General features: G+C 72.7%; 126 protein-coding genes and 2 pseudogenes (2 of these 128 only partly in view). 64 read left to right on the forward strand and 64 right to left on the reverse strand.

Annotation, left to right across the window (positions count from 1 at the left end; all coding sequences use genetic code 11):
• Positions 1-498: the 3' portion of an SDR family NAD(P)-dependent oxidoreductase gene (locus CRYAR_RS14575; RefSeq protein ID WP_035851293.1), read on the forward strand. 327 nt of this gene lie to the left of the window's left edge; the window shows 498 of its 825 coding nt (coding positions 328-825); its start codon lies off the left edge, out of view; the stop codon is at positions 496-498.
• On the opposite strand, the gene CRYAR_RS14580 is transcribed toward CRYAR_RS14575, so the two are convergent.
• Entirely contained in the window at positions 491-1,474 is a 984-nt protein-coding gene (locus CRYAR_RS14580) for an LLM class flavin-dependent oxidoreductase (RefSeq protein ID WP_245620456.1), read from the reverse strand. The genes CRYAR_RS14575 and CRYAR_RS14580 overlap by 8 nt on opposite strands.
• A 50-nt stretch (positions 1,475-1,524) precedes the next feature.
• Between CRYAR_RS14580 and CRYAR_RS14585 the strand changes: the two genes are divergently transcribed.
• Complete coding sequence (locus CRYAR_RS14585; RefSeq protein WP_035862458.1) at positions 1,525-1,875, forward strand: DUF6204 family protein; 351 nt, start codon at positions 1,525-1,527, stop codon at positions 1,873-1,875.
• Here the strand turns inward: CRYAR_RS14585 and CRYAR_RS14590 are convergent.
• Together CRYAR_RS14590 and CRYAR_RS47010 are read right to left on the reverse strand one after the other, a co-directional pair.
• On the reverse strand, positions 1,872-2,507 hold the full coding sequence (locus CRYAR_RS14590) for a hypothetical protein (RefSeq protein ID WP_035851297.1): 636 nt from the start codon (positions 2,505-2,507) through the stop codon (positions 1,872-1,874). The two genes, CRYAR_RS14585 and CRYAR_RS14590, sit on opposite strands and share 4 nt — an antisense overlap.
• Positions 2,508-2,531: 24 nt before the next feature.
• The gene (locus CRYAR_RS47010; RefSeq protein WP_157017671.1) at positions 2,532-2,708 is read right to left on the reverse strand and encodes a hypothetical protein; all 177 of its coding nucleotides are present in this window, start codon (positions 2,706-2,708) and stop codon (positions 2,532-2,534) included.
• 216 nt (positions 2,709-2,924) lie between these two features.
• Between CRYAR_RS47010 and CRYAR_RS14595 the strand changes: the two genes are divergently transcribed.
• Entirely contained in the window at positions 2,925-4,352 is a 1,428-nt protein-coding gene (locus CRYAR_RS14595) for an RNB domain-containing ribonuclease (RefSeq protein WP_211247450.1), read from the forward strand.
• A 4-nt stretch (positions 4,353-4,356) separates the two neighbouring features.
• Here the strand turns inward: CRYAR_RS14595 and CRYAR_RS14600 are convergent, their stop codons facing one another.
• From CRYAR_RS14600 to CRYAR_RS14615, 4 genes are all read right to left on the reverse strand, one after another.
• A complete protein-coding gene (locus CRYAR_RS14600) occupies positions 4,357-5,169 on the reverse strand; it encodes an aminoglycoside phosphotransferase family protein (RefSeq protein ID WP_211247451.1) in 813 nt (270 codons plus the stop codon).
• The gene (locus CRYAR_RS14605) at positions 5,166-6,401 is read right to left on the reverse strand and encodes an endonuclease/exonuclease/phosphatase family protein (RefSeq protein ID WP_035851299.1); all 1,236 of its coding nucleotides are present in this window, start codon (positions 6,399-6,401) and stop codon (positions 5,166-5,168) included. The genes CRYAR_RS14600 and CRYAR_RS14605 overlap by 4 nt, the downstream gene beginning before the upstream one ends.
• Before the next feature lie 104 nt (positions 6,402-6,505).
• Positions 6,506-7,318: a mycofactocin-coupled SDR family oxidoreductase gene (locus tag CRYAR_RS14610; protein WP_035851301.1), complete on the reverse strand. Its 813-nt coding sequence runs from the start codon at positions 7,316-7,318 to the stop codon at positions 6,506-6,508.
• Complete coding sequence (locus CRYAR_RS14615) at positions 7,315-8,166, reverse strand: SDR family NAD(P)-dependent oxidoreductase (RefSeq protein WP_035851303.1); 852 nt, start codon at positions 8,164-8,166, stop codon at positions 7,315-7,317. The genes CRYAR_RS14610 and CRYAR_RS14615 overlap by 4 nt, the downstream gene beginning before the upstream one ends.
• A 73-nt stretch (positions 8,167-8,239) precedes the next feature.
• Here CRYAR_RS14615 and CRYAR_RS14620 point away from each other — a divergent pair, with 73 nt between their 5' ends.
• Entirely contained in the window at positions 8,240-8,815 is a 576-nt protein-coding gene (locus CRYAR_RS14620; protein ID WP_169745029.1) for a TetR family transcriptional regulator, read from the forward strand.
• Between the two features lie 10 nt (positions 8,816-8,825).
• Here the strand turns inward: CRYAR_RS14620 and CRYAR_RS14625 are convergent, their stop codons facing one another.
• On the reverse strand, positions 8,826-9,131 hold the full coding sequence (locus tag CRYAR_RS14625; protein ID WP_035851305.1) for a hypothetical protein: 306 nt from the start codon (positions 9,129-9,131) through the stop codon (positions 8,826-8,828).
• A 123-nt stretch (positions 9,132-9,254) separates the two neighbouring features.
• On the opposite strand from CRYAR_RS14625, the gene CRYAR_RS14630 reads away from it, so the two are divergent.
• On the forward strand, positions 9,255-9,869 hold the full coding sequence (locus CRYAR_RS14630) for a DUF1345 domain-containing protein (RefSeq protein WP_035851307.1): 615 nt from the start codon (positions 9,255-9,257) through the stop codon (positions 9,867-9,869).
• Here the strand turns inward: CRYAR_RS14630 and CRYAR_RS14635 are convergent.
• Positions 9,866-10,273, reverse strand: coding sequence for an STAS domain-containing protein (locus CRYAR_RS14635; RefSeq protein WP_157017673.1), 408 nt, complete (start codon positions 10,271-10,273; stop codon positions 9,866-9,868). The two genes, CRYAR_RS14630 and CRYAR_RS14635, sit on opposite strands and share 4 nt — an antisense overlap.
• 161 nt (positions 10,274-10,434) lie before the next feature.
• Here CRYAR_RS14635 and CRYAR_RS14640 point away from each other — a divergent pair, with 161 nt between their 5' ends.
• Together CRYAR_RS14640 and CRYAR_RS14645 are read left to right on the forward strand one after the other, a co-directional pair.
• The gene (locus CRYAR_RS14640; RefSeq protein ID WP_035851310.1) at positions 10,435-11,187 is read left to right on the forward strand and encodes a class I SAM-dependent methyltransferase; all 753 of its coding nucleotides are present in this window, start codon (positions 10,435-10,437) and stop codon (positions 11,185-11,187) included.
• A gap of 6 nt (positions 11,188-11,193) precedes the next feature.
• Complete coding sequence (locus tag CRYAR_RS14645; protein ID WP_063725713.1) at positions 11,194-11,826, forward strand: DUF998 domain-containing protein; 633 nt, start codon at positions 11,194-11,196, stop codon at positions 11,824-11,826.
• Positions 11,827-11,925: 99 nt separating this feature from the next.
• On the opposite strand, the gene CRYAR_RS43055 is transcribed toward CRYAR_RS14645, so the two are convergent.
• Positions 11,926-13,635, reverse strand: coding sequence for a sensor histidine kinase (locus tag CRYAR_RS43055; protein WP_051570214.1), 1,710 nt, complete (start codon positions 13,633-13,635; stop codon positions 11,926-11,928).
• 99 nt (positions 13,636-13,734) lie between these two features.
• On the opposite strand from CRYAR_RS43055, the gene CRYAR_RS14655 reads away from it, so the two are divergent.
• Genes CRYAR_RS14655 through CRYAR_RS14665 form a run of 3 tightly spaced genes read left to right on the forward strand, consistent with a single transcriptional unit; the run spans position 13,735 to position 15,805 of the window.
• Positions 13,735-13,941: a DUF4287 domain-containing protein gene (locus tag CRYAR_RS14655; protein WP_035851312.1), complete on the forward strand. Its 207-nt coding sequence runs from the start codon at positions 13,735-13,737 to the stop codon at positions 13,939-13,941.
• Positions 13,941-14,663: a maleylpyruvate isomerase family mycothiol-dependent enzyme gene (locus CRYAR_RS14660; protein WP_035862515.1), complete on the forward strand. Its 723-nt coding sequence runs from the start codon at positions 13,941-13,943 to the stop codon at positions 14,661-14,663. Before CRYAR_RS14655 ends, CRYAR_RS14660 begins: the two co-directional genes overlap by 1 nt.
• A 23-nt stretch (positions 14,664-14,686) precedes the next feature.
• Positions 14,687-15,805, forward strand: a complete 1,119-nt coding sequence (locus CRYAR_RS14665) for a M50 family metallopeptidase (RefSeq protein ID WP_035851314.1) — start codon at positions 14,687-14,689, stop codon at positions 15,803-15,805.
• Positions 15,806-15,815: 10 nt separating this feature from the next.
• Here CRYAR_RS14665 and CRYAR_RS14670 read toward each other — a convergent pair whose 3' ends face one another.
• Complete coding sequence (locus CRYAR_RS14670; protein WP_035851316.1) at positions 15,816-16,241, reverse strand: hypothetical protein; 426 nt, start codon at positions 16,239-16,241, stop codon at positions 15,816-15,818.
• Positions 16,242-16,523: 282 nt separating this feature from the next.
• Here CRYAR_RS14670 and CRYAR_RS14675 point away from each other — a divergent pair, with 282 nt between their 5' ends.
• Together CRYAR_RS14675 and CRYAR_RS14680 are read left to right on the forward strand one after the other, a co-directional pair.
• On the forward strand, positions 16,524-16,985 hold the full coding sequence (locus CRYAR_RS14675; RefSeq protein ID WP_051570216.1) for an RICIN domain-containing protein: 462 nt from the start codon (positions 16,524-16,526) through the stop codon (positions 16,983-16,985).
• Between the two features lie 211 nt (positions 16,986-17,196).
• Positions 17,197-17,637 (forward strand): iron chaperone, encoded by a 441-nt coding sequence (locus CRYAR_RS14680; protein ID WP_035851317.1) that lies wholly within the window; start codon positions 17,197-17,199, stop codon positions 17,635-17,637.
• Here the strand turns inward: CRYAR_RS14680 and CRYAR_RS14685 are convergent.
• Both CRYAR_RS14685 and map read right to left on the reverse strand, forming a co-directional pair.
• Positions 17,616-18,899, reverse strand: coding sequence for a PQQ-dependent sugar dehydrogenase (locus CRYAR_RS14685; RefSeq protein WP_035851319.1), 1,284 nt, complete (start codon positions 18,897-18,899; stop codon positions 17,616-17,618). The genes CRYAR_RS14680 and CRYAR_RS14685 overlap by 22 nt on opposite strands.
• Before the next feature lie 28 nt (positions 18,900-18,927).
• Complete coding sequence (gene map / locus CRYAR_RS14690; protein ID WP_035851321.1) at positions 18,928-19,710, reverse strand: type I methionyl aminopeptidase; 783 nt, start codon at positions 19,708-19,710, stop codon at positions 18,928-18,930.
• 66 nt (positions 19,711-19,776) lie between these two features.
• On the opposite strand from map, the gene CRYAR_RS14695 reads away from it, so the two are divergent.
• Positions 19,777-20,043, forward strand: coding sequence for a helix-turn-helix domain-containing protein (locus tag CRYAR_RS14695; RefSeq protein WP_035851323.1), 267 nt, complete (start codon positions 19,777-19,779; stop codon positions 20,041-20,043).
• Here CRYAR_RS14695 and CRYAR_RS14700 read toward each other — a convergent pair.
• Positions 20,032-20,580, reverse strand: a complete 549-nt coding sequence (locus CRYAR_RS14700; RefSeq protein WP_035851325.1) for a maltokinase N-terminal cap-like domain-containing protein — start codon at positions 20,578-20,580, stop codon at positions 20,032-20,034. The two genes, CRYAR_RS14695 and CRYAR_RS14700, sit on opposite strands and share 12 nt — an antisense overlap.
• A 17-nt stretch (positions 20,581-20,597) precedes the next feature.
• Between CRYAR_RS14700 and CRYAR_RS14705 the strand changes: the two genes are divergently transcribed.
• A complete protein-coding gene (locus CRYAR_RS14705) occupies positions 20,598-21,380 on the forward strand; it encodes an SDR family oxidoreductase (protein WP_035851327.1) in 783 nt (260 codons plus the stop codon).
• On the opposite strand, the gene CRYAR_RS14710 is transcribed toward CRYAR_RS14705, so the two are convergent.
• The 3 genes from CRYAR_RS14710 to CRYAR_RS14725 all read right to left on the reverse strand — a co-directional run bounded on the left by CRYAR_RS14710 (position 21,336) and on the right by CRYAR_RS14725 (position 26,484).
• Positions 21,336-24,455, reverse strand: coding sequence for an AfsR/SARP family transcriptional regulator (locus tag CRYAR_RS14710; protein WP_035862535.1), 3,120 nt, complete (start codon positions 24,453-24,455; stop codon positions 21,336-21,338). The genes CRYAR_RS14705 and CRYAR_RS14710 overlap by 45 nt on opposite strands.
• Positions 24,456-24,519: 64 nt before the next feature.
• The gene (locus CRYAR_RS14715) at positions 24,520-25,119 is read right to left on the reverse strand and encodes a CHAP domain-containing protein (protein ID WP_035851329.1); all 600 of its coding nucleotides are present in this window, start codon (positions 25,117-25,119) and stop codon (positions 24,520-24,522) included.
• A gap of 411 nt (positions 25,120-25,530) precedes the next feature.
• Entirely contained in the window at positions 25,531-26,484 is a 954-nt protein-coding gene (locus tag CRYAR_RS14725; protein WP_035851333.1) for a ketopantoate reductase family protein, read from the reverse strand.
• Between the two features lie 116 nt (positions 26,485-26,600).
• On the opposite strand from CRYAR_RS14725, the gene CRYAR_RS14730 reads away from it, so the two are divergent.
• Both CRYAR_RS14730 and CRYAR_RS14735 read left to right on the forward strand, forming a co-directional pair.
• Positions 26,601-27,167 carry a TetR/AcrR family transcriptional regulator gene (locus tag CRYAR_RS14730; protein ID WP_035851335.1) on the forward strand — a complete coding sequence of 189 codons (567 nt, stop codon included), beginning with the start codon at positions 26,601-26,603 and terminating at the stop codon, positions 27,165-27,167.
• Between the two features lie 190 nt (positions 27,168-27,357).
• Entirely contained in the window at positions 27,358-27,774 is a 417-nt protein-coding gene (locus tag CRYAR_RS14735) for a nitroreductase/quinone reductase family protein (protein ID WP_035851337.1), read from the forward strand.
• Positions 27,775-27,874: 100 nt separating this feature from the next.
• On the opposite strand, the gene CRYAR_RS14740 is transcribed toward CRYAR_RS14735, so the two are convergent.
• The 3 genes from CRYAR_RS14740 to CRYAR_RS14750 form a co-directional block, all read right to left on the reverse strand.
• Complete coding sequence (locus CRYAR_RS14740; protein WP_157017675.1) at positions 27,875-30,097, reverse strand: DEAD/DEAH box helicase; 2,223 nt, start codon at positions 30,095-30,097, stop codon at positions 27,875-27,877.
• The gene (locus tag CRYAR_RS14745; RefSeq protein WP_157017677.1) at positions 30,094-30,924 is read right to left on the reverse strand and encodes a hypothetical protein; all 831 of its coding nucleotides are present in this window, start codon (positions 30,922-30,924) and stop codon (positions 30,094-30,096) included. Before CRYAR_RS14745 ends, CRYAR_RS14740 begins: the two co-directional genes overlap by 4 nt.
• A 713-nt stretch (positions 30,925-31,637) precedes the next feature.
• Positions 31,638-32,102: a VOC family protein gene (locus CRYAR_RS14750; protein WP_035851343.1), complete on the reverse strand. Its 465-nt coding sequence runs from the start codon at positions 32,100-32,102 to the stop codon at positions 31,638-31,640.
• Between the two features lie 107 nt (positions 32,103-32,209).
• Between CRYAR_RS14750 and CRYAR_RS14755 the strand changes: the two genes are divergently transcribed.
• A complete protein-coding gene (locus CRYAR_RS14755) occupies positions 32,210-33,322 on the forward strand; it encodes a PucR family transcriptional regulator (RefSeq protein ID WP_035851345.1) in 1,113 nt (370 codons plus the stop codon).
• A gap of 23 nt (positions 33,323-33,345) precedes the next feature.
• Here the strand turns inward: CRYAR_RS14755 and CRYAR_RS51260 are convergent, their stop codons facing one another.
• From CRYAR_RS51260 to CRYAR_RS14770, 3 genes are read right to left on the reverse strand one after another with little or no spacing between them, the layout of a single operon-like run.
• Positions 33,346-34,758, reverse strand: coding sequence for an FAD-dependent monooxygenase (locus CRYAR_RS51260; protein ID WP_051570218.1), 1,413 nt, complete (start codon positions 34,756-34,758; stop codon positions 33,346-33,348).
• Positions 34,759-34,818: 60 nt separating this feature from the next.
• Positions 34,819-35,445, reverse strand: a complete 627-nt coding sequence (locus CRYAR_RS14765) for a DUF4360 domain-containing protein (protein ID WP_157017679.1) — start codon at positions 35,443-35,445, stop codon at positions 34,819-34,821.
• On the reverse strand, positions 35,435-36,094 hold the full coding sequence (locus tag CRYAR_RS14770; RefSeq protein ID WP_051570220.1) for a DUF4360 domain-containing protein: 660 nt from the start codon (positions 36,092-36,094) through the stop codon (positions 35,435-35,437). The genes CRYAR_RS14765 and CRYAR_RS14770 overlap by 11 nt, the downstream gene beginning before the upstream one ends.
• A gap of 122 nt (positions 36,095-36,216) precedes the next feature.
• On the opposite strand from CRYAR_RS14770, the gene CRYAR_RS14775 reads away from it, so the two are divergent.
• Positions 36,217-36,810, forward strand: a complete 594-nt coding sequence (locus tag CRYAR_RS14775) for a DEAD/DEAH box helicase family protein (protein ID WP_035851349.1) — start codon at positions 36,217-36,219, stop codon at positions 36,808-36,810.
• Here the strand turns inward: CRYAR_RS14775 and CRYAR_RS14780 are convergent.
• Complete coding sequence (locus CRYAR_RS14780; RefSeq protein ID WP_035851350.1) at positions 36,736-37,989, reverse strand: MFS transporter; 1,254 nt, start codon at positions 37,987-37,989, stop codon at positions 36,736-36,738. The genes CRYAR_RS14775 and CRYAR_RS14780 overlap by 75 nt on opposite strands.
• On the reverse strand, positions 37,986-38,810 hold the full coding sequence (locus CRYAR_RS48015; RefSeq protein ID WP_169745030.1) for an NAD(P)H-binding protein: 825 nt from the start codon (positions 38,808-38,810) through the stop codon (positions 37,986-37,988). Before CRYAR_RS48015 ends, CRYAR_RS14780 begins: the two co-directional genes overlap by 4 nt.
• Positions 38,811-39,424: 614 nt before the next feature.
• Between CRYAR_RS48015 and CRYAR_RS14790 the strand changes: the two genes are divergently transcribed.
• Positions 39,425-40,381 (forward strand): GlxA family transcriptional regulator, encoded by a 957-nt coding sequence (locus CRYAR_RS14790; protein WP_245620458.1) that lies wholly within the window; start codon positions 39,425-39,427, stop codon positions 40,379-40,381.
• Between the two features lies 1 nt (position 40,382).
• On the opposite strand, the gene CRYAR_RS14795 is transcribed toward CRYAR_RS14790, so the two are convergent.
• Positions 40,383-41,150: a serine hydrolase gene (locus CRYAR_RS14795; RefSeq protein ID WP_157017681.1), complete on the reverse strand. Its 768-nt coding sequence runs from the start codon at positions 41,148-41,150 to the stop codon at positions 40,383-40,385.
• Positions 41,151-41,564: 414 nt separating this feature from the next.
• Between CRYAR_RS14795 and gap the strand changes: the two genes are divergently transcribed.
• Positions 41,565-42,563, forward strand: a complete 999-nt coding sequence (gap, locus tag CRYAR_RS14800; RefSeq protein ID WP_035862560.1) for a type I glyceraldehyde-3-phosphate dehydrogenase — start codon at positions 41,565-41,567, stop codon at positions 42,561-42,563.
• A gap of 19 nt (positions 42,564-42,582) precedes the next feature.
• A complete protein-coding gene (locus tag CRYAR_RS14805; protein ID WP_051570224.1) occupies positions 42,583-43,710 on the forward strand; it encodes an ankyrin repeat domain-containing protein in 1,128 nt (375 codons plus the stop codon).
• Here CRYAR_RS14805 and CRYAR_RS14810 read toward each other — a convergent pair.
• The 4 genes from CRYAR_RS14810 to CRYAR_RS14825 all read right to left on the reverse strand — a co-directional run bounded on the left by CRYAR_RS14810 (position 43,671) and on the right by CRYAR_RS14825 (position 47,785).
• Positions 43,671-44,273, reverse strand: coding sequence for a DUF998 domain-containing protein (locus tag CRYAR_RS14810; protein ID WP_035851352.1), 603 nt, complete (start codon positions 44,271-44,273; stop codon positions 43,671-43,673). The two genes, CRYAR_RS14805 and CRYAR_RS14810, sit on opposite strands and share 40 nt — an antisense overlap.
• A gap of 101 nt (positions 44,274-44,374) precedes the next feature.
• Positions 44,375-45,580, reverse strand: a complete 1,206-nt coding sequence (locus tag CRYAR_RS49565; protein WP_035851353.1) for an RNA polymerase sigma factor — start codon at positions 45,578-45,580, stop codon at positions 44,375-44,377.
• On the reverse strand, positions 45,577-45,972 hold the full coding sequence (locus CRYAR_RS14820) for a YciI family protein (protein ID WP_035851354.1): 396 nt from the start codon (positions 45,970-45,972) through the stop codon (positions 45,577-45,579). Before CRYAR_RS14820 ends, CRYAR_RS49565 begins: the two co-directional genes overlap by 4 nt.
• Positions 45,973-46,069: 97 nt before the next feature.
• On the reverse strand, positions 46,070-47,785 hold the full coding sequence (locus CRYAR_RS14825) for a serine/threonine-protein kinase (protein ID WP_035851355.1): 1,716 nt from the start codon (positions 47,783-47,785) through the stop codon (positions 46,070-46,072).
• Between the two features lie 41 nt (positions 47,786-47,826).
• On the opposite strand from CRYAR_RS14825, the gene CRYAR_RS14830 reads away from it, so the two are divergent.
• The gene (locus CRYAR_RS14830) at positions 47,827-48,603 is read left to right on the forward strand and encodes an EI24 domain-containing protein (RefSeq protein ID WP_084700498.1); all 777 of its coding nucleotides are present in this window, start codon (positions 47,827-47,829) and stop codon (positions 48,601-48,603) included.
• Here CRYAR_RS14830 and CRYAR_RS14835 read toward each other — a convergent pair.
• Together CRYAR_RS14835 and CRYAR_RS14840 are read right to left on the reverse strand one after the other, a co-directional pair.
• Positions 48,600-48,800 carry a hypothetical protein gene (locus CRYAR_RS14835; protein WP_035851357.1) on the reverse strand — a complete coding sequence of 67 codons (201 nt, stop codon included), beginning with the start codon at positions 48,798-48,800 and terminating at the stop codon, positions 48,600-48,602. The genes CRYAR_RS14830 and CRYAR_RS14835 overlap by 4 nt on opposite strands.
• 16 nt (positions 48,801-48,816) lie before the next feature.
• The gene (locus CRYAR_RS14840) at positions 48,817-49,311 is read right to left on the reverse strand and encodes a hypothetical protein (protein WP_035851359.1); all 495 of its coding nucleotides are present in this window, start codon (positions 49,309-49,311) and stop codon (positions 48,817-48,819) included.
• 36 nt (positions 49,312-49,347) lie between these two features.
• Here CRYAR_RS14840 and CRYAR_RS14845 point away from each other — a divergent pair, with 36 nt between their 5' ends.
• Positions 49,348-50,100, forward strand: coding sequence for an SDR family NAD(P)-dependent oxidoreductase (locus CRYAR_RS14845; RefSeq protein ID WP_035851361.1), 753 nt, complete (start codon positions 49,348-49,350; stop codon positions 50,098-50,100).
• Positions 50,097-50,900 (forward strand): endonuclease/exonuclease/phosphatase family protein, encoded by an 804-nt coding sequence (locus CRYAR_RS14850; RefSeq protein ID WP_035851363.1) that lies wholly within the window; start codon positions 50,097-50,099, stop codon positions 50,898-50,900. The genes CRYAR_RS14845 and CRYAR_RS14850 overlap by 4 nt, the downstream gene beginning before the upstream one ends.
• Here the strand turns inward: CRYAR_RS14850 and CRYAR_RS14855 are convergent.
• The gene (locus CRYAR_RS14855; protein WP_035851366.1) at positions 50,897-51,556 is read right to left on the reverse strand and encodes a histidine phosphatase family protein; all 660 of its coding nucleotides are present in this window, start codon (positions 51,554-51,556) and stop codon (positions 50,897-50,899) included. The two genes, CRYAR_RS14850 and CRYAR_RS14855, sit on opposite strands and share 4 nt — an antisense overlap.
• A gap of 139 nt (positions 51,557-51,695) precedes the next feature.
• On the opposite strand from CRYAR_RS14855, the gene CRYAR_RS14860 reads away from it, so the two are divergent.
• The 3 genes from CRYAR_RS14860 to CRYAR_RS14870 are packed head-to-tail and all read left to right on the forward strand — an operon-like array spanning position 51,696 to position 54,714.
• Positions 51,696-53,312, forward strand: coding sequence for a methyl-accepting chemotaxis protein (locus tag CRYAR_RS14860; RefSeq protein WP_035851368.1), 1,617 nt, complete (start codon positions 51,696-51,698; stop codon positions 53,310-53,312).
• Between the two features lie 4 nt (positions 53,313-53,316).
• Complete coding sequence (locus CRYAR_RS14865) at positions 53,317-53,694, forward strand: hypothetical protein (protein WP_035851370.1); 378 nt, start codon at positions 53,317-53,319, stop codon at positions 53,692-53,694.
• 9 nt (positions 53,695-53,703) lie between these two features.
• Positions 53,704-54,714, forward strand: a complete 1,011-nt coding sequence (locus CRYAR_RS14870; RefSeq protein ID WP_035851372.1) for an aldo/keto reductase — start codon at positions 53,704-53,706, stop codon at positions 54,712-54,714.
• Positions 54,715-54,809: 95 nt separating this feature from the next.
• Here CRYAR_RS14870 and CRYAR_RS50695 read toward each other — a convergent pair.
• Together CRYAR_RS50695 and CRYAR_RS50700 are read right to left on the reverse strand one after the other, a co-directional pair.
• Positions 54,810-54,962: pseudogene (locus CRYAR_RS50695) on the reverse strand (response regulator); the annotation flags it as partial.
• Complete coding sequence (locus tag CRYAR_RS50700) at positions 54,944-55,234, reverse strand: histidine kinase (protein WP_084700500.1); 291 nt, start codon at positions 55,232-55,234, stop codon at positions 54,944-54,946. The gene CRYAR_RS50700 and the pseudogene CRYAR_RS50695, both read right to left, overlap by 19 nt.
• A gap of 251 nt (positions 55,235-55,485) precedes the next feature.
• Here CRYAR_RS50700 and CRYAR_RS48020 point away from each other — a divergent pair, with 251 nt between their 5' ends.
• Entirely contained in the window at positions 55,486-55,851 is a 366-nt protein-coding gene (locus tag CRYAR_RS48020) for a hypothetical protein (protein WP_035851376.1), read from the forward strand.
• A gap of 100 nt (positions 55,852-55,951) precedes the next feature.
• On the opposite strand, the gene CRYAR_RS14885 is transcribed toward CRYAR_RS48020, so the two are convergent.
• On the reverse strand, positions 55,952-56,728 hold the full coding sequence (locus tag CRYAR_RS14885; RefSeq protein ID WP_035851378.1) for a class I SAM-dependent methyltransferase: 777 nt from the start codon (positions 56,726-56,728) through the stop codon (positions 55,952-55,954).
• A gap of 104 nt (positions 56,729-56,832) precedes the next feature.
• Here CRYAR_RS14885 and CRYAR_RS14890 point away from each other — a divergent pair, with 104 nt between their 5' ends.
• The 5 genes from CRYAR_RS14890 to CRYAR_RS14910 are packed head-to-tail and all read left to right on the forward strand — an operon-like array spanning position 56,833 to position 60,250.
• Positions 56,833-57,426, forward strand: coding sequence for a sugar O-acetyltransferase (locus tag CRYAR_RS14890; protein WP_035851380.1), 594 nt, complete (start codon positions 56,833-56,835; stop codon positions 57,424-57,426).
• Positions 57,423-57,977 carry a TetR/AcrR family transcriptional regulator gene (locus tag CRYAR_RS14895; protein WP_035851381.1) on the forward strand — a complete coding sequence of 185 codons (555 nt, stop codon included), beginning with the start codon at positions 57,423-57,425 and terminating at the stop codon, positions 57,975-57,977. Before CRYAR_RS14890 ends, CRYAR_RS14895 begins: the two co-directional genes overlap by 4 nt.
• Entirely contained in the window at positions 57,974-59,170 is a 1,197-nt protein-coding gene (locus CRYAR_RS14900) for an MFS transporter (RefSeq protein ID WP_051570230.1), read from the forward strand. The genes CRYAR_RS14895 and CRYAR_RS14900 overlap by 4 nt, the downstream gene beginning before the upstream one ends.
• Before the next feature lie 7 nt (positions 59,171-59,177).
• Positions 59,178-59,999 carry an Fpg/Nei family DNA glycosylase gene (locus CRYAR_RS14905; protein ID WP_035851383.1) on the forward strand — a complete coding sequence of 274 codons (822 nt, stop codon included), beginning with the start codon at positions 59,178-59,180 and terminating at the stop codon, positions 59,997-59,999.
• Positions 59,996-60,250: a DUF3253 domain-containing protein gene (locus CRYAR_RS14910; RefSeq protein WP_035862597.1), complete on the forward strand. Its 255-nt coding sequence runs from the start codon at positions 59,996-59,998 to the stop codon at positions 60,248-60,250. The genes CRYAR_RS14905 and CRYAR_RS14910 overlap by 4 nt, the downstream gene beginning before the upstream one ends.
• On the opposite strand, the gene CRYAR_RS14915 is transcribed toward CRYAR_RS14910, so the two are convergent.
• The 5 genes and pseudogenes from CRYAR_RS14915 to CRYAR_RS47015 form a co-directional block, all read right to left on the reverse strand.
• A complete protein-coding gene (locus tag CRYAR_RS14915; RefSeq protein ID WP_035851385.1) occupies positions 60,247-60,840 on the reverse strand; it encodes a dihydrofolate reductase family protein in 594 nt (197 codons plus the stop codon). The two genes, CRYAR_RS14910 and CRYAR_RS14915, sit on opposite strands and share 4 nt — an antisense overlap.
• 66 nt (positions 60,841-60,906) lie before the next feature.
• Positions 60,907-61,764: an AraC family transcriptional regulator gene (locus CRYAR_RS14920; RefSeq protein WP_211247452.1), complete on the reverse strand. Its 858-nt coding sequence runs from the start codon at positions 61,762-61,764 to the stop codon at positions 60,907-60,909.
• Between the two features lie 115 nt (positions 61,765-61,879).
• Positions 61,880-62,008: a hypothetical protein gene (locus CRYAR_RS50160; RefSeq protein WP_281174582.1), complete on the reverse strand. Its 129-nt coding sequence runs from the start codon at positions 62,006-62,008 to the stop codon at positions 61,880-61,882.
• Positions 62,005-62,337: pseudogene (locus CRYAR_RS51265) on the reverse strand (GNAT family N-acetyltransferase); the annotation flags it as partial. The gene CRYAR_RS50160 and the pseudogene CRYAR_RS51265, both read right to left, overlap by 4 nt.
• Positions 62,301-62,441 (reverse strand): hypothetical protein, encoded by a 141-nt coding sequence (locus CRYAR_RS47015; RefSeq protein WP_157017685.1) that lies wholly within the window; start codon positions 62,439-62,441, stop codon positions 62,301-62,303. The pseudogene CRYAR_RS51265 and the gene CRYAR_RS47015, both read right to left, overlap by 37 nt.
• Before the next feature lie 3 nt (positions 62,442-62,444).
• Here CRYAR_RS47015 and CRYAR_RS14925 point away from each other — a divergent pair, with 3 nt between their 5' ends.
• Together CRYAR_RS14925 and CRYAR_RS45270 are read left to right on the forward strand one after the other, a co-directional pair.
• Entirely contained in the window at positions 62,445-62,855 is a 411-nt protein-coding gene (locus tag CRYAR_RS14925) for a hypothetical protein (protein ID WP_084700501.1), read from the forward strand.
• 3 nt (positions 62,856-62,858) lie between these two features.
• A protein-coding gene (locus tag CRYAR_RS45270; RefSeq protein ID WP_169744990.1) for an IS5 family transposase occupies positions 62,859-63,730 on the forward strand; the annotation gives its coding sequence in 2 pieces (ribosomal slippage) (positions 62,859-63,245 and positions 63,248-63,730; 870 coding nt in all).
• Between the two features lie 19 nt (positions 63,731-63,749).
• On the opposite strand, the gene CRYAR_RS14940 is transcribed toward CRYAR_RS45270, so the two are convergent.
• Genes CRYAR_RS14940 through CRYAR_RS14950 form a run of 3 tightly spaced genes read right to left on the reverse strand, consistent with a single transcriptional unit; the run spans position 63,750 to position 66,061 of the window.
• Complete coding sequence (locus CRYAR_RS14940; protein ID WP_035851389.1) at positions 63,750-64,664, reverse strand: LysR family transcriptional regulator; 915 nt, start codon at positions 64,662-64,664, stop codon at positions 63,750-63,752.
• Between the two features lie 9 nt (positions 64,665-64,673).
• Positions 64,674-65,291, reverse strand: a complete 618-nt coding sequence (locus tag CRYAR_RS14945; RefSeq protein WP_035851393.1) for an NAD(P)-dependent oxidoreductase — start codon at positions 65,289-65,291, stop codon at positions 64,674-64,676.
• Positions 65,288-66,061: an inositol monophosphatase family protein gene (locus CRYAR_RS14950; protein ID WP_035851395.1), complete on the reverse strand. Its 774-nt coding sequence runs from the start codon at positions 66,059-66,061 to the stop codon at positions 65,288-65,290. Before CRYAR_RS14950 ends, CRYAR_RS14945 begins: the two co-directional genes overlap by 4 nt.
• Positions 66,062-66,423: 362 nt before the next feature.
• Between CRYAR_RS14950 and CRYAR_RS14955 the strand changes: the two genes are divergently transcribed.
• Positions 66,424-67,209, forward strand: coding sequence for an SGNH/GDSL hydrolase family protein (locus CRYAR_RS14955; RefSeq protein ID WP_169745031.1), 786 nt, complete (start codon positions 66,424-66,426; stop codon positions 67,207-67,209).
• 33 nt (positions 67,210-67,242) lie between these two features.
• Here CRYAR_RS14955 and CRYAR_RS14960 read toward each other — a convergent pair whose 3' ends face one another.
• Together CRYAR_RS14960 and CRYAR_RS14965 are read right to left on the reverse strand one after the other, a co-directional pair.
• A complete protein-coding gene (locus CRYAR_RS14960) occupies positions 67,243-67,839 on the reverse strand; it encodes a hypothetical protein (protein ID WP_035851396.1) in 597 nt (198 codons plus the stop codon).
• Positions 67,840-68,008: 169 nt separating this feature from the next.
• Positions 68,009-68,953: a hypothetical protein gene (locus CRYAR_RS14965; protein WP_035851398.1), complete on the reverse strand. Its 945-nt coding sequence runs from the start codon at positions 68,951-68,953 to the stop codon at positions 68,009-68,011.
• 153 nt (positions 68,954-69,106) lie between these two features.
• Here CRYAR_RS14965 and CRYAR_RS14970 point away from each other — a divergent pair, with 153 nt between their 5' ends.
• The 3 genes from CRYAR_RS14970 to CRYAR_RS14980 all read left to right on the forward strand — a co-directional run bounded on the left by CRYAR_RS14970 (position 69,107) and on the right by CRYAR_RS14980 (position 70,719).
• Positions 69,107-69,595, forward strand: a complete 489-nt coding sequence (locus tag CRYAR_RS14970; RefSeq protein ID WP_035851401.1) for a group II truncated hemoglobin — start codon at positions 69,107-69,109, stop codon at positions 69,593-69,595.
• A gap of 101 nt (positions 69,596-69,696) precedes the next feature.
• Positions 69,697-70,107 carry a pyridoxamine 5'-phosphate oxidase family protein gene (locus CRYAR_RS14975; protein WP_035851403.1) on the forward strand — a complete coding sequence of 137 codons (411 nt, stop codon included), beginning with the start codon at positions 69,697-69,699 and terminating at the stop codon, positions 70,105-70,107.
• A gap of 18 nt (positions 70,108-70,125) precedes the next feature.
• The gene (locus tag CRYAR_RS14980; RefSeq protein ID WP_035851405.1) at positions 70,126-70,719 is read left to right on the forward strand and encodes a hypothetical protein; all 594 of its coding nucleotides are present in this window, start codon (positions 70,126-70,128) and stop codon (positions 70,717-70,719) included.
• On the opposite strand, the gene CRYAR_RS14985 is transcribed toward CRYAR_RS14980, so the two are convergent.
• A complete protein-coding gene (locus tag CRYAR_RS14985; protein ID WP_035851407.1) occupies positions 70,716-71,798 on the reverse strand; it encodes a magnesium transporter CorA family protein in 1,083 nt (360 codons plus the stop codon). The genes CRYAR_RS14980 and CRYAR_RS14985 overlap by 4 nt on opposite strands.
• Positions 71,799-71,893: 95 nt before the next feature.
• Here CRYAR_RS14985 and CRYAR_RS14990 point away from each other — a divergent pair, with 95 nt between their 5' ends.
• The 4 genes from CRYAR_RS14990 to CRYAR_RS15005 all read left to right on the forward strand — a co-directional run bounded on the left by CRYAR_RS14990 (position 71,894) and on the right by CRYAR_RS15005 (position 74,861).
• Positions 71,894-72,874: an SDR family oxidoreductase gene (locus CRYAR_RS14990; RefSeq protein ID WP_035851409.1), complete on the forward strand. Its 981-nt coding sequence runs from the start codon at positions 71,894-71,896 to the stop codon at positions 72,872-72,874.
• A 67-nt stretch (positions 72,875-72,941) separates the two neighbouring features.
• The gene (locus CRYAR_RS14995; protein WP_035851412.1) at positions 72,942-73,310 is read left to right on the forward strand and encodes a GntR family transcriptional regulator; all 369 of its coding nucleotides are present in this window, start codon (positions 72,942-72,944) and stop codon (positions 73,308-73,310) included.
• Positions 73,291-74,160 carry an ATP-binding cassette domain-containing protein gene (locus CRYAR_RS15000; RefSeq protein WP_035851413.1) on the forward strand — a complete coding sequence of 290 codons (870 nt, stop codon included), beginning with the start codon at positions 73,291-73,293 and terminating at the stop codon, positions 74,158-74,160. Before CRYAR_RS14995 ends, CRYAR_RS15000 begins: the two co-directional genes overlap by 20 nt.
• On the forward strand, positions 74,157-74,861 hold the full coding sequence (locus tag CRYAR_RS15005) for a hypothetical protein (RefSeq protein ID WP_035851415.1): 705 nt from the start codon (positions 74,157-74,159) through the stop codon (positions 74,859-74,861). Before CRYAR_RS15000 ends, CRYAR_RS15005 begins: the two co-directional genes overlap by 4 nt.
• Here the strand turns inward: CRYAR_RS15005 and CRYAR_RS15010 are convergent.
• Positions 74,858-75,958 (reverse strand): FAD-dependent monooxygenase, encoded by a 1,101-nt coding sequence (locus CRYAR_RS15010; protein ID WP_035851417.1) that lies wholly within the window; start codon positions 75,956-75,958, stop codon positions 74,858-74,860. The two genes, CRYAR_RS15005 and CRYAR_RS15010, sit on opposite strands and share 4 nt — an antisense overlap.
• 59 nt (positions 75,959-76,017) lie before the next feature.
• Between CRYAR_RS15010 and CRYAR_RS15015 the strand changes: the two genes are divergently transcribed.
• On the forward strand, positions 76,018-76,554 hold the full coding sequence (locus tag CRYAR_RS15015; protein ID WP_035851418.1) for a TetR/AcrR family transcriptional regulator: 537 nt from the start codon (positions 76,018-76,020) through the stop codon (positions 76,552-76,554).
• Here CRYAR_RS15015 and CRYAR_RS15020 read toward each other — a convergent pair.
• Positions 76,551-77,489, reverse strand: coding sequence for a phosphoglycerate dehydrogenase (locus CRYAR_RS15020; RefSeq protein WP_035851419.1), 939 nt, complete (start codon positions 77,487-77,489; stop codon positions 76,551-76,553). The genes CRYAR_RS15015 and CRYAR_RS15020 overlap by 4 nt on opposite strands.
• 75 nt (positions 77,490-77,564) lie before the next feature.
• Positions 77,565-78,668, reverse strand: a complete 1,104-nt coding sequence (locus tag CRYAR_RS15025; protein ID WP_051570234.1) for an ROK family transcriptional regulator — start codon at positions 78,666-78,668, stop codon at positions 77,565-77,567.
• A 48-nt stretch (positions 78,669-78,716) separates the two neighbouring features.
• Here CRYAR_RS15025 and CRYAR_RS15030 point away from each other — a divergent pair, with 48 nt between their 5' ends.
• From CRYAR_RS15030 to CRYAR_RS15045, 4 genes are all read left to right on the forward strand, one after another.
• A complete protein-coding gene (locus CRYAR_RS15030) occupies positions 78,717-79,910 on the forward strand; it encodes an MFS transporter (RefSeq protein ID WP_051570236.1) in 1,194 nt (397 codons plus the stop codon).
• Positions 79,911-80,003: 93 nt separating this feature from the next.
• Positions 80,004-80,483, forward strand: a complete 480-nt coding sequence (locus tag CRYAR_RS15035; protein WP_035851425.1) for a GNAT family N-acetyltransferase — start codon at positions 80,004-80,006, stop codon at positions 80,481-80,483.
• The gene (locus CRYAR_RS15040) at positions 80,480-81,376 is read left to right on the forward strand and encodes an RNA polymerase subunit sigma-70 (RefSeq protein ID WP_035851428.1); all 897 of its coding nucleotides are present in this window, start codon (positions 80,480-80,482) and stop codon (positions 81,374-81,376) included. The genes CRYAR_RS15035 and CRYAR_RS15040 overlap by 4 nt, the downstream gene beginning before the upstream one ends.
• Before the next feature lie 4 nt (positions 81,377-81,380).
• Positions 81,381-82,175: a YybH family protein gene (locus tag CRYAR_RS15045; RefSeq protein ID WP_035851432.1), complete on the forward strand. Its 795-nt coding sequence runs from the start codon at positions 81,381-81,383 to the stop codon at positions 82,173-82,175.
• A gap of 6 nt (positions 82,176-82,181) precedes the next feature.
• On the opposite strand, the gene CRYAR_RS15050 is transcribed toward CRYAR_RS15045, so the two are convergent.
• The gene (locus CRYAR_RS15050) at positions 82,182-85,073 is read right to left on the reverse strand and encodes an ATP-binding protein (RefSeq protein WP_035851437.1); all 2,892 of its coding nucleotides are present in this window, start codon (positions 85,071-85,073) and stop codon (positions 82,182-82,184) included.
• Positions 85,074-85,175: 102 nt separating this feature from the next.
• Between CRYAR_RS15050 and CRYAR_RS15055 the strand changes: the two genes are divergently transcribed.
• Together CRYAR_RS15055 and CRYAR_RS43060 are read left to right on the forward strand one after the other, a co-directional pair.
• Entirely contained in the window at positions 85,176-85,424 is a 249-nt protein-coding gene (locus CRYAR_RS15055; protein WP_035851442.1) for an SCO4226 family nickel-binding protein, read from the forward strand.
• A 157-nt stretch (positions 85,425-85,581) separates the two neighbouring features.
• Positions 85,582-86,562, forward strand: coding sequence for a matrixin family metalloprotease (locus tag CRYAR_RS43060; protein WP_169745032.1), 981 nt, complete (start codon positions 85,582-85,584; stop codon positions 86,560-86,562).
• An 80-nt stretch (positions 86,563-86,642) separates the two neighbouring features.
• Here CRYAR_RS43060 and CRYAR_RS15065 read toward each other — a convergent pair whose 3' ends face one another.
• Positions 86,643-87,386, reverse strand: coding sequence for an SDR family NAD(P)-dependent oxidoreductase (locus tag CRYAR_RS15065; protein ID WP_035851446.1), 744 nt, complete (start codon positions 87,384-87,386; stop codon positions 86,643-86,645).
• Between the two features lie 91 nt (positions 87,387-87,477).
• Here CRYAR_RS15065 and CRYAR_RS15070 point away from each other — a divergent pair, with 91 nt between their 5' ends.
• Positions 87,478-88,389 carry an AraC family transcriptional regulator gene (locus tag CRYAR_RS15070; protein ID WP_035851450.1) on the forward strand — a complete coding sequence of 304 codons (912 nt, stop codon included), beginning with the start codon at positions 87,478-87,480 and terminating at the stop codon, positions 88,387-88,389.
• A gap of 1 nt (position 88,390) precedes the next feature.
• Here CRYAR_RS15070 and CRYAR_RS15075 read toward each other — a convergent pair whose 3' ends face one another.
• Genes CRYAR_RS15075 through CRYAR_RS15085 form a run of 3 tightly spaced genes read right to left on the reverse strand, consistent with a single transcriptional unit; the run spans position 88,391 to position 90,855 of the window.
• Positions 88,391-88,966 (reverse strand): dihydrofolate reductase family protein, encoded by a 576-nt coding sequence (locus CRYAR_RS15075; protein ID WP_035851453.1) that lies wholly within the window; start codon positions 88,964-88,966, stop codon positions 88,391-88,393.
• Positions 88,967-88,994: 28 nt separating this feature from the next.
• Complete coding sequence (locus CRYAR_RS15080) at positions 88,995-89,567, reverse strand: TetR/AcrR family transcriptional regulator (protein WP_035851456.1); 573 nt, start codon at positions 89,565-89,567, stop codon at positions 88,995-88,997.
• A 13-nt stretch (positions 89,568-89,580) separates the two neighbouring features.
• Entirely contained in the window at positions 89,581-90,855 is a 1,275-nt protein-coding gene (locus CRYAR_RS15085) for a replication-associated recombination protein A (protein ID WP_035851457.1), read from the reverse strand.
• Positions 90,856-90,884: 29 nt separating this feature from the next.
• Between CRYAR_RS15085 and CRYAR_RS15090 the strand changes: the two genes are divergently transcribed.
• Entirely contained in the window at positions 90,885-91,589 is a 705-nt protein-coding gene (locus CRYAR_RS15090) for a hypothetical protein (protein ID WP_035851458.1), read from the forward strand.
• A 10-nt stretch (positions 91,590-91,599) separates the two neighbouring features.
• Positions 91,600-92,061: a YdeI/OmpD-associated family protein gene (locus CRYAR_RS15095; RefSeq protein WP_035851460.1), complete on the forward strand. Its 462-nt coding sequence runs from the start codon at positions 91,600-91,602 to the stop codon at positions 92,059-92,061.
• Here the strand turns inward: CRYAR_RS15095 and CRYAR_RS15100 are convergent.
• The 3 genes from CRYAR_RS15100 to CRYAR_RS15110 form a co-directional block, all read right to left on the reverse strand.
• Entirely contained in the window at positions 92,021-92,953 is a 933-nt protein-coding gene (locus CRYAR_RS15100; RefSeq protein ID WP_051570242.1) for an NADP-dependent oxidoreductase, read from the reverse strand. The two genes, CRYAR_RS15095 and CRYAR_RS15100, sit on opposite strands and share 41 nt — an antisense overlap.
• Positions 92,954-93,019: 66 nt before the next feature.
• Positions 93,020-93,532, reverse strand: a complete 513-nt coding sequence (locus CRYAR_RS15105) for a MarR family winged helix-turn-helix transcriptional regulator (protein ID WP_035851463.1) — start codon at positions 93,530-93,532, stop codon at positions 93,020-93,022.
• Positions 93,529-94,095 (reverse strand): DJ-1/PfpI family protein, encoded by a 567-nt coding sequence (locus CRYAR_RS15110; protein ID WP_035851464.1) that lies wholly within the window; start codon positions 94,093-94,095, stop codon positions 93,529-93,531. Before CRYAR_RS15110 ends, CRYAR_RS15105 begins: the two co-directional genes overlap by 4 nt.
• A gap of 190 nt (positions 94,096-94,285) precedes the next feature.
• On the opposite strand from CRYAR_RS15110, the gene CRYAR_RS15115 reads away from it, so the two are divergent.
• Complete coding sequence (locus tag CRYAR_RS15115; RefSeq protein WP_035851465.1) at positions 94,286-96,364, forward strand: transglycosylase domain-containing protein; 2,079 nt, start codon at positions 94,286-94,288, stop codon at positions 96,362-96,364.
• Here CRYAR_RS15115 and pdxR read toward each other — a convergent pair.
• Positions 96,330-97,703: a MocR-like pyridoxine biosynthesis transcription factor PdxR gene (gene pdxR / locus CRYAR_RS15120; protein WP_245620460.1), complete on the reverse strand. Its 1,374-nt coding sequence runs from the start codon at positions 97,701-97,703 to the stop codon at positions 96,330-96,332. The genes CRYAR_RS15115 and pdxR overlap by 35 nt on opposite strands.
• Positions 97,704-97,782: 79 nt before the next feature.
• On the opposite strand from pdxR, the gene CRYAR_RS15125 reads away from it, so the two are divergent.
• The 4 genes from CRYAR_RS15125 (at position 97,783) to CRYAR_RS15140 (ending at position 100,108) form a co-directional block, all read left to right on the forward strand.
• A complete protein-coding gene (locus tag CRYAR_RS15125) occupies positions 97,783-98,160 on the forward strand; it encodes a cupin domain-containing protein (RefSeq protein WP_035851466.1) in 378 nt (125 codons plus the stop codon).
• Positions 98,160-99,029: an NAD-dependent epimerase/dehydratase family protein gene (locus CRYAR_RS15130; RefSeq protein ID WP_035851468.1), complete on the forward strand. Its 870-nt coding sequence runs from the start codon at positions 98,160-98,162 to the stop codon at positions 99,027-99,029. The genes CRYAR_RS15125 and CRYAR_RS15130 overlap by 1 nt, the downstream gene beginning before the upstream one ends.
• 263 nt (positions 99,030-99,292) lie before the next feature.
• On the forward strand, positions 99,293-99,691 hold the full coding sequence (locus CRYAR_RS15135; protein ID WP_035851470.1) for a hypothetical protein: 399 nt from the start codon (positions 99,293-99,295) through the stop codon (positions 99,689-99,691).
• Between the two features lie 9 nt (positions 99,692-99,700).
• The gene (locus tag CRYAR_RS15140) at positions 99,701-100,108 is read left to right on the forward strand and encodes an acyl-CoA thioesterase (RefSeq protein ID WP_035851472.1); all 408 of its coding nucleotides are present in this window, start codon (positions 99,701-99,703) and stop codon (positions 100,106-100,108) included.
• Position 100,109: 1 nt separating this feature from the next.
• Here the strand turns inward: CRYAR_RS15140 and CRYAR_RS15145 are convergent, their stop codons facing one another.
• Complete coding sequence (locus CRYAR_RS15145) at positions 100,110-100,340, reverse strand: hypothetical protein (RefSeq protein ID WP_035851474.1); 231 nt, start codon at positions 100,338-100,340, stop codon at positions 100,110-100,112.
• Positions 100,341-100,443: 103 nt separating this feature from the next.
• Between CRYAR_RS15145 and CRYAR_RS15150 the strand changes: the two genes are divergently transcribed.
• Complete coding sequence (locus tag CRYAR_RS15150) at positions 100,444-101,136, forward strand: acetoacetate decarboxylase family protein (RefSeq protein ID WP_035851475.1); 693 nt, start codon at positions 100,444-100,446, stop codon at positions 101,134-101,136.
• 106 nt (positions 101,137-101,242) lie between these two features.
• Here the strand turns inward: CRYAR_RS15150 and CRYAR_RS15155 are convergent, their stop codons facing one another.
• Positions 101,243-101,827 carry a TetR/AcrR family transcriptional regulator gene (locus CRYAR_RS15155; protein WP_084700511.1) on the reverse strand — a complete coding sequence of 195 codons (585 nt, stop codon included), beginning with the start codon at positions 101,825-101,827 and terminating at the stop codon, positions 101,243-101,245.
• Between the two features lie 42 nt (positions 101,828-101,869).
• Here CRYAR_RS15155 and CRYAR_RS15160 point away from each other — a divergent pair, with 42 nt between their 5' ends.
• Positions 101,870-102,688 (forward strand): Vgb family protein, encoded by an 819-nt coding sequence (locus tag CRYAR_RS15160; protein ID WP_035862642.1) that lies wholly within the window; start codon positions 101,870-101,872, stop codon positions 102,686-102,688.
• 38 nt (positions 102,689-102,726) lie between these two features.
• Here CRYAR_RS15160 and CRYAR_RS15165 read toward each other — a convergent pair whose 3' ends face one another.
• Positions 102,727-103,329 carry a bifunctional DNA primase/polymerase gene (locus tag CRYAR_RS15165; RefSeq protein ID WP_035851477.1) on the reverse strand — a complete coding sequence of 201 codons (603 nt, stop codon included), beginning with the start codon at positions 103,327-103,329 and terminating at the stop codon, positions 102,727-102,729.
• A gap of 172 nt (positions 103,330-103,501) precedes the next feature.
• Positions 103,502-104,119, reverse strand: coding sequence for a class I SAM-dependent methyltransferase (locus CRYAR_RS15170; RefSeq protein ID WP_035851478.1), 618 nt, complete (start codon positions 104,117-104,119; stop codon positions 103,502-103,504).
• 130 nt (positions 104,120-104,249) lie between these two features.
• Here CRYAR_RS15170 and CRYAR_RS15175 point away from each other — a divergent pair, with 130 nt between their 5' ends.
• Positions 104,250-104,867, forward strand: a complete 618-nt coding sequence (locus CRYAR_RS15175) for a DedA family protein (protein WP_051570244.1) — start codon at positions 104,250-104,252, stop codon at positions 104,865-104,867.
• Between the two features lie 89 nt (positions 104,868-104,956).
• Positions 104,957-105,673, forward strand: coding sequence for a hypothetical protein (locus tag CRYAR_RS15180; RefSeq protein ID WP_211247454.1), 717 nt, complete (start codon positions 104,957-104,959; stop codon positions 105,671-105,673).
• Here the strand turns inward: CRYAR_RS15180 and CRYAR_RS15185 are convergent.
• A complete protein-coding gene (locus CRYAR_RS15185; RefSeq protein WP_035851479.1) occupies positions 105,651-105,947 on the reverse strand; it encodes a DUF1905 domain-containing protein in 297 nt (98 codons plus the stop codon). The genes CRYAR_RS15180 and CRYAR_RS15185 overlap by 23 nt on opposite strands.
• Positions 105,948-106,192: 245 nt before the next feature.
• Here CRYAR_RS15185 and CRYAR_RS15190 point away from each other — a divergent pair, with 245 nt between their 5' ends.
• Positions 106,193-106,360 carry a hypothetical protein gene (locus tag CRYAR_RS15190; protein WP_157017693.1) on the forward strand — a complete coding sequence of 56 codons (168 nt, stop codon included), beginning with the start codon at positions 106,193-106,195 and terminating at the stop codon, positions 106,358-106,360.
• A gap of 93 nt (positions 106,361-106,453) precedes the next feature.
• On the forward strand, positions 106,454-106,745 hold the 5' portion of the coding sequence (locus CRYAR_RS43065) for a Dabb family protein (RefSeq protein ID WP_051570246.1). It continues 38 nt past the right edge of the window; only the first 292 of its 330 coding nucleotides appear in the window; its start codon is at positions 106,454-106,456; its stop codon lies off the right edge, out of view.

A 106,745-nucleotide genomic window follows, 5' to 3' on the forward strand; every position in this document is an offset into this window, starting at 1 on the left:
GCGCTCGGTCTGCACCCGCACCTGGCCGCGGCCGGCGACGCGCGCCTCGTCGTCGTCAGCTCCGGCGCGTACCGGAACGGACCGTTCGACTTCGACGACCCGCAGTTCGCCCGGCGTCGCTACGAGCCGTTCCTGGCGTACGCGCAGTCGAAGACCGCGACGCTGCTGTTCACGGTGGGGGCCGCCGGCCGCTGGGCCGCCGACGGGATCGTCGCGAACGCCGTCAACCCCGGCTACGTCCACACCGAACTGCAACGGCATCTGGACGACGACACGATGCGCGCCTTCGGCGCGATGGACGAGGCCGGCAATCTCGTCACCCCGGACTACTACCGCACTCCCGAGCAGGCCGCGGCCACCTCGCTGCTGCTGGCGACCGCGACGACGACCGGCGGCTACTACGAGGACGGCCACGAGGTCGCGCCGGAGCCGTTCGCGAGCGACCCGGAGGCCGCCGACCGGCTCTGGCGCCTCGGCGAGGACACCGTCCTCAGGTAGGGGTCCAGCCCAGCGCCGGGCCCAGTGTCCCGGCGATGTCGGTGAGGATCTGCACGTAGTCCTCGTGGTCGAAGCTGAACGGCAGCGCGAACGCCACCTCGCTCACCTCGGGGAAGGCCGCGTGGGCGGCGAGCTGCTCGGCGATCTGGCTCGACGGGCCGACCAGGTCGCGGGCGAACAGCATCCGGGCCGGGCCCTGCGGGGTCGTCGTCCGCGGGGTCCGCGCCTCGACGTACGCCTCGTACTTGGCGCGCTGCTCGGCCGACGCGCTGTCGGTGGGGATCACGACCAGGCCCTGGGAGACGCGGCCGCCCGGGTTCGCCGCCCGGAACGTCCGGATGTGCGAGAGCTGGATCTGTGCGAAGTCCTCCGACTCCTCAGCCTTCACCACGCTGCTGGTCAGGAAGTTCATCCCGTTCTCGCCGGCCCACCGGGCCGAGCGGAGGCTCGCGCCGCCGTACCACATCCGGCCGCCGAGCCCGGGGGAGTGCGGCTCGATCCGGTTCGAGAACACCTCGAAGCCCTCGACGCCGGCGTCGGTGACCGTCTCGCCCCGGACGAAGCGCAGCAGCCGCGCCACCCGCTCGTAGCTGAAGTCCTCCTCGGTGTCGGGGTAGAGCGCGGGCTTCACCCGGTCGTAGTGCATCGGCGGGCCGACGCTGACGCCCGGCTCGAGCCGCCCACCGGAAAGGAGGTCGACGGTGGCCAGGTCCTCGGCCAGCCGCAGCGGGTTCTCCCAGCCCAGCGGGATCACCGCGGTGCCGAGGTGGATGCGGCTGGTGCGCTGCGAGGCCGCCGCCAGCACCGCCACCGGCGAGGAGATGCCGTACTGCAGGTGCCGGTGCCGCACCCAGGCGCTGTCGAAGCCGAGCTGCTCGCCCAGCTGGATGATCTCGAGCGTCGATTCGTGGCCGGGGCGCGGATCCGCCCCGTCGAACAGCCCGATCGTCAGAAAGCCCAGTTTGTTGATAGGCACACCGCTATTCAACCCCGGAATTCGGTGGACGGCGGTGGTGGGGTGAGGTGGTGAGTACTCGTACCTTTCGCATCACCGTCCGGGGTGTCTTCGACGGCCTCGACGCCGAGCAGCGCGCCGCGCTCCAGGCCCGAGCGGCCGAGCACGACGTGTTCACCGCCGCCTTCACCCCCGAGGGCACGCTGACGTACGACGTCGCGGCGCGGCCCGCGTTCACGTTCCGGTTCTCCGACACCGGTGACGACGAGGAGGACATCCTGGTCGCCACCGAGCTGGCCGAGGAGAAAGCCGCGGCGTGGCTCACCGAGCGGGGATACGGCTACAAGAACCTGCGCTCGACCGCGGAGGACCTGTCGATGGCCCCGCTCGGCAAGCGCGGCCGCCGCGAAGCGGGTCGCTAGCCGCCGGCCAGTCTCGAGCGGCGGGACCGGGCGGCCAGCCAGCTGTAGAGCAGGCGTCCACCGTTGGTCTCGAACGCGGCCGAGCCGGGCTGGAGCGAGGCGTCGGCCGCTCCGCTCCACCCGCGCGGGCGCCCGTCGACGTCCTCGTCGAGGAACGACGCGAACACCGCCGAGAGGGTCTGCGCGACCTCGACGTACACGTCCGGCCGGGTGACCCACGGGCACAGGACGCCCACGATCGTGCCGACCGTCGGCGAATCGATCGACCCGCCCGGAGCCGTGCGCCCCAGCAGCATCGTCAGGTGGGCGGCCTCCCACGACTCCTCGGAGCCCGCGATCAGCGTCCGTCGTGCGCTGTCGTACTCGGTCCCGCCGTCGGCGGCGGCGCGGAAGACCTGCTGCAACGCGACGAGCAGCGACAGCGCCGCTCTCGGCCCGGCGGCTCGGAACGCGCGCAGCAAAGCGTCGCGATCGGCGTCGGGAGCCGGGACGACCGGCCGGATCGGGCCGCGGGTCGCGGCGAGCTCGGAGTAGCTGACCGCGGCGCGCAGACCGCGGGGAACTCCGAAGTCGGCCGCGTAGCGGCCGGTGGTGGTGGCCAGACGCCAGCCCTGATTCTGGGCGTCGACCACCCGTGACGGTGGTTGGATGACGGTTCACTCCTCCCGCGTGGCGACGCTGATCATCGTGTACATGTATCCGCAGAAAGCGGTCGCCAGGAATACGAACAGCGACATCCGGGGATCGCCCGAGAACTGATAGAGCACGACCCCGAGAATGATGCTGACAACGATCGTGGTAATTGCGCGTGTCGTGACGAAAGAGCTCCGCATGCCTTCGACGCTGCCACGCGGCACGGCCGATCGGCCCCCGTCTGGATCAGCTCGTAGATGCCTCCTGGGCAGGGCTTATGTCCATTAGGAAACCGGCAGGTTCGCGGTGTCGTTCCTGGACTGATTATCAGGTGGTGGTCACGGACAACCGATGTTTATGAGAGAACGTTCAGCCTTGACGCGGGGGTGTCGGGGTGGGCTGATAGCGTCCGGGCGATGGAGGCTGGCGAGCAGGCCTGGACCGTGACCGGATCGCCCATGCGGCGGCTGCGGGCACCCGCGATCGACTTCGGCGCGATCCGCTCCGAGCTGGGCACGCCACCGGAATTCTCGCCGGAGGCGCTCGCCGAGGCGGCGGCCGCTCCGGCCGAGTCCACCCGCACCGACCTCACCGACGTCCCGTTCGTCACCGTCGACCCGCCCGGCTCACGCGACCTCGACCAGGCGCTGCACCTCGTCCCCGACGGCGACGGTTTCCTGCTGCGCTACGCGATCGCCGACGTCGCCGCGTTCGTCCGGCCCGGCGGTGCGCTCGACCGGGAGACCACCGGCCGCGGGGTGACGCTCTACCTGCCCGACGGCCGGATCCCGCTGCACCCGCCGGTGCTCAGCGAGGGCGCGGCCAGCCTGCTGCCCGATCAGGTGCGCCCGGCGGTGGTGTGGACGGTGCGGCTGGCCGCCGACGCCACGCCGCTCGACGTCCGCATCGAGCGGGCCACCGTCCGCAGCCGGCAGCAGCTGTCCTATCCGGAGGTCGAGGCGGGTGCGCGACCGGAGGCGCTGACCGCGCTGGAGGCGTTCGGCACGGTCCGCGCGGAGCGGGTCCTGGAACGCGGCGGCATCGACCTCGACGTGCCCGAGCAGGAGGTCGAGCGCACCGGCGACGGCGGATGGCGGCTCGTGCTGCGTGCGCAGACCCCGGCCGAGCGGCACAACGCGCAGGTCTCGCTGCTGACCGGGGAGTGCGCGGCGGCGATGATGCTCGACGCGGGCGTCGGCCTGCTACGCACGTTGCCGCCCGCCGGGCCCGCCGACGTCGAGCGGGTCCGGGCGGTGGCGCCCGGACTCGGTATCGAGTGGCCGTCCGGTGCGTCGCCGGGGCGCGTGGTCGCGAGCGTCGACGCGGCCGACCCACGTGGTGCCGCGTTCCTCGACGTGGCGGCGACGCTGCTGCGCGGCTCGGGCTACACGCCGTTCATCGGCGGGGTGCCGGAGCAGCCGTTCCACGCCGGGGTCGGCGCGCCGTACGCGCACGTCACCGCGCCGCTGCGTCGCCTGGCCGACCGGTACGCCACCGAGGTGTGCCTGGCGGTCGCCGCGGGCGCCCCGGTGCCGACCTGGGTGCTGGAGGCGCTGCCCGGCCTGCCGACCACGATGGCCGGAGCGACCCGCCGCGCCGGGGAGTTCGAGCGCGCGGTCGTCGACCTCACCGAGGCCGTGCTCCTCGCCGAACGGATCGGCGAGGAGTTCGACGCGGCCGTCGTCGACGTCTCCGGCGAAGGCAAGAGCGGCACGGTGGCGCTCGACGATCCGCCGGTGTGGGCGAAGTGCGCGGGGCCGGGGCTGCGGGCGGGGTCGCGGCTCCGGGTCCGTCTCCTGGAGGCCGACCCGACGACCCGCCGCGTCCGCTTCGGCCGCGCCTGAGCACCTAGCCGAACAGGTGGCGGTTCGCGCGGCTCCAGGCCAGGCGTTCGCCGGCCAGGTCCAGCACGCCGCTCTCCTGCCAGGCCAGCTGCGGCTGCCGTCCCTCGGCGGCGAGCTGGCGGGCCCGGCGCCACACGTTGCGCTGCTGCTCGATGACCTCGTCGACCAGGCCGTCGACGGTCGTCAGCCCGTAGCCACCGGCGAACGTCTCGAGGCGTCGGCGCCGGTCGGGTGGCACCGGGTGGTGCAGCGACTCGCAGCTGTAGCGGTCGTCGCGGAACGGCGCCACGTACTCCAGCGCGTACGCGACGTCGTGCACGGGCGGCCCCGGGTAGACGTAGTCCCAGTCGAGGATCCCGATCGGCCGGTCCCCGCGCCAGACGAGGTTCCAGGGGCCGAAGTCGCCGTGGCAGACCAGTTCCCCGACCTCGAACGTGCCGTCGTCGGCGGCCCAGCCGGCGGGCGCGGCGGGCCGGAAGTCACGCACCGCGTCGTGGTACTCGCGCAGCAGCCGCGCCATCGCGACCAGGCCGGCGTCGGCGACCACGCGGTGCCAGGCCGCGCCGCCGGACTCACCGTCGAGGTACGTCAGCACCTCGCGCCCGTCGGCGTCGATGCCCAGGAACCGCGGCGAGTACGGGAACCCGACCGCCTCCAGGTGCAGCAGGAGCTCGTGCACGGTCGCCGACCAGGCGTGCAACGGCCGCCGCACGGTGTCGCCGATACGCACGACCGGCCGGTGCGGATCGTCCTGCAGGAACGACGGGGCGGACGGCCCGGAACCTCCCGGGCCGCCGGCGGTGTACGTCGCCGTCAACGCAGCCCCAGGTCCGCCCAGACCAGGCGGTGATCGGACGTCGGGAAACCGTTGACCGCCGACCACTGCGGGTCGAACACCCCGGTCAGGCGGGACAGCGGATCCGAGCGCACCGGCCAGAACACGCCTGAACGCAGGATCGGTGTCCCGACCCGGGGCAGCACGTAGTCGGCGTGCAGGTTGCCCGGAGCGGTGTCGGCGAAGTCCGCCGTGTCGAAGCGCGGGTCGCCCTTCTGGGTGGTGTTCGCGCCGCCCTGGAGTCTCGCTGCCTCCACCGCACCCGCGCTGGAGGGGAACGAGCGGGCGTCGATCAGTGGGTGCCCGGTGAGCTGCCGGGCCGCGTTCCGGTACGAGTCACCGTCGTCCGGGTCGGCGTTCTGGTCGCCGGCGATCACGAACGTCTGCCCCGGATGCAGACCGCCGCGACGGCCCTTGTCGTCGTACACGTAGGACGCTCGTGCCGGCGTCACGTAGTCGGCCCAGAACCGGATCTCGTCGTGGTTCCGCCGGCCGTTGCGGTCCTCCGGACCGTCGAACGTCGGCGGCGTCGGGTGCGACACCAGGAAATGCACGGTCTTACGGCCGACGGCGATCGGCACGTCCCAGTGGCTCTTCGACGACAATCGCAGCGCCGCCTGTTCCTCGGGCGAGTAGAAGTCCGTCGGTATCGCGTTACCGGGCATATCTTTCCACTTGAACCGCTGGAACGTCCGCACGGCGCGAGAGTCGATCGGGAACTTCGAGTAGACGACCATCCCGTACTGGCCCGGAAACTGGCCGAAGCCCCACGAGTCGTCGCCGTAGGCCGCCTCGCCCGGCGTCGTGCCGGTCACGCCGTCGTTGTTCAGGTCGAAGCCGGAGGAGATCCCGGTGTTCGACGGTGCCACGAAGCGGTACGGGTAGCGCTGCGCCGGCGCGCCGTTCTGCGGCACCGCGAGGAAGTTCTCGGCGAACAGCCGCGCGGCCTCGGGGTCGTAGTCGAACTCGTTGATCAGCACGACGTCCGGGTGCGTGCGCTGGATGACCTCGGCGACGTTGTGCGCCTGGCGCCGGTAGACGTCGTCGACACCCGGGTCGGCGAGGTGCTCGCGCAACAGTCCTTCGGTGGGCCGGTTGAGGGACAGGTTGTAGGTCGCGAAGCGGACCGCACGCTCGTCGTGGGCGACCGCACCGGCGGGTGACGTACCGATGATCGCCGCGCACACCGCGGCTACCGTAAGAACTCGCTTCATCACGCACTCTCGATACCGGACGCCGCGTCCGTCCGGGGCGGCTTCGCCCGATCCGTCGCCGACAGTTCAACCGGCGCGATCGCACGAGGCCACCCCGTACGGGGTCAGACCTTCGTCGCGCCGTGGTCGAGCGTCAGTTGCGTACCGGTCACCACCCGCGCGTCGTCGCTGGCCAGGTAGACGACTCCGGCCGCGATGTCCGAGGGCTGCGAGATCGGCGGGTCGAAGAGCAGCTGCCCCATGGACGCGGCGTACGACGGGTTGTCGGCGAACACCTTCGCCCCGTCGGCCCCCATCTCGCCCATCGCGGTCGCCACGCCCCACGGGTGGATCGTGTTGACCCGGATCCGGTACGGCGCGAGCTCCGCGGCGGCGGACTTCGCGAGCCCCACGACACCGTGCTTCGCGGCGCTGTAATGCGCCTGCCCGGGCAGCGACTTGATGCCGGCGACCGAGCTCGTGATGATGATCGACCCGCCGTTCCCGGCCGCGATCATCGGCGGGATCGAGGCCCGCAGCGTGTGGAACACGCCGGTGAGGTTGATGTCGATCATGTCGCGCCAGCGGTCGAGGTCCATCTCCCAGAGCCGTCCCCAGGTGACGATCCCCGCGTTCGCCACGACGACGTCGAGCCGCCCGAGCTCGGCCACACCCCGGGCGACCAGGTCCTCGAGCGCGCCGGCGTCGCGGACGTCGGCGATGCCGGACACCACCCGCCGGTCGAGCGCCTCGACCTGCCGGACGGTCTCGGCGAGGTCCTCCGGGGTGGCGGCCGGGTAGTCGGTGCGGGTCGGAGCGGCACACACGTCGGTGACGACGACGTCGGCCCCCTCGGCGGCCAGCGCGAGCGCCTCGGCCCGCCCTTGGCCCCGCGCGGCCCCGGTGACGAACGCGACCTTGCCGGCCAGGCGGCTCATACCGTCACCCCCAGGCCTTCGCCGCCCACGTCTTCGGGAAAGACGATGGCGACGCGGGCGAGCGTGCCGCCGTCCGTCGCCGGAACGCACACCCCGGACATGTACTGCGATTCGTCCGACGCGAGGAACAGCGCCAGGTTCGCGTTGTCGCGCAGCACCGGGGGGCGGTCGAGGCGCAGCGGCATCGCGGCGGCGTCCTTGTCCCAGGCCCGCAGCTCCTCGTAGGAGCGGCCGAGCACCTCGGCATCGGGCGCCAGCGCGAGGTTCGCGGACATGCCGTGCGTCGGGCAGAGCGCGTTGACCCGGATGCCGAACCGGCCCAGCTCCAGCGAGAGCACCTTCACCAGGCCGTTCACGCCGTGCTTGGACGCGGTGTAGCTGATGAAGTGCGGGTACGCCGCGAACGACGACGCCGAGCTGGTGACGACGACGTTGCCGCCGCCCTGGGCCTTGAACACCGGGACGGCGGCCTTGGCGGCGAGGAAGACGCCGGTGAGGTTCGTCGCCTGGACGGCGTTCCAGTTCTCCAGCGTGAGGTCCTCGAACGCGACCGTGCCGAAGCCGACCTCGCCGATGCCCGCGTTGGCGAACAGGACGTCCAGCCGGCCCCAGGTGCCGGTCGCGAGCGCGACCGCGGCCACCATGTCGGTCTCGATCCGCACGTCGGCCCGGAGCGGGACGGCCTGGCCGCCGGCCGCGCCCACCTCGGCGGCGACCTTCTCCGCGCGGGCCTCGATCAGGTCGGTGACGACGACCCGGGCGCCTTCGGCCGCGAACAGGAGCGCGGACTCGCGTCCCAGCCCGGAGCCGGCGCCGGTGATGACGACAACTTTGTCTCGTAAACGCATACCCGCACGGTAGCGCAGTTGTGTCAGATTCTGACAGCATGACGGAATCTGACATTCAAGTAGGGTGACGAGCGTGGAGACGCTGACCGAACGACGGCGGCAGGCCACGCTGCTGGAGCTCTCCGACGTCGCGGCCGAGCTTTTCGTCCGGCGTGGCTTCGCCGCCACCACCGTGCAGGACATCGCGGACGCCGCCGGGGTGTCCGCGCGTACGTTCCATCGCTACTTCCCGTCCAAGGCCGACGCGCTGGGCCCCACGATGCGTGCCGGGCTGCTGTACTACGTGGCCCAGGTGGCGGCGCTACCCGTCGGGAGCCCGCTGGTCGAGGGGCTGTGCGACGCGCTGGAGCGGGTGCTCGCCGAGCCCAGGACCCCGCTCGACAACGACGTCACCCGGCTGACGGTCACGACGCCGGAGCTGACGCCGGTGTGGCTGCGCGCCCACGAGGAGTGCGCGATCGCGCTCGGGCCGGCCCTCGCACCCCACCTCGAGCCGGGCGCCGACGAGGTCGTCGTGCGTTACGCCGGCGCGAGCGTCGTCACCGCCAACCGGCTGGCGGTCGAATCCTGGGTCGCCCACGGCGGCGAGCCGCGGCCCTACCTGGAACGGTGCCTCCGCCTGCTCACCCGCGGGGTACTGCCGGAGTGAGAGCTGCCGCTCAGTCCTCGGCGCGGCGGTCGGACGCCAGGTAGCTCGCCGTCGCGGTGAGCGCGGAGACCGTGAGCACGGACGGCCAGCCGCCGATCCGCTTGGCCAGCGGGTGCGAGAGGCCGAACGCCCCGACGTAGGTCGCGACCAGCGCCCCGGTGATCGCCGGGCTGGTCCGCCGGGCCCACTCCCGGCCCGCCAGCGCGCCACCCACCACGAGGACGACCCCGCCGAGGGGCCGGACCCCGGTTCGGCGGGCGACCTGCCAGCCACCGATGAGAGAACCTGCCGTGATCGCCGCCGTCGGAATACGCATGGAAACGACCGTACCCGTCCTCTATCCATCGATAGAGGACCGGTTCGGCCTCGTGGAGGACGAGTGACCGGGCCGGGCGTCCCTAGGGTCGTTGGCGTTCCCCCTCCGTCTCGAAGGACACCGATGACCAGCAAGGCCACCTACCTTTTCTCCCGTGCGATCGAGGCGCTGCTCCTCGTGATCGGCCTGGTGACGATCGCCGCCGAGGACACGATCCTCTGGATCTCCCTCTGGGACTGCGTCGCGGTCTTCTACCTGGCCACCCGCATGTACCGGTTACGGCGCAGCAACCGCCGCGGGGACGACGTCTGGCTCTCCCGCAGCCTCGGCGGACGCATCGGCCTGGCCTTCACCGTGCTCACCAGCATCATCGGCATCGGCACCGGCATCACCATCGCGACCAGCGGCGATGGTGAAGCCAAGTGGCTGGCGTCGGCCGTCGGGCTGCCGTGCGTGATCCTCGCCTGGGCGATCCTGCACTTCGGCTACGCCGAGCGGTACGCGAAGACGTTCTTCGGCGCCGACCCGGCCAACCCGCCGCTGACGTTCCCGAACATCGACAAGCCCACCTACGTCGAGTTCGCCTACTTCTCGTTCACGATCGGCACCACGTTCTCGGTGTCCGACGTCGAGACCCGCACCAGCCCGATCCGCCTGCAGGTGCTCTCCCACAGCGTCCTGTCGTTCATCTACAACACCGCGACGATCGGTATCGCGGTCAGCGTCATCACCGGCTAGGCCGGTGGCTCGACCAGCACCGACGGGTGCAGGTCACCGGCCCGCAGCACCCGGCGGGCGAACGGCGGGGGATCCCAGAGGGACACCCGCACGTCACGCCGGGCGGCCGTCTCGGCCACGGTGTTCAGACACTGCAGACCGGCGGCGCCGAAGAACGACAGGTGCCGCAACACCAGCACCAGCGCGTCGCCGGTCCGCTCACGGCAAGCACCGAGAAGTTGTTCGGTGAGCCAGGGGGCGGTACGAGCGTCGATCTCGCCCTCGAGCACGAACACCATGCAGCGGTACTGCGAGCTCAGCCGAGCCCGCAAGGTACCGGTGGGGTCGCTGACCGCCCGTTCGGCGGCCGGGATCGGGAATGTACGCCAGTTGGAGTACACCACGAATCCCCCGGGTTCTGTCACGCGCCGAGTCCGTACCAGGACTGACTGTGCTCAGCGTACTTTGACACTCGTTCACGTGCTGTCCCGTGAGTTTGGCGTCGTCGGCCGCGGGACCCGCCCGGTGATCGTGAGCCGGCTTCCTCACGTCGAACTCGGTTGACCGCCCGGCCACCCTGAGGGGTATGGACTCCACGACTCGGACGAACCGGCGGGCCTGGGAGGCGGCGTCCGAGAAGTACGTCCGGGAGCACGACGAGTGGCTCGCGGTGGCCGCCGACGGTTCCTCGCTGCACGACTTCGAGCGGGCCCTGCTGCGCGACGTGCTCGCCGGCGCGCCGGACGTCGTCCACCTGCAGAGCGGTAACGGCACCGACGACGTGGCGCTGGTGAACGCGGGGGCGGCCTCGGTGGTGGGGGTGGACTTCAGCGAGGTCGCCGCGCGGGCCGCGCAGCGGCGCGCCGACCAACTCGGGGTCGCGTGCCGGTACGTCGTCGGCGTGCTCCCGGGCGCTCCGCTCGCCGACGCCGGCGCGGACCTCGTCTACACCGGCAAAGGCGCGCTGATCTGGATGCCGGACCTGCGCGCGTGGGCGGCCGACGTCGCCCGCCTGCTCCGGCCGGGCGGCCACCTGTTCGTCTACGACGAGCACCCGGCGTTCTCGGTCTGGACCTGGGACGAGGACGAACCACGCGTCCGGCCGGACCGCAGCTACTTCGCGGCGAGCCACGCCGACGACACGTTCCCGGCCAACGGCGCGGTCCAGTTCCAGCACACACTGGGGGAGACCGTGACCGCGATCGTGTCCGCGGGGCTGCGGATCCGGCACCTGGAGGAGTACGCGGAGCCGTTCTGGCGCATGGGCGGGGTGGACGCCGCCTCCTGGGGCGGCCGCCTGCCGAACTCGTTCTCGCTGCTGGCGCAGATGGCACGCTAGGGGGCGATGAGACTTCTCGCCCCGGCCGGTGCCGCCTGCGTCTGCGTGTCCCTCGTGCTCTTCGGGGTGCTGCACCTGGTGCCGCCATCGGCCGAACTGGACTGGTCGCGCCGCACGATCAGCCAGTACGCGTTGCTGCCCAACGGCTGGCTGTTCGACGCCGCGACCCTGCTGCTGGCCGCCGGGTCCCTGGCGGTGGTGGCGGCGCTGCACCGCGCCGGCCTCCTGACCCGCGGCGCCGGCGTCGCACTGCTGCTCTGGGTGGTCGGGCTGGTCGGGGTGGTCTGGTTCGAGAAGCACGACTGGTCCGTCGGCCCCTCGGTCGACGGCGACATCCACCGGGTCGCGAGCCTGCTCGCGTTCCTGAGCCTGCCGGCCGGCGCGCTGCTGGCCGCGGCGCCCCGCCTGCGGCACTCCGACGCCGCCCGTCTGGTCGCGGTGGGCGGCGCCGTGTCGTTCCTCTGCTTCACGCCGATCCTGTGGGCGCTGGTGTCCGAGCCGTGGACCGGCGTGCGCTGGTGGCGGGCGATCCCGCTCGGCGGGGTGGAGCGCCTGCTCGGGCTGGCCGAGGTGGCGACCGTGCTGCTGCTGGCCGGGTGGGCGGCCCGCTCAGCGCCCTCCCGCGCGGATCTCGGGTGACCGGGCCGCGAGGGTCAGCCGGGCCTCGTCACCGGCCGGGGTGATCGCGAGGCGGCCTCCGTCGCGGGTTCGACGGGGGAAACCGAACCTCGGTGGAGATCAAGCCCTCGGCAGGCGGATCGCCGCCCGGGTGCCCTGGGGCCGGTTGGGCATGAGCCGGATCGTCCCGCGGTGCGCCTGGACGATCGCGCGGCTGAGCGCGAGACCGAGGCCGGCGCCCGGCAGTTGCTGCTCCCGGCTGAGCACCGTGCGGTAGAACGGGCTCAGCACCTCGACACCCTCGTCGTCCGGGATGCCGACGCCGGTGTCGGCGACGACCAGGTCCACCGCTCCGGTCGCCGAACCGGCGGTCGAGACCGTCACGGTGCCCCGCGGGCTGTGCGTCACCGCGTTGCGCAGCAGGTGGTCGAGCACCTGGCGGATCCGCTCGCCGTCCCCGTCCACGTGCAGCCCCGGCTCCAGCTCGGCCCGCAGGGCGACGCCGGCCTCGTCGGCGTCCGCCCGGGTGTCGGCCAGCGCGGCCTCGACGATCGTGGCCAGCTCCAGGCGCTCCCACACCAGCTCGGCGTGGCCGGAGTCGAGCGCGGCGAGGTCGAGCAACTCGTCGATGATGTGGCGCAGCCGGCTGGTGTTGCGGTCGATGACCCCGAGCAGCCGGACGTTCTCGGCGTCCATGCCGGGCGTCTCGACCAGCAACTCGGTGTAGCTGGCGATCGACGTCAGCGGTGTGCGCAGCTCGTGGCCGACCAGGAACAGGTACTCGTCCTTGCTCCGGGCCAGCGCGAGTTCGGCGTCCTCGGCCCGGCGGCGCTGCAGGAACTGCGCGACCTGTCCGGCGATGCCGGTGAGCAGGATCGTGACCGCGCTCTCGGCGTCCCGGACGACGTCGGTGAAGAAGCACAGGGCGCCGAGCGCGCTCCCGCTGAACGGCACCGGCACCGCCACCCCGCTGCGGATGGTCGCGCCGTCGATGCCGTTCAGGTCGCGCACCCAGACGACCTCGTTGAGCTCCCAGGCCGATCCCGCGAGGCCGGCGCCCCGGGCGAGCTGGGGCGGCACCGGCAGGCCCGGGCGGTCACCGTCGCGGTAGGTGGCCACCGGGCGCAGGGCGTCGGTGTCGTCGTCGGCCAGCCACAGCTCTCCGGCCGACCAGCCGAGCGACGAGCAGACCGCACGCAGGACGGTCGGGCCGGCCTGTTCGATGCCCAGCGCCTCGGCCAGCGCGTGGCCGACCGCCCGCTCGGTGTCCAGGAAGCGCGCCGCGTCCAGCGGCCCCTGCCGGCGGCCGACCTCGGCTTCGGTCGCGAGGTCACGCAGCAGCGCCGTGCAGAGTTTCGCCGAGGTCTCGATGCCGGTCAGCTCCCGGGGCTCCCAGTGGCGGGGGCGGTAGTCCATCGCCGCGCACACGCCGACGGTCTCGCCGTCCCCGTCGGCGATCGGGTAGCCGGCGTAGGCCCGGCCGCCGTGGTCGAAGATCGGGGAGCTCGGCGGTACCCGGCCGTCCCGGCCCACGTCGTCGACGACGATCGGGCTCCGGCGGGCGAGCACCAGCCCGGCGACGGTCTCCGACACCGGGATCCCCTGGAGGACCTGCCATCCGTCGCGCAGCCCCCAGGCGCCGACCATCCGGAGCCGCTCACCGTCGGCGAGGTAGACCAGGCCGGCGGCGGCGCCGGCGGCCATCGCGGTCAGCACGGCGACGTGGTGCGCGGTCGAGCCGAGGGCTTCGGAGGCGCTGGGGTCGAACGTTCGCAGCCGGGTTCCTCGGACGACCGGGCCGGTCCCCACGGCCGAGTCTTCACGCATCATCGTGGGTTTCCTCCGACCCCGCACACCACTGACCTCAATCGGACATAATAGCCATAAACTCGTATAAAGGACTAGAGTCCGAGTCGCTACAGTGTCGGGATGGCTGAGCCCGTCAAAGGTCCCGCGTCGTACTTCCCGTCGATCGAGAAGAAGTACGGCCGGCCGATCAGCGAGTGGCAGGACCTGATCCGTGCCTCGCCGCTGACCAAGCACATGGAGCTGGTGAACTGGCTGAAGGCCGAGCACGGCCTGGGGCACGGTCACGCGAACGCGCTCGTCGCGCACGTGCTGGCGGATCGCCGGTGATCGACCACGCCGTCGCGCTCGCCGAACAGGACCGGCGGTTCGCCGACACGCTGCGGGGCGCCGACCTCACCGCCCCGGTGCCGACGTGCCCGGGCTGGTCGCTGACCCAGCTGCTCCGCCACCTCGGGCGCGGGCACCGCTGGGCTGCGCAGATCGTCCGGGAGCGCCGGGACGAACCGATCGACCCACGCGCCGTGGAGGGCGGCAAACCGCCGGCCGACGACGACGGGGCACTGGAGTGGGTCGCCGGTGGCGGCTCGATCCTGCTCGACGCGGTGGCCCCCGATCCGGACGTCCTCGTCTGGACCGCGGTGGGGCCGCGGCCGGCGTCGTGGTGGATCCGCCGCCGGCTGCACGAGTCGACGGTGCACCGCGCGGACGCCGCGATCGCGATCGGCGCGCCCTACACGCTGGCGCCCGAGCTGGCCGCGGACGGCGTCACCGAGTGGGTGGAGCTGCTCGTCGCCGGCGGGCGGAGCCCCCTCGCCGACGGCGAGAGCCTGCACCTGCACGCGACCGACGCCGACGCCGAGTGGACGCTGCGCGGTACCGCGTCGGGGCTGTCGTTCGAGCCCGCGCACGCGAAGGCCACGGTCGCGCTCCGCGGTCCGGCCACCGACCTCCTGCTGGCGATCACCCGCCGCCGCGACGTGGGTTCCACGGTGGAGCTGTTCGGCGCCGAGCCGGTCTGGCGTTCCTGGCTGGACCGCACGCCCTTCTAGCGCCGGTCCGCTACGGTCCGGTGATGGTCGTCGGCGTCGCGCTGTTCGCGCTGGGCATCCTGCTCTCCCTGGTCCTGCACGAGGCCGGTCATCTCGGTGCCGCCCGCATGTTCGGCATGAAGGTCACGCGGTTCTTCGTCGGGTACGGGCGGACGCTCGGGTCGTTCCGCCGGGGCGGGATCGAGTACGGCGTCAAGGCGATCCCCGCCGGGGCGTTCGTGTCGATCGTCGGCATGGTCAGGCAGTTCGACGAGTCCGACGACGATCCGCGCGCGATGTGGCGGTTCCCGCTGTGGAAGCGCACGGTCGTGATGACCGCGGGGGTGGCCGCGAACGTCGCGTTCGGAACCGTCCTGATCTGGGGCATGTTCGCGTTCACGCCGCTGCCCGACGCGGACCGGCTGCAGAGCGAACCGGTGCGCGTGGCCACGGTGTCCGACCGGAGCGCCGCCGCGCGGCTGGGCCTGCGGCCCGGTGACGTCGTCACGACGCTCGACGGGCGGGTGATCCGCGGCTGGGATTCGTTCACGCGCGCGGTCCGCGCCTCCGGCGGGCGGACGCTGGAGATCGGCTACCGGCGCGACGGCCGGCCCCGCACCGGGTCGGCGGCGATCCCGCTCGTGGACGGCGCCGGGCAGCTCGGCGTCACCGCGGACGTGCCGCGCAGCGCCGCCGGGCCGGTGGACGCGATCGCGCTGACCGGCACGCAGACCGCGACGATGGTCACCGGGGCGTTCGCCGCGCTGGTGCACCTGCCCGAGCGGGTGCCCGCGGTGTGGAACTCGCTGACCGGCGACGAGCGTGACCCGGAGGCTCCGGTGAGCATGGTGGGCGCGAGCCATCTCGGGGGCCAGCTGGCCGACCGGGGCGAGTGGCCGTCGTTCGTGCTGCTGCTGGCCGGCCTGAACTTCTTCCTGGCGGCGTTCAACCTGGTGCCGCTGCTGCCGCTGGACGGCGGGCACGTCTCGGTCTGGTGGTTCGAGCGGGGGCGCTCCTGGCTCTACGCCCGCCTCCGCCGCCCCGACCCGGGCCAGGTCGACTACCTCAGGCTGGCCCCGATCACCTACGTGGCCATCCTGATCTTCGCCGCCTTCAGCCTGCTCACGGTCGCCGCCGACGTCGTGAACCCGGTCCTGCTCTGAGGCGCAGGCCTCAGTCGGACATCATCTCGCCGTCGAGGTAGTCGCGGGCGCCCTCGCAGACCTGCCGGAACGAGCAGCTGACGGTCCAGTAGGAGCCGAACACCAGGCCTCGATCCTTCTTCGCGGTGCTCGAGAGCTTCGCGAAGGCCTGCTCGGCGTCCTTGCGGGCCGCGCTCGCGCTGTCGAACGTCGAGATGACCGCGTCGCCACCGCCGCCGGTCTGGCACTTCACCCGCTCCTGCGCCGGCGCGACGCCCTGCGTGACCGGAGTCGTCTGCATGCAGTTCAGGCCTTTGCGGGCCAGCTCGGCGGCGCTGCGTCTCTTGCCGTTGTCGGCGGCGGAGGCGCCCGCGTCACCGCTGGTCGCGAAGAAGACCGCGGCGCCGGCGACGACGAGCACGACGAGTACTGCGAGGCCGACCCAGAGTGGCGCCAAGCGTCTGCGCGTCGCAGAAGGACCGGATGACAACATCGACATCATGGCCGGGCAGCCTAAACGCTGTTCGCCGCCTCCCGCGAGGGCCGAACGGCCTGTTCAGAGACTCTTAGGGTCCGCTTCGGGATGATAAATCCGAAACAATTTTCTGCCGGTCTTATATGGACAAACTGGGCGTATATCGAGCAGTCGCTCTCGGTTGTGCCTGATGGACCGGAGTAACACGAATGCCTTCAAAATGCCATAATCCCGCTATGTAGGCCTTAACTACCAGGGGGAATCATGAAGATCTCTACGCGGTGTGTCGTCGGCGGAGTGCTGGCCGGCGTCGCGGTCGCGGCGGCGGTTCCGAGTGCCGCGGTCGCCGGGACGTACACGACCTACCGCGACCTCGCGACCGGCTTCTGCCTCGACAGCAACGGGGAGGGCCGCGCGTACACGCTCGGGTGCAACGGCGGCAGCTTCCAGAAGTGGGTGCTGGGCTCCGCCGACGGCGGCGTCACGCTGCGGAACCTCGCGACCGGCTTCTGCCTGGACAGCAACACCGAGGGGCGGGTGTACACGCTCGGCTGCAACGGCGGGAACTACCAGGTGTGGACCCGGACCCGGCACGGCAGCCAGGTGACGCTGCGCAACCTCGCGACCGGCTTCTGTCTCGACAGCAACACCGAGGGACGGGCGTACACGCTGGGCTGCAACGGGGGCAGCTACCAGCGCTGGACCCCGGCCACCGGCCGGTACTGACGCGGCCGCCCACCCCGGGAGCAGCCCTCGCCGCCGGCTGCTCCCGGCGCGTTCCGGGCTCGGCGCGTCGACCCGCTTCGCGGTCAGCCGGTCCGGCGGCGGACGCATCGAGCCGGCCGCCGGGGCCGAGGCCAGGCGGTCAGGAATCAAGAAGCATCCGGTCGGGCCGGACGCCTAGCGTTCCAGGCACACCGACCACGAGGAGCACACCATGGCGACCACCCCGACCGACGGATTCACCGCCGAGGAGCGCGCGGCGATGAAGGAGCGCACCGCCGAGCTGCGCGCCGAGGGCCGCAAGGGCGCGAAGAAGGCCGACGGTCTGCAGGCCGTGCTCGACCGCGTCGAGACGATGGCGCCCGGCGACCGCGCGCTCGCGGAGCGGGTGCACGTGGTGGTCACCGCCACCGCACCCCAGCTCACGCCGAAGACCTGGTACGGCATGCCCGCGTACGCCAACGAGGACGGCAAGATCGTGCTGTTCTTCCAGGACGCGGGCAAGTTCAACTACCGCTACGCGACGCTGGGCTTCCAGGACCCGGCGAACCTCGACGACGGCGACCTCTGGCCCACGTCGTACGCGCTGCGGGCCTGGACTCCGGTGGTCGAGAAGCAGGTCGTCGAGCTGGTTCAGCGCGCGGTGACGCGATAGATCGCGTCGGCTTTGTCGTCGCTGACGTAGAGCGCGTCGTCGGGGCCCCGCACGGCCATCACCGGGCGGCCCCACCGCGACCCGTCGGGCAGCTGGAAGCCGGTCAGCAGGGTCTGCTGGGCGCCGAGCGTCCCGCCGCGCCAGGCGAAGAACGACACCTCCGGCGCCCGGGGCGGCGTGCGGTTCCACGAGCCGTGCAGGCCGAGCAGAGCACCCGGCCCGAGATCTCCCACCTCCGGCGCGAAGCTCAGGCCGAGCGGCGCGGAGTGCGCACCGACGCCCTGTTCGACGGGTGGGAGCGACGCGCAGTCGAGCTTCGCGCCGTCCGGGTTGGTCTGGACGTCCCGGACGAACGGCCGGCGCGTGTAGCCGGGGCCCGGTTCCGGGTTGCAGTAGGGCCACCCCAGGTCACGGCCCCGGGTGAGCCGGGCGAGCGGCTCGAACGGGTGGTCGTTGACGTACTCCTGGAGCACCGCGCCGAGGTCGGAGCGGCCGTCGCCGTCGAGGTCCCGGTCGTGCGGGTACGCGACCTGGTCCCGGCTGTTGACCGCGGTCCACACCGCGCCGTCGGGGGCGATCGCCAGGCCGGTGCCGTTGCGGACACCACGGGCGAAGACCGTCGGCCGTCCACCGGGCACGGCCCGGAGGATCGTGGCGCGCTCCGGGTGGGCGCTCCGGTCGGCGGCGGAGATGTTGCCGGTCGAGCCGACCGACACGTACAGCGCTCCGCCCGGACCGGCCGCGACGCTCTTCAGCTCGTGCGAGTACTGGCCCCGCAGCTCGGGGCTCCGGTCGTCGGGCAGGTCGTCGACGACCACCCGCTTGCCGGTGAGCGCCCCCGCCCGGTAGGTGAAGGCGTCGACCTGGTCGCTCTCGGCGACGTAGAGCGTCGAGCCGGCGAACGCGAGGCCGTGCGGCTTGTTCAGGCCGCTGACCAGGGTGCGCCGGGTGGGTGCCGAGCGTCCGGGCGTGAGCGCGACGACGTCGCCGAACTCGGGCCGGGACACCAGCAGGCGGCGGTCCGGGGTCCAGGCCAGCAGGCGGGCGCTCGGCACCCGGGCCCACACGGTCACGGTCCAGCCGGGCGGCGCCTGGAGCCGCCGGACCCGGTCGAACGGCGCCGAGGCGGTGCCGGGGAGCGTCCGCACGATCGTCGGGGTGAGCGCACCGGATGTCTCGACGCGGGGTGACTCAGCGTCGGGGACGGCTGCGACGAAAGCGAGCCCGGCAGCTACCACCACGCGTCCGACCGAGGTGATCATTTACACCATTTAACCGCTTTGTCCGACGTTAAACGCCACGCTCTCCCACCCGGGTGAGGATCTCCGCGCCCTCCTCGGTGATCGCGATCGTGTGCTCGCTGTGCGCGGTGCGGCACCCGGTCACGCTGCGCAGCGTCCAGCCGTCGTCGTCGGTGACGAGCTTGTCGGTGTCGGCCATGACCCACGGCTCCAGCGCCAGCAGCAGCCCGGGGCGCAGTTTGTACCCACGACCGGCCCGGCCCGTGTTCGAGATGTGTGGATCCTGGTGCATCGTCGAGCCGACGCCGTGCCCGCCGAACTCGGTGTTGATCGAGTAGCCGGCCGCGTTCAGGACGGCGCCGATCGCGGCCGAGAGGTCACCGATGCGGGCGCCCGGCCGGGCCGCGGCGATGCCCGCGCTCAGCGCGCGCTCGGTCGCGTCGATGAGCGCCAGGTCCTCCGGGGCGCGCTTCTCGCCGACGACGAAGCTGATCGCGGAGTCGGTGACGATCCCGCCGAGGTTGACGGCGAGGTCGAGGGTCAGCAGGTCGCCGTCGGCCAGCGTGTAGTCGTGCGGCTTGCCGTGCAGCACGGCGTCGTTGACCGACGTGCAGATGTAGTGGCCGAACGGCCCGCGCCCGAACGACGGCTCGTAGTCGACGTAGCAGGACTCCGCGCCGGCCCCGGTGATCATGTCCTGGGTCCACCGGTCGATGTCCAGGAGATTCGTGCCGACCTCGCTCCGGCTCCGCATCGTCTGCAGGATGTTCGCGACGAGGGCGCCCGCGGCCCGGGCCCGGGGCAGGTCGGTGAGGTTCAGGATCTCGATCATGCGACGCCTAACTCGTGCTACCAATAACTATCCCGGCCATAGTATCCCGGTATTAGAATCGGCAGCATGGTCAGGCTGCCACTCACGCCCGAAGAGGTCGAACGCGGTCAGCGCCTCGGCGCTCTCCTGCGCACCGCGCGGGGGGAGCGGTCGATGCTGCACACCGCGCTGGACGCGGGGGTGTCGCCGGAGACCCTGCGCAAGATCGAGTCGGGCCGGGTGGCCACCCCCGCGTTCCCGACGATCGCCGCGATCGCGGACGTGCTCGGGCTCTCGCTCGACGCGGTCTGGTCGGAGATCAACCGGGCCGGCCGCGAACAGCTAGCGTCCTAGGGCCACCACGCCCCGGGCCGACCCGCCGCCCGCGGTGCGCCAGGGTACGGACACCTCACCGGGCTGCGGCGGCGCCTCGGACGTCGTCAGCAGGCGGTGGATCTCGACGTCCGTGACCGCCGGCCGGAGCCCGACGCGCACGGTCGGGTCGACGGTGTCGCTCTCCGACTGGGCCTGGGGCTGCACCTCCCCGCGGACCAGCGCGGCCAGCTCCGCCCGCAGCACCGGGTCGGTGAACCCGTCGTACGCGTACCGCGTGCCGAGCACGCCGTGCTCCATCGTCCCGATCAGCGCACCGTCGGCCGGCGCCGCCCGGTAGGTCATCGGCACGAGGTACGCGTCCACGTCCGGGCTCGCGGCGTCGACGACCACCATGACCTCGATACCGACCTCGCCGGCCGGGTCGTCGAGCCGGAACCCGCCGGCCTTGGTGAGCCCCGGCGTACCGGAGCCGCGGTACCAGGGCTGCCGGGGGAGCCACTCGGAGAGCAACTCGAGCTTCGACGGGACCAATGTGGTGTTGTGCACGATCGCCATCTGCCTAGTGTGGCCGCGTGACTCTTCTGGTGATCGGCGGGAGCGGATTCCTGGGCCGCGAGGTGGCCCGGCAGGCCGGCCGGAGCGTCACCACGCACTTCCGCGCGGGTGGGCCGGGCCGCCGGCTCGACGTCCGCGACCGCGCCGCGGTACTGCGCCTCGTCGAGGAACTGCGCCCCGACGTCGTCGTCAACACCGCCTACGTGCAGGCCGACTGGGTGACGACCGCGGAGGGCGCCATGCACGTGGCCGCCGCGGCGGCGGCCACCGGGGCGCGGCTGGTGCACGTCTCCACCGACCTGGTGTTCTCCGGCCGGGACGTCACCTACGACGAGACCAGCGTGCCCGACCCGGTCACCCCGTACGGCGCGGCCAAGGCGGCGGCCGAGACCGCGATCAAGGGCCTGGTGGCCGACGCGGTCGTCGCGCGCACCTCGCTGATCCTCGGCGACGGCGACTCCGGCCACGAGAAGTTCGTGCACGCGCTGGCCGCGGGCACGGCGAGCGGCGGTCTCTACACCGACACGGTCCGCTGCCCCGTGCACGTCACCGACCTGGCCGCGGCGCTGCTCGAGCTGGCCGGCTCGACGTACGCCGGAATCGCGCACGTGGCCGGCGCGGACGCGCTCAGCCGGCACGAGCTCGGGATGCTGATCGCCCGGCGCGACGGCCTCGACGAGGCGGCGCTCCCGACCGCACGGCAGGGGAGCGGTCCGCTCGACGTCCGCCTGGACGGCACCCGCACCCAGGCCCGCCTACGCACCCGTCTCCGCGGCGCCCGCGAGTTCCTGGCGCGCTAGGACCGCCTCGACGCCGGACGCCCGGCCCTCGGAGTACGCGGCCGCGAACTCCGGGCCGCCCAGCGCCGATTCGGCGCGGCCGGTGAGCGAACGGACCTGCGGGTCGGTGCGGTCGGGCGCGCCACGCAGCCGGGCGGCCACGCCGAGCAGCACGGCCGAATCGCGGTGCTGCCCGCGTCGCGCGGCGAGCTCGGCCGCGGTCACCGTCACCGACGCCAGGAGCGGCAGTTCCCGGGTGGCCAACGCGGCTGCGACGGCGTCCCGCAGCGCGCGCTCCGCACCGGTCCGGTCGTCCCGCGCCAAGGCGAGCGCCGCCGCTGCTCTCAGCTCCAGCGCGCGGGTCGTGCCGGTGACCGGGGGGCGGTCGGCGAGCAGTTCGCGGGCCCGGTCGAGGTCCAGGAGCAAGGCTGCCTCATGCGCGTCGAGCAGCGCCACAGCCGGTGCCGGGGCGTGTTCCCTGGCCGCGCGGATCAGCGCCGCCGCGCGGTCGGCGTCGCCCCGGCGCCGGTACAGGTCGCTCTCCAGCAGATCGCGGTGGATCTGGTCGCCGACGCTGAGCCCCCCGAACTCGTCCGCGATCGCGCGGGCCTCGCGGAGGTCGGCGAGCGCGCCGTCGAGGTCGTCGTAGCGTCGTGACCGGGCGCGCAGCAGCAGCACCGCGGCGCGCGACCACCGGTCGCCGGAGCGCCGGAAGCACTCCAGCGACGCGTCGACGTGCACGAGCATCTCGTCGAGTGCGCCCGCGTTCTCGGCGAGCTCGGCCAGGAACAGGTGGGCCAGGCCGGCCGGCCATCCGTCGTCGCCGGCCAGGCGTTGGAAGCTCGCGAGCGCGGCCGGCTCGTCGTGCAGGAACAGCATGATCGGACCGATCACGCGGTAGTGGCCGGGCAGGTCCGGGTCGCCCGACAGCCGGCCGGCCAGCTCCGGCATCTCGGCCCGGTCGTCCGCGGTGAGTCCGGAATGGACGTCGGCCCGGTGGAACAGGTACACGGCTCGCGCGCGGTCGCGTCCGGGACTCGGCCCGCCTCCGGGCACCGCCAGCGCCTCGCCCAGCCAGTGGACGGCGTCGGAGTGCCGGCCGGACATCTGCCAGTACCAGGTCAGGTGGAGCGCGAGCTCGATCGCCCCGGCCGAGTCGCCGGCGGCGCAGAGGTGACGCAGGGCCGCGAGCACGTTGTCGTACTCGGCTCCGACCAGCCGCAGCGCCGCGAGCTGGTCCGGCCCGCGCAGCAGCGCGTCCTGGCGGGCCATCAGCGCGGTGTAGTACGCGGCGGCGCGGCCGGAGACCACACCGAGCTCTCCGGCGGCACGCAGGCGTCCGGTGCCGTACTCGCGGATGGTCTCGAGCATGCGGTAGCGGCCGGTCTCCGGTACCAGCTGCAGCAACGACCGGTCGACGAGCGTCGGCAGGAGCGCGGGTCCTGCGCCCACCGCCGCGGCCGAGGCCGGCGTGACGCCGCCGGGCAGGATCGAGACGCGCTCGGCCGCGGTGCGCTCGTGCTCGTCGAGCAGGTCCCAGCTCCAGGCGATGACCGCGCTCAACGTGCGGTGCCGGGGCGGCGCGGTGCGGCTTCCGGTGGCGAGCAGGCCGAACCGGTCGGACAGCCCGGCGGCCAGGTCGGCCAGCGACACCGTGCGCAGGCGGGCGGCGGCCAGCTCGAGGGCCAGCGGGAGCCCGTCCAGCGCCCGCACCACACGCACGACATCGGGCCGCGTCACCTCGTCGACCCGGAAGCCGGGGCGTACCGCGGCGGCCCGCTCGGCGAAGAGCCGCACCGCAGCCGTGGCCAGGGCCGGGCCGGGGCGGTCGTCCGGGGACGGCAGCGCGAGCGGGCCGAGCGGCACCAGCATCTCGCCGTCGACCGTGAGCGGCTCGCGACTGGTGGCCAGCACGCGCAGGTCGGGGCAGCGCACCAGCAGCGCGGCGACGAGGTGCGCCGCGGCGTCGATCACGTGCTCGCAGTTGTCGACGAGCAGCAGCGTCCCGGGTGCCCCGAGCTCACCGACGAGGGCGTCCAGCTCGTCGTCCGCGGAACGCCTCCGGCCGACGCGCACCCCGAGCCCGGCGAGCACGGCGGCCGTGAGCTCGGCCGGCTCGGTCACCGCGGAGAGGTCGGCGAACCGGACGCCGTCGGCGGGGTGCCGGCGGGCGGCCTCCAGCGCGAGCCGGGTCTTGCCGGCGCCGCCGGGCCCCAGCACGGTGACCAGCCGCCCGCGGCCGAGCAGGTCACCGATGCGGACGAGGTCGTCGTCGCGGCCGATGAAGCTGGTCGTCGACGCGGGCAGGGTCCGGCGCGGCCGTTGCTCGCGGACGTCGAGCAGGCGGGCGTGGCGTTCACGCAGCGCCGCGCCCGGGTCGGTGCCCAGCGCGTCGACCAGGTGGGTACGCAGTCGTTCGTAGACGGTGAGCGCCTCGGCTCGGCGGCCCTGCGCGGCGAGCGCGTCGATGAGCAGCGCGCCGGCCTGTTCGTGGGCCGGACGCTCGGCCAGCAGCCCGGTCAGCCGGGCGGCGGCCTCCTCGGGCCGGCCCAGGGCGATCTCGACGTCGGCCAGGTCGGTGACGACGTCGATCGACAGGTGCGCCAGCCGGGTCGCCACCGCGGGCGCCGCCGCGGCGACGACCGCGGGCTCGGCGCCGGGACGGTCGTTCCAGAGCGTGACGGCCTCGGCGAGCGCGGCCCGGGCGGCGACGGGGTCCCCGGCTCGCAGGTGGGCCCGGCCGGCGGCGGCGGAGAGCTCGAAACGCAGGGCGTCCACCTCGATCGGGCCGCCTTCGATCGGGCCGCCGGTCTCGGCTCGGTCGGCGGCCAGGCGGTAGCCGGCCGGGGTCACCGTGATCGGGGTGCGGAGTGCCCGGCGTAACCGCGAGACGAGGTTCTGCAGCGCGGCGGCGGCACCGGACGGGGGCTCCTCGCCCCAGACCGCGTCGATCAGGGTGTCCGGTGGGACCGCGTGACCACCGGCCAGCGCCAGCCGGACGAGCAGACTCCGCAGCCGGGCGCCGGCGACCGGCACGACGTCGGCGCCGCGGGACACCCGGAACGCGCCGAGCAGCGTGATGCGGAGCGGGGGCACGCTTTGATCTTCGCGCACCGCGGCCGGGCGCCGGTCGTTCCCGGCGCCCGGCGACACGCTCGGCTCAGATCGGGGACACGAACCCCGTCGCGACCGTGCCCCCACCGCCGAGGCGGGTGATGTCGCGCCACCGGGTGTCGGTGACCTGGTCGCGCAGGTTGCCTTCGACCGTGCGCACCTGGCGTACGCGCCCGTCCTGGCCGTACCGGACACCGACCACGATTCCGACGTGCCTGCTCGCCGGGTAGTTGCCGTAGACGACCGCGTCGCCGAGCGCGGCCCGGCGCGCGGCGATCGGCTTCCAGCGTCCGTTCCGGCGGCCCCAGTCCTGCCAGTACGTCGCCCAGTGGCCCTGCGCGACGCCGAGGCCGGACATGTTGGGCCGCAGCGTCACACCACCCTGGCGCCAGCTCCAGTTCGCGAAGATCCCGCACCATGCGGCCGGTCGCAGCACCGCGCTACTGGTCTTGTACCGGATCGGATACAGGTTCGTGCCCTGCTCGCGCTGGCCGATCTGACTCACGGCCGCCTGAGCGATCCGCTGCCGGATGTCGTCACCGGGCGCTTGGGCCCGCGCCGCACTCGCGGCCGTCATGACGGACAGGCCGACGAGCACCGCGGTGAGCAGTGCGGAGAAGCGTGTACTTCGGCTGGTGGGCCGCATCGTTGTTCCCCCCTCGATCGAATCCGGGGCGCGATGACCGAGCCCCGACCGGGGGACTATCACCTGGGAGGAGTACGCACGCAATCCTTCATGGACAAAGCGGGCACGGGCGCTGGGAACTGCGCGATCGCCGTGTCCGGCCCGCCGTGGAGCGCGGTCAGTTCGTGTTGATCCGCAGGCCGGCTTCGGCGACGCCGCCGGACACGAGCAGCGTCAGAGCAGCAAAGGCCGCGGCGATCACCCACCGCAGGACAACCCTGCGCATGATGTGGCCTCCTCGCCGTCGGTCGACGGTCGTCCGTTTCTCTGAACGGTAGGCGGTCGCACCGACCGGCGCCACGGCTTCTGCCCTATCGCCGATCCGGCGGCTTGAGCGTGATCACGGGTCGGCCTACGACCACGGCCGTGTCCTCAAATACTCTGCTCGGCCGCGAAGTAGGGCTCGGCGGCCTCCAATCGGGGCACCGGCACGCCCAGGCGTCGCGCCTCGGCCAGGGTGTCGCGGCACACCGCGCGCAGTTCCTCCGGATTGGCGTGCGCCTCCATCACCGTCCGCATCGGCGGGACGTGACCGAAGACCCAGCTGAGTACCGGCGCGGCCAGCCGGACCGGCACGGTGAACAGCAGCACTTCGCTGCGATGCCGGCGCAGGTCGACGCCGCGTGCCTCGGCGAGGGGCAGTAGTTCGCGGGTGGCGAGGATCGCCTCGCGGACGTGGCGTGGTTTCCCGGCCAGTTCGGCGAGGGAGCCCAGTTTCAGACTCTGCGTGTGCAGGCCCGCGTTCTGGATGAAGTGGATCGTCAACCAGCCGCGGAAGTCGTCGTTCTCCTGGATTCTGAACCCGGCCCGGCGGAACGCCGTGCGCACGGCTTGTGCCCGCTCGCTCGGCGGTCCGCCGAGGGTGCCGAAGAAGACCACGGGCAGTAGGGCGGCCCGCAGTACGCCGTCGTCGCCGAAGCCGCCACCGGCGCCGGGAAAACCCCAGGTCACCTGGTCGGCGGGCAGGGCGCCGACCGCGGCCGACGGCTCGACCCACAGGTTGTTGAAGACGAGCACGGTTGCCTTGCCGACGCGCGGCGCCAGGAACGACATCGCCTCGGCGAAGCTGTAGTGCTGCACGCTCACCACGATCAGATCGAAGTCGTGGTCCGGCTCCAGCGATTCGCGGTAACGCACCGGCCACGTCTCGGCGACGCGTCGGCCGCGGAGCCGGCGCCGCGTGTCGATCAGTTCGAGGTCGACGGTCGGTCCGTACGTCGCGGCTCGACCGGGACGGACGTAGAACTCGACGTCGTGCCCGGCCCGCTCCAACGCCCACCCGTATGCCACGGCGATGACGCCCCGGCCGAACATCAGGATCTTCACACGCGCACCTCACGGCTCTGGTCGACCGGTCGCCGCCGACGAGGTCGCCTATAATTGGAGATCGTCTCCACTTTCAAGATATGGAGACGATCTCCAGTTGTCAAAGGAGGCTCCGGGTGACCGCCGCCAAGCCGTTGCGTGCCGACGCCAGACGCAACCGTGACGCCCTGCTCGCCAAGGCCCGTGAGCTGTTCGCCGACGGTTGTTTCGACCTGCGCTTCGACGACTTCGCCCGGCTGGCCGGCGTGGGCACGGGCACGCTCTACCGGCACTTTCCTACCCGCGCGGCGCTGGCCGAGGCGGTCTACCGGGAAGAACTGGCCGCGATGTGCGCCCGTGCCGGCGAGCTCCGTGCCACGCTCCCCGCGGCGGAGGCGCTCGCGGCCTTCCTGCGTGGCTTCGTGAGTCATCTGCACACCCACCAGGGCCTGGCTCGCACGCTCGCCACCCTGATGGCCTCGCGTTCGGACGCACTCGCCGACGGCGGCCGGGAACTGGACCGGACCATCGCCGACCTGCTGGCCGCGGGCGTCGAGGAAGGCACCATCCGCGACGACGTGGGCGCCGGCGCGGTGATGATGGCCTTGCAGGGCATCTGCACGGCGTGCAGCGAGCCGGGCTCCCGGGACGACGCGGACGGCACCGTGACCCTCGTGGTCGACGGACTGCGCCGCCGCGCGTGACGAGCCGGGCGGGTCGGCGTCGGCCGCACCCGGCTCTGTCGCCGAGGTCCGCCGGCTGGTCGTCGACCCGCTGACCGAGGCGGCCGTACGACATCTGCGGGCGCACCGACGACCCCTAACCGGGCGCCCGCCCCACTGATGCGCGGCCACCGTCGCGGCAACGGTTGAAGTGTCCACTAGCGTGACTGCCATGGCTTCGTTCAATGACACGGTGATTGAGAACTTCCGGGCGAACGACGGCGTGCTCGGCGGCCACTGGGAGGGCAAGGAGACCCTCCTGTTGCACACGCCCGGCCGCAAGTCCGGGAAGAACTTCGTGAACCCGCTGGTAGCAGCCCCGTTCGAGGGCTCGTACATCGTGTGCGGGTCCGGGGGCGGCGTGCCCGAGGACCCGCAGTGGGTGGCGAACCTGGAGGCGGTCGACGGCCCGGTCACGGTCGAGCTCGGCTCCCGGACCGTGCAGGCGGACGTCCGGGTGGTCCGTCCCGGCCGTGACGACGACTGGGAGAAGCTCTACGGCGTGTGGCGTGAGTACTGGCCGGACGCTGCCGACTACGAGACCAAGACCGACCGGAAGTTCCCGGTGGCCGTGGTCACGGTGCGCTGAGACGCCCGAGTCGGTACTGAAGGCCAGGGAGCACACGCTTCCTGGCCTTCGGCGCACCGGCCGTCCCGGTCGGGCCGAGGCGCCCGATCTCGTGCCAGGCCTAGACCTCGCTCCCTCGCGCGGCCACCACCAAACCTTTGTCGGCGGCATCCCTTAGGACGCCGGGAGCGCCCCCGTCGTCGTCGTTGACCAGAATGTGCACCTTCTCCTCGGCCCTGCTGATAGCGAGATAGAGAAGCGAGAGAAAGCGGGTTCTTTCCATGACCGCCTGCGGATCGGCGCTTATCTCCGGGATGCCGGCGACGATCGCGGAGGGGAACTGAAGTCCGGCCAGATACTCCGCAGGTCCCACCACCACGCCGTGATGGCGGTTGCGCAGTGAATCGGTGTCGGCCTGGCTGGTGATGATCGAGACATGAAACTTTCCCTGGCGTAGGCGCGCGGCGAGTGCGCTGAACCTGTCCCACTGCCGGGTGTCCACCACGGCGACCGCGATCCGACCATGGGAATACAGGTCGCGGACGGCGCGATAGATGTCGATCTCTTCGGCCGCTCGCGTGCCGCATGAGATGAGCACCGGTAGTGAACCGGCCGATCGAGCCGACTCGATCCCAGCAAAATCTATGTCCCAGTCCTGACCCAGGTCGAAGGTCGGGAAGTTGTGGTGGATATGTTTCACCAGGGTGAGGATTTGTGGCGTGAAGCGATGCACTGAAGTGAGTTCGAAGTTGGCGACCTGGTCATCGTCCGGTGAGTCGCTCTCGCCGAGAGACGTAGTTTGATCGGCGGCCGACCCGAGAAAGTCCAGAGACGGCGACTGTCGAGGATCCATCGCCATGAAAATTTTGGGGTACACCGCGACATCGCGCGTCAGGTAGTGGAGGACCTGCCGCTCAAGCGGATTGAAGTAATGAAACTCATCCACGAAGACGAGGTCGTAGCCGTGTGAACGCCGCAAGCGGTTCCAATTCCGGCTTTGTAGAAAACCCAAGAAGTCCGACAACACTTGATCGGACGTCACGAGCTGACGTTCGTCCAGACTAGCCATGTGTCGGCAGTAGATCTCGTAGACCACTCGCATGTCCGCTCGGCCGGCCAAGGGGAGCATCCAGGCCGCGCGTGGAACTTTGTAGTAACGGAGATCCGAACCTGCTCCCGGCCAGATACGGGCAGCGCCGAGTACCGAGCCGAATTCAACGAGGAGATCCCACGCGAGTGCAGTCCGGTGGGTCGGTTCGGACGAATCCAACCGCGATCTCAATGCTTCGCTCGTGGCGTCTCGGTAGGTGATCCAGTCCCCTGACGTGAAGTCGGCGAGAACCTCGCGAATCTGGTCGAGCTGTTCACGCTTGCCGCTGTAGCTGTCGTCGCCGACCAGGCTCGAACCAGCACCGTTCTCGGAATAGATCGGCGCCATGTTCTGCGCGACCTCCAACAGCGGAAACACATCGAGTTCAGGAGTCGAACCGAACCCCATGGCGTCGACGATCTGATCGATCTCGGTGGCGATCGACCAGCTGTGCGTCGCCACCAGGACCCGGATATCCTCGTTGCGCTCCTTCGCGCGGAGCATCTCCCGAATTGCCTTCAGGGTGAGCGTGATCGTTTTCCCGGAGCCGGCGGGCCCACGCAGTCGGATCGACTTGCCCGGGTCGGCGGTGATGAACGCTCGCTGGTCGTCGTCGACCGCCTCCATCCATTGCTCGTAGGACCAGCCCTTCGCGACCGAATTCTCTCGTATCCGGAGCCGAACTTCGACGTCGACCGGCTCGGTACGACGCTCCTGCTCGAAGTGCGCAGCTGCGGCGGCGAATGCGATGGACCATTCTTCGTCGAAGTCCGGGAGTTCGACAGCGTTAGCTGCCTCGAATTCCTCCAGTTGTACTTCGCGCTTCGACGTGGTCGCGGCCCAGAAGACCACATCTGATCTCTTGTTGGACAGCACCTCTGCGATCCACCGGCTCCGGTTCACCTCGGGGGGCGGCACGGCAAAAAAGGCGATGTACCTGTTGTGCTTGTACTGGTGCCAGTGGGTGGGTAACGACAGCGGTCCTGGTGTGCGGGCCCGCTCGGCGAAGTTCGTCATGCGGCTGACGACGTCGGATCGCCTGGTCGACAGGTGCTCAGGAACAATGAGCTCCGCGTCGTTCTCGCTACGCATCACGATGATCCGCTGGGCATCCTCGCCGTCGCCTGCGGCGAGCAGAATGTCCACACTTGGCTGGTTTGATACGAAGAGGCGTGCTGATGACGGAATGGCATCGGGGCTGAGCCCGCTCGCGATCTCGCCGGCTGCGGCAACAGTCATGATCAATGGCTTCATTGCAGACTGTCCCCCAATACGACGGAATGAAAGTCGCGCATCTCCTCGTATTCGTCAGGCAGTCCGATCGACATGAAAACGAGGGCAAATCGTTGGACGAGGGCGTGGGTGAACTTGTCTTTCAGGTGGGAAATCCGGCGATACGACGCTTGTTGCCGAGCTGCGCTGAGCACGATCTGCGGTTCCCAGATCTGCTCGATGTGTCGCAGATAGGCGAAGTATCCATCTTCGTGTGCCGGGGCAATTGCACCGAGGAACAGGGCGTCGCCCGGGGGGCTTTTGTACACTTGCCTGAGCTCAGAGATGATGGATCTGGCCACCTTGTCGCGCTTCGACTGGCCGGCTTCGAGTACCTGTGCCTCAACCAGAGTCGCTACCGCCGCCCGCAGGCTCTCTACCGGTGCGTCCATGAGGCGGATCGCATCGATAGCGGACTGCGCCCGGGCTGACTCCTGCCCGTCCAAGCCGAGGGTGGTGACGATCGCGGCCGTGCTCTGCTCGCTGGCCCACTCCCGCGCGCGGCGATCGCTGATCGAGGTTCGGCCAACTGTATCGAAAACCGCTCTGAGATCCTTGAGTGGTCCCTTGATCAGCCGCTCGCGCATTTTGGGGACCTGCAAAAGTAATAGATATTCCTCTGCTCGCAGCAGCGGGATGCAGGTCACGCGACCCTGATGCTTCGTATGTGCGAAATCGCAGTCAGCGGTGACGACAAAGAGATGTCTGTTCCACGGAAGCGCGGCTGCTGCCGTTGCTTCAAGTATGTCGCCTTGGCGTAACGGATGTTCTCTATTGATCTCGCAGTACTCCACATAGTGCTCGGTCATCGTTCCCCCTGAAAGAGCAGCGCCTCTCAATGGCAAGGTAACGGATCTGTGGGCGCCCGCTCGTTACCGCTGCTTCTACTGTCTGCTCGGCTGAACAACCGGCACCGTTCGGGCTACGGTTGCCGTGCTCGAGTACAAGGGACATTGCTGCGGCTCGACGTCCGGTTCCGACCTGAATTCGTCGCAGGTCGCTACTGGTTCGCTCCTGATCGTTCGCTCATCGGTATGAGTGCATGTGATGATCGCCGATTCATCAGGTCGGGTCCATCGGGGGTGGAAGGGTTGATGCGCGAATTCTCATCGGCGCATGCTGACCACTGCCTGAATGGTTCTGGCCGCTGGATCGAGCAAGGCCGACGGCGGCGTCTTCGGTGTACCCGAGGGCACACAGTGGGCGTCCGTATGGTCCGTTCGGCGGCGGCGACCGGACAACACTGAGGGCCGGGAAGCGCGGCTTCCCGGCCCTTAGTGCGTCAGGCATGCATTCTTCTCCGCCGCACGCGCGGAGTTCTGGCGTCCCTCAGGGATGACGTTGACACGGGGACTTGTCGCCGACGAGCCAGAAGTGGCCGAAGGGATCGATGAAGCCGCCCTGGCGATGGTTCCTCAGGGCGTGCGGCGGCGTTCAGCGGGGGTCGGGGTCGTCGACGAATACCTCGATCGGCGTGGTCGTCCCGTGTAGTGCCCGCGGGGTGTCCCATCGGCCCTCTGGTTCAGCGAGGAAGAACGGCGCGCTCGGAGAGCTCGAACATGTTGCCCCAGGGATCGCGGAAGAACGCCAGCCGGGCGCTGATGTCGGCGATCTCGAACGGTTCGTTCACGATGTCGACTCCGCGCGCGCGGAGTTCGGCGAGGGTGGCGTCGACGCTCCGCACCTCCAGGCAGACGTGGTTGAAGCCGCTTTCGCCGAGGCTCGCGTCGACGTCGTCGAAGACGGTCTGGGTGGTGGCGCCGGGGCCGGCCAGGATCTCCAGGTGGAAATCGTCGTGGTCGGGCGGCAGGACGTAGGCGAGCGTGAGGTCGCCGTAGGGCCAGGTCTGCAGCACGCGCCAGTCGAGTTTGTCGACCCAGAACGAGCGCGCGTCCTCGAAGTCGGGGTAGCGGATCGCGGTGTGGTGCGGGCGGACCGAGGCGAACGGCGAGTCGGGGTTGCGCGGCGGGTTCTTCGGAAGTGGCATGGCCCGACGCTAGGAAGCGGCCTCGCCGCCGGTCATCGTCCGCCGCTCCAGGTCCCGACCCCGATTATTGTCGCCGCGCACGACCGGGCCGGCCGTAGAGTCGAGCCGTGGACCAGCGGGAACTCCTCGCCGACGCTCTCCACGACCGGGCCGACCTGCTCGCGCCGGCCGTCTACGGAGAGATCGTCGCGCACATACCGTCGTACGAGAACGTGCCGCGGGCCGACGTCGAGGCGTCGGTGCGCGAGATCGTCGCGGACGTCTGCCGGTTGATCCGGACCGGCACCGTGCCGCCGCCCGCGAGCATCACGCAGGCGGAGGAGTCCTCGCGGGCGCGGGCCAAGCAGGGCGTGCCGATCCACGACATCATGCACGCGTTCCGCTTCACGACCGGCGCGATCCGGGACGCGGTGCTCGACCTCGGCATCGACGCGCTCGCGGTCGTCACGCTGCTGTGGGCCTACAGCGACGCGTACACCGCGAACGTCGTCGGCATCTACCGGCAGTCGGACATCGAGGGCGCGCTGGAGCAGGCCCGGCGGGCGCAGCAGTTCCTGCTCGGCCTCCTGGACGCGACGTTGAGCGACGGTGACCTCGAGGTCGCCGCGTCGGCGCTGCTGCTCGACCCGACCGTGTCCTACCGCGCGGTGCGTGCGCTGCCGTTGCGCGGCGACGTCGCACCGCAGCTGCGTGAACTCCAGCGCCAGGCCGCGCGGCACCCCGGGGTGAGCGTGCTGGCGGCGATCGGCACGCAGTGCGTCGGCGTGCTGCCGTTCCGCCCGGACGCGGTGGGCGACGACGTGCTGATCGCGCTGGGCCCGTCCGTGCCGCTGCCAGAGCTCGCCCGGTCGTTCCGGTCGGCGCACACCGTGCTCACCGCGGGCACCCGGCTCGGGCTCACCGGGACGCACGCGCTGGAGGACCTGAGCTGGCGCGCGGCCGCCGCCCACGCCGGTGAGGTCAACGGGATGCTCCGGGCGCGCTACCTCGACCCGGTGGCCGCGCAGGGCCCGTTCGGTGCGCTGATCCTCGAGGCGGTGGCGGCGTACCTCGCGGAGGATCGGAACGTGCCCAGGGCGGCCCGGGTGATCCCGGTGCACGTGAACACGCTGCGGTACCGGTTGCGCCGGTTCGAGGAGCTCACCGGCCGCTCGCTCGACTCCACCGAGACGATCGTCGAGGTGAGTTTCGCCCTCGGGGTGTCAGCGCACACCGGGTGAGCTGCGCGGCGCCCCGGACGTGGTTACCGTCGAGGGGTGAACTCAACCTGTCCGGTGTGCGGTGAGGAAGGGCGGCCGATCCTGTTCGGATTGCCGTCGAAGGAGGGCTTCGAGGCCGCTGAGCGCGGCGAGTACGTGCTCGGCGGGTGCGTGTTGCCGTCGGAGCCGGTGAACCGGGCGTGCCCGAACGCCCACCGGTGGGACGACCGGTCGTCACCGCGGCCGTAGGCCGTCGAGCAGGATCCCGGCGAGGTGGGCCGCGCCGGCCGAGGCCGGGCCCGAGGGGTCAGCCGAACCAGGTCGTGAGGGCTCGTTCCAGCTCCGCCGGGTCGGTGCCGGCCCAGGTGACGTGGGCGTCGGGGCGGATCAGGAGGGCGTCGGCCGGGCGGTCGGCGGTCACGATCGTGCTGACGTCGACCCGGTCCTTCCACGGGTGGGCGGCGGCCCGGAGGTCCGGGCGCCCAGCCGTGCACCTCGGCCGCGAGTTTCCAGGCGAGGTTCACCGCGTCGAGCAGCCCCAGGTTGAGCGCCGCGCCGGTGGCCGGCAGCAGGTGGGCCGCGTCGCCGGCCAGGAACACCCGCCGGTCGCGGTACCGCTCGGCCTGCCGCGCCTGGAACTGCCAGCGGGACAACCGGAGCGGCGTCCCCATCGGCAGCTCCACCCCGAGCACGCGCCGGACGCTGTCGCCGAACTCGGCCAGCGCCATCGGCTGGTCGTCGTCGTACTCGACGAGTTCGTCCTCCACCGTGTTCGCGAACAGCACCCCGTCGGTGATGCCCCCGTAGCCGAACACGCCGCCCGCGGTCCGCGTGAACCCCACGCTCAGCCGGCCGACGCCGTGGACGTCGAGGTCGCCGTCGGGCAGCCCCGGCACGGTGACCCGGGCGAGCCGGTTGACCTCGGGGTACGTGGTGCCGGGGAACGCGATCCCGGCCAGGGTGCGGACGGCGCTGCGCGGTCCGTCGCAGCCGACGACCCACCGGGCGGTGAGGCGCTCCCCGTCGCGCGTCCCCACGGTCATCGCGTCGGTGTCCTGGGTCACCCGCCACACCTCGTGACCGCGGCGGACGTCGGCGCCGAGTTCGCGGGCACGGTCGTCGAGCAACCGCTCGAGCCGTGCCTGCGGAATCGCGATCGCGTGCATCGGCGCGTCGGCCAGCCCGGTCAGGTCGACGTGCACGCCACCGAACGGGAAGCGCGGCGCCGGGTCCGGGTCGTCGGCGAGCGCGCGGAGCGGGTCGAGCAGCCCTCGATGGCGCAGCAGCTCGAGGATCCGGCCGCCCAGACCACCGGCTCTGGCGACGGTCCGCGGCTCCGGGTGCCGCTCGATCACCACCGGCCGGACGCCGGCCAGGCCCAGTTCGGCGGCGAGCATCAGGCCGGTCGGCCCGGCTCCGACGACGACGACGTCCGCATCGGTGTGGTTCGTGGACACGGGGACGGATTCTGCCCCAGGTGGGGGAGCGCCCGGAGCGGACCGCTCCGGGCGCTCCGGCTAGCAGCGTTTCCAGGCGAAGCGGTAGGACGCCGACGGCTCGTTGGTCCCGGCGTCCATGCTGATCCGTCCGACGACGCCGGGGCGGCCGGTGACGCTCACGTCGACCTGCAGGTTCACCGGGGTGTTCCGCCCGCACGGCGCCCAGGAGATCGAGCCGGGACGGACCACGCGGCGCAGATCCCAGATCGCGTCGAACGGGCCGGTGAGTTCCCGGTCGGTGGTCTCGGTGCGCGGAAGGCCGACGAACCACGTGCCGGCACGCGCGGTGGCGCCCGCGCCCGGGGGCAGCGTCGCCCGGCCGCGCAGCAGGACGTTGTCGACCCCGAACGTGTAGCCGCGGACGACCGGGGCGCGGAGCGACACGATGCACGTCGAGCGTCGGCTGGTGGCGGGTACGCCGCGACCCTGCTGGGCTTGCAGAGCCGCGAAACTGACGTCGACCCGGCTCAGGTCACGCAGCCTGACCTGGGTGTTGGTGGGGCGGCAGCCGGTGCCGGCGATCGCCTGGACGCTGAACTGCCCGTCCGGCGGTTCGGCGGCCGCGGCGGCCGGAGGGGCCACGAGGGCGCCGGCCAGGAACGGAGCCAGCAGAAGTAGTCGTCCGCGCATGGCTTCAGCACTCACGCCAGGCGATGTTGTAGATGGTCGTGACCTCGCTGTCGGTGGCGTCCATCGTCATCAGGCTGGTGGTGTCCGGGTTCATCCGACCGGCGTCGACCGCGAGCGACGTCTCGATGTTCAGCGGCACCATGCCCCGGCGGCAGGGCATCCACTGCACTTCCGGGAGGGGGACGTCGTCGGTGGCCTGCCAGTTGTCCCGGTACTCGCCCGAGAGCTCCCTCCGGATCAGCCCGGTCAACGGCAGGCCGACGAACCAGTACTGCGTGTCCAGCCGTCCGGTGGCCCCCTCGGCCAGGTCGGCGTATCCCCGGAACGTCGTGCGGGTGACCCCGAACGTGTAGCCGTGCGGGACGCCGACGCCGACCGTGACCACGCACTGCTGGCGTCGCTGGGACGTCGCGATCCCGCCACCGCTCTGCGCGGTGTAGTTGCTGTACGTCAGGGAGAACGCAGTTTTGTCCTCGGTGCCGACCACGGTCGTCGTGCCGGGCGGGCAGCCGCTGCCGTGGACCCGCTTCACCTCCATCGTGAACTGCCCGGGCGGCGGGTCGTCGGAGCGCACCGCCGCGGCTCCGGGCTGCACGGTCGCCAGCACAACTCCGAGCACACCGAGCGCCGCGAACGCGACCCGTCCCCATCTTCGACACACCATCGCTACCCCCGTAGGTCCGACAAGACCCGGCGATACTAACTACGCGAAAACCCACTAACCGGACGACGCGCGCCACCAAAAAGGTGTGTGGATCTCACTTTCGTCGTGCCACGCTTTCCGGCATGACGCTGGTGTGGGTGACCGGAAACTCCGGGGCCGGCAAATCGGCGGTCTGCGAGCTGCTCAAGCACCGCGGATACGAGGCGATCGACGCCGACTGGGAGGGCTACAACCACTGGGTGGACCGGATCAGCGGAGAACGCGTCAGCGATCCGCCGGACCCGGTGCCTCCGGGATGGCTGAATCGCTTCGGCTGGACGATCGACCGCGCCGAGGTCCTCGCCCTGGCGACGCGGGCGGCCGACCGGACCGTGTTCCTCTGTGGCTCGGTCGAGAACGAGGACGAGGTCCGGGACCTGTTCGACGTGCTGATCTGTCTCGTCGTCGATACGCCGACGCTGCGGTCCCGGCTCGCGAACCGCACCACGAACTCGTTCGGCGCGCACCCGGAGGAGCTGGCCGCCGCGCTGCGCGACAACGACACCGCGGAGTCGACCTACCGGCCGCTCGGCGCGACGATCGTCGACAGCACGCGGCCGTTGGCGGTGGTCACCGACGAGGTGCTCGCCGCGTCCGGCGGGTCACGGGGTGGCCGGGGGCTCGGCGTGGACGATCCGGGTCAGCGACGGCCAGAGCAGGGCCAGGAAGACGGCTGAGCCGGCGAACGCGAACCAGAACGGCGCGGCCACCCCGAAGTGGTCGGCGAGGACACCGCCCACGGCCGCGCCGACGACCAGACCGCCGTAGAGGCCGATCGTGTAGACGCTGCCCACCCGTCCCTGCAGGTGGGTGGGGACGGCGCGCTGGCGCACGGTGGTCGAGGTGGTGCCCCAGATGAAGGCGTGCGCGCCGAAGACGAAGAAGATCGGCAGCGCCACCAGGGGAGAGGTCGTGGTGGCCAGCCCGAGGTGGGTGAGCGTCTCGATGACCAGGCCGACGCGCATCACGTTGCCGAGGCTGACCCGCGCCGTGATCGGCCCGTAGAGCACGCTGCCGAGCAGGCCACCGACCGCCGACACCGCGGTGATCAGGCCGAACCCGATCGCGCCGAGCCCGAGCCGGTCCTGGGCGTAGAGCACGAGCACCGACCACGCCGCGCCGAACGTCACGTTGAAGATCAGGATCGTCAGGGCCAGCGTGCGCACCGCGGCGTGCCGCACCGTCCACGCGACGCCCTCGCGGATCTCCCGCCGGGCGGTGCTGCGCGGCCGGGCCTCGGGTGCGACCGGCCGGATCCGGCGGATGAGCAGCACCCCCGCGGCCACCAGCACCGCCTGCGTGACGAACGGCCAGACCTGCCCGGCGACGAACAGCGCGGCGCCGAGCGGAGGACCGGCGAGCTGGTTGAGCGTGATGAGCCCGACCTGCAGGCGGGCGTTGGCCAGCACGAGGTCGTCGGAGGAGACCACCATCGGGGTCAGCGTCGCGGTGGTGTTGTCGGCGAAGACCTCGGCGGTGGCCAGCAGCCCCAGGGCGAGCAGCGCGCCCGCCACGCCGAGCCGGTCGGTGGCGAGCGCCACGACCAGCACGGCGAGGACGACCGCACGGCTGCCGTCGGCGAGCACGACGATCCGGCGCCGGTCGTGCCGGTCGGACAACACCCCGGCGTAGAGCCCGAACACCAGCGGCGGCGCCCAGCGCAGCAGCGCGGCCGCCGCGATCGCCGGCGGGCTGTCGGTCAGCGAGGCCACCAGCAGAGGCCCGGCCGCGGCCGCGACGCCGTCCCCGAGGTTCGTCGACCAGGAGGACGCGAGCAGCCACCGGAAGGAGCCGCCGAGGCGGGCGGGCGCCAGGAGTTCCCCGATCGAGGGCCCGGCGCGGCGGGCGCTGTTCACCGCGCTGCGGGTCGGGACCTCGCCGTTGCGGGCGGGGTGGCCTGCGCCCAGGGCCGGGTGCTCGCGTAGCGGCCGGCGCGGATGGCTCGACCCAGCGTGATCAGCGCGGTGATCATGCCCTCCGGAAGGCCCGCCCCGGTCAGGTGCGCCCGGTAGTCGTCGTCCTCGAGGACCCGGGCCGTGACCGGCGCGCCGGTGCGCTCGCTGAGCAGCGCCGCGACCCCGTTCGCGTCGAGCGCGGCCGGACCGTTCACCTCCAGGACCCGCCCGGCGTACCGGTCGTCGGGCGCCGCCAGCACCTCGGCCGCCGCCGCGGCGCAGTCCTCGCGGGTCACGTACGCCACCGCGCCCGAGCCGGAGTTCGTCACGTACACCCCTCCGGGTGCCGCCGCGTCGAGTCCGTCGAGGTACAGGTTGTTCCGCAGGATCGTCCAGGTGGCGAAGTCGGCCTTCAACCGAGCCTCGGTCGCGGTGTGCGCGGCATTGAGGAACTCCGGAGGGCCGCCCGCGCCGACCAGCGAGGTGTAGACGACGTGTCCGACCCCGGCGGCGGCGGCCGCGTCGAGCGCCGCGGCGTGCTGGGCGGTGCGCGTGTCGTTCGAGCGTGCGTCGGTGCTGATCACCAGGAGACGATCGAGCCCGGCGAACGCGGCCGCCAACGTCCGCGGACGATCGAAGTCGGCCTCCCGCACCAGGAGCCCCTCCGCGGCGGCGCGCCGTTCCGGATGCCGGGTCAGCGCGACCACCGGTACCCGCCCGGCCAGCCTCCGCACCACCGCGCGTCCGAGTGCCCCTCCGGCGCCTGTCACTCCCACGAGCACGAACCGCTCCTCCCGACGACGACCGAGTGCTGATCGTCCACGATGGCTCCGTACCGCGAAAGCCGTTATTCGCCCGCCGCGAGAACCGAGGCGCCCCCCACCGCGATGCTCACCTCCCGCCGACGCTCCTCGACGTTCCGGTAGGCCTCCAGCCAGAGGTGAACCGTCGTCGGTTGTGGTCGGAGCGGCGCCTGCGCCGGCCCGGGACAGCGGTGTCCCGGGTGCGGCCACCAGCGTCGCATTCGCCCCGGCCGACGGCACGACCCCTGGCGCTCCGGCCACCGACCAGAAGGCCAGCTTTCCGGACGGACCACCGGTGGTCGTCGGTGGCGGAAAGCCCACGCTGTCGCGTGTGTCGTGAACCGAACGTTCGCGGTGTAGCGGCGCCGATCGTGCCTCGAATAGATCCGCGCGAAAGTAGTGGCGCAGCAGGGGGAACACACACAGCGCACCACGCGCCCCGGGCCGCGCCACGTCCGACCACCGCCGGCGCGAACTCCGCGCGGTGGCCCACTGCCGCGCGGATGCCGTGCACGGTGGAACAGGGGCAGCGCGGCGATCCGGTCCGCCATCGGGATCGGGCTGCCGCGGGGGGTGACGCTTACAGTGGCCGGGTGGGGGAGGCTCGGTTGCATCGCGTCGCGGTGTTGGTGCTCGAGGGCGCCAAGCCGATGGACGTGGGGATTCCGGCGCAGGTGTTCACCACGCGGGCGAGCATGCCGTACGAGGTGCGGGTGTGTGGCGTCGAACCGGGGCTCGTGGCCGGGGGTGACGGGCTGTCGTACCACGTCGCCTCCGGGTTGGACGTGCTCGGCTGGGCCGACATCGTGTTCGTGCCCGGCTACCGGTTCCCCGACCGGGAGGAGCCGCCGCGGGCGGTCGTCGACGCGTTGATCGGTGCGCACGAGCGCGGGGCCCGGCTGGCCGCGATCTCCACCGGGGCGTTCGCGCTCGCCGCGACCGGGCTGCTGGACGGCCGCCGGGCGACGACCCATTGGCACTACACGCGCGCGCTGGCCGCGAAGTACCCGCGGATCCGCGTCGACGAGAACGTGCTGTTCGTCGACGAGAAGAGCGTGCTCACCTCGGCCGGAGCGGCGTCGGGGCTCGACCTGTGCCTGCACGTGCTGCGCGGTGACCTGGGGGTGGCGGCCTCCAACCACGCGGCCCGGCGGCTGGTCGCGGCGCCCTACCGCAGCGGCGGTCAGGCGCAGTACGTGCCGCGCAGCGTCCCCGAGCCGCTCGGCGAGCAGTTCGCGGCGACCCGCGAGTGGGCGCTGCACCACCTCGGGGAGCCGCTCACGCTGGCCGCGCTCGCCCGGCACGCGGCGGTGTCGGCCCGGACGTTCTCCCGCCGGTTCGTCGAGGACACCGGCTACACGCCGATGCAGTGGGTCATGCGTGCCCGCGTCGACCGGGCCCGGGAGCTGCTCGAACGCTCCGAGCTCTCCGTCGAGCGGATCGCCGCCGACGTCGGGCTCGGCACCGGCACGAACCTGCGGCTGCATTTCCAGCGCATCCTCGGTACCACGCCGACCGAGTACCGGCGGACGTTCTCCCAGGGCGAGTGAGTCACCAGTGGTCGACCTGGCCGCGGATGCGTGCCAGCAGCCGGAACAGGCCGGGGACCGTGTCGGTGGACGTGTCGGTCACCTCGTGGCGCACGTTCGTGTTGGTCAGCACCGCACAGGTCAGACCGTCGGGAGAGCGCTGCAGGAGGCCGGTCGCGCCCGGCAGCACCCCGGTGTGGGACCCCACCCCGGGGTCGATGGCGCCCTCGCCGGAGGTCGTCCAGCCGGCACCGTACCCGCTGCTCCCGGCCAGCCCGCTCGGCGTGGTCATGAAAGCGGTCGACGCGGGGGCCTGCACGTCGGAACCGGAACCGTCGACGCGCACCGCGAAGCGGAGCAGGTCGACGGCGGTGGCCATCCAGCCGCCGTGCGCGTCCATCCGGTCGATCCGGATCCGGTACGGGTCCTCGTCGCCGGGGGAGGGGTAGCAGCGGATGATGTCGCCGTTCGGCGGCGCGTCGCGGGCGGTGAGCATGCCGCCGACGCCGCACGCCCGGAGGAGGTCCTCGCGGACGACCGCGAGCGAGACCGCGGGGAGGCCGTGGCCGCGGGCGAAGTCGGCCACCAGCGCCGGCACGACGACACCCGCGTCGCGGCGGCGCCGGATCGGGGTGAAGCGCGCCACCGAGGGTGAGTCCACCGAGTACGGACCGAGCTGGTCGGGGCGCAGGCCGTCGGCCTGATACCGGGCCAGGTCGCTCTCGAGCCGGGACCGGTCCCAGCCGTGGACCGCGACGAACGTGGTCGGCACCTGCTCCCAGAGCGTCACGTAGCGCACGCCTTCCGGGCCCGACCAGCCGCTGGTCCGGACGACGCTTCAGCCGGCCGCGGTGAGCCGGTCGAACTCGGCCTGCGCCTGGGAGGAGTCGGACGGGCCGGTCAGCGACCGTTCGGTGGGCGCGACGTGGCGGTAGCCCGACAGGTCCACGACCCGCTTCCCACGGCCGCGTGCCCGTGCCTCGTGCGCGCGGAACGTGGATCGAGCGCTGCGGGCCGGGGACGTCCTCCCAGACCCAGGCGAAGCTGCGCCCGGTGGAGCTGGGGTAGCCGGTGAACAGCACCGGGCGCTACTGCGACCCGGTCACGCGCTGTGTTGACGGACGCGCCCGCCGTGGCGTGATCCTTTCGAACCATGGCGCTCACGCCACTGCTGTCCGGGCCCGCGGTGGGCGACGCTGGGGTCATGACTCGGATCGCCATCAACGGCTTCGGCCGCATCGGACGCAACGTGCTCCGCGCGATGCTGGAGCGCGACACGAAACTCGACGTCGTCGCCGTCAACGACCTCACCGAACCGGCCGCGCTGGCCCGGCTGCTCGCCTTCGACTCGACGGCCGGACGGCTCGGCCGCCCGGTCACCGCCGAGGGCGACGAGCTGGTCGTCGACGGCCGCCGGATCACCGTGCTCGCCGAGCGCGACCCGGCGAACCTGCCCTGGGCCTCGCTCGGCGTCGACCTCGTGCTCGAGGCGACCGGTCGCTTCACGTCCGCGAAGGCCGCTCGCGCCCATCTGGACGCGGGCGCGCGCAAGGTGCTCGTCGGCGCGCCCTCCGACGGGGCCGACGTCACGCTCGCCTACGGCGTGAACACCGGCGCCTACGACCCGGCCGCGCACACGATCGTCTCGAACGCCTCGTGCACGACGAACGCGCTCGCGCCGCTGGCCAAGGTGCTCGACGACCTGGCCGGCATCGAGCACGGCTTCATGACCACCGTGCACGCCTACACGCAGGAGCAGAACCTGCAGGACGGCCCGCACCGCGATCCGCGCCGGGCCCGTGCCGCCGGGATCAACATCGTCCCCACCACGACCGGCGCGGCCAAGGCCATCGGCCTGGTGCTGCCGAACCTCGACGGCAAGCTGTCGGGCGACTCGATCCGCGTGCCGGTGCCGGTGGGTTCGATCGTCGAGCTCAACACGGTGGTGGCCCGCGACGTGACCCGCGAGGACGTGCTCGCGGCCTACCGCGCGGCGGCCGACGGCCCGCTGGCCGGTGTCCTCGAGTACTCCGAGGACGCGCTGGTCTCGTCCGACATCACCGGGAACCCGGCGTCCTCGATCTTCGACTCGGCGCTCACCAGGGTCGACGGCCGGCACGTCAAGGTCGTGGCCTGGTACGACAACGAGTGGGGCTTCTCGAACCGGGTGATCGACACGTTGGAGCTGCTCGCCGCGAGCTGATCTCGCTATCGTCGGCGGTGTGGACACGGCGGACGAATTCTGCCGGCTCGCCTGCCTGACCTATTCGGGCGACGACGGGCCGCAGCGATGGGACACGGCCGCGCGCCTGCTGGCCGAGGAGCCCGGGCTGACGCGGGGACACGTGTGGGCCGCCGCGGCGGCCGCGCGGGCCGACGAGGTGTCGGCGCTGCTCGACGCCGACCCGTCCACAGCCCGGGCCGCCGGAGGGCCGTTCGGGTGGGAACCGCTGCTGTACCTCGTCTACTCCCGGGTTCCCGGGGGTGACGCGGTCGCGGCCGCGCGGTCGCTCCTGGCCGCCGGCGCCGACCCGAACAGCGGCTTCGTCCTGGCGCCGAACACGTTCAGCGCGATCACCGGGGTGTTCGGGAGCGGCGAGCAGAACCAGCCGCGCCACCCGCGGTGGCGTGAACTGGCCCGGCTGCTGCTCGACGCCGGCGCCGACCCGAACGACGAGCAGGCGCTCTACAACTGCATGTTCGGTGCGTCGGACGAGCACCTGGAGCTGTTGTTCTCCGCCGGGCTCGCGGACCGGGGCCTGCTCCGGATCCAGCTGCGCTGGGCGGTCGAGCACGACCTCCGCGACCGGGTGCGGCTGCTGACCGAGCACGGTGTCGACGTCCGCTCGCCGTACGAAGGCGACGGGCCGGCCTGGGCGGCGGGGGACGGGCGGACGCCGGTCGCGCTCGCGCGCCTGTGCGGCAACACCGAGATCGCCGACTACCTGCTCGCCCACGGCGCCGAGCCGCCCCCGCCGGACCCGGTCGCCGACCTGATCGCCGCGGTGTTCCGGGGCGAGAACGCCACCGCGCCCGCCGACGTGGTGGCGCGGGCCGTCCGCGAGCGGCCGGGCCTGGTCGTGTGGGCGGCGGCGGCCGCGCCCGCCGCCGTGGAGCGCCTGGTCGAGCTCGGGTTCGACGTCAACGCGCTCGGCCGGGCCGACGCACCGGTGGAGCAGGAGTGGGAGACCGCGCTGCACCACGCCGCCGGGGCGGGGGACGTCGACCTGACCCGGCGGCTGCTCGCGCTCGGTGCCGACCCGGGCGTCCGCGACCGGCGGTTCGACGCCACGCCGCTCGACTGGGCCCGTCACCTGAACCGGGCGGCCACCGCGGAGCTGCTCGGCTGATGCGTCGCCGCGATCACGGCGACGAAGGCCAGCTGCACCGCGGTCGCGGCGATCAGACGGAGCGGGAGCCCGTCGGCGTCGGGCCAGGCCGCCAGCGTCAGCACTACGAGGAGCGTCGCCGCCGTCGCGGCTGCGGCCGCCCGTCGGCGGCGGCGCCGGAAATGCACGAGGAAGACGACGGCCGCCGCGGTCCAGCACACCGAGGCGAGCAGGAACCCCAGCTCGTGCAGGGCGCCGTGCCAGGAAAGGCGCTCCGGGGCTCCGGCCGGCGCGCCCGCCGGGAAGCCCGCGCCCGCGTCGGTCACGAACACCCCCGCCACGACCATGCCGACGCCGAAGCCGACGATCAGCGCCCCGCCCCATCGCGGGCGGACCGTGATCCCGGCGAGGACGAGCAAGACCCCGGTGAGCACGAAGCTGGCGATCTGGATCCAGCCGAGGTCGCCGAGCGCGAGGAGGCTCACCGGGTGTCGTCCCGGTTCGAAGCCTTCCCGGGTGAACGCCTGCACGGCCCAGGCGACGACGAACAGCGGACCGGCGATCAGGGCCGCGGTGCGGGTCATGGTTCCTCCGAGTGGTCGGGATTCACCCGGGACGTCGGAGCCGGCGCGCGCGAGCGGACAGCCGGTGCGCGTGGGCGGGTATCAAAGGCGCGTCGGCGGATTCAGGGGCGGAGGCGGGCGGCCTGGGCGCGCAGGTAGCGCTGCTGCGGGAGGCTCGCGGTGCGGGCCGCCGCCTCCTCGTAGGCCGCGCGGGCCGCGACCGGGTCACCGGCCCGTTCCAGCAGGTGCCCGCGGACCGCGGCCACGCGGTGATCGGCGGCCAGCCGTCCGTCGTCGACCAGCCGGCCGACGAGGCGCAGACCGGCCTCGGGCCCGTGCACCATCGCCACCGCGACCGCGTGGTTCAGCGCCACGACCGGGTTGTCGGCCATCCCCAGCAGCACCTCGTAGAGCGCGAGGATCTGCGGCCAGTCGGTCGCCTCGGCGCTGGGTGCCTCGTCGTGCAGCGCCGCGATCGCCGCCTGGACCTGGTAGGGGCCGACCGGCCCCCGGGGCAGCGCGGACTCCAGCACCGCGACGCCCTCGGCCACGCGCCCGGCGTCCCACCGGCGGCGGTCCTGTTCCGACATGGGCACCAGCGAACCGTCCGGTGCGGTCCGGGCCGGGCGTCGCGCGTCGGTCAGCAGCATGAGCGCGAGCAGGCCGCCGACCTCGGCGTCGCCCGGCAGCGCCCGGTGCAGCAGACGGGTGAGGCGGATCGCCTCCGCGGTGAGTTCCACCCGGTGCAGCGCCGGACCGGCCGTGGTGGCGTACCCCTCGGTGAAGACCAGGTAGAGGACGTGGAGCACGGCCGGGAGCCGGGACTGCTGATCGGCGGGCAGCGCGAACGGCAGGCCGCTGTCCTTGATGCGCTGCTTCGCGCGGGTGATGCGGCGCGTCATCGTCGACTCGGGGACCAGGAACGCGCGGGCGATCTCCGCGGTGGTCAGGCCGCCGACGGCACGCAGCGTCAGCGCGATCTGCGACGCGACCGGCAGCGACGGGTGGCAGGCGAGGAACAGCAGGATCAGCGTGTCGTCGGAGTCGCGGGCCTCGCCGGGGTCGTCGGGCAGGGCACGCGCCTCGCGGGCCTTACGGGCCTGTTCGCTGCGCAGGATGTCGGTGAGCCGGCGGGCCGCGACCCGGATCAGCCAGGCCTTCGGGTCGTCCGGGCGGCCCTCGGGCGGCCACTGCAGCGCGGCCGCGAGCAGCGCCTCCTGGGTGGCGTCCTCGGCGGCGTCGAAGTGCCCGTACCGGCGGACGACCGCCGCGAGGACCTGCGGCGCCAGCGCGCGCAGCAGGTCCTCGGTCGTGGGCCCGGCGGTCAGAGTTCCGGCTCCGGCGCGTGGTCGAGGATCGGGCGGACGTCGCAGTACCCGTCGGCGAACACGTCGTTCGGGCTCGGGCAGGCGGCCAGCCGGCCCGCGATCCGGGTCGCGCGGTCGAAGCTCTCGCAGTCGACGACCCAGTAGCCGGCGAGCACCTCCTGGGTCTCGGCGTACGGGCCGTCGGTGACGATCGGCACCCCGTCCTTCTGGCCGACCCGGCGGGTGTGGACCGGCGCGTCGAGCCCGCGGGTGTCGACGAACTCGCCGGACTCCATCAGGTCCTTGGTGAACTGCTCCATGAACGCGTGCATCGGCGCGAAGTCGTCGGGGGCGGCGCTCGTCATCAGGTCGTAGTCGCGCTGCGAGCCGTACATCAGGATCAGGTACTTCATCGGGTCCTCCTCGGATCGGTGCGTTCGTGGGGGACGTCGGAGCCGTGCACCGTCTCCGGACACCGAGTGCAGTGCGGCTGGGCCGGGCCCGGCGGGTTCAACCAGTGAACGCGGAGCCGGTGCTGCCGTCGGTGTCGGGGCTGATCACGGCGGCCACGCAGCGGTAGACCCGCGAACCGTCCGCGAAGGCGGCCTCGCTCGGCGGGAGGACGTCGACGCTCCACTCGGCGACCGGGATCGTCGGGGCGTTCGCGCGCCGGGAGGCCAGCATGACGTCGGTACTGCACAGTTTCTTCACCGCGGGGTGGGCGGCGAGGGTTTTCTGGCTGGAGGTCAGCGCGTCCCGGGGGAGTGGCGCGATCGCGAAGGTCTCCCAGCGGTGGAGGTCCTCGCAGGGCTGCCGTTCGATCGTCACCTGGCCGACGATGACGACCATGCCCGACCAGCATTCGGGCTCGACGACGCACCGGCCGCCGTTCGCGGTGGCCGGGCAGTTGCCGGTCGTCGTTTCGACGCCGTAGTCGGGGCCGGAGCGGGTCGCTGCGGTGGGGGCCTGGTTCGCGCTCTCGACGGTGGGGAGGCCGGTCTCCTCGTTCCAGGGCCGGGTGGCGGCCACGAGCCCGGCCGCGACGACGGCGACCAGAGTCAGCACTCCGACGGCGGTGAGGACGGCCGCTTTCCGGGCGGACATCCCCCGCCGCTCCGACGCCGGGGCCTGATGCGGCCCGGTGTGGTGGGGCGGTGGCCGGTGCGGGATCGACTGGTGCGGGATCGACTGGTGCGGGATCGAGTAGGGCGGTCCGGAGTGGGGCGGTACCGAGAAGGACGCGCCGTGCGCTGCTCTCACCTGGGGCGGACCGGATCTCGGTGGGGCGGAGACGGAGGCGCTGTGCCGGTCGCCGCCGGGCGGGCGGAACGAGGCGCCGGACGTGGTCGGGCTCGCCGGGTCACCGGTGGCGTGTTCCGGCGCGTACCCCGGCCATGCCGACGAGGAGAACGTCACCGGCGTCCGCGCCAACGCCGCACGCATCGCCGCCCCGTCCGGGAACCGATCGGCCGGATTCGGCGCCATCGCCCGTTCGATCACGCTCATCAGCGCCCCGGGCACCCACGGCAGCACCGGCAACGGCTCGTCGTGCATCCGCACGATCGCGGCCAGGCTCGGCGACCCGGTGTCCGGGAACCGCGGCGGCCGCCCGCTGAGCAGCGCGTAGAGCGTCGCCCCGAACGAGTACACGTCCGCCGACGGAGCCGGCTCCACCAGCGAGAACGCTTCCGGCGGCGCGTACGCGGGCGTCAGCGACTCCAGCGTCGCCGACTGCTCGGCGTCGGCCGTGATGATCGAGGCGAGCCCGAAATCGGCGAGCCCCACCATCCCGTAGCGGTTGACCAGGATGTTCCCGGGCTTCAGGTCCCGGTGGAGCACACCGAGCGAGTGCGCGGCCCCGAGCGCGTCGGCCAGCCCGACGCTCATCGCCTGCACCTCGTCGGGCGGTAAGCCCCCGCGCCGCTTGAGCACGGTGGCCAGCGACCCTCCGGTGCACAACTCCATCACCAGGTACGGGCGCCCGTCGGCCAGCGTGCCGGCGTCGTAGAGCCCGATCACGTTCGGGTGATCGGACAGCCGCCCCGCGGCGTTCACCTCGCGGTAGAAGCGGCGCTGGTCCCGTTCGGTGGTCAACGTCCGGTTGTCGATCTTCACCGCGACGTCCCGGCCGACGACGATCTGCGTCGCCAGGTAGACGGTCGCGCAGCCGCCGGAGCCCAGCACGTCACGGATGGCGTAACCAGGGACGTCGGGCGGTCGGTGCACGGCCGGAAGCCTAAACCACGCTCTCCCGTAGGCTGCGCGGCGTGAGCGCCGTGACCCCCCGCCCCACCGCCGGTTCCGAGTTCGTCTGGGGGCTGCGGCTGCTCGGGCGCGGCTTCGGGATGTACGCGAAGTACCCCGGGTTGTTGCTGCTGGGTCTGATCCCGGCGGTGATCGCGTTCTTCGTCCTGCTGGCGGCGTTCGTCACGTTGCTGGTGTTCCTCGACGACCTCGGCGGGTGGATCGCGGGGTCCTTCGCCGGCGGCTGGTCGGCCGACGCGCGGAAAGCCGCCGAGCTCCTGATCGAGGTCACGATCGTCATCGGGGCGCTGTGGCTCTCGGTCATCGTCTACACGGCGCTGACGCTGATCATCGGTGACCCGTTCTACGAGAAGATCTCCGAGGAGATCGAGCGCCGGCTCGGCGCCGTCGACCACCCCGAGCTGCCCTGGCACAAGACGCTGCCGCGTAACGCCGCCGACTCGATCCGGGTGATCGGCACGCAGCTCCTGCTCACGATCCCGGTGCTGCTGATCGGGCTGGTGCCGTTCGTGGGGCAGGTCCTCGCGCCGATCCTGGCCCTGCTCATCGGTGGCTGGCTGCTCAGCCTCGACCTGACCGGCATTCCGTTCAACCGGCGGGGCGTCTTCCTCAAGGAGCGCCGGCGCGTGCTGCGGCAGCACCGGGCGCTGGCGCTTGGGTTCGGGATCCCGGTGGCGGCGCTGGCGCTGGTGCCGTTCGCCAACATCGTGGTGGTTCCGGCGGCGATCGCCGGCGGGACCCTGCTGACCCGCCGCGTCCACGGCCAGCCGATCGACTAGGGCGCAACGCGCCGGTCCGGGAGGGCGGTCGCCGTCCCGAGCAGCACCGGGAGGACCGCGTCGGCGACCGCGATGCGGTGCTGTGTGTCGTCGACGTCCGCGGTGAGCGCGAAGACGACGAACGACGCCACGCTGAGCGCGGCATCCGCCGGGGCGGTGTTCGGTCTGCGCCCGCACCGGCTGCTCGGCACCGACATTCGGCTCGCGTCATCGCTAGTCGGGCGCCCCGGTCGGCTTCGCCCCGGTCGGCTTCGTCCCCGTCGGCTTCGGGGCCGGCCGGCGCGCGATCACCACGGCGATCGCGCCGCCCAGCGTGATCACCAGCCCCGCGACGACGATCAGGTACGCGCCGACGTCGGGGCGCACCCGCAGCAGCGCCGTGCAGAAGTACTCGTGGGCGCACGAGCTCAGGTCCCGGTTGCCGCTACGCAGGTCGACGACGTACCAGAGCCAGGCGAGCGAGGTCAGGAACCCGGGGATGCCCGCGGCGGCGACGAACCAGGGTCGGGACCGGGTCAGCCCGACGACCGCCAGCACCCCCGCCACGAGCACGGCGGCGAGCAGCAGCAGCGCCTCGGCGGTGTTCGGCCGGCTGGCGTCGGTGCCGGTGATCGCGTCGACGGTGCGCGAGCGGGGTAGGAACAATGCCGCGACCAGCAGCGCCGCACCGACGCCCACCACGTACGCGGCCCGGGCGAGTGGTTTCACGGGCGGCAGCCTACGCGGCGAGGCAAGCTAGGCCGCATGTCTCGAGTCTTCATCACCGGATCCGCCGACGGCCTCGGGCTGCTGGCCGCGCGTCAGCTCGCCGGTGAGGGCCACCGGCTGACGCTGCACGCCCGCCGCGAGGAGCGCGCCGACCAAATCCGCAAAGCACTGCCGGAGGCCGACGTCGTGGTCGGTGACGTCTCCACCCTCGACGCGATGCGCTCGGTGGCCGAGCAGGTCGACGCGCTGGGCCCGCACGACGCCGTCATCCACAACGTCGCGGTGGGCTACCAGGAGCCGCGCCGGATCGAGACCGCCGACGGGCTGGCGCACGTGTTCGCGGTGAACGTGCTGGCGCCGTACGTGCTGACCGCGCTGATCACCCCTCCCGCACGCCTGGTCTACCTGAGCTCGGGCATGCACCAGAGCGGCCGCCCCGACCTCGACGACCCGCAATGGGTCGATCGGCGGTGGAACGGCTCGCGGGCCTACTCCGAGAGCAAGTTCTACGACCTGATGCTCAGCCGCGCGGTGGCCCGCCGCTGGCCGGACGTCCGCGCGAACGCCGTCGACCCGGGCTGGGTGCCGACCCGGATGGGTGGCCGCGGCGCCCCCGACGACCTGCGGCTCGGCGCCGACACGCAGGCCTGGCTCGCGGTCACCGACGCCCCGGCGACCGGCGCCTACTTCTACCACCGGGAACCCCACTCCGCGCTGCCGTCGACCGCCGAGTCCGAGGACGCACTCGTCGACTACTGCGCCACGCTCAGCGGCATCCCGCTCCCGTGACCCGGGTCCGCGTGCTCACCCTGAACGTCCAGCACGACGCCGGCGACCCGGGCCGCACCGCGCGCATCAACGCCGAACTGCGGCGGCTCGCGCCGGACATCGTCGTGTTCCCGGAGGTCCGCTACCCCGACGACACCCGCGACCAGCTCGCGGAGCTGGTCGACGGCGTCGGCCTGCGCACCACGCACCAGGCGGAGATCCTCGAGCACCTGCCGCCGGACGCGGACGTCTACGGCGGCAGCGCGATCGCGACCCGCTGGCCGCACCGGGTCCTGGAGGTCGTCGACGGCCGCACCCCCGAGGGCGTCTACTGGTACACGCTTGCCGCGTCGGTCGAGCTCCCCGGCGCCGGTCCGGTGCTGCTGCTCACGCCGACGACGTTCTGGAAGCCCGACGCCGAAGCCTGGCGGGAGCGGCAGATGCTCGAGCTCGCCGCCCTCGACGCCCGGCACCGCACGCGGCTGCCGACGATCGTCGCCGGTGACTTCAACGCGGTGCCGGAGTCCGCGAGCATCCGGTTCCTGAGCGGCCTGCAGTCACTCGAGGGCCGCAGCGCCTACTACCACGACGTGTGGGCGGTCGCCGGCGACGGGCCCGGCCACACCTGGACCGTCGACAACCCGCTCGGCGCCGCCGAGATCGAACGGCTGGTCGGGCAGCCCGGCGTCCGCTACCGGATCGACTACGTCTTCGTCGGGTCCGGCCCGGGTGCCCGCGTCGTCGGCGCCGCGGTCGTCGGCGAGGAGAATCCGCTCAGCGACCACCACGGCGTGCTGACCGACCTGGTGTATTCCGTCTAACCCTCGTGCAGTGGCTGACCGGTGGGACCGCTGTCCTCCGGCTCCTCCGGCAGGTCGACGGCCTGGCCCTCCCAGGTGACGACCTTCCAGCCGTCGGAGGGCGCGCCCTCCAGCGTCACGATGCCGGTGTTGCTCAGCGCGTGCTCGGCGGCCCACTCGACGTCGACGTTCGCGGCGCGGGCGGCCACCCAGGCGCGGATCGCCGCACCGTGGCTGACCAGGGCCACCGTGCCCGCCCCGGTCGCGGCGGCCTCGTCGATCACCGCGTCGTAGCGGCCGAGGAACTCGGTACCGTCCTCGCCGCCGGGCATCCGCAGCTCGGTGCGGCCGGCCGACCAGCCGAACACCGTCTCCAGGTACGTCTTCACCGACTCGTGGTCGCTGAGCATCTCCAGGTCACCGGCGACCACCTCGCGCAGCCCGTCGCGGACGACCGGCTCCAGCCCGCGCGCGGAGGCCAGCGGCGCCGCCGTGAGGTGCGTGCGGACGAGCGTGGAGACGAACAGCACCTCGATGTTCTCGTCGGCCAGCGCACCCGGCAGCGCGGCCGCCTGGTCGAGGCCGAGCTCGGTCAGACCGGGGCCGGGGACGCCGGTGTCGAGCAGGTGGGCGACGTTCGACGGAGTCTGGCCGTGGCGGATCAGGATCAGGCGCATGCCGGGGTTCAACTCCGCGAGAGTGAGGGGACGTACTCCTCAATTGTCTCAAACACTCAGCCCGGCTCCGTCCCGGCCGATGGGAGCGATATCTGGCGGGCGGCCGGCAACGGTCACGTACACGAGGTCGAGGCAACGCATGGTATCGACGTCCGGCACGGAAAGCGGCGGCAAGCTCTCCGGTCTCGGTGTGGGGCAGAAGATCCTGATGTCGGTGGCGGTGATCGCGGTGGTCGCGCTGATCACGGGCGGGCTCGCATGGCAGCGGCTCGGCACGATCGACGGCAAGATCCAGAAGCTGCAGACCGAGAACATCGCCCGGCTGAACGCTCTGGTCGACATGGAGGCGGGGCTCGCGAAGCTCTACCGCGGCATCCTGAACATCTACGTCGCGCCGACCGACACCACGAGCCAGCAGCAGATCAAGGACGGCGAGGCGGCGGTCAGCTCGGCCTTCGCCGAGTTCCAGAAGAACCCGAGCGACTCGGCGGAGTGGAAGAAGCAGGTCGCCGACTTCGACGAGGCGTTCACCACCTACACCGCGCTGGCCAACAACATCCTGTTCAAGGACCCGTTGCCGGCCAGCGTGCCCGCGCCGGCCAACACCGCCGCGATGAACGCGGAGTTCGCCCGGGTCGAGAAGGCGTTCGGCGTAACGCTCACGGCGCTGAACAACCTCGAGGCCGAGGACTCGGCGGCGGACGCGAGCGACTCGCACAAGACGGTCGTCGGCGCGCGCACGATGATCGCGATCGTGCTCGTCGTCGGCCTGCTCGCGGCGTTGGCTCTCGCGGTGATCGTCAGCCGCGCGATCATCAGCCGGCTCAACCACGTCCAGGAAGTGCTCGACGGCGTCGCCAACGGCGACCTCACCCGCCAGGCCCGCGTCGACTCCGGGGACGAGGTGGGCCGGATGGCCGAGGCCGTCAACCGGGCGATCGACTCGATCCGGCAGACGGTCTCGGCGCTCTCGAGCTCCGCGCGGACGCTCGCGGACTCCTCGCAGCAGCTCACCGCCTCCGCCGAGGCGATCTCCGGTACGGCCGCGGACACGTCCGCGCAGACCAGCGTGCTCGCCTCGGCCGCCGAGGACGTCTCCCGCAGCGTCCAGACCGTCTCGGCCGGTACCGAGGAGATGGGCTCGGCGATCCGCGAGATCTCGCAGTCGGCGAACGACGCCGCCGGTGTCGCGTCCCGTGCGGTCGACGCCGCCGCCCAGACCAACGCGACCGTGGCGAAGCTCGGTGAGTCGTCGGTGGAGATCGGCAACGTGGTGAAGGTGATCACTTCGATCGCCGAGCAGACCAACCTGTTGGCGCTCAACGCCACGATCGAGGCGGCGCGGGCCGGTGAGGCCGGTAAGGGGTTCGCGGTGGTCGCGAACGAGGTCAAGGATCTGGCGCAGGAGACCGCGCAGGCGACCGAGAACATTTCCAAGCGGGTGGAGGCGATCCAGGCCGACACCGATTCGGCGGTGGCGGCGATCGAGCAGATCTCGGGGATCATCGCGCAGATCAACGACTACCAGATGACGATCGCGTCGGCGGTGGAGGAGCAGACCGCCACCACCAACGAGATGAGCCGCTCGATCATGGAGGCCTCCACCGGGTCGACGAGCATCGCCGACAACATCGCGAGCGTCGCCGCGGCCGCCCAGACCACCTCGACCACCGTCGGTGAGACGCAGCGCTCGGCCGAGGAGCTCTCCCGGATGTCCTCGGACCTCCAGGCGCTGGTCAGCCGCTTCCGGGTGTGACGTCATGGGCCTCGTCGAAGAACTGGAAGCCCAGCGCGAAGCGCTGACCGAGGCCTGCGCGGTCGCGGACGCCGAGGACCGCGTCGCCCAGGCCCGGTGCGATCAGCTGCTCTCGGAGTTCGCCGGCACGGCCCGGCAACTCCAGGTGCGCGCGGCCGAGTTCGCCGCGGTCACCGAGGGCGGGAGCCCGCAGTCCGAGGTGTCGGCCGCGGCCTGCGCGGTCGACGCCGCGCGGGTCGACGCGATGCGCGCTCAGCTGCGTGTCGTGGACGAGTGGGCCGCGATCACCAAGTCCCGGCTGACCCGGGCCCGGCGCCTGTCGCAGCAGGTCAGCAGCATTTGTGACGTCACGCTTGACCTGGAGCGCACTCCAGGGCCTTGACTGGAGGCCATGGAATACAGGTACCTGGGACGATCCGGCACGACGGTCAGCGAGCTCTGCCTCGGCGCGATGACGTTCGGCCGGGAGGCCGACGAAGCCGACAGCCGCCGTATGCTCGACCTGTTCGCCGACGCCGGTGGCAACTTCATCGACACCGCCGACGTCTACGGCGGGGGAGCGTCGGAGGAGGTCACCGGCCGCTGGCTGAAGGACCGCGACCGCGAGCAGTGGGTGATCGCCACCAAGGTCCGGTTCCCCAGCGGTCCCGGCGTCAACGACGTCGGCCTCGGCCGCAAGCACATCCTGGCCTCGATCGACGCCAGCCTGCGCCGGCTGGGCACCGACTACGTCGACCTCTACCAGATCCACGGCTGGGACCGGGCGACCCCGCTGGAGGAGACGCTCTCCACGCTCGACTCGCTGGTCACGGCGGGCAAGGTCCGCTACATCGGGGCGAGCAACGTCGTCGGCTGGCAGTTGCAGAAGATGCTCGACGTCAGCCGGGCCGCCGGGTACGAGCGCTTCCTGACCCTGCAGCCGCAGTACAGCCTGCTGGCCCGGCCGACCGAGTGGGAGCTGATCCCGGTCTGCGAGGCCGAGGGACTCGGCGTGCTGCCGTGGTCGCCGCTGCGTGGCGGGTGGCTGTCCGGGCGCTACACCCGGGAGATGGCCGGTGCCCCCGACGGCTCGCGGGTGAAGACCGCCGAGGCGCAGGGGTGGAGCGAGACCTGGGCCGCGTACGCGAACGAGACCACGTGGTCGATCCTGGACGAGCTGCGCGCGATCGCCGACGCGCGGGGCAGGAGCGTCGCGCAGGTGGCGCTGCGCTGGGTGCTGCAGCGCCCCGGCGTGACCGCGCCGATCCTCGGTGCGTCCAAGTTCTCCCAGCTCGAGGACAACCTCGGCGCGGTGGGCTGGGAGTTGTCCGGCGAGGAGCTGGAGCGGTTGACCGCGGTCAGCGAGGTGACCGCGCCGTACCCGTACGACGCGTCGATGCGTGACCTCGCGACCAACCGCTGACGCCGCCCGGGCCGCCGGCGGGTGGGGTCCAGACGTCCCGGCCCAGGGCCATCGCGATCGCGTGCGCGCGGTCGCGCGCGGTCGCGCGTCGCGTCGGCCCCGCCCAGGTTCGGCATCCGCAGATCCATCAGGACGACGTCGGGCCGGGTCTCCTCGACCAGGCGCACCGCCTCGGCGCCGTCGGCGGCGGCGCCCGCGACCTCGATGTCGTCGGTGAGACCGAGCAGCGTCACCAGCACGTCGCGCACGCGGACCGCTCCACGGCCACCTCGCCCCCGAGTTCACGGTGCGTGGTCGTCAGCTCGTCGAGGACCGCGTCGACGTCACCGACCGGCTCGCGCAGCGCGGTGACCGCTCGTCCGGCCTCGGCCAGACCGTCCACCGCGAGTCCGCGCGCGGCGATCACCCGCTCGCGGGCTTCGGCGTCGCGTCCGGATTCGAGCAGGGCGTCCCCGGCGTCGAGCTGGATGACCAGGCCGCCGGGGGAGCGCGCGAGTACGGCGTGCAGATCGCGGGCGATGCGTGACCGTTCGGGGAGCGCGCGTTCCTGTTCGACGGCGAGACGCTCCTCCCAGCAACGCCCGGGTCTGCGCCTCGGCGGCGCGGAACTGCCGCCGGCTCAACCCGCCGAGGACGACGGCCAGCAGGAACGAGAGCGCGGAGATCAGCAGGCTGACGGGGGGAGGCCACGGCACGGCGCCGACCGGGAGCAGGGCGGCCGAGGCGGCGACCACGACGGCGACGTCCCGCCACGGACGGCCGGGGCCGCCGATGCAGGCCAGCAGACCGGCGATCGCGGGAACGAACCCGATCAGGTCGGTGGCGCACGCGGTGACCGAGCCGGCGACGATCATCACCACGATCCGGGTCTCCAGCGTCGGCAGCGCGCCGTTGCGCATCCGCTTCGGCGTCGCGGCGGTGGGCGGGATCGGGCGGAACTGCGCCAGCCGGCCCCTCGCGGTGCCGGATCCGAGCGCGACTATCGCCGACAGGACGAGCACCGCCACGTCAGCGGTGCTCAGCCGGGCGTGGCCGGAGCCGACGGTCAGCAGGCCGACCACCCCGAGCACGATCGGCAGCCGCCAGATCCGGGTGGTGTCGACCGGCACCCACCGGATCTGCCGGGTCACGAGATAGGCGAGGAGCGCGAGGCCGGGAGCGAGGTTTTCGAGCGCCATACCTCGAGGTTCGCGCTCCGCCCCCGACCGGGTACCGCCCCTGGTTGGTGCCGGGGTGGTTATCCGGGGTTGCGGCCGGAGGCGGAGCGGGCCAGGGCGCTCAGGGTGAACGAACCGGTGGGGGAGCCGAGCCGGCGGAACAGCTCCGCGCGCACCGCCGTGCGCTGGTCGTCGGGCAGGCCGACGCAGTAGACGCCCGCGGGCCCGATCCCGGCGAGATAGCCGTTCCACAACTCGTCGAACGAGGCGTAGGTGGAGCTCACCGACAACACCGTCTCGGTGACGCCGGTGAAGCCGGCCGCCGCCAGCCACGCGGCGATCTCGCCGTCGCGTCCGAACTTCAGCGTCCGGGCCTCGTCGGGTGCGGACGGGTCGATCGTCAGCGCCGCGTCCCAGAAGAGCCGGAGCATCTGCATTCCCCCGGCGAAATCCCAGACGCAGGCCGCGGCGACGCCGCCGGGGCGCACGACCCGGCGGAGCTCCCGGCCGAACGCGTGCGGGTCGGCCACGAAGTGGATCACGAGTTGGGCCAGCGCGCAGTCGAAGGCCGCGTCGCCGAACGGGAGGTCCTCGGCGCGTCCGGCCCGGACCGTGACGCCCGGCAGCGCGGCCGCGCACTCGGCGACGAACGGCGGCGACGGGTCGGCGGCCGAGACCCGCTCCGGCCCGAGCCGGTCCGCGAGCACCCGGGTGAGCGCACCGGGGCCGCACCCGACGTCCAAGGCCGACCAGCCCGGCGCGACGCCGGCGGAGTCGGCGAACAGCGTCGCCAGCGGACGCGAATACCGACCCATGTAGCCGTCGTAGGCATGGCCGGTAGTGAGGAACGAGTTCATCGACGCCTCCGGTCGGATCCCTCCGATCGTGACAGTCGGCGCGTACGACGTCAGCCCTGGAGTTCCGATGCGTACGATCGTACGCTCAGTGTACGATCGTACGCATGAACCGTGCTGACCCGGCCGAAGGCGATCTGCGATCGATGCGTGAGCGCATGCTCGCCGGAGACCTGTACCGCGGCGCCGATCCGGAGCTGGACGCCGAGATGCGCCAGGCGATGGTGCTGACCAAGGCGTTCAACGACAGCGACCCGCGTGATCCGGCCGGGCGCCGGGCCCTGCTCGAGCAGCTGCTGGGCACGATCGGCGACGAGGTCGACCTGCGCCCGCCGCTGCACGTCGATTACGGCAGCCACCTGCACATCGGCGACCGCACGTTCGTCAACTTCGGGCTGATGGCGCTCGACGTCGCCCCGATCCGGATCGGCACCGACGTCCTGATCGGCCCGAACGTGCAGTTGCTGACGCCCACGCACCCGATCCACCCGGAGCCGCGCCGCGCCAAGTGGGAGGCGGCGCTGCCGATCACGATCGGCGACAACGTCTGGATCGGCGGCATGGCCGTGATCTGCCCCGGTGTCACCATCGGCGCGAACTCGATCATCGGCGCCGGGGCGGTCGTCACCAAGGACGTCCCGGCCGACGTCGTCGCGGTCGGGAACCCGGCCCGGGTCATCCGGTCGGTCTACGACGAATGACGAGCCGCCGCCGCTACGAGCCCGATCGTCGGCAGCGGCTGATCGAGGTCACGCTCGACGTCGTCGCCGCACGCGGTGTCGCCGGCACCACCCACCGGCGGGTGGCCGCCGCCGCCGACGTGCCGCTCGGATCGGTCACCTACCACTTCACCAGCCTCGACGAGTTGCTGACCGCCGCGTTCACGCACCTGGCCGAGACCGAGGCGGCGCTGTTCGAGGCACGGATGAGCGCGATCGAGCCGGGCACGGACGCCCGGGCGCGGGTCGTCGACACGATGCTCGCCGACCTGGCCGACAACCAGCGCAGCGCGGTGCTCACGTACGAGCTCTACGCGGCGGCCGCCCGCGACCCGTCCCTGCGCACGATCACGCAGTCCTGGATGGAGCGCACCCGCCGCCTGCTGGAGCTCCACTTCGACCCGGAGACCGCCGAGGCGCTCGACGCGCTGATCGAAGGGCTGATCCTGCACGCGACGCTGTCCACCCGCCCGGTGGACGCCGACGTCATCCGGAACGCGGTCCGCCGGCTCGTCCCCGACGCCGTCCGATGACCGCCGCGTCGCTGCGCTCGTCCACCGTGGCCGTCTACCTGGCGTTCAGCGGCAGCGGGTTCCTGTTCGCCACCTGGGCCGCGCGGATCCCGAGCGTCCGGTCGCAGCTGGGTCTGGACGCCCGCGAGCTCGGGCTGTTGCTGCTCGCGCTGCCCGCGGGGTCGATCGCGTCGCTGCTGGTGGCCGGGGCGTTCGTGGCGCGCAGCGGGCCGCGTCGCGCGGTGGCGGCGGCCGGCCTGGCCGGTGCGACCGGACTCGGCCTGGCCGGTCTCGGCGCGCCGGGTTCCGTCGTCGTCACGGCGGTGGGCCTCGCCCTGCTCGGCCTGGCCACCGGCGTCTGGGACGTCGCCATGAACGTCGAGGCCGCCGCGGTCGAGCAGGCCCGCGGCGTCGCGATCATGTCCCGCTTCCACGCCTCCCTGAGCGCGGGGACCGTTGTCGGTGCCGCGGTCGCCGCCGCGTGCGCTGCCGTGGGCGTCCCCGTCACCGCTCACCTGGTCGCGGTCGGGCTGCTCATCGGCGTCGCGGTGCCGCTCTCCACCCGGTGGTATCTCCGGGCGGAGACGCCGGAGGACCGCCCGGCCGGTTCCGCCCTCCGCGCGTGGACCGAGCCACGCACGCTCGTCCTCGGTCTGTTCGTGCTCACGATGGGCTTCTCCGAGGGAACCGGCAACGACTGGCTCGCCTCGGCGATGATCGAAGGCCACCGGACGTCGGTCGCCGGCGGATCGCTGACGTTCGCGCTGTTCGTCGCCGCGATGACCGTCGGCCGCTGGTTCGGGCCACCGCTGGTGGACCGCTTCGGGCCCCGGCCGGTGATCCGGGTCGGTGCGGTCGTGGCGCTGGCCGGCCTGATGGCGACGGTCTTCGGGCCGAACCCGCTGACCGCCGTGATCGGCGTCGTCGGCTGGGGCCTCGGTACCGCGATGGGCTTCCCGCTGGGCATCAGCGCGGCCGCCGAGGATCCCCGCCGCGCCGCCGCGCGGGTCGGCGTCGTCTCCACGATCGGCTACACCGCGTTCCTCGCCGGGCCGCCGCTGCTGGGCTTCGCCGCCGACCACGTCGGCATTCTGCGGTCGCTCTCGATCACCGCGGGCCTGGTCGCGGTCGGCCTGCTGCTCGCGACCGGCCTGCCGGAGCGGGGGGTGCGTGGCGGCTCGCCGCCGCGCCGGACCGCGGTGCACGGGAGATGATGGGGCGATGCCCGAGGGAGACACCGTGTTCGCGCTCGCGCGCCGGCTGAACGACCGGCTGCGCGGGCAGGTGGTGCGCCGCTCCGACTTCCGGGTTCCGCGCCACGCCACCGCCGACCTGTCCGGCGCCACGCTGCTGGCGACCCACACCCACGGCAAACACCTGCTGACGCGGTTCGACGACCCGCACAGCGGCCCGCTCACGCTCCACACCCACCTGCGGATGGACGGCTCCTGGACAGTGCTCGGCCCCGGCAAACGGCTGCCCCGCCGGGTCGAGCCGGACGTGCGGATCCGGCTGGAGTTCGCGGACGGCCGCAGCGCCGCCGGGCTCAAGCTTCCGGTGGTCGAGCTGGTGAGGACCGCCGACGAGGGGCAACTGACCGCTCACCTCGGCCCCGATCCGCTGCGCGAGGACTGGGACCGCGACCAGGCGATCGCCCGGCTCGCCGCGGACGCCGACCGGCCGGTCAGCGCCACGTTGCTCGACCAGACCCGGATGGCCGGCCTGGGCAACCTCTGGGTCAACGAACTGTGTTACCTGCGCGGGCTCTCGCCCTGGACCCCGATGCGCGACGTCGACGTGCCCACGCTCGTCGACCTGGCGGCCCGGCTGCTGCGGTTCTCGGTCAGCACCCCCGGCGCCATGCAGGTCACCACCGGTGACACCCGGCCCGGGAACAGCCACTGGGTGTCCGGCCGGGCCGGGCGTCCGTGCCGGCGCTGCGGTACCCCGATCGAGGTGGTGGCCGAGGTCAGCGGCGACCCCGAACGCCGCCGCACCTGGTGGTGCCCGCGCTGCCAGCCCGGTCCGGGGCCGACGAGGTGAGCCCGTCCGACGCGCGGCTCGAGTCGTCGATCGTCGACCTGCTGGCCCGGCGCGCGGCCGGGGCCACCATCTGCCCGTCCGAGGTGGCCCGGCTCGTCGGCGGCGACGACTGGCGATCGATGATGGAACCGGTGCGGGCCGCCGCCCGGCGCCTGGTGACGGCCGGGCAGGTCGAGATCACCCAGGGCGGCGAGGTGGTCGACCCGGAGACGGCCACGGGCCCGATCCGGATCCGACGCGTCCGGAGCTAGCCGCCGGTGGAGCGGCGCACCGGGTAGCGCAGGTGGAGCACCCGGTTGCCGGGGATCACCACGTCGGGGTCGTCCAGCAGGTGCTGGGCGTCGACCGACCCGAAGTAGCGCTTGCCGGCCCCGAACACCACCGGGACGACGTCCATGCGCACCTCGTCGACCAGCCCCGCGGCCAGCACCTGACCCCCGACGTCACCGGCGGCGACCTCGACGACACGCTCACCCGCGAGCTTCTGCGCCGTGGCCACGGCCGCCTCGACACCGTCGACGAAGTGGAACGGCGCGCCGGGATCCCAGCCCTCGGGCGCCGGCCGGTGCGTCACGACGACCACGTGCTCGACGCCGCTCGGCGGGGTGCCGTCCCAGCCGTCGGTCAGGTCGAAGACGTGGCGGCCGGCGATCGTCACCCCGATCTGGTCCCAGTACGGCCGGACGTAGTCGTACGACCGCTGCGACACCGCCAGTACGCCGCTGTCGTCCAGCGGGACGTCACCGCCGGTCAGCCAGTCGAACAACGGTCCGGGCCGGTCGTGTGCGTCGGCGACGAAGCCGTCCACCGACACCGAGGCGTACATGACCACTCTGCCCACGGGGCTCTCCTTCTGCTTCGGGTGCCCCGACGGTAGCGCGGCGCGGGTCGCCGCTCTTGTAGGAAATCAATCGGCCGGAAGCGGCCAGCCGTCCAGCACGTGGCCGGGATGTTCACGCCGGAACCGCTGCCGGACCTCGACGTACCGGGTGGGCGTGAGCCCGGTGAGCGCCCGCACCTCGTGGCCGAAGTGGGCCTGGTCGAAGTAGCCCGCACCGTGGGCGAGGGCACCCCAGTCGATCGGTCCGGCCGGGTCGATCGCGAACACGGTCGCCATCAGCCGGTGGGTGCGGGCCAGCCGCTTGGGCGTGACCCCGACGAGCTCGGTGTACCGCCGGGCCAGGTGGGTGCTGCTGACCCCGGCGGCCGTCGTGAGGTCGCCGATCGCCACCGTTCCGCCGGTCGCCGCGATGACGCCGCTCGCGTGCCGGACCAGCTCCAGGCCGGTGGTCCCGCCGGGCTCCGCGGCCGCGCCCAGCCGCCGCCGCAGCTCGTCCTCGAGCAGCGTCAGCATCTCGTGCGGCCCGGCCGCCGCGGCCAGGCGCTCACGCAGCCGTGCGACCGCCGACCGGCCCCACACCTGCTCCACCGCCACCGGCCGGTCACGCAGCTCGGCCGCGGGCATCGGCAGGAACGGCGCCAATCCCCACGGTTTGACGTGCACACCGACCGACCGGGTGTCCGGCGGGTAGCCGAACTCGTACGCGCGGGTGGGCATCGTGATCACACAGCCGTCGGCGTACTCGGCCGCCTCGAGGTCGGCGCCCCCACGGATCCGGAACGGCGCCCCGAGGTTGACGACGAGCAACGCCGACGGCGCGGGCGGCACGGTGAACCGCGCGTACGGCGGCGCGCCGTCGAGGTAGTAGAGGTCGTCGATCAGCCCGTCCAGCGGCGGTCGCGGCACTCGGGACACGTACTCCACCCGCACAGCATGACCCTTGACCGCCGACCTGGGCACACCCCCGGAGGCACCTAACGGCACGCGCGACGGCCCGGGGCGCGTGGTGCGCTCCGGGCCGGTGGTGGTGCGGGGTGCGTCAGCTGCAGGGGTTGTAGTCCCAGCAGTCGTTGTAGCGCTTCTTGTGGTGGCGGCGACGGCGCGGCTTGCACTCGTTGTAGTCCCAGTCGTTGCCCTGGTTGTAGTCCCAGCCGTAGCAGTCGCTCATGTCGCCGTTCCTCCACGAAGTCGGTGTGTTCCCCCTGCGGTGCCATTACTTTCGCGCGGATCCGGCCGGTGCTCGATCAGCGGCCCGACGCCCCGAACGTTCGGTCGGCGACAGTCCCTCGCCGCCCGGCGACCCGAACTCCGGACCCGGGGGTCCACCGTGGCTCGCCCGATTCCCAGCGAGCGCGCCACCGGCAGAACCGTACGGAGCATCGCGGTGGCGTGGCCGCGGCGGCGGGCGGAGGGCCGGACGTCGTATCCGATGTGACCGCCCACCTCGCGCAACTGCGGCGTCAACCGGTGCCGGACCGCGATGCGACCGAGGTCCTCGCCGCCCTCGGCCCACCACCGATCTCGGTCCGGTCGGTCTCGGCGCCGCGTCCCTCGGCGCGCAGCTCGGCGATCGCGGCGAGGAACGAGGCTCGCCGGTCCACGGCGTGACCGACCCGCAGATCGTGGCGCGGTTCGACGAGCTCGACGAAGTGGACATCGACAGCGCGTCGCTCCCGACCGGTCTCGCCGACCTGCGCGACGATCGGAACGCGCAGCGCGGCCGCCCGGGTTTCGGCGCGCTCGCCGGCCGTGGGGACGTGTTCGTCCGACGACCCTGGGACGAGGAGCCGGTCCTCTACTACCTGCACCTCGGTCCGGACGGACGCCGGCTGCGCCAGGTCGACGCCCACCCCGACGGCACCGCGATCCGGACCGGCCCCGACGACTGGCCGTTCAACCCGCCGCTCGATCTCTACGACCCGGACCTGGCGCAGTGGGAGACCGACGCGGTCACCTTCGAAAAAGCCTGGTCGTCGGCTAGGGCGTGTTTGAAAAGCGCTTCGTTCGTTGGGTGATGCGTGGCTCGTGGTGATCTGACGAATGCGGAGTGGGAAGTCTTGTCGGCGGTGTTGCCGTCGGCTAAGCCGGGTGGTCGGCCGCCGCGTTCGCGGCGGCAGGTCATTGATGGGATCCGGTGGCGGGTGAGGACCGGGGCGCCGTGGCGGGACCTGCCCGAACGGTATGGGCCGTGGGAGACCGCGTATGCGCTGTTCCGGGACTGGCAGCGGGACGGGACCTGGGCGCGCATCGTGTCCGATCTGCAGTCCCGCGCCCAGGCCCGGGGGCTGATCACCTGGGACGTGTCCGTCGACTCCACCGTGGTCCGGGCTCACCAGCACGCCGCGGGCGCCCGTAAAAGGGGGTCGATCAGAAACAACCGCCGGGAGGGTGCACCGCAGAGCCCAACGACCATGGTCTGGGACGGTCACGCGGCGGGTTGAGCACCAAGATCCATCTCGCGGCCGAGGGCGGACAGCGTCCGCTGTCGCTGCTGGTCACCGCCGGGCAGGCCGGAGACGCGCCGCAGTTCCAGCCGGTGATCGACGCGATCGGTGTCCCCGGTCGAGTCGGCAGGCCCAGGACACGGCCGGCGCGGGTCCTAGCCGATAAGGCCTACGGATCCCGCGCCAACCGCGTCTACCTGCGCCGACGCGGAATCCGCGCCACCATCCCCGAACCAGCCGACCGGTTGGCCCACCGCCGACGTCGCGGCAGCGCCGGCGGCCGCCCACCGACGTTCAACGCCGAGACCTACAAGCAGCGCCACGCGGTCGAGTGCGGGATCAACCGCCTCAAGCGCTACCGGGCGGTCGCGACTCGCTACGACAAACTCGCCGTCCGCTTTCTCACGACGCTGCACATCGCCGCGATCAACGAATGGCTACGGTGACCAGCTTTTCAAACAGGCCCTAGGCCGGGCTGATTCCCGGGGTGGTCGTCCGGAGTGCCCGGCTGACCTCCGCGCGGAGCCAGGCGTGCGCCGGGTCGCGGTCGAACCGCTCGTGCCAGCTGAAGACGATCGGCAGCGGCGGCAGCGGCACCGGGAGCGGCCGGACCACCAGGCCGAACGCGTCGATCAGCGGGCGGCAGACGGCCTCGGGGACGGTCAGCAGATGCCGGCCCCGGCTGACGGCGTGCAGCGCGATCGCACTGCTGCCCACGGCGGCGACGACCCGGCGTCGCCGGCCGGCCTCGGACAGGATCCGGTCGGCCGGGTCGGCGAGCCGCCCTCGCCGGGACACCAGGATGTGGGTCTGCCCGGCGTACCGCTCCTGATCGATCTCGCCCTCGGCGCAGGGGTGTTCCGGGCTCATGACCAGCACGAAACGGTCGTGCCCGATCGTCTCCGAGCGGATCTCCGGGAGGTCCGACCGGTCCGCTCCGATCTCCAGGTCGACGCGTCCGTGGCGCAGGTCGTCGGTGTCCGATGCGCCTTCGGTGAGCAGCCGGATCCGCACCTTCGGCGCCCGGGACGCGGCCTCGGTGAGCAGCATCGGGGCGAGCGCGGTGGCGAGCGCGTCGTGACATTGCAGCGTGAACGTGCGGTCGAGCTCGTGCAGGTCGAGCGTGCGGCTCGGCATCAGCACGGCTTCGGCGTCGCGCACCAGTTCGTGGACCCGTTCCCGGATCGCCAGCGCGTACGGCGTCGGCGTCATCGTGCGGCCGGTGCGCACCAGGATCTCGTCGCCGGTGAGACGCCGGAGCCGCCCGAGCGTGCGGCTGACCGCGGGCGAGGAGAGACGCAGACGCTCGGCCGCCCCCGCCACGCTGCCCTCTTCCAGCAGCGCGTCGAGGGCGGACAGCAGATTGAGGTCCAGCTGCATGGGCCCAATCTAGGACGCGAGTGGTACCAGCACCCGGCCGCCCGGCCCGGACGGGTGCTCGGCCTCGTCGAGCATCGCGGCGGCCACCGTCGCCTTGCTCACCGACGCCGGGAACAGCTTCCGGGGCGCTTCCGACAGGTCGACCGCCCGCCGGCGCGGACTCACCGGCCCGCTGCTCATCGGCCCGGCGTGGAACACCGTCCCGCCGCCGTCCAGGATCGCGGTGTCGGCCGCGACCTTGTCCCCGAGTTCCGCGCGCAGGAAGGTGCCCAGCAGCGTCCGGGTGAGCGCGCCTGCGGCCCGGGCCGAACGTCCGCTCCCGAAAGCGCCGAGCCACAGCAGCCGGTCGGGCGCCGCGGCCAGTACGGCCTGGGACCCGGCGGTGAGCACCCCGGGCCGGTCGGCCAGCCCGAGCACCGAGATCACCGTCGACGCGCCGCTCAACGCCGTCCCGATGGACTCCGGGTCGAACACGTCGGCGGGCACCCGGGTCAACCGCGGCGAGTCGGGAACGGCACCGCGCTCCGGACGACGCGAGATCGCCACCACCTCGTGCCCCCGCTCGACCGCCTGCCGGGTGAGCTCCACGCCCACGCCGCCGGACGCGCCGAGGATCGTGAGCTTCACGAGAGCACCTCGCGCACGGCCCGGTGGAGACCCGGGGCCGCGACCAGCACGTCGGTGCTCGTCGGGCGCCACGGTTCGCCGGCCAGGTCGGTGGCGACGCCCCCCGCCTCGGTGGCCAGCAGCGTCCCGGCCGCCGCGCCGGGCAGGTCGGGCTCGTACTGGAAGAACGCGTCGTACTGACCGGAGGCCAGCGCCAGCAGCGGGAACGTCGTCGGGATCGTGTTGCGGACGAGCAGCGCGCGGTCGGCTAACGCGGCCCACGTCGCGCCGAATCGTTCGTGTGTCTCCGAGCCGTTCCCGGCCTGGCTTGCGGCGACGATCGCCGCGTCGAGATCCTGTTTGGACGAGACCCGCAGGCGCTCGCCGTTCAGGAAGGCACCCCCGCCCCGCACCGCGACGTAGGTGAGGTCGCCGATCGGCTGCCGCGCGACGGCGAGCTGCGGCTCCCCGTCCCGGATCAGCACGATCACGACGCCGAACTCCGCCAGCCCGTGCACGAGGTTGACCGCGCCCTCGGCCCCGTCCACGATCCACCACTCGCCGGCCGGTACCGGCTCGCCGGAATCGTCGTCGTACCAGCCCACGTTCGGCGCGACCCCGTCCAACGCCGCTTTCACGACGGCGAGCGAGGCCGCCTCCGCTTGCATTCCGACCTCGTACATCGCTTTTCGGTCGGCCGGGCGCGACGTCGGCGAGTAATACTTCAGCAGCGTGGATCCAGCCCGCTCAGCTGCGGAAACAACGGCCGGAAGAAGATCGGAATAGGACATCGGAACAATCCTTTTAACGGAGATTGCCGCTCGATCCGGCGACGTGTCCAGTTAAAAGGGCAGCACTAAACAAATCAAATGCACAATTCTCAATCGACGATTTACTCAGACGCAATCGAGCCGTCGGCGGGATCGGGTACGCGGGGCTGCGGCCGGCCGGGGGAGCCCGACGAGCCGGGTGAGGAATCGATCGGCCTGCTCGGGGAACGGCGGCCAGGTCGCCGAGCATCCGCGCGGCCGCGGAAATGATCTCCTCGCGCAGCCGCTCGCCCTGCCCACGCGCGTGGGGGCGACGAGGGCCGGGCGCGCGGCCGACCGACGACACAGCCGACACCTACCGTCCCGGAATACTGTTCTCCCCGGTGAGACTTCGTCCCGTGGTTCAGATGCTGGTCGCCTGCGTGCTGGTCGTCGGTGGGTGCGCCGGCTCCGGCCCGCGGGCGGCCGATGTCGTTGCCACCGCGCCGACGCCCGGCCGGTGGACGGTGACCGCGCTCGGCGACTCGGTCACGGCGGGGTCGGGCTGCGACTGCGCGCCGTTCGTGGATCACTACGCGGAGCTGACGCACCGGGCCACCGGGTTCCGGGTGACGGCGGACAACCTCGGCGTGCCGGGCCAGACGAGCGAGCAGCTGCTGGCCACGCTGACGGGCGACACCGACACGACTCGGCGCGTCGCCGACAGCGACATCGTGATCGTCACGATCGGCGCGAACGATTTTGTTCCGGCGCTGGACGACTGGGCGTCCGGGGGGTGCGACCTGGCGTGTTTCCGCACGGTCGCCGACTCGGTGCGTACCGAGGTCGGCGCGATCGCGCAACGGATCCGCGCGGTACGGGGCGGCTTCCCGACCGCGATCCTGGTGACCGACTACTGGAACGTCTTCCGCGACGGCGACGTCGCCCAGGAACTGGGCGCCGGGTACGACCAGATCTCCGAGCAGGTGACCCGGCTGGCCGACACGGCGATCTGCGACGGCCTGGTGGACACCGGCGCGGTCTGCGTCGACCTGTACGCGCCGTTCAAGGGCGACGGCACGGGCGACCCGACCGGTCTGCTGGCGGCAGACGGCGACCACCCCAACGCCGTCGGTCACCTCCTGATCGCCGAAACGCTCGCGGCCGAAGGCTGGAAGCTCCGCGCCTGAAACGCGGCCCGGCAACCGCCGACGCGAGCACCGTCATTCCAGGTGCAGGGCGGTGAAGCCGCGGGCGATCGGCTCGATCGTCGACCGGCAGGCCGGGGTCGGGCTCAGTTGTTCGAACAGCGCCACGACGTTGCCGTACCGCACGGCCAACTGGCAGGAGCCGGCCGACCATCGGGCCTCGTCGCCCCAGCCGGTGACGATCTCGCCGGTCGGAGCCTCGCTCGTCGCGTACGCCTCGGCCCGCGCGGAGCCCTCACCTTCCGCCCCGGAGCGGAACAGATAGGTCTCGACGCTGAGCGGCTGCTGTGCCGCCGCCACCATCGCGACGCAGGCCGTGCCCTCCGTCCAGGTGTCGCCGGCCTTCTTCCTCGGCACGACCTGGAGGACGCTGCCCTGGAAGGTGCCGGCGAGCGAGGCCGGGAACTCGTTGCACGGCGGCAGCGCGGAGAAGCGGTCCCCCGCGCCGGTCGGAGCGGGGGCGCTCGCTGACGCCGTGACGCGGGCGGCGGCGGTCGTCCCGGCCACCGCGGTCGGCCGATCGGCGCCAGGGGTCTCGTCGCCGCAGCCGGCCACCCCCAGGAGCGCGACCACCCCGGTGGCGAGCAGGCCGGAACGGAACCGTCGATGCATGATTCCCCCATCGGGATCGGGGCCGGATCCACACTCGACAGAAATGATGAACGGGCGCCGAGCGGGTTCCATGCCGCACCGATGCGGCATGGATCGGCGGCCCCGGCCATGGCAAGGTGCTTGTACTCCTGACGCCGGTATCGCGGTGGCCCGGGGGCGGGGCCACGCGTCAGACGCTGAGTTCGACGGCCTCCAGTCGCTTGGACTGTCCGGTGGTGCCCACCTGCACGACGGTGTCCGGGGGCGCGCACGCCCGGGCCTGCCAGCCGATGTCCTGGACGTGACCGCGGGCGCAGACGCCGCTGCCGGTCCGGATCCGAAGTGCTTCCATCCGCCGGGACTGGCCGGTGCTACCGGCGACGACGGGGGTTCCGTCGGCCTGGCAGAGCTGTCCTTGCCACCCACTGTCCTGTTCGTGGGCGGTGAGGCACACACCGCCGGCACCGACGGTGTAGACCTCGACCGCCTCCAGCCGGAGGGACTGACCCACTCTGCCGACGGTGAGGCGCCCGCCGTGCGGGGCGCACACCCACGGCTGCCACCCGGTGTTCTCGACGTGCCCGCGCGCGCAGATCTTCGCCGGGGCGGGCGCGGCGCTGGGCGGGCTGGCGACCGGCGCCGGCTGCGGCGCTGCCCCGGCCGAGGAGCGGCTGCTCGGCCGGGGCGCAGCGGACTTCACGGCGGCCGGAGTGGCGGCGGACGACGCGGTGGCGCTCGGCGACGGAGAGGCGTGCGTCCGCGACGTGAGCGGGCGCGGTGCGGGGGCGCTCGCTCGTGCGGAGGCCGTCCCGTGGTCCGGAACGAGCCACAGTGTGGTGGCAACGGTGATCGCGACCAGGAGTACGGCGGCCAAGCCGAGAGCGAGCCCGGCGCGACGCTTGCGCCCCCCGGAGGCAGCGTCCGGTGACGTCGGCGCGGGCTCTTCGAACACCGGCGGCTCCGCCGGAGGTTGCGGGCTGCCCACCATCAGCCACTGCGACGAGGGGCGGGGGTAGTCGCTCAGGTCCTCGGTGACGGCGTCCGGGGTCGTGACGACCTCGGTCGCGGCCTCCGGCTCGGGCGTCGGGCCCTCGGTGACCTGGTCCGGCGCGGATTCGTCGGGCTTGGCAGACAAACGAGTGCCTTTTCTGACTGGCGCCGACTCCTTATTGGACAGTGGCCGGATGACCCGAAGCCTAGCCGCACCGTCCAGCGTCATGACCGCGGCGGATCCGTCTCGGCCGCGCACCGGGCGGGTCTGAGCATTCAGCTACCGCGGGTCGAGCGAATGATTACAGTGTTGCACGTGACAGAGACTCCCACGCTCTTCGACTGGGCCGGTGGATCGGCCGCCTTCGAGCGGCTGATCAACGCCTTCTACGACCGCGTCGAAGGTGACGAACTCCTGACCCCGCTCTTCCCCGGCGGAGTGTCCGATGAGCACCGTACGCACGTCACCGCCTGGTGGAGCGAGGTGTTCGGCGGCCCGGCTGAGTACTCGAGCGAGCTCGGTGGCTATCACCGGATGGTGAACAAGCACGTCGACCTCGGCATCACGCCCGAGCAGCGGTACCGGTTCGCCTCCTTGATGAGCCTGGCGGCCGACGACGCGGGCCTGCCCGACGACCCCGAGTTCCGCGCTGCCTTCGTCGGATACGTCGAGTGGGGCACCCGCATCGCGCTGGCCAACTCGCAACCGGGCGCCGACATCGTCCAGCAGGCTCCGGTTCCCCGCTGGGGTTGGGGTGTCGCCCCGCCCTATCAGCCCTCGAACTAGCGGGCGCGCGTGACGACGTGCGTCGCGGTGACACCCGGTCGCGTGGCGGCGAATCGCGCGGGACCGGGATTCCGCGGGGGTGTCCGAGCGTTGAACCGGCCATGCTGACTGCTGAAGACCTCGAGTTCCTCGCCCGTCCGCTGCTCGGTTTCCTCACCGTGGCCGCGGGCCCGACGCCTCCGCAGCCCCGGCCCGTCTGGTTCGAGGCGGCCGACGACGGCACGGTCCAGTTGTTCACCGGGCCGGCCTCGGTCAAGGTCAAGCGCCTGAGCCGGGATCCGCGTGCGTCGATCGTCGTCGCGGCCCCGGTCGAGGAGCGCGAGCGGTGGGTGTCGGTCGCCGGCCGGGTCACGGTGGAGGCCGACGGAGCGCACGAGCTGGCCGCCCGTCTGGCCGCCAAGTACTGGGACCTCGACGATCCGGCCCGTGCCGAGGACCTGAAGAACCTCCTCGCCGAGGAGCAGGTCCGGCTCGTGATCCACCCGGACGCCGTGCATCGATTCTCGTACTAAAGCCCTGATAATGGCCATATGGTGCAGAAGCTCGCGATCGCCGCGACCGCGGTCGTCGCCCTGGTCGCGCTGGTGACCGGGATGGTCGCGCTGGAACGGTCCGGCGACGCCCGGCGGATCGCCGGGGTCGCCGCCGACCGCGAACCGCTGCCGGTCCCCACGGTCGTCGCGCAGCAGTCGATCGTGCCGGGACCGTCGGTGGCCAGCCTGACGCCCGCGCCGGGCCGTTCCCGGGACCGGTACCCGGTCGCCTACGAGAACCAGCACCTGCGGCTGCAGAACGCCTGCGTCGGCAGCGGCCAGGCGGTCGACCTCGACGAGCCCCGCGTCGCCCCGCCGGACGGCGCCGAGCTGACGTTCTTCGCCTGCACGGAGACCCGGTTCGCGTTCGAAGGCCCGGCCACGTTCGCCGAGGTGACCGACCCGCAGGCGAACGCCACCGCCTGCCTCGACGCGCTGCGCACGAACCCGGGCGTCGAGAGCCTGCGGGTGGCGCGGGGGCAGACCGTCTGCGTCCTCACGAGCGGCCCCGCGCCGAGGATCGTCCGGATGCGGACGGACTCGGTCACCGACCGGGTCGCGCTGTCGGTGACCGCCTGGACGATGGTCTAGAGCCAGCCCCGCCGGCGCAGCAGGAACCACAACCCCACCGAGAGCACGACGATCACCGCGGTGCTGACGATCCAGCCCGAGTGGTGCTCGAACCCGGGGTACGGGACGTTCTGGCCGTAGTAGCCGGTCACCGCCGTCGGCACCGCGATGATCGCCGCCCACGCGGCGAGCTTCTTCGTCACCTCGTTGAGCTGCTGGCCCTGGATGTTCTGCTCGCTCTCCAGGATGCTCGCGATCCGGTCGCGGGCGTTCTCGGTGGAATCGGCGGCCCGGAGCACGTGGTCGTGCACGTCCTCGTAGTACGGGTGCATGAAGTCGTTCGCGAGGTGGTGCTCACCGGCGTTACGCAGGATCCGCTCGACGACCTCGCGCATCGGCGCGACGATGCGACGCAGTTGCAGCACGGCCCGGCGCAGTTCGAACGCGCGCCGGCGGATGTCGAGGTCGGAGCTGTCGCGGGGTTCGAAGACCCGGTCCTCGAGCGCGTCGAGGCAGTCGTCGACGTCCTCGGTGGCGTCGTAGTGGCCGTCGACGACGGCGTCCAGCAGGCCGTGGACGAGGAAGCCGACGCCGGCCGACGCGAGCTCGGGGTTCCCGTCCCACCGCGCCTGCAGCGCGTCGACGTCGAACTCGCTCTTGCGCACCGTGATCAGCGCGTTCGGGGTGATGAACGCGCTGATCTCGCTCGTCGTCAGCTCAGCGGTGGAGGCGTCGAACGCGACCGCGTACGTGTTCGCGAACAGGTGCGTGCGGTAGCGGTCGAGCTTGGGGCGCTGCTCGGCCTGCAGCGCGTCCTCGACCGCGAGCGGGTGCAGCCCGAACTCCTGCACGACGATGCCCAGGTCCGACTCGTCGGGCGCGTGCAGGTCCAGCCAGATGACCGCATCGGGGGCGGACGCCAGCCGCTCGCTGATCTCCTCGGCCGGGAAGCCTTCGGCGACGAGTTCGCCGTCCCGGTAGAGGCGGGTGCGTGTCGGGCATTTCGGCGGGGTGGCCGTGCTGACGCTGTGGTCGGTCGTGCCGGGGGTCTGTGGGTCGCCGGGAGCGGTGCGGGGCTCCGGAGCCGAATCCTCGTTCACGGTTGCCCAGCCTGCCATCCGCGTGAGCACAACCGACGCAAGGGCGCGTACCAGGGGTGACGCCGGGTAGCTCGGGCTCGACGAGAGGGGAATCCATGCCCAAGCCGATGTCCGAGCAGGTCGTCGTCATCACCGGAGCGTCCACCGGGATCGGGCGCGCCACCGCTCTGACCCTCGCCGGTCGCGGTGCGAAAGTCGTGGCCGCCGCCCGCAACGAGGGGGCGCTGGCGTCGCTGGTGGCCGACGCGCGCGGTGACGTGCTCGCGGTGCCCACCGACGTGTCCGACGCCGCGGCGGTGCACGCGCTCGCCGACGCGGCCGAGAGCCGGTACGGCCGGATCGACACCTGGGTGAACAACGCCGCGGTCGCCATGTGGGGCCGGATCGAGGACATCTCCGGCGACGAGTTCGACCGGGTCATGCGGGTGAACTTCCTCGGCCAGGTGCACGGCGTCCACGCCGCCCTGCCCGCGCTGCGCCGGTCCGGTGGGGGCGGCATCATCGGCGTCGCGTCGGTGGAGAGCATCCGCGCGGTGCCGCTGCAGGCGCCCTACAGCGCGAGCAAGTTCGCGCTCCAGGCGTTCTACGAATGCCTGCGGATCGAGCTGGCCCAGGAGGGTTCGCCGATCTCGGTCAGCACGGTGCTGCCCGCGGCCATCGACACGCCGCTCTACGACCACGGCCGGAGCAAGCTGGGCGCGCGGCCCAAGCCGCCGCCCCCGGTGTACGCGGCGGAGCTGGTCGCCGAGGCGATCACCCGGGCGGTCGAGCGCCCGCGCCGGGAGATCCCGGTCGGGGACTCCGCGCTCGGGTTCTACCTCGGCCAGCGGATCAGCCCGGCGCTCGCGGACGGGTTCATGGCGATCCGGCGGCTCGCGAAGACCTCGCAGATGTACGGCGACCGGGCCGACAACGGCGTCGACAACCTCGACAAAGCCCTGGACGAGCCGGGCCGGGTACACGGCAGCTACCCCGGCCGGGTGCTCCGGCACAGCCTGCTGACGCAGCTCGCCGCGCGGGTGCCGCGACCCGGGGAGCTGCTCACGTCGGCGGTCAACCGGTTGCACGCGCGCTGACTCTTGCCCCGGGTGGCGGCTCTGTGGTTCATTAGTGGAGTAATGAACCACAGAGCCGGAGGGTGCCGTGTTCGACGACCGCAGCCCGATCTACCGGCAGATCGCCGAGCAGATCAAAGCGGACGTCCTCCGCGGCGTCCTGCGCGCCGACGACCAGGTGATGTCGACGAACCAGTACGCCGCGCACCACCGGATCAACCCGGCCACCGCGGCCAAGGCGTTCCAGCAGCTCGTCGACGAGGGCGTCGTCTACAAGCGCCGGGGGATCGGCATGTTCGTGAGTCCGGATGCCGCCGAGAAGCTGCGCGCCGAGCGGCGCGAGCGGTTCTTCCTCGATGTCGTCCACCCGATGGTGGTCGAGGCCCGCATGATCGACATCTCCCTCGCCGAGATCCGACACCACCTGGAGGGCCTCGATGACCATCGCCGTTCGTGATCTCACCTGCCGCTACGGTGCGGTGGAAGCGCTGAGCGGGCTGACCTTCTCGTTACCCGCGGGCACGATCTACGGCCTGCTCGGCCGGAACGGCTCCGGCAAGACGACGCTGCTGTCCACGTTGGCCGGGTTCCGCCGCCCGTCCGCCGGAAGCGTGCGGCTCGACGGCGAGCCGGTGTTCGAGAATCCCCGCGCCGCGCGGCAGCTCTGCCTGATCGCGGAGAGCGGCGACGTCGGCGACAAGACCGACACGTTGCGCGACATCCTCGACCTGGCCGGCCGGCTGCGCCCCGGGTGGGACGCCGGTTACGCCGCGAAGCTCGCCGACCTGTTCGAGCTGCCGCTCACCAGCAAGCTCGGCACGCTGTCGCGGGGGAAGCGCTCGGCGTTCGCCGTGACGGTCGGCCTGGCCTCCCGCGCCGCCGTCACGATGTTCGACGAGGCCCACCTGGGCATGGACGCGCCGACCCGGCAGGCGTTCGCCGACGAACTGCTGCGTGACTACCTCGAGCGGCCGCGCACGATCATCATCTCCACGCACCTGATCGAGGAGCAGAGCCCGCTGTTCGAGCGGGTGCTCGTGCTGCACGAAGGCCGCCTCCTGCTCGAGGAGGACCTCGACGAGCTACGGGCACGGGGGGTGTCGGTGACCGGTCCGCTGTCGCTCGTCGACGACTTCGCCGCCGGGCTCACGGTCCTCGGCGAGCAGACGCTCGGGCCCACCAAGTCGGCGATGATCTACGGCGAATTCGACGACGAGCGCCGGCGCGCCGCCCGCGCCGCTGGCCTGGAACTGGGCCCGGTGGCCGTGCAGGACCTCTTCATCCACCTGACGGGAGGCACCCGATGAGCACCCGCTGGCCGATCCTGCGTTACCTCCTCACCGCTCACCTGCTGTTCCTCCTGCTCAGCCTGGGCGCGTTCGTGGCGATCAGCGGGCTGATCCTCGGCGGGGTCGCGCTCTTCGGCACCGTGAGCGTCAGCGCGCTCGACGTCGGTGTCGGTCAGTTCTTCCGGTGGATGGCCCTGGGCTACGGGGGCCACCTCTTCTACACGTTCCTGCCGCACTGCCTGGTGCACGGGCGCACCCGGGGCGAGTTCGTGCGACAGGTGCCGGTGTACCAGGTGGTCGGCGCGGCGGTGCTCGCGCTCGCGATCGCGGTGCTCTACGTCGGCGAGACACTGCTGTACCGTGCGGCCGGCTGGACGCAGGGCCTCCGGCCCGGGCACCTCTACGAGTCGGGCACCGACTTCGGCGCGGTCTTCGTGAGCTACTGGGCCGCCCTGCTGGTGTGGACGGTCGTCGGCTCGATGATCGGCGCGGCCTGGTACCGCTTCCCGGGGGTCGGCGTGCTTCTGGTGCCGGTGGCGGCCGCGATCCTGTTCGTCAACGGCCTGAACCTCAACATCGGGGAGTGGGGGCCGCTCTCCGGCGGGCTGGCCGGAGGGCCGTGGGGGCTCGTCGGGATCGCCGCGGTGAGCACCGCGGTGGCGGTGGCGGTGACCTGGAGCATCGCCCGCGACGTGCCGGTGCACGTGCGCACCGCCTAACGCGCGGGCAGCTCGATCGCGTTGGCGGCGCGGTGCAGCGGCTGCATCACCTTGCCCAGCATCCACTCCTTGAACGGCAGCCGGTCCATCACCGCGAGCATCCGCATCGAGGTGCGCACCTGCCCCGGGCTGTGCAGCACCATCCGCTTGATGTTGGCCGGGCCGAGCGCTTGGTTGCGCTCGACGAACGGGCGCATCCGGCGTTCGTAGGCCTCCGGCCCGTGGCCGGCCGCCAGCTCGGCGCCGAGCACGTAGGCACCGACGAGCGCGAGGCTGGTGCCCTGGCCCGACGCCGGCGAAGCGCACCAGGCCGCGTCCCCGACCAGCACCACCGGCCCGCGGTGCCACCCGTCCATCTTCACCTGGCACAGGGCGTCGGAGTACACGTCGTCGGCGCGGTCCACGCCGTCGAGCAGGCGCGGAACCTCCCAGCCCTGGTCGGCGTAGGCCGCCCGGAGGTCCCGCTCGTCGCCCTCGTACAGGAACATCGCCTTCGCGGTGGCGTCACCGGCGGTGCTGTAGACGAGCGTGGTGCGGCCGGGGCCGACGTAGGTGACCTCCTCGCGGTCGAGGCCGAGGTGGTTGGGCACGGTGGCGATCGCGATCCGGTAACCGAGGTCGTGGACGTAGTCCGCCTCCGGGCCGAAGGCCAGGGCGCGGGTGGCCGAGTGCAGGCCGTCGGCCCCGACGATCAGGTCGTACCCCTCGGGCAGCGCGGTGAGCGCCTCACCGAAGCGGTACTCGACGTCGTCGGCGGTGTGCCGGTGGAGCAGGCGGGTCAGGTCGCCGCGGAGCAGCTCGGCGTCGCCGTGGGTGCGCCCGCCGAACGTGTCACCGTCCATGCTGGCCACCCGGCGGCCGGTGGCGTCGACCACGGTGCCCGACCGGACGTCGGTGCGTAACGCCCGGACCTCGTCCAGCAGGCCCATGCGGCTGATCACCTCGAGCGCGGCGCCGCGGACGTCGACCTTGTAGCCCCCGTCGCGCAGGGCCGGAGCGCGCTCCACGACCGTGACCGAGTAGCCCGCGCGGTGCAGCCAGTAGGCGGAGGAGATGCCGGCGATGCTCGCGCCGACGACCAGAGCGGTTGGTGTCATGGCTCGATAGTACGGGCGTGTTAGACATATGTGCAAGACGTATGTGTCAGACTGTGGGCATGGGAAATCGCGAAGACCTGCTGACCGCGGCGAAGCACTGCCTGGAGACCAAGGGCTACACGCGCACGACCGCGCGGGACGTGGCCGGCGCGGCCGGGGTCAGCCTCGCCGCGATCGGCTACCACTACGGCACCAAGGAGGCCCTCCTGCAGGCCGCGCTCGTGCAGGCGCTCGAAGAGTGGGGCGAGGAGCTCGGGCGGACGCTGGGGGAGTCGCCGAGCGGCGGCTTCGCCGAGCAGTGGGACCGGGTGATCGAGTCGTTCGCGGCGAACCGGGCGCTGTGGTCGGTGCAATTCGAGCTGCTCGCCCAGCGGGACCTGCCGCCCGAGGTGCGCGAGCTGTTCGCCGGCGCGCACCGGCAGGCGCGGCTCGGGCTCGTCGAGCTGTTCGGGGGAGCGCCCCCCGGGGCGCAGGCGCAGGTCGGCGCGCTCTACCAGGCGCTGCTCGGCGGGCTGGCGGCGATCTGGCTCGCGGATCCGGCCGGAACTCCCACCGGCGAGGACCTGCTGTCGGCGATGCGCGCGATCGTGCGCTAGCCGACGCGGAACGCGGGCTCGCCGGCGAGCGCGGCGACGAGCTCGATCGCACCCTCGCGCCCGGCGGCCGCCCGCGCCTGCGCGGTCTGACCGGCCATGTGCGAGGTCACCGTGATGCCCTCGACGTCACGTAGCACGCTGTCGGCCGGGAGCGGCTCGACCGCGGTGACGTCCAGCGCCGCGCCCGCGATCCGGCCCGTACGTACCGCGTCGGCGAGCGCGGTCTCGTCGACGAGCGGACCCCGGGCGGTGTTCACCAGCAGCGCGGTCGGCTTCATCGCGGCGAGGGCCCGCGCGTCGATCAGGCCGCGGGTGGCGTCGTTCAGCGCGGCGTGCAGCGACACCACGTCGGACCGGGCGAGCAGGGCGGGGAAGTCCACGAACTCCACGCCGGATGCGTCGTCGGGTACCCGCGGCGTGTGGCACAGCACGGTCATCCCGAACGCCCGCGCGAGCGGCACGACGGCGCGGGCGGTCGCGCCGAAGCCCACCAGCCCGAGCGTCGAACCGCGCAGCTCGCGCCCGTCGGTGCGCGGCCAGCGGCCGGCCGCGACACCGGTCGCGAGGCCGACCAGGTGCCGGGACGCGGACAGCACCAGCCCGATCGTGAACTCGGCCACCGCGTTCGCGTTGATGCCCGGGAGGTTGCTGACGCTGATGCCGAGGCGGCGCGCGGCCGCGACGTCGACCGAGTCGTAGCCGACGCCGGTGCGCACGACCGCGCGCAGGGCGGTGGCCCGGGCGAGCACGGCCGCGGTCATCGGCTCGTTCGCGATCAACGCCCCCTCGACGCCGTCGAGCAGCGCGGCCAGCTCGTCCTCACCGCGCCGGCCGGTCATCGGCGCGTGCACCGGGGCGTGGCCGTGGGCACGCAGGTACGCGTCGACCGCGTCGCCGGGGTGCAGGTAGTCGGCGGTGACGAGCAGGCGGGCCATGATCGGACCGTACTGAGCCTCCCGGGACCGGAGAACCCCGCGACGAGAAAGGCCACCTTGCCGTCAGGGCAACGCTCAGAGCGCGTCGAGGACCGCGTTCCAGGCCTCTTCGGCGGCGCCGATCATCGGGCCGTCGTCGCCGAACGTCGCGGCCACGACCGGTGGGGCGGACGCGCGGCGGAAGCGCATGAGGCCGGCGAGGTAGGCGTCCTGGACGGCGTCCGGGGCCGCGGCGAGGAGCCCGACCCCGAGGCCGCCGACCGTGACCAGGTCCGGGTCCAGCCCGTTCACCAGCCCCGCGACCCCCCGCCCCAACGCGCCCGCCACCACCCGCACGGCGGCCTCGGCGTCCGGAGATTCCGCGGCGCCGGCGATCACCCGGTGGGCGTAGGCGATCGGATCGGGCGGCGGCGCGACCCCCAGCAGACGCGCCAACGCCGACCCGTCCACCTCGTTCCCCCAGCACCCGGACGCCCCGCACGAGCACTCCCGCCCCGGATCCCCGAACGGCAGGTGGCCGAACTCCCCGGCCGCGCCGATCGCCCCGGTCACCACCCGCCCGTCGGCCACGATCGCGCCGCCGATCCCGGCCGCCACCCGCACGTGCAACGCGACCGCCGCGCCGGACGCCGCGCCCCGGCTCGACTCCGCCGCCCCCGCCAGCATCGCGTCGTTGCCCACGACGAACACCCCGGCCCCGGCGCGCAGCGGGGAGAGGTCCAGCGCGTGCCAGCCGAGCGGGAACGCCTCGACCCGCTGATCCCGCGACACCGGCCCGGTCACCGCGACGCCGACGCCGCGCACCCGCGGTCCCAGCGCCTCGATCGCGCCCCGGACGGCGGTCAGCACGACCGACGGATCGCCGCCCCGGTGCGCACCGACCGCGGACGAGACCACCCGCCCGCCCAGCTCCACCGCGCTGGCCTGCCACGCCTCGTGAGTGATCGACACCGCCGCCACCAGCGGACCCTCCGGATGCGGCCCGAGCGCCGTGGTCGGGCGCCCGCGTGCCCCGCTCGGCGCCGCCGGTTGCTCGCGCACCAGCCCGGCCGCGCCCAGCCGCCCCACCAGCTCGGTCGCCGCCCCGGTGCCGATCCCGATCAGCCGCGCCGCCTCGGCCCGGGTGACCCCGGGACGCGCGTGCACGATCCGCAGCAACTGGGCTGAGCGCGTCGTCACAATCCGGACTCCTTCTTTTTACTCCACGAACGAGCTTATTCTGTCGCAGTGAACCATCGTGCCGCCTTGGCCGCCCTCGGCGCCTCCACGTTCGTCTATGTCACCGCCGAGACGATCCCGATCGGGCTCCTCCCGGAGATGGCCCGCGACCTGAACGTGGCCGAGGCGTCGATCGGCCTGCTCGTCACCAGTTACGCGGTCGTCGCCGGCCTCACGTCGATCCCGCTGACCGCGGTCACGATGCGCCTCCCGCGCCGCGCGCTGATCGCCGGCACGGTCGCCGCGTTCGTGCTCTCGCAGCTCGCCGCCGCGCTCGCCCCGACGTTCCTGCTCGTCGTCGTCGCCCGGCTGCTCTGCGCGCTCGCGCACGGCGTCTTCTGGGCCACGATCGCGCCGATCGCCGCGCGCCTGGTCCCACCCGGCCAGGGCGGCCGCGCGATCGCGCTGGTGTTCCTGGGCAACTCGCTGGCCATCGTGCTCGGCGTGCCGCTCGGCACCGCGCTCGGGCAGTGGCTCGGCTGGCGGGTGGTCCTCGCGGTGCTCGCGGTGATCGGGGCCGGCTGCGTCGCCGCGCTGTCGATCTCGCTGCCCGCGCTGGCCGGTGACGTGCCGACCCCGCTCGGGCGCCGGCTGCGTGACTCGGTCCTGGTCCTGCGTAACCGCTCGCTGTTCGCGATCTGCGCCACCACCGCGGTGCTGATGATCGGACTGTTCGCCGCGTACACCTACCTCGCGCCGCTGGTCCGCCGCGACGCCGGCCTCGAGGGCACCGCGCTCAGCGCGCTGCTGCTCGGCTTCGGGGCGGCCGGGCTCTTCGGCAACTGGATCATCGGCCGCTGGGTCGACCGGAGCCCCGGCCCGCTGCTCACCACGTTGATCGCGGTCATGGTGCTCGCGCTGGTGACGCTCGCGCCGGTGCTCGGCGTCGCGCCGACCGTCGTCGCGGTGCTGGCCTGGGGCGCCGCGATGACCGCGACCCCGATCATCCTGCAGGCCGCCGTGCTGCGCGTCGCCCCCGAGGCCGGCGACGCCGCGTCCGCCGTCTACGTCGTCGCGTTCCAGATCGGCATCGGGGGCGGCTCGCTGCTCGGCGAGCGCTTCGTCAGCGCCGGCCGGCTCGGCTGGCTGCCGCTGTTCGCCGCGCTCCTGGCCGTCGGCGCGTGGGTGATCGTCCGCACCTCCCGCACCGCCTTCCCCGCACGGCTTCCCGCCGAGACCCGCGAACCCGTTCCTACTTCCTGACCACGCCGCCCGGCGAACCACCGCCCGCGGGGAGGTCCGCGACGGTTGCGGACGTGCGTCACGTTCCGGTCCGGGGCGGCATAGGGTCACCGGGTGCCGCCCTCCACCGCTCCGGTCACCGTCCGCCCCGCCCACCCCGACGACGCCGACACGATCCACCGGCTGAGCCTGCGGGCGATCCGTGGTTCGGCCGCCGGGCACTACACGCCGGCCGAGCTCGAGGCGTGGATCCGCACCCGCTCCGCGGCCCGGCACCGCACGCTCATCGAGCACACCCGTACGCTCGTCGCGGAGTGCGACGGCGCCCCGGCGGGCTTCGTCAGCGTCGCCACCGAACCGTGGGACCGGCTCGAACGCGGTGAGGTCGACCAGCTCTTCGTCGACCCGGCCTTCGGCGGGCGGGGAGTGGCTCGCGCGCTGCTCGCCGCCGTCGACGACGTCGCCACCGTCACCCACGCGTCCTGGCGCGCCGCCCCGGTCTTCGAACGCTTCGGCTACGTGCGTGAGGAGACCGAAACCGTGCCCCTCGACGGCCAGACCCTCACCCGGGTCCGGATGCGACGCGTCCGGTGAGCGGCGACGGGTTCGCGCGGCTCGTCGAACCGTTGCGTGGTGAGCTGCACGCGCACTGCTACCAGCTGCTCGCCTCGGCGCACGACGCCGAGGACGCGGTCCAGGAGACGCTGGTCCGGGCCTGGACGGCGCGGGACACGTTCACCGACCGGGGTGCCGGCGTCCGCCCCTGGCTGTACCGCATCGCGACGAACCGGTGTCTCACGCTGCTGGCGAAACGCGCCCGCCGCGAACTGCCGGCCGACGTCGGCCCGGCGTCGGACCCGCACTGGGTCGAGCCGTACGCCCAGCCGGAGGGAACCGTGCTGGCGCGCGAGCGCCTGGAGCTGGCGTTCGTGGCCGCGCTCCAGCACCTGCCGCCGCTTCAGCGGGCGGTGCTGCTGCTGCGCGAAGCCCAGGGCTTCTCCGCCGCCGAGGTCGCCGATCTGCTCGGCACCACGGTCCCCGCGGTCAACAGCGCGCTCCAGCGGGCCCGGGCCTCGCTGCCGGTCACCGAGCCGTCGGCCGGTCCGGACGACCCGGGCGTCCGCGAGCTGGCCCGGCACTACGCGGCGGCCTGGGAAGCCGGCGACCTCGACACGATCCTCGCGCTGCTCGCCGACGACGCGCGCTACTCGATGCCGCCCGAGCCGGCCTGGTACGCGGGTACCGACGCGATTCGGGGGTTCCTGCTCGCCGGCCCGCTGAACGTCGCGTGGAAGTTCCGGGCCACGGTGGCCAACGGCCAGCCCGCGTTCGGCACCTACCTGCTCGACGGCGACGTCTACCGGCCGGGTGGTCTCGACGTGCTGACCGTGCGGAACGGCCGGATCAGCGAGGTGGTCTCGTTCCTCACCGCCGATCTGACGAGTTTCGGCCTGCCCGATGAGTTCGGCCCGTCCGCGGGGTTGTAGAGACATGGACGAGATCACAGAACTCATCGAACGCTGGGTGCTGGCCGTCGGGGCCGGCGATCTGGACGCCGTGGTCGCCGACCACGCCGAGGACATCGTGATGTTCGACGTGCCGCCGCCCGAGAACGGCGTGCGCGGGCTCGACGCGTACCGGGAGAGCTGGCCGCCGTTCTTCGCGTGGCTGCGCTCGGGCGCGGTGTTCGAGCTGGTGTCGCTGGAGGTCACGGCGGGGGAGGACGTCGCGTTCGCGGCCGCGCTGCTGCGTTGCGGCGAGCCGGGCGACGTCGCCGAGCGCCGCCTGCGGCTGACCCTCGGCCTGCGCCGGGAGAACGGGCGGTGGGTGGTGGCGCACGAGCACCATTCGTTCACCGTGTCGGACTCCGCGGACGGCGTCGAGGCCCTGCACCGGCGCTGGTTCGACGCCACCGAGGCCAAGGACCTGGACGCGATGATGGCCGGTATCGCCGACGACGTCGTGTCCTACGAGCACGAGGCGCCGCTGCGGTACGTCGGTGTCGACGCCGTGCGCGAGGTCTGCGCCACCGGCCTCGACTCGTCGACCGGCACCGTCACCTGGGACGTGCCCGACCTCACGGTCGTGGTCCGCGACGACCTGGCGGTGGCCTGGGGCCTGAACCGGATGACCGCCGAGCAGCCGGACGGCACGGTCGCCGAGAACTGGTCCCGCGGCACCCGGGTGTTCCGCCGGGTCGCCGGCGAGTGGCGCATGGTGCACCAGCACGTGTCCTGGCCCACCGACCCCGACACCGGTGAAGCCCGCCTCGACCTGACTCCCTGACCCCGCTCAGCCGGTGCGATCCGGCGGGTCCGCGTCGCTTCGCGCGGCCGTGACGTGCACCCAGGACGCGATCTGGGTGCGCCGGGTCGCCCGGAGCTTGGTCAGGATGTGTTCGACGTGCGCGGCGACGGTCTTCGGGGAGATCGTCAGCGCGGTCGCGATCTCGCGGTTCGTCGCCCCGGCGGCGATGTGCCGCGCCACCTCGATCTCCCGGGGCGTCAGCCCGGGTGGTCCGGAGGGCTCGCGGGTGCCGATCGCGGCCAGCAGGTCGTCGGCGGCTCCGGTCAGGACGACCGCTCCGGCGGACGTCGCCCGGTCGCGCGCCGTCCGCGCGAGCGCGGTGGCGTCGGCCGGTCGGCGGGAGCGGTGCGCGCAGCGGGCCTGGTCGAGCAACGCCTGCGTGCCCTCCCAGAACTGCCGGCGCCGGTCCCACTCCGCGCCCGCGGCCTCGAGCGCGACGCGTGCCTTGCCGGTCTGACCCTCGTGCAGGTGCAACAACCCTTCGGCGTGGTCGAGGGCGGGCAGCGTGCCGGGGATGCTCCGCTTCTCCAGGAGCGTGGCGCACCGGCCGAGGAACACGTGGGCGCGGGTCGGGTCGTTGTCCGCCAGGTACGCCCGGACGCCGGTGACCACGAACGGGAACAGGTACGCCGCGTCGCCGACCTGCTCGGACGCCGCCAGGCCCTCCTCGCACCGGGCCCGCGCCGCGACGGTGTCCCCGCCCCGGAGCGCGAGCTCGGCCAGGCCCCAGATCGTCGGCGAGAGCCGTTGCACCTCGCGCAGTTCGGTGCCGACGCCGTACGCGGCGTCGAGGTGTTCACGCGCCGCGGCCCCGTCGCCGCGCCCGATCGCGAGGAACCCGAGCACCTGGAGCGCCAGGATCCGGGTCAGGACGGTGTCGCCGAAGTCGGCGAGCGCGCGCTCGGCGTTGGGCCGGGCGTCGGCCCAGGCGCCGGTCGCCCACTGCACCCGGGCCCGCATCGCGAGCATGTAGTTGCGGTCGCCGAACTGTTCGGTGCGCTCGGCGTAGGCGATACCCGCGTCGAGGTAGCGGTCGGCGGCGTCGTACTCGACGAGCACCGCCGCGGAGCTGCCGACCATCTGGTACGCGCGGCTGGCCTCCGGCTCGGCGTCGGCCGCGAGCGTCTCGGCGATCGTCGAGTCGGCCAGTTCCCAGCCCTCGTCCATCCGGCCGGCGAAGAGAAGCACCGGGGCGATCGTGGCATCCACCGACCAGCGCGTCCGGTCGTCGCCGAGCGCGGTGGCCAGCGCCCGGGCGGCCTCGCCGTGGGTGAGGGACTCGTCGAGACGCCGGTCGAACATGTACACGGCCGACATCGCGGCGAGCAGCCGGGCGCGGACGTGCTCGGCGGTGGTGTCGGTGCGTTCGTCGATCAGCCGGAGGCCCTCACGCAGCAGCCCCACCCGGTATCCGAGGTCGGCTCCGAGTCGATGGCGCGCGGTGACCAGCGCCGGGACCAGCTTCGCGGCCTGGATCGTCTCGTCCTGCGCCAGCCGGTGGGCGTAGGCGTCGGTGAGCGTCGCTTCGGCGCCGGGCACGTCGTCGATCGCGATCAGCTCGATCGAGAGCGCGGTCAGCAGGTCGCCGCGCACGTCGTCCGGGGTGTCCGCGGGCATCGTGCGCCGGGCCCGGCGGTAGAGCGCGGTCGCCTCGACGTGGGCCGACATCGCGGTGGCGTGCCGGGCGGCGGCGAGGGCACTGGTGAACGCCGCCCGGTGTTGGTGGGCGCGCTCGTAGTGGTCGGAGAGGAACGCGTCGCCGAACCCGGCGTCGCGGGCGGCGTCGGCGACGCGGGCGTGCAGGAAGCGCCGGCGGTGCGGGGGAAGGGCGTCGTAGAGCGCGTCGCGGATCAGCGCGTGCCGGAAGTCGTAGCCGGTGCCGTCCGCACCCGGGGAGACGAAGAACCGGTCGCGGAGAACCTGGAGCGCGGCGTCCACGTGCTCGGGCGACGTCCCGGTCACCGCGGTGAGCAGGTCGACGTCGAAACGACGACCGATCGTGGCCGCGGCGGCGGCCACCGCGAGCGAGTCCTCGGACAGCTCGCGCGAGCGACCCAGCACGGCGTCGGCGAGCGTGTCGGGCAGCCGGACGGTGGGCGCGGTCGACTGGCAGGGCCCGGCGCCGTCGGCTCCGGCCGCCGCGAGCAGTTCCTCGACGTGCAGCGGGATCCCGTCGCTGCGCTCGAACAACGCCGCCGCCGACCGGTCACCCGGGACGGAGCCGAGGATCGCGGCGACCATCCGCGCGGTCGCGTCCCGGTCGAGGCGGGGCAGCCGCAGTTCCTCGGCGGCGCGGCCGGTCAGCAGCCGGGTGCGCCAGGTCCGCAGCGCCGAGTGCGGGAAGAGCTCGTCGCTGCGGTAGGTCGCCACCACGAGAACGGGCGCGGTGCGCAGGCGCGGTGCCGCCCGGTCCAGGACGTCCAGCGACAGCTCGTCGGCCCAGTGCAGGTCCTCGAGCGCGATCACCAGCGGCTCGTCCGCGGCGACGAGCGCGTCGGCCGCGTCGTGGACCAGTAACCGCCGCCACCGGGTGCCGTCCGCGCTGCCCCCGGTGACCGCACCGCGGAATCGCTCGGCCAGCGCGCCGGCCGGGTGGCCGAGCGGGCCGAGGCTCGTCGTCAGGCCGAGCAGCAGGCCACCGGCCACCTCGGCGTCGCGGGGGAACGCACCCGCCCGCGCGATCCGCGCACCCCGGGCGGCCGCGCGCTCGACGATCTCGGCGAGCAGCCGCGTCTTGCCGATGCCGGCCTCACCGGCCAGGAACAGCATCCCTCCGGCGCCGTCGAGCATCTCGCCGGTGCGCCGGCCGGCGTGTTCGACCAGGCCGCCCCGGCCGATCAGCACCGGGCAGAGGCAGGCCTCCGACCGCATCCCCATGCCCGGAGAACCTAGGCCGAAACGGAGCCTCTCTAGGTGGTCTGACCGATGTCGGACACGCTCGCCGCCGCGACGCTGAACCCACCAACGAAAGGAACAGCAATGGCGACGTTCATCGACGTGCACAGCGGCTTCGTCGGAGTCACCGCGGAGCAGCTGAAGGAGGCCCACGAGGCCGACCTCGCGATCGAGGCGGACGAGGGCGTGCACTTCGAGCGGGCCTGGCTCGACCCGGAGAGCGGCAAGGTGTTCTGCCTCGCGCACGGCCCGAGCAAGGAGGCGATCATGCGTGTTCACGAGCGCGCCGGTCACCCGACCGCCGAGGTCTACGAGGTGCCGATCGAGGTGTGAGACCACGCGCGGCCGGCCCTCGTGCGGGCCGGCCCTCGTGCGGGCCGGCCCTCGTGCGGGCCGGCTCCGACGGGGGCCGGCCCGCGGCTCGTGAGGGCTCCTGATCGGAAACTTTTCCGCACCGGCTCCCGCACTGGGGGCTTCCGACATGGGTGGCATGCGTAACCTGCTGCCTCTCCGGTCCGCCCTCGCCCCGACCACCACGGTCGCCGCGCTCGCTGCCGTGGCCGCCACCGTGGCGGTCGGCGCAGGCATCGCCACCGCCCCCGCTGCCGTCTCCGCCGCTCCGGCCCGCGTCACGCTGGTCGCCGCCGACGCCGGGACCGACGTCTCCGCGGTCGCCACCGACGGCACCGACGTTCGCTACCAGGGCCTCACGGTTCGCATCCCCGCCGCCGGCGAGGGTGTCCAGGCCGCCGCGCAGAGCACCTCCGGGGACCTCTCGATCACCGTCAGCCGCTCGGCCGACGGCTCGGTCGTCGTCAAGACCGACAAGCACGAGCACTCCGTCGCGCAGGCCGCGAACGCGATCACCACCCGCGCCGACGCCGCCAAGACCTGCACCGACAGCGCCTACGCCCTGGCCGGCTGGAAGCTTCCCAGCTTCACCTGGTACTACAACCCGGCCGGTACCCCCGCCGCGCTCTCCGGCACCGCCGCCGCCGCGGTCACCTCCGGCACGACCGCCCTCTCCTCGGCCTGCGGCCAGCGCACGATCGGCCTCGCGGCGAACTACGGCGGCCAGACCTCCGCCGCCGTGCAGGTCGGCGCGGCCGGCAACTGCATCGGCAACGACGGCCGCAACGTCATCGGCTGGGTCGCCGGCAACGGCAAGTGGCTCGGGATGACCTGCACGTACTACAAGACCGTCAACGGCGCCAAGACGGTGACCGGCACCGACACCGCGCTCAACACCCAGTACAAGTTCTTCACCTCGACCGCGAACTGCGCCAACGCCTACGACCTGCAGTCGGTCGTCCTGCACGAGCGGGGCCACTCGCTGGGCCTCAACCACGTCGACCAGACCGCCCACGCCAGCGCGGTCATGACCCCGGCCCTCTCGGCCTGCTCGGTCGGCAAGCGCACGCTCGGCCTCGGCGACTACAAGGGCCTCGCCGCGATGTACGGCACCCGCTAGGCCCCACCGACCCGCGACACCCCCGGTCGCGCCCCTGACGGCGGTCCGCCGGCGCCCCTCGCGCCGACGGGCCGCCGTTGTTACTGGCCCAGCAGGGTCGCGTAGACCGAAGGACCCTCGCCCGACAGCGCGGCCTTCGCGTCGACCGCGAGTTGATCGGCCAGGATCTCGGTACGGCCCGATTCGAGGCCACGCAGCGCCCGGTCCACGATCACGGCCGGGTCGGTCATCAGCGCGTCCAGCGCTCCTGCCCCGGCGACGGCGTCGGCGAACGCCTTCAGCACCGGAGTCGAGGCCATGCCGAAGACGAGGCCGCTGACGAACGTCCCCGCGCCGGACAGCTCGTCGCGCAGGCTGTTGGTCATGCTCCACAGGGCGGCCTTGGAGGCGGCGTAGACGTGGAGGCCGTCGGAGGTCGCCCAGGCCGCGGCCGACAGCACGTTGAGCACGGCCCCGCCGCCGTTCGCGGCCAGCACCGGCGCGAACGCGCGCACCATCTGGAGCGTGCCGAAGACGTTGGTGTCGAACTGGCGGCGGATCAGGTCCGGGTCGCCGTCGGCGAGGGCGAGCCCGGGCGAGGACATCGAGGCGTTGTTGATCAGCAGATCGACGTCGTGCGCCGTCGCCGCCGCCGCGGCGATCGACGCGTGGTCGGTGAGGTCGAGCCGCAGCACGTGGGCTCCGGGCGCGTCGATCAGCTCGGGGCGGCGGGCCGTGGCGTAGACCCGCCTCGCACCCCGATCGAGCAGCTGCTGGACGAAGTGATGCCCGAGGTTTCCGGCCCCGACACCGGTGACCAGCGCGGTAGATCCCGATAGCGTCATGACTTCACGTTATGGCGCGTACCCCGCACCAGACGATGCTCAAATTCTGCTTTTTTCTTATCCGATCGGCGCACGTTGCTACGGTGGCTGCGTGGATCCGGTCACCGAGGTACTGCGTCTCTCCGGCCTGAAGGGCACCGTGGGGACGCGCATCGAGGCGGGCAGCCGGTGGAGCGCGGAGGTGTCGGGCCACCCGGGCATCGCCACCCACGCGGTACTCAGCGGCGGCGCTTCGCTCGTGACCGACGACGGGCGGCACGTGGACCTGGCGGCGGGCGACGTCGTCATGCTGCCGATCGGCGCGAAGCACCGGCTGGGTGACGACCCCGGTGGCGAACCGGTACCGATCCCGGCTCGCGGCGGCGCCGGTCAGTGCCTGCGCCTCGGTTCCGGCCCGCCGCGCACGCGGATCTTCACCGTCTACTACGACTGCAACCACGTCACCAGGACGCAGGTCCTCGACGAGCTACCCGATTTCCTGCACGTCGAGGGCGGCGAGCCCGGGGCGGCGTACCTGGACGACGTCGTGCGGCTCCTCGGCCGCGAGCTCTCCCACCCGCAACTCGCCACCACGGCCGTCGTCGACAGCCTGGTCGACCTCATCCTGATCCAGCTGGTCCGGGCCTGGCTGGCCCGGCAGCCGGAGCACCGGCGCGGTGGCTGGCTGGGTTGGGCCGACGACCCGATCGTGCGGGACGCCGTGGAACGAGTGCACGCCGATCCGGCCGGGGACTGGTCGGCCGCCACGCTGGCCGCCGCGCTGAACGTCTCCCGGGCGACGCTGGCGCGGCGCTTCCAGGCGGCCATGGGTCGCAGCCCGGCGGCGTACGTCACCCAGTGGCGCATGGATCTGGCCGCTTCCCGGCTGCGCGACACCCGTGACCCGGTCGAGGCCGTCGCCGCCCGGGTGGGCTACCGGTCGGTGCCGTCGTTCACCCGCGCGTTCCTCCGCGATCGCGGCACGACGCCCGGGGCCTTCCGGCGGCAGCGTCAGAAGCCGTAGGTCACGTCCGGGCGTAGTGCGTCACGGTGGAGCCGGAGGCGAAGGTCTCGCGGTGCGCGGGCGTGAACGCGGTGGGGCCGAACGCGCCGGTGAAGGCGGAGATGCCGTCGCCGACGACGATCGGGTAGCTCTTGATGACCAGCTCGTCGATCTCCGGGAGGACGGCCGCCGCGAGCGTGCCCCCGCCGGCCAGCCAGACGTCGAACGGGGACTCCTCGGCCTTCAGCGCACGTACCAGCGCCACCGGGTCGCGGCCGACCAGCTCGACCGCCGGGTCGGCGATCCCGCCGAGCGTGCTCGAGACGACGTACTGGCGCAGGTGCCCGTACGGGCTCGCGATGCCGGCGTCGAGCGCCGGCCGGTAGGTGCCCAGCCCCATCACCACCGTGTCGAACCGCTTGTTGGCGGCGTTCCCGACCCCGAAGTGCGCCCGGGCGTGCGTCGGCAGCGTCTCCGGGAGGTTCGCGCCGATCCACCCGGCCAGGTCCTCGCCGAGCGGGAAGAAGTCGAACGATCCGTCGGGGCCGGCGATGTACCCGTCGATGCTGACGCCGACGTAGTAGACCAGTTTTCGCATGACGTCCTAACCACTGCACTTGAAGTGGTTACGAATCTAGCACGTGCTCGACGAGCTCCTGGATCAGTGCGTCGGTGTCGTAGCCCTCGACGATCGCCGGCATCGTCAACGAGTCCACGACCAGGCCGAACATCGCGAAGTACAGCAACGCGACGCCGGTGCGGTCGCCGGGGAGCCCGGCCGCCACGTGGTAGTCGACGAGCTCCCGGTGCTCGGCCGCGAGAAAGCCGCTGAGCTCGGCGTAGAGATCGGGGCGGCGGGTGGCCTCCAGCCGCAGCTCGAGCATCGCGAGGTTGCTCGACCGGTCCGCGCGCTGACGATCGAGCAGCTGGCGCATCAGCTCACCGGCCAGCGCGTGCGACGGCGCCTGCGTCATCGTGGCCGCGAGCGCCTCCGGATCGGGCGTCAGACGCTCCCGCGTGCGCCGCATGACCTGCGCGAGCAGTTCGTCGCGATTGGCGAAGTAGTTGGTCGCGGTGCCGGTGGGGACCCCGGCCTCCTTGTCGATGGCGCGCAGGGTCAGCCCGCGTGACCCGTCCCGGGCCAGGACCTCGATGGCCGCGTCGAGCAGCGCGGTACGCCGAGCCGGGTTCTGCCGCATGCCTGAAGTACTACTACACGTCCTCGCGGAGGGCGGACCAGCGGGCGAGGCGCTCGCTGACCCCGGCCTCGTTGCCGTCCGTGGTGGGCCGGTAGAACGTCTCGCGGTCCATGCCGTCGGGGAAGTAGTTCGCGCCCGAGAAGCCGTCGGGGGTGTCGGGGTCGTATTGGTAGTCCTCGCCGTAGCCGAGGTCACGCATCAGGCCGGTGGGGGCGTTGAGGATGTGCGCGGGCGGCATCAGCGAACCCGTGCGCCGCGCGGCCGCGCGGGCCTCGTCGAAGCCGCGGTACACGCTTACCGACTTCGGCGCCGTGGCCAGGTAGACCGCCGCCTGGGCGATGGCCAGCTCACCCTCGGGGGAGCCGAGCCGCTCGTACACGTCCCAGGCGGCGAGCGTCTGCGCGACCGCCTGCGGATCGGCCATCCCGACGTCCTCGGTGGCGAAGCGGACGAGCCGGCGGGCGACGTAGAGCGGGTCCTCACCGCCCTCGAGCATGCGCGCGAGCCAGTACAGCGTCGCGTCGGGATCGGAGCCGCGCATCGACTTGTGCAGCGCGGAGATCAGGTTGTAGTGCCCTTCCTGCTTCTTGTCGTAGAGCGGCGCGCGCTTCTGCACCAGCTCCGCGAGCCGGGCGACGTCGAGTGGCGGGCCGCTCGTGGGGAGCTGCTCGATCATGTTGAGCAGGTAGCGGCCGTCGCCGTCGGACAGCGCGATCAGGGCCTGACGGGCGTCGGAGGTGAGGGGCACGGGCCCGGCGCGCTCGACGAGCGTCTCCAGGGCGTCGTCGTTCAGGCGTTTGAGGACGAACACCTGACAGCGCGACAGCAACGCGCCGTTCAGTTCGAAGCTCGGGTTCTCGGTGGTGGCGCCGACCAGCACGACCGTGCCGTCCTCGACGTAGGGCAGGAAACTGTCTTGCTGGGCGCGGTTGAACCGGTGGATCTCGTCGACGAAGAGCAGCGTGCCCCGGCCCAGCTCGCGGCGCTTGGTGGCGGCCTGGAAGACCCTCCGCAGGTCGGCGACGCCGGAGAACGTGGCCGAGAGCGGCTCGAAGACGAGGTCGCTGCGCTCGGCCAGCAGCCGCGCGATCGTCGTCTTGCCGCAGCCCGGCGGGCCCCACAGGATCATCGAGACCAGGCGCTTCTCGGCCACCATGCGCCCGAGCGGTGCGTCGGGCGCCAGCAGGTGGGCCTGGCCGACGACCTCGCCGAGCGTCGTCGGACGCAGCCGATCGGCGAGCGGGCGCGCCGGCCCCTCGCTCTCGAACAACGACAACGCTTCGTCCATACCGCGACCGTACGGCTAGGGTCCGACAGATGGGGTTCGCGCAGGAGGTACGGGCGGCGTTCCGGCGGGGCGACACCGCAGCGGTGACCCTGCTGGCGCAGGCCGAAGTGGAGCGTGCGCGCACGACCGGGGATTCGGCGGGCGAGGTCGAGGCGCTCTACGCGTTGGCCCGCGTGGCCCTCCGCGAGGAGGACCGGCCCCGGGCCGAGCAGCTGGCCGAGGCCGCGCTCGTCGTCGCGATGGCCGCGGGCGACCGGGCTCTGGAGGAACGGCCGCGGCACGTGCTCGCCGCCGTGGCCCGCCTGTCCGGCGACCACCTCACCGCGCGGGAGCGCTACCGGGCGAGCATCGCGCTGAACGAGGAGCTGGGTCGGCCGGAGACCGTGACCTCCGAGTCGTACAACCTGGCGTTCACCGAGCTGCACCTCGGTGACCTCGAGCGGGCCCGCGAGCTGTTCGCGGCGGTCCGCCGGCGCACCGCCGACCCGGCGATGCTCGCGTACCTGGCGATCGGCGGGGCCGCGCTGGCCCGCGCCGAGGGCGACCACGAGCGCGCCGCGGAACTGCTGGGAAGCGTCGACGCCGCGTTCGCGGCGATCGGCCAGGTACCGGACCCGGACGACGCCGCCGAGCTGGCCGCGGTCCGGGACGCCACCGTCGCGGCGCTTGGCGAGGAGCGTTTCCGCGAGCGGTACGCGGCCGGAACCTCCCGGCGCCCGGACGACCTGGGTTAACGTCACCGGCATGGGACAGACGTTGCGGCTGAGCGCGATCCTCGAGCCCCGGGGCCCGGCCGGAGCGTTCGTGCTCACCGATGAGCAGGCCGCCGCACTCGGGGACGGGAAGAAGGCGTTCCCGGTGACGGTCACGGTCAACGGCGTCACGCTCGCGCTGCGGCTGGCCCGGATGGGCGGTGAGAACATGATCGGCCTGGCCAAGGCCGCCCGCGCGCAGGCAGGCGTGGAACTCGGCGCGACCTACGACGTCCAGATCTCGGCCGACGCGGGGGAGCGCACCGTCGAGGTGCCCGCCGACCTGGCCGCCGCGCTGGCCGCCGACCCGGCCGCGGAGTCCGCGTTCACCGGCCTGGCCTACTCGCACCGCAAGGAGTTCGTCCGGTGGGTCACCGAGGCGAAGCGCGAGGCCACCCGGGCCGACCGGGTCGTCAAGACCGTGGAGATGGTGCGGGCGGGTACGACCCGCTGAACACGATCTTGCCGGGGGCGTGACGGCCCTCGCTGAGTTCGTGCGCGGCGGCGGCCTCCTCCAGCCCGAACGTGGCCGCCACCGGGATGGTCAGGCGTCCCTGGGCGGCGAGGTCCACCGCGAGGCCGAGCGCGTGGTCGGCGAGCGGATCGGTGCCGCCGGAGGACAGGTGCACGCCCACTGCGGGGGCGGTGAGGTCGGCGATCGTGACGACCCGGTCCGGGTCGCCGGCCAGCGCGATCAGGTCGGGGAGCGCGCCGCCGGCGCAGTCGAAGACCGCGTCGACGCCCGGCGGCACCCGTTCGGTCAGGCCGGGGCCGTAGGTGGTCGGGTGCGCGCCGAGGGCCCGCAGGAACTCGTGGTTGTACACGCCGGCGGTGCCGACGACCCGCGCGCCACGGGCCACGGCCAGCTGCACCGCGACCGTGCCGACGCCCCCGGCCGCGCCGTTGATCAGCACGGTGTCGCCGTCGCCGACCGCCAGCCGGTCCAGCACGCGGGTGGCCGTCTCGACCGACCCGGCCGCGCCCCCGGCCTCGTCCCAGCTCCACCCGGCCGGTTTCGGAGCCCACGCCACGAGCACGGCGATCTCGGCGTTGGCGCCGCGGGTGCCGGGTGAGACCCAGCCGAACACCGCGTCGCCGATCGCCACCCCGGTCACCCCGGCGCCGACCTCGTCCACCACCCCGGCGGCGTCGAACCCGGTCCGCCAGGGCAGAACCGCCGGCACGACCGCGCGCATCGCCCCCGAGCGGATCAGCGTCTCGCCCGTCGAGAGCCCCGACGCCCGCACCGCGACGCGGACCTCCCCCGGTCCCGCGTGCGGCTCGGCGACCTCGACGACTTCGAGCACGCTCGGCGGCCCGTACTGCGCGAACTGCACTGCTCTCATGCCGCCGGACGCTAACCGGCCACTCCGGCCCACCCGCGGAAGTGAGAGCGCGCCCGGCCAGCTGCCTCACCTACCGCTGTCCCGGGCCCGAGGGGCAGACCTCCCGGCGGGTCGGGAGAGCTGTCCCGCGCGGTAGGCGCGCGAGGCCTCGGCGATGCGCTGCGCGGTGTCGACGAAAGCCCGGAGCGCCTCCTCGCCCACGTCCGCGCCGACCGCGTCCGCCCAGGCGTGCTGGGCGTCGCGCAGCCGTTCCAGGGTGGCGCGCCCGGTGTCGGTGGGGGAGAGCAGTTTCGCCCGGCGGTGGTGCGGGTTCGCGCCGTACGTGGCCCAGCCCTTCTCGACCAGCAGGTCGGCCGTGCGCTGCACGCTCTGCCTGGCCAGCCCCAACCCGACGCGACGCGCGACGTCGGAGACGCTCAGCGGCTGGTCGAGCGTCGCACCGAGCACCTGCCACCAGGCCGGGGTCAGGCCGGCCGGCTCGCTGATGTCGCGCGCGGCGGCCAGCAGTTCACCGTTGAGCTCGAACACCGGAAGCACGGCGTCGGTGAGCGCGTCACCGGCCGACGACCGTGTGCTCACGCGCCCACCAGCTGCTCGTAGTAGCGACGCTCGCCGGTGGTGTAGAGCCCGTACCAGGCCTCGACGACCGGCGCGGGGAACAGCGCCAGCTCCTCGAACAGCGCGCGGGCGAAGTCGATCGGCGCGGTGGCCGGTGCGGTGATCAGGTTCCGGTCGGTGACCACCGCGGCCTCCCGGTAGCGGTGCGCACCGCGGTAGTCCGGCAGGTAGTCGGGCGCGTTGCTGGTGTGCGCCCGGTCGTCGAGCAGCCCGGCGCGCGCGAGGCCGAACGTCGCGCCGCAGACGGCCGCCACCGTGACCCCGTCGTCGAGCGATCGGCGCGCCAGCTCGAGGACCTCGTCGTGCCCGGTCTCCCAGGTGTCGGCGCCGGGCAGCACGAGCGCGTCGAACTCCTCGGGCGCCGGCTCCACGAGCAGCCGCAGCCCGCCCATGGTGCGTACCTCGGTGACGCCGGGTGCGCCGAACACCCGCAGCTCGCCCCCGGCCATCGCCAGGCCGGCCACCAGGTAGCCGTACTCCCAGTCGGCCATCGTGTCGGTCGCGTACAGGGCAACGGTCGTCATGGCGCACTCCTTTGACAGTGTGCTGTCATCTTATGTGACAGCACACTGTCAATCAAGTTCCACAAAGTGAGCTTTGCCACTACGGAGAGTCGTCATAGCACAACGTCGCTACCCCGTAGCGGACATCAATTTCTTAAGTTCGCCGACTTACTGTCTGGGGCACGAACCGGGCGGTCGAGGGGGCGACGGAGTGACGAAGACTCGACGGAGCCGGCATCTGATCGCGTCGCTGGTGCTGTGCGGGCTGCTGGCCGGCGTCGTGCTCGCGGCCGCGGCGTTCCCGGCCGCCGGGTTCACCGGCCTGACGGCCAAGTCGGCGTCCGACTCGTTCAGCGACCTGCCGGCCGATCTCGAGCTCCCACCCGCCCCGCAGGCGTCGACGCTCTACGCCAGCGACGGCAGGACCGAGATCGCCGAGTTCTACGACGAGAACCGGCGCAACGTCTCGCTCGACCAGATCGCGCCGGTGATGCGCCAGGCCATGGTCGCGGCCGAGGACAACCGGTTCTACGAGCACCGCGGCGTCGACCTCAAGGGCATCGTCCGGGCGTTCGTGAACAACCAGAAACAAGGCAGTTCGACGCAGGGCGCGTCCACGCTCACCCAGCAGTACGTGCGGGCGAGCCTGCGCTACGGCGCGAAGACGCCCGCGGAGGAGCGACTGGCCACCGAGGACACGGCCGGGCGCAAGCTGCGCGAGATCCGGTACGCGATCGCGCTGGAACACGAGCTCGACAAGGACCAGATCCTCGCGAACTACCTGAACATCACGTACTTCGGCAACGGCGGCTACGGCATCTACGCCGCCTCGCAGGCGTACTTCAGCAAACCCCCGTCGGAGCTGACGCTGGCCGAGGCCGCGATGATCGCCGGGCTGGCGCAGAACCCCACGCAGTACAACCCGGTGGAGAACGACCACAGGTTCGCGATCGACCGCCGTGACTACGTGCTCAACCAGATGGTGAAGCTGAAGTACGTCACCCGCGCCCAGGCCGACGCGGTGAGCGTCAGCGACCTGGGGCTGCAGCCGAAGTCCAGCGCCCAGTCGTGCGAGAACGGCGACACCGCGTACGGGTTCTTCTGCGGCTGGTTCCTCGACTGGTGGAAGTCGAACCCGGCGTTCGGGCCGACCACCGCCGAGCGCGTGGACAACCTGCGCAAGGGCGGCTACTCGATCGTGTCGTCGCTCGACGTCGGCATGCAGAAGGCCGCGCAGCAGCAGGTCGACGCGGCGCTGGACACCGCGGACAAACGGTTCGCCACCGGCGTCGTGCTGGTCGAGCCGGGCACCGGCCGGGTGAAGGCGATGGCGGTGAACCGGGCGTTCGGGATCGGGGCCGGCCAGACCGTGGTTCCGCTGCTCAGCGGGTCGTCGATGTCGCCGGGCTACCAGGCCGGCTCGACGTTCAAGATGTTCACCGCGATCGCCGCGCTGCAGAAGGGCATCCCGCTCGGCCACGAGTTGTTCGCGCCCGACCGGTACGTCTCGAAGTACCCGGGCGAGTGCGCGGTGGGCGGCGACCGGTACTGCCCGAAGAACGCCTCGCCGAAGATGACCGGGGAGCAGACGATGTCGAGCGCGTTCGGCGAGTCCGCGAACACGTACTTCATCCAGCTCGAGGAAGCGGTGACGGTGAAGTCGGCGATCGCGGCGGCGGAGTCGGCCGGGGTCGTGCTGCGCGGCAGCCAGGACGTGCAGCTCGCGCGGGCCGCGCAGCGCAGTCCCACCGCGTGGGGCTCGTTCACGCTGGGCACCGCGCAGGTCTCGCCGCTGGACATGGCGAACGCGTACGCGACCGTGGCGGCGCGGGGCACGTACTGCGCGCCGCTGCCGCTGACGTCGATCAGCGACCAGGGCGGCAAGCAGGTCGCGTCGCTCGCGGATCCCAGCTGCCGGCAGGCGTTCAGCCCGTCGGTGGCCGACGCCGCGGCCGACATGGCGCGGTGCCCGGTGGGGCAGCAGTCGATGGTCGGGCTCGCGTGCGCGCACCCGGGCGGCAACCCCACCGCGGCCAGCGTGGGGGCGGCGATCGACCGCCCGGTGGCGGGCAAGACCGGCACCACCGACGACAACAACGCCGCCTGGTTCATCGGCTTCACCCCGAACCTGGTCGCGGCGTCGTTCCTGGCCAACCCCGACAAGTACGACGACGAGGTGCCCGACACCAAGACCCCGATCAACGTCACCCGCGAGACGCTCGTCGCCGTGCTGCCCGGCCTCCCGGCCGAGTCCTTCACCGCCCCGACGAACGCGCTGGCCTTCGGGTAGCGAGCACGGAGACCACCGCGTCGACGGCGGCCCGGTAGTCGTGATCGGGGGGCGTGCCGTAGCCGAGCACCAGGGCCGCCGGGTAGGTTCCCGCGACGTGCCGGAGCTCGCCCAGCCCCTGCACCCGCACACCGTGGGCGGCCGCGGCGGCCACCAGCGCGGGTTCGTCGTCGGCCGTGCGCCCGTCGGTGAACTCGACGAGCGCGTGCAGCCCGGCGGCGATCCCGCTGACCCGCAGGCCCGGCAGGGGCGTCAGCGCCGCGAGCAGGTGATCGCGCCGGCGGCGGTACCGCAGCCGGGAGCGGCGGACGTGCCGCTCGTACCCGCCGCTGGTGAGGAACTCGGCCAGCGTCAGCTGTTCCAGCGCGCCGGTGAACCGGTCGGCCGCGGTCTTGGCCTCGACGACGCGGTCGAGCAGCGCGTCGGGTACGGCCATCCAGGCCAGGCCGACCGCCGGGGCCAGGCTCTTGCTCGCGGTGCCGACGTAGACCACCCGGGCCGGGTCGAGCCCCTGCAGCGCCCCCACCGGCTTCCGGTCGTAGCGGAACTCGCCGTCGTAGTCGTCCTCGACGACGAACCCGCCGGTCCGGCGCACCCGCTCCAGCAGCGCGAGGCGGCGCTCCGGGGCGAGCGCGACGCCCAGCGGGAACTGGTGGGCGGGGGTGACGAACACCGCGTCGGCGTCGGGAGCCTCGTCCGGCCGTCCGGCGGCGGCGAAGTGGACGGTCGCGCCGCTGCGCTCGACGATCCAGCGGTGGTGGCCGAAACCGTGATCCTCCAGCACGATCGAGCCGCCGCCGACGATCTCCGCCACCAGCGCCACGGCCTGCGTGTACCCCGACACGACGACGAGGTGCTCGACGTCGACGTCGACCTGGCGCACCCGGCCGAGATAGTGGGCCAGCGCGGCACGCAGCTCCGGGCGGCCCCGCGGATCGGGGTAGTCGAACGCCTCCGACGGGGCGCGGCGCAACGCGGTGCGGCCCGCGGCGGCCCAGGCGGTGCGCGGGAACGAGGCCACGTCGGGGCGGCCGGGGCGGAGGTCGAACCGGGTAGCCGGCTCGGCCGGGGTCTCCGCCGGGCGACGGGTCGCGCCAGGTGTGCCCGCGGCGACCCAGGTACCCGCTCCCTGCCGCGCGACCAGCCACCCTTCGGCGACCAGCTGCGCGTAGGCGTCGGCCACCGTGTTGCGGGCCAGCCCCAGGTCGCGGGCGAGGACGCGGGACGGCGGCAGCGCGACGCCGGCACGCAGCCGGCCACCGCGGATCGCGTCGCGCACGCGGTGTTCGAGGGCGGCCCGGCTGCGGGCACCGCCGAGGTCGAGCAGAAGTTCGGGCACGGACCCGAGGCTAATTGGCCCACGAAGGCTGATTCCAAGTGGCCCATCGCCATGGGCCGCTGGGCCGTACGGTCGAGCCATGGACGACAGGTTCACGGTGCTCGCCGACGTCGAAAGGCCGGACTTCCCGGCGGACGCCGGGGTGATGACGGCGCTCGTCGAGGTCGCACCGGGCAGCGGCGGGTCGCCGCCGCACCGGCACTCCGGCCCGGTCTTCGGCTACGTCCTCGAGGGCGAGGTGATCTTCGAGCTGGAAGGCGAGGCGCCGCGCGTGCTGCGGGCCGGCGACACGTTCTCGGAGCCCGGCGGCGACGTCGTGCACTACCGGGCCGCGAACAACCGGCCCGACGCGTGGGCCCGGTTCCTCGCGGTGATGGTGTGCGCGCCGGGCGTCGAGATGCTGACGTACCTCACCGCGGACGAGATCGCCGCCCGCCGTCACCTCCGGCATCCGTGATGCGGATCTTCCTCGCCGGGGGAACCGGCGTCCTCGGGCGGCGGATCGTGCCCGCGCTGCTCGAGGGCGGCCACGACGTCACCGTGCTGGCGCGCACGCCGGGCGCGGTCGTCGGCGCGCACGCGGTCCGCGGTGACGTGCTCGACGCCGAGGCCACCCGCCTGGCCGTCGCCGAGGCCGCACCCGACCTGGTGATGCACCAGCTCACCGATCTCGCCGGGGGAAGCGGGGCGGCCAACGCGGCGCTCCGCGTCGCCGGCACCCGCAACCTGGTCGACGCCACGCGCGCGGCCGGTGTCGGACGGCTGATCGTGCAGAGCATCGCGTGGTGCTACGAGCCCGGCGCGACCCCGGCGTCCGAGGACACCCCGCTGGACACCGGCCCGGCGCCCGACGGGATTCCAGCGGGCACCGGCCCCGCCCGGCGGATCACCGTCGACGCCGTGGCCGCGATGGAGGCCACCGCGCGCGAGGTGACGCACGCCGTCGTCCTGCGCAACGGCCTGTTCTACGGGCCCGGCACCTGGTACTGGCCGGACGGCAGCCAGGCGGCCCGCGCCCGCGCCGGTGACCTGCCCGCCACCGCCGACGTCACCAGCTTCGTCCACGTCGACGACGCCGCGGCGGCCGCGGTCGCCGCCCTGGACTGGCCGCCCGGCGCGGTGAACGTGGTCGACGACGAACCGGCCGACGGGTACCGGTGGACGCCGGTGTTCTGCGCCGCCGTGGGCGCACCGCCCCCGCCGCGCGCCGACGCGCCCCGCCAGGGCTGGGCCCGCGGCGCGACGAACGCGAAGGCCCGCGCGCTCGGCTGGTCGCCCCGCCGGACGTCATGGCGCGACGGCTTCCGTCCGGCGGTCAGCGGCTGAGCGCGGGGAGCCGCTTCCCTCCGCCGGTCGGCCGGGCCGGGCTGCTCCTGCGCGGCGCGGTCACCCGGCTCGCTGGCCCGGGTGGCGGCCTGGAACAGCGGCGCCTGGCCGCTCGTCTCGCTCCACCCGCAGATCGCGTCGTTCGTCCTCACCGGCGCCGGTGAGCTCGCCCATCCGGCCGCGCGGCTCATGCGCCCGGCCGAGCGGTGGTGGGTGGTCACCGCGTCCGTCACGCTTCTCGCCGGTGAGTTCGCGCCGAGCCGGTGTCGCGTCCGGAGTGGAACGGGTCCGCCGCCGACGTGGCCTGGTCGGGCTACTTCGCCGACCGCGCACTCCACGGGCGGGTGCTTGCCGTCGTCACCGGTCTGCCGGTGGTGCTGGCTGCCCGGTACGTCGTGCCGCTGGTCCGCCGGGCCCGGCGGTTGCCCGCGCCGGACCGCCCGGGGGTCTGGCCGGTGCTGCCGGCCACCGGTCTCGCGGCCGGGAGCGCGGTACTCGCGCTCCTCGACGCCGACGTGTGGACCAGTTGGAGGGGTGGCCGGCATCGACGCCCGCGTCCGGGCTCTGCGGGGACACCTGAGCATCGACGGCGGGGCCGGAACCCGGCTGAGCGTCCGCCTTCCCTGCCGCTGGACCCCCCCCGGGACGCGGCCGCGTGGTAGAGGTGGTGGATGTTCGAGTGGTCCACCAAAGTGCGTTACATGGAGTGCGACGCGCAGGGCGTCGTGTTCAACGGCTGGTATCTGACGTACTTCGACGAGGCGTTCGCGGCCTTCCTGACCCACCGCGGCCTGTCCTACGCCGAGTTGACCGGCTCCGGCTACGACGCCGCCGTCGTGCGGACCGAACTGGACTGGAAGACCGGCCTGGGGTACGGCGACGAGCCGGCCGTCGCCGTGTCGACCGCGACGATCGGGCGCACCAGCTTCGCACTCGACTTCGAGGTGCGCCGCGACGGCGAGGTGACGTGCTCGGCCCGCACCGTCTACGTCGTGATCGCCACCGACGGCTCCGGCAAGCGCGAGATCCCGCCGCGGCTGGCCGAGGCACTGGGAGACCCGGCGCCGCTGCGCGGATGACTCAGGACGCCTCGTGCCAGTCGAGCGCGATCCGGCCGTCGGGAGTGCGGTAGATCCGGCCGGCGCCGTCGGGGACCCGCACGTCGGGGGTCGCGCGGAGCCGGAAACCGGCGCCCGAGGGCACCAGGACCGCCACGACCTGCGTCGGCGGTTCGGGCTGGTCGTCGGCGGTGGCCCTGGTCAACCCCAGCGCGGTGGCCAGCCGCCGCAGGGTCAGCCTGGTGCGGGTCATGGTTCTGCTCCCGGGACGTGACTCTGGTGCCAATCGCGCCAGAACATGACAGCCGCCTCTACACGTCTTCTACACACGGCCGTTCTACGGTAGAACGTGTTCTATGACGAGCTATGACATCGCCGGTCAGACCGTCACGATGCCCGTTCAGGTCCGCGACGCTTCGGCCGCGACGATCCTGTACGAGGTGGACGCCGCCGCGGCCCGGGCCTTACTCCCGGGTGACGCGTTCCGGGTCGTCGAGAACGAACCGGGCCGGGCGCACTTCGCGCTCGTCCTGGTGGATTACCGGGACAACGACCTCGGCGCGTACCACGAGGTCGGGTTCACGTTCTTCGTCCGCCCGGCGTCGGGCGGCGAGGACGGCACGTTCATCACCCGCCTGCCGGTGAACCAGGAGTTCACCTGCGAGGCCGGGCGCACGATCTGGGGCTTCCCGAAGACCGTCGAGCGCATCGACGTCGAGAACACGCCGACGTCGAGCACCTGGGCGCTCTTCGTCGACGGGCAGCACGCGTTCACGGTGCGCACGCCCCGCGGCGGCACCGACGAGTCCCCCGCCGTGCCGATGACGGCCTACTCGCTGATCGGCGGCGAACCCCACCGCACCACGTTCACCCAGGGCGGGCGCGAGTCGCAGGTGGTGTTCGGCGGCGAGGGCGTCGAGCTGACGCTGGGCGACGGGCCGCTCGCGAAAGAGCTCGCCGGCCTGGGCCTTCCGGGGGCACCGGTCGTGCTCACCACCTGGACCGAGCGGATGCGGGCGACGTTCGAGGTCGCGCAGCCGCTGACGTAGCGTGCCGGAACGGACGATGGCGTCCGATGCCGCAGCCGTCGCCGTCGCGGGCGCTGCGGCGTCGGACCGGCCGGACGCCTACGCGCCGCCCGGACCGGCCGGACGCCTACGGCGCCGCCCCGGACCGGCTCACCGAGGCCGCGGCCAGCCGCGCGTAACGCTCGGCGAGCTCGTCGCCGGGGGCCGGGCCGCGCAGCAGCACCAGTTCGTAGAACACCGGAGCGCACGACGCGAGGAGCACCGGGCGGGCCGGTACGCCGGGCGCGACCCGTTCGACCACGATCGCGGCGATGGCGTACCGGTCCTCCCAGAACGAGCGCAGCGCCGCCGCGGCGGCGGGGGAGCGGAACGACGCCGCGATCAGCGCCGCCGTGATCGACGGCTCCTCGGTCAGTGCGGCGACGATCTGCCGGTTGATCTCGGTGAGGTCGCCGGCCAGCGATCCGGTGTCCGGTGGCTCCCACGGCACCTCGCGCGCGGCGTCGAGCGCGTCGGCGAGCAGCCCGCCGGTGTCGCGCCACCGGCGGTACACGGTCGTGCGGTGCACCCCGGAGCGTGCCGCGACCGCGTCGATCGTCAGCCCGTCGTAGCCGGCCTCCAGCAGGAGGTCGGCGACCGCGTCCAGCACCGCCCGGCGGTTCCGGGCGGTGCGGCCACCGGGTCGGCCGACCGGTTGCGCAGGAGCACTCACCTCGTTAATGCTACATGCGTCGCATTAAGAGGGGAGCCTGTGATGTCCGAAGTGGTGCTGACCGGTGCACCGTACGCGGTGACCGGCGACGCGGACGGCACCGTCTGGGCGACGGTCCTGAGCCCGCCCGGCCTCGCCAGGGTCCGGGACGGCGAGGTGTCGTACGAGACGCTGCCGGACCGCCCGATGCTGCTGACCCTCGCCCCCGACGGTGCGCTCTGGTACACCGCCGGCGACGCCCTGGGCCGGCGCGACGTGTCCGGCGAGCACACCGTGACCGCGCTGCCCGAAGGCTCGGCGCCGTACGGCATCGCCGCCGCGCCGGACGGCACGATCTGGTTCACCGCGCCCGGCCGCAACCAGCTCGGGCGGCTCGGCGACGAGCTGGTCCTCGTCGACCTCCCGGTCCCCGACGCCCGCGCGGCGATGCTCACCGTCGGGCCGGACGGCGCGGTGTGGGCCGCGCTCAACGGCGCGGGCGCGCTCGTCCGGGTGCACGACGGGTCCGTGGACGTCGTCGCGCTCCCGGACGGCTCCGCGCCGGTCGGCGTCGCCGCGGCCGCGGAAGGAGTGTGGTTCGCCGACATCGCCGGCGGTCGTGTCGGCCGGGTGGACCCGTCCGGCCGCCTGCACCACACCGGGTTCGACGCCACGAGCCGGCCGCACGCCGTCGCCGCGGACGGGGCCGGCGGGTGCTGGGTCACGCTCTGGGGGTCGGGCGAGCTGGCCCGGATCGCGGCCGACGGCACGGTGACGATCCGGGCACTGCCGGGGCACGAGCCCCACGGTCTATGGGTGTCACCCACCGCGGTGTGGGTGGCGATGGAGAGCGGAGCGCTGGTGGCGGTGCCTCGGTCGTAGGCCCGGGGCCGCGCGCGGCGCGGTGCGGCCCCGGATCGTCAGGCTGCGGCGCGGCCGGGATCCAGGACGGCGCGCAGCGCGGTGCGCACGGCGGTGGCCGGTGGGAGCCGCCACCCGATCGTCTCGGGGGCCCGCTCCCAGCGCAGCCTGCCCCCGCTGACGATCGACGGCGGCAACGTCACCCACCCGCCGTCGCCGTGCAGCGTGGCCCCACCCATCGCGGTGGCCAGCCACAACTCGTCGTCGACCGGGATCGGCGCGCTGAACAGCTGCCGTTCCCCGGTCGGCAACGCCAGCACGGGCGCCAATGGGCACCCGTCGTCGGCCAGCCGGGCCTCGATCGCGGCGACGAACCGCGCCGGCCCCTCCACCACGGTGGCCCCGGGTCCGCCGGTCGGCATGATCAGGTTGAACCCCCGGTCGTTCCACCACTGACCGACCTCGTCGGCCGCGATGGAGCGCAGCGGGACCCGCTGGCCGCACCGGCCGGGAACCCCGCGGTCCACCGGGTGCGGGCTGCCGTTGTCGCACCCCGGCCGCCCGCAGCGATAGGTGCAGGTCTGCGGCGACCAGTACGCCCCCGGCAGCACCGGCCACCCGGCGACGAGATACTCGTGCGCCGCCCGGGCGAGCGACGCCAAGGTCCGCCTCTGGTTCGCTCCTCGAGGCCGACGTTCACTCGGTACCCCGCTGGCGACGCCCACGATGCCTCCGCAACGCAACATTGAACAGTTGGTTGCCGGCCCAGCACCAATAGTGACAGCACTTCACGCTCGGGAGTGGTGATTCGCCCAGATCGGACCTTGCCGGGATTTACGCGGGCTTCCGGGCGGCGAAACGCTCGACGACGCCGGCCGCGAACCGCTCGTGCCGCTCGATCGGGAGGCCGAGCGCTTCGACGTGCCGGATCGGGCGCCGCCGCCAGTGTTCCCCGGCGCTGGGCACCGTGACGACTTCGAGCGTGCGCTGCAGGAGGCGGCCGAGCCACGGCCGGGCTTCGACGTGATCGGCGAGCAACAGCAGCCCACCCGGACGCAGCACGCGGACCATCTCGTCGACGGCTCGCCGCTCGTCGGGGATCGCGCAGAGCGAGAACGTGCAGACGACCGTGTCGAACTCGTCGTCGGCGAAGCGCAGTGCCTGGGCGTCGCCGATCGTGAGATCGATCCTCCGGCCGAGGCTCACCGCCCGCCGCCGGGCCTGTTCGAGCATCTGCGGGCTCCACTCGACGCCGGTCAGCCGGGCGCCGGTGGGGTAGTGCGGCAGGTTCAGGCCGGTGCCGATCGCGACTTCGAGCGTGGCGCCGGACGCCTGCGAGCAGATCCACGGCCGGGTGTCGGCGAAGAACCGCCGGTCCCAGAAGCCCATCTGCCGGTCGTAGGAGCCGGCCTGCTTGTCCCAGAACTGCCGCCAGCGTTCGTCACGGTTCACAGACGCACCCCCACGCCTCGGATCATCGCCTCTCTCGGGGTCGGACTCGGGGCGAACCCCAATTGTTCGTCGACTTGGCACCTGCAAATATTTGTTTGCAGGTTGTCGCGAACACGGGGAGTGCGGACGGATGCCGGAATACGTCGTCGATGTGGTCGGGTCGCCGTGGGTGTACGTGATCCTGGCGTCGGTGGTGCTCGCCGACGGGGTGTTCACCGCGCTGCCGTCGGACTCGCTGCTCATCTGTCTGAGCGCGCTGTCGGTCTCCGGCGAGCCGAGCCTGATCCTGCTGGCCGTCAGCGCCGCCGCCGGTGCGGTCGCCGGCGACTTCGTCGCCTACACGCTCGGTCGCCGCGCGGTCGGGCGCTTCGGCGTCCCGCGGCGGGGCGCGGCCGCGGTCGCGTTCGACGGCGCGCGGCGAGCGCTCGGCCGGCGCGGTGGCGTCGCCATCGTGGTGGGGCATTTCCTCCCCGGCGGACGCACGGCGACGACGCTGGCGGCCGGCTGGCTGGCGTTCCCGCGGCACCGGTTCGGCGCGGCCAGTGCGCTGGCCGGGACGCTGTGGGCGATCTACCTGTGCGGGCTCGGGCGCATCGGCGGCCTGGCGTTCGCGGACCGCCCGTTCCTCGGCGCGGTCCCGGGCATCGTCTTCGGTGTCCTGGTCACCGTGTTCCTCCAGGTGCGCGCCCGTCGCGCCGTGGTTCACGGTGTCGGTCCCGGCCCTTGTCGTCAGCCTGCCGACCGCTGACCGTCCGGCCTCGTACCGCTTCCACCGCGACGGCGCGGGATGGATCACCGTCTCTTGAGCGATCGCTCAAAAAGGCGCAGACTGAAGCCATGATGCGCACCGTGGACTGCCGGATCGACCAGCGCGTGCTGGTGAACGTCCGGGTCGACCCGGACGCGGCCGCGCGGCTACTGCCGGCGCCGTTCCGCCCGCGCCTGGTCGGCGGCGCCGCGGTCGCCGGCATCTGCCTGCTGTGGCTGGAGGCCGTGCGCCCGGCCGGCCTCCCGGCCCGGGCCGGCCTGCGCAGCGCGAACGCCGCCCACCGGATCGCCGTCGAGTGGGACGAGGGCCCCGAACCCGGTCACGGCGTTTTCATCCCGCGCTCCCGGCACACCGATTCGGCGGTCACCGCGCTGGCCGGCGGACGGCTGTTCCCCGGCGTCCACGAGCAGGCCCGGATCCGCCGTACGGCCGCACCCGACCGCGTCGACGTCCACCTGCCCGGCCCCATCGAGGTGACGCTCACCGGCCCGGTCGCCGACCGGCTGCCGCCGGGTTCGCTCTTCGCCGACGTCGACGCCGCGACCGCGTTCTTCGCCCGGGACTCGACCGGCTGGTCGGCCGGGCGCCACCCCGGCACGCTGGACGGCGTCGAGCTGCTCGCCGAGCGGTTCGAACTGGTGCCGCTGGACGTGACGTCGATGAGCTCGACGTTCTTCGCCGACCCCGAGCGCTTCCCGGTCGGCTCGGCGCACTTCGACAGCGCGCTGCTCATGCGCCCGACGCCCGCACGCTGGCGAGCGCTCACCCCCTGGCGCGCCCGATGACCAGATGGACGCGGACGACGTCGTCCGGAGCGATCTTCTCCTTCGCCCGGACGGAGTCACGCAGCGGGAGCACGTACCCGCCGTCCTTGGGGAACATCGACGTACGCCAGGTGGTGCGGCCCAACCGCACCCGCACGGGGATCATGCCCCAGCCGTAGGTGACGGCCGCGGCGACCTCGCGCACCGACTCCGCGTGCTCACCGGGCATCGAGACGAAGTGGTACGGCGCCGGCCCGCGCCACTCCCACACGGTCGCGTCGAACTCGAACTCCATCCCGCGACCCTAGGGGAGGGTCCTGGCGCCTGCGCCGGGTAAGAACTCGACTCCGTTGACCGTGAGGCGTAGCGTCGCCTGCGAACGCCGAGTTGACCCCCGGCGACGTCCTCGTAGCGCGCGATACCGGCCGACCGGCGCCGGTGAGCCCGAGGCCGGATCGACCCCGATCCCCACCGCACTCCGGCGGCTGCCCGTTGAGCGCCGTCGTTCCGTACCGCTGTGTGAAGCCCTGGGAGGCTCCGATGTCCTCGTCCACGCTCGTCTCGACGCCGCGCACCCTGCCGTCGTCGGGTTCCCGCCGGCCCGCCCGTCCGGTGGCGCGGCTCTCCACCCCGCCCGCCGATCGCGGCCGCACGGCCGCCGAGTGCCCGCCCGACTGCGACTACTGCTACGGCCCGGAGACCGACTGAGGCGCGGCGAACATGCGTGCGTGACGTAAGTCGAGCACGGAGTCACGCCGGTACTGATCGATCCGCGGGCGCCCGAAAGGGTCTACTGGGGTCATGACCGACCAGCGGATGACGTCGCCCGAGGAAATTGTTCACATCGTTCTCGTCGAGTGGCGAGCCGGTTCGATCGGCGTGTCCGAGGAGGCGAACCGCCTGGTCGATCGGCATCTCGGTCCGTTGCCGTTCGTGCTGGACGTCCGGAGCGGCGCCTCCGTGAGCACCGAGGGGCTCGAGAACGGCTTCGAGTGGGCGCTCGTGATCCGGTTCGCCGACCGGGCCGGGCTCGAGGCGTACCTGCCGCACCCGGAGCACCGCGTCGTCGCCGAGTTCCTGGGCGCGCGGGCCG

Origin of the sequence: Cryptosporangium arvum DSM 44712, assembly GCF_000585375.1 — a bacterium.
Lineage (GTDB): Bacteria > Actinomycetota > Actinomycetes > Mycobacteriales > Cryptosporangiaceae > Cryptosporangium > Cryptosporangium arvum.

What these genes read in the sequence shown, in the direction of transcription:
- CRYAR_RS47010 (WP_157017671.1), bottom strand. Translation starts at nt 2,708, where the DNA reads ATGCGGAGCTCTTTCGTCACGACACGCGCAATTACCACGATCGTTGTC.
- CRYAR_RS14595 (WP_211247450.1), top strand. Translation starts at nt 2,925, where the DNA reads ATGGAGGCTGGCGAGCAGGCCTGGACCGTGACCGGATCGCCCATGCGG.
- CRYAR_RS14605 (WP_035851299.1), bottom strand. Translation starts at nt 6,401, where the DNA reads ATGAAGCGAGTTCTTACGGTAGCCGCGGTGTGCGCGGCGATCATCGGT.
- CRYAR_RS14610 (WP_035851301.1), bottom strand. Translation starts at nt 7,318, where the DNA reads ATGAGCCGCCTGGCCGGCAAGGTCGCGTTCGTCACCGGGGCCGCGCGG.
- CRYAR_RS14615 (WP_035851303.1), bottom strand. Translation starts at nt 8,166, where the DNA reads ATGCGTTTACGAGACAAAGTTGTCGTCATCACCGGCGCCGGCTCCGGG.
- CRYAR_RS14625 (WP_035851305.1), bottom strand. Translation starts at nt 9,131, where the DNA reads ATGCGTATTCCGACGGCGGCGATCACGGCAGGTTCTCTCATCGGTGGC.
- CRYAR_RS14630 (WP_035851307.1), top strand. Translation starts at nt 9,255, where the DNA reads ATGACCAGCAAGGCCACCTACCTTTTCTCCCGTGCGATCGAGGCGCTG.
- CRYAR_RS14640 (WP_035851310.1), top strand. Translation starts at nt 10,435, where the DNA reads ATGGACTCCACGACTCGGACGAACCGGCGGGCCTGGGAGGCGGCGTCC.
- CRYAR_RS14645 (WP_063725713.1), top strand. Translation starts at nt 11,194, where the DNA reads ATGAGACTTCTCGCCCCGGCCGGTGCCGCCTGCGTCTGCGTGTCCCTC.
- CRYAR_RS43055 (WP_051570214.1), bottom strand. Translation starts at nt 13,635, where the DNA reads ATGATGCGTGAAGACTCGGCCGTGGGGACCGGCCCGGTCGTCCGAGGA.
- CRYAR_RS14655 (WP_035851312.1), top strand. Translation starts at nt 13,735, where the DNA reads ATGGCTGAGCCCGTCAAAGGTCCCGCGTCGTACTTCCCGTCGATCGAG.
- CRYAR_RS14665 (WP_035851314.1), top strand. Translation starts at nt 14,687, where the DNA reads ATGGTCGTCGGCGTCGCGCTGTTCGCGCTGGGCATCCTGCTCTCCCTG.
- CRYAR_RS14675 (WP_051570216.1), top strand. Translation starts at nt 16,524, where the DNA reads ATGAAGATCTCTACGCGGTGTGTCGTCGGCGGAGTGCTGGCCGGCGTC.
- CRYAR_RS14680 (WP_035851317.1), top strand. Translation starts at nt 17,197, where the DNA reads ATGGCGACCACCCCGACCGACGGATTCACCGCCGAGGAGCGCGCGGCG.
- CRYAR_RS14685 (WP_035851319.1), bottom strand. Translation starts at nt 18,899, where the DNA reads ATGATCACCTCGGTCGGACGCGTGGTGGTAGCTGCCGGGCTCGCTTTC.
- map (WP_035851321.1), bottom strand. Translation starts at nt 19,710, where the DNA reads ATGATCGAGATCCTGAACCTCACCGACCTGCCCCGGGCCCGGGCCGCG.
- CRYAR_RS14695 (WP_035851323.1), top strand. Translation starts at nt 19,777, where the DNA reads ATGGTCAGGCTGCCACTCACGCCCGAAGAGGTCGAACGCGGTCAGCGC.
- CRYAR_RS14700 (WP_035851325.1), bottom strand. Translation starts at nt 20,580, where the DNA reads ATGGCGATCGTGCACAACACCACATTGGTCCCGTCGAAGCTCGAGTTG.
- CRYAR_RS14715 (WP_035851329.1), bottom strand. Translation starts at nt 25,119, where the DNA reads ATGCGGCCCACCAGCCGAAGTACACGCTTCTCCGCACTGCTCACCGCG.
- CRYAR_RS14735 (WP_035851337.1), top strand. Translation starts at nt 27,358, where the DNA reads ATGGCTTCGTTCAATGACACGGTGATTGAGAACTTCCGGGCGAACGAC.
- CRYAR_RS14740 (WP_157017675.1), bottom strand. Translation starts at nt 30,097, where the DNA reads ATGAAGCCATTGATCATGACTGTTGCCGCAGCCGGCGAGATCGCGAGC.
- CRYAR_RS14745 (WP_157017677.1), bottom strand. Translation starts at nt 30,924, where the DNA reads ATGACCGAGCACTATGTGGAGTACTGCGAGATCAATAGAGAACATCCG.
- CRYAR_RS14750 (WP_035851343.1), bottom strand. Translation starts at nt 32,102, where the DNA reads ATGCCACTTCCGAAGAACCCGCCGCGCAACCCCGACTCGCCGTTCGCC.
- CRYAR_RS14770 (WP_051570220.1), bottom strand. Translation starts at nt 36,094, where the DNA reads ATGGTGTGTCGAAGATGGGGACGGGTCGCGTTCGCGGCGCTCGGTGTG.
- CRYAR_RS14775 (WP_035851349.1), top strand. Translation starts at nt 36,217, where the DNA reads ATGACGCTGGTGTGGGTGACCGGAAACTCCGGGGCCGGCAAATCGGCG.
- gap (WP_035862560.1), top strand. Translation starts at nt 41,565, where the DNA reads ATGACTCGGATCGCCATCAACGGCTTCGGCCGCATCGGACGCAACGTG.
- CRYAR_RS14810 (WP_035851352.1), bottom strand. Translation starts at nt 44,273, where the DNA reads ATGACCCGCACCGCGGCCCTGATCGCCGGTCCGCTGTTCGTCGTCGCC.
- CRYAR_RS14820 (WP_035851354.1), bottom strand. Translation starts at nt 45,972, where the DNA reads ATGAAGTACCTGATCCTGATGTACGGCTCGCAGCGCGACTACGACCTG.
- CRYAR_RS14835 (WP_035851357.1), bottom strand. Translation starts at nt 48,800, where the DNA reads ATGTCGGTGCCGAGCAGCCGGTGCGGGCGCAGACCGAACACCGCCCCG.
- CRYAR_RS14845 (WP_035851361.1), top strand. Translation starts at nt 49,348, where the DNA reads ATGTCTCGAGTCTTCATCACCGGATCCGCCGACGGCCTCGGGCTGCTG.
- CRYAR_RS14855 (WP_035851366.1), bottom strand. Translation starts at nt 51,556, where the DNA reads ATGCGCCTGATCCTGATCCGCCACGGCCAGACTCCGTCGAACGTCGCC.
- CRYAR_RS14860 (WP_035851368.1), top strand. Translation starts at nt 51,696, where the DNA reads ATGGTATCGACGTCCGGCACGGAAAGCGGCGGCAAGCTCTCCGGTCTC.
- CRYAR_RS14865 (WP_035851370.1), top strand. Translation starts at nt 53,317, where the DNA reads ATGGGCCTCGTCGAAGAACTGGAAGCCCAGCGCGAAGCGCTGACCGAG.
- CRYAR_RS14870 (WP_035851372.1), top strand. Translation starts at nt 53,704, where the DNA reads ATGGAATACAGGTACCTGGGACGATCCGGCACGACGGTCAGCGAGCTC.
- CRYAR_RS48020 (WP_035851376.1), top strand. Translation starts at nt 55,486, where the DNA reads ATGCAGGCCAGCAGACCGGCGATCGCGGGAACGAACCCGATCAGGTCG.
- CRYAR_RS14885 (WP_035851378.1), bottom strand. Translation starts at nt 56,728, where the DNA reads ATGAACTCGTTCCTCACTACCGGCCATGCCTACGACGGCTACATGGGT.
- CRYAR_RS14890 (WP_035851380.1), top strand. Translation starts at nt 56,833, where the DNA reads ATGAACCGTGCTGACCCGGCCGAAGGCGATCTGCGATCGATGCGTGAG.
- CRYAR_RS14895 (WP_035851381.1), top strand. Translation starts at nt 57,423, where the DNA reads ATGACGAGCCGCCGCCGCTACGAGCCCGATCGTCGGCAGCGGCTGATC.
- CRYAR_RS14900 (WP_051570230.1), top strand. Translation starts at nt 57,974, where the DNA reads ATGACCGCCGCGTCGCTGCGCTCGTCCACCGTGGCCGTCTACCTGGCG.
- CRYAR_RS14905 (WP_035851383.1), top strand. Translation starts at nt 59,178, where the DNA reads ATGCCCGAGGGAGACACCGTGTTCGCGCTCGCGCGCCGGCTGAACGAC.
- CRYAR_RS50160 (WP_281174582.1), bottom strand. Translation starts at nt 62,008, where the DNA reads ATGAGCGACTGCTACGGCTGGGACTACAACCAGGGCAACGACTGGGAC.
- CRYAR_RS14940 (WP_035851389.1), bottom strand. Translation starts at nt 64,664, where the DNA reads ATGCAGCTGGACCTCAATCTGCTGTCCGCCCTCGACGCGCTGCTGGAA.
- CRYAR_RS14950 (WP_035851395.1), bottom strand. Translation starts at nt 66,061, where the DNA reads ATGTCCTATTCCGATCTTCTTCCGGCCGTTGTTTCCGCAGCTGAGCGG.
- CRYAR_RS14960 (WP_035851396.1), bottom strand. Translation starts at nt 67,839, where the DNA reads ATGCATCGACGGTTCCGTTCCGGCCTGCTCGCCACCGGGGTGGTCGCG.
- CRYAR_RS14970 (WP_035851401.1), top strand. Translation starts at nt 69,107, where the DNA reads ATGATTACAGTGTTGCACGTGACAGAGACTCCCACGCTCTTCGACTGG.
- CRYAR_RS14975 (WP_035851403.1), top strand. Translation starts at nt 69,697, where the DNA reads ATGCTGACTGCTGAAGACCTCGAGTTCCTCGCCCGTCCGCTGCTCGGT.
- CRYAR_RS14980 (WP_035851405.1), top strand. Translation starts at nt 70,126, where the DNA reads ATGGTGCAGAAGCTCGCGATCGCCGCGACCGCGGTCGTCGCCCTGGTC.
- CRYAR_RS14990 (WP_035851409.1), top strand. Translation starts at nt 71,894, where the DNA reads ATGCCCAAGCCGATGTCCGAGCAGGTCGTCGTCATCACCGGAGCGTCC.
- CRYAR_RS15000 (WP_035851413.1), top strand. Translation starts at nt 73,291, where the DNA reads ATGACCATCGCCGTTCGTGATCTCACCTGCCGCTACGGTGCGGTGGAA.
- CRYAR_RS15005 (WP_035851415.1), top strand. Translation starts at nt 74,157, where the DNA reads ATGAGCACCCGCTGGCCGATCCTGCGTTACCTCCTCACCGCTCACCTG.
- CRYAR_RS15010 (WP_035851417.1), bottom strand. Translation starts at nt 75,958, where the DNA reads ATGACACCAACCGCTCTGGTCGTCGGCGCGAGCATCGCCGGCATCTCC.
- CRYAR_RS15015 (WP_035851418.1), top strand. Translation starts at nt 76,018, where the DNA reads ATGGGAAATCGCGAAGACCTGCTGACCGCGGCGAAGCACTGCCTGGAG.
- CRYAR_RS15020 (WP_035851419.1), bottom strand. Translation starts at nt 77,489, where the DNA reads ATGGCCCGCCTGCTCGTCACCGCCGACTACCTGCACCCCGGCGACGCG.
- CRYAR_RS15045 (WP_035851432.1), top strand. Translation starts at nt 81,381, where the DNA reads ATGGACGAGATCACAGAACTCATCGAACGCTGGGTGCTGGCCGTCGGG.
- CRYAR_RS15050 (WP_035851437.1), bottom strand. Translation starts at nt 85,073, where the DNA reads ATGGGGATGCGGTCGGAGGCCTGCCTCTGCCCGGTGCTGATCGGCCGG.
- CRYAR_RS15055 (WP_035851442.1), top strand. Translation starts at nt 85,176, where the DNA reads ATGGCGACGTTCATCGACGTGCACAGCGGCTTCGTCGGAGTCACCGCG.
- CRYAR_RS43060 (WP_169745032.1), top strand. Translation starts at nt 85,582, where the DNA reads ATGCGTAACCTGCTGCCTCTCCGGTCCGCCCTCGCCCCGACCACCACG.
- CRYAR_RS15065 (WP_035851446.1), bottom strand. Translation starts at nt 87,386, where the DNA reads ATGACGCTATCGGGATCTACCGCGCTGGTCACCGGTGTCGGGGCCGGA.
- CRYAR_RS15075 (WP_035851453.1), bottom strand. Translation starts at nt 88,966, where the DNA reads ATGCGAAAACTGGTCTACTACGTCGGCGTCAGCATCGACGGGTACATC.
- CRYAR_RS15080 (WP_035851456.1), bottom strand. Translation starts at nt 89,567, where the DNA reads ATGCGGCAGAACCCGGCTCGGCGTACCGCGCTGCTCGACGCGGCCATC.
- CRYAR_RS15085 (WP_035851457.1), bottom strand. Translation starts at nt 90,855, where the DNA reads ATGGACGAAGCGTTGTCGTTGTTCGAGAGCGAGGGGCCGGCGCGCCCG.
- CRYAR_RS15090 (WP_035851458.1), top strand. Translation starts at nt 90,885, where the DNA reads ATGGGGTTCGCGCAGGAGGTACGGGCGGCGTTCCGGCGGGGCGACACC.
- CRYAR_RS15095 (WP_035851460.1), top strand. Translation starts at nt 91,600, where the DNA reads ATGGGACAGACGTTGCGGCTGAGCGCGATCCTCGAGCCCCGGGGCCCG.
- CRYAR_RS15100 (WP_051570242.1), bottom strand. Translation starts at nt 92,953, where the DNA reads ATGAGAGCAGTGCAGTTCGCGCAGTACGGGCCGCCGAGCGTGCTCGAA.
- CRYAR_RS15110 (WP_035851464.1), bottom strand. Translation starts at nt 94,095, where the DNA reads ATGACGACCGTTGCCCTGTACGCGACCGACACGATGGCCGACTGGGAG.
- CRYAR_RS15125 (WP_035851466.1), top strand. Translation starts at nt 97,783, where the DNA reads ATGGACGACAGGTTCACGGTGCTCGCCGACGTCGAAAGGCCGGACTTC.
- CRYAR_RS15130 (WP_035851468.1), top strand. Translation starts at nt 98,160, where the DNA reads ATGCGGATCTTCCTCGCCGGGGGAACCGGCGTCCTCGGGCGGCGGATC.
- CRYAR_RS15140 (WP_035851472.1), top strand. Translation starts at nt 99,701, where the DNA reads ATGTTCGAGTGGTCCACCAAAGTGCGTTACATGGAGTGCGACGCGCAG.
- CRYAR_RS15145 (WP_035851474.1), bottom strand. Translation starts at nt 100,340, where the DNA reads ATGACCCGCACCAGGCTGACCCTGCGGCGGCTGGCCACCGCGCTGGGG.
- CRYAR_RS15150 (WP_035851475.1), top strand. Translation starts at nt 100,444, where the DNA reads ATGACGAGCTATGACATCGCCGGTCAGACCGTCACGATGCCCGTTCAG.
- CRYAR_RS15160 (WP_035862642.1), top strand. Translation starts at nt 101,870, where the DNA reads ATGTCCGAAGTGGTGCTGACCGGTGCACCGTACGCGGTGACCGGCGAC.
- CRYAR_RS15175 (WP_051570244.1), top strand. Translation starts at nt 104,250, where the DNA reads ATGCCGGAATACGTCGTCGATGTGGTCGGGTCGCCGTGGGTGTACGTG.
- CRYAR_RS15180 (WP_211247454.1), top strand. Translation starts at nt 104,957, where the DNA reads ATGATGCGCACCGTGGACTGCCGGATCGACCAGCGCGTGCTGGTGAAC.
- CRYAR_RS15185 (WP_035851479.1), bottom strand. Translation starts at nt 105,947, where the DNA reads ATGGAGTTCGAGTTCGACGCGACCGTGTGGGAGTGGCGCGGGCCGGCG.
- CRYAR_RS15190 (WP_157017693.1), top strand. Translation starts at nt 106,193, where the DNA reads ATGTCCTCGTCCACGCTCGTCTCGACGCCGCGCACCCTGCCGTCGTCG.